The organism is Streptomyces sp. NPDC002130, from assembly GCF_040296465.1.
Lineage (GTDB): Bacteria > Actinomycetota > Actinomycetes > Streptomycetales > Streptomycetaceae > Streptomyces.
Genome location: NZ_JBEOXI010000003.1, coordinates 1 through 87,198, shown reverse-complemented (window position 1 = coordinate 87,198; position 87,198 = coordinate 1). Strand labels below are relative to the sequence as shown.

The window sequence follows — 87,198 nt, the reverse complement described above, 5'->3', positions numbered from 1 at the left end:
ACGCGCATCTGCGGCGTTGTCGTCGGTCACCGACGCTCCGCGTCGACTCCCTCCTCCGCCTTGCAGCTCCACGCACCAGGCCCCGCTCACCGGCGTTCAAAGAATCCGCCGATTCCCTGCGGCCTGATCCAAACGACAGGCCCTAAGCCTTGCGGCGCCCTATCAGGTGCGGCTTGGCCTCTATCCCGTCCAGGCCGTGCCACGCCAGGTTCACCAGGTGCGCGGCCACCTCGGCCTTCTTCGGCCGGCGGACGTCCAGCCACCACTGGCCGGTCAGGGCGACCATGCCGACCAGGGCCTGGGCGTACAGCGGGGCCAGCTTCGGGTCGAAGCCGCGGCTCTTGAACTCGCGGCCCAGGATGTCCTCCACCTGGGTGGCGATGTCCGAGATCAGTGAGGCGAAGGAACCCGTCGACTGGGGGATGGGGGAGTCACGGACCAGGATGCGGAAACCGTCCGTGTACTCCTCGATGTAGTCCAGCAACGCGAACGCCGCCTGTTCGCAGAGTTCGCGCGGGTGACCGGCCGTGAGCGAACTGGTCACCATGTCCAGCAGGCGCCGCATCTCACGGTCCACCACGACCGCGTACAGCCCTTCCTTGCCGCCGAAGTGCTCGTACACCACCGGCTTGGACACCCCGGCCTTCGCCGCGATCTCCTCCACCGACGTGCCCTCGAACCCCTTCGCCGCGAAGAGCGTGCGACCGATCTCCAGCAGCTGCTGACGGCGCTCGGCACCGGTCATCCGGGTGCGACGCGCTCGCCGCGGCTTGTCATTGCCTGGGGTGCTGCTCGAGTCGGTCGCCACAGCGACCATCATGCCGCCTCGACGGGCTCCTTCCCGCGCGGGGAGCCGCCTTCCCCGGTGTTACGGCGCGAATCGATACGGGAGCGTGACGGCCACCGCACGTCGTACGCCCAGCCCGCCATCTCGAACCAGCGGATCAGGCGGGCGCTCGAATCGAGCTGGCCCCGCATCACCCCGTGCCGGGCGGACGTCGGGTCGGCATGGTGCAGGTTGTGCCAGGACTCACCGCAGGACAGGACCGCCAGCCACCACACGTTGCCCGAGCGGTCACGCGACTTGAACGGGCGCTTGCCGACCGCGTGGCAGATCGAGTTGATCGACCAGGTCACATGGTGCAGCAGAGCCACCCGGACCAGTGAACCCCAGAAGAACGCCGTGAACGCGCCCCACCAGGACATCGTCACCAGACCGCCGATCACCGCCGGCAACGCCAGCGACACGACCGTCCACAGCACGAACTGACGGGAGATGTTGCGGAGCGTCTTGTCCTTGATCAGGTCCGGCGCGTATTTCTCCTGCGACGTCTGCTCCTCGTCGAACATCCATCCGATGTGCGCCCACCACAGGCCCTTCATCAGGGCCGGGAGCGTCTCACCGAACCGCCACGGCGAGTGCGGGTCACCCTCCGCGTCGGAGAACTTGTGATGCTTGCGGTGGTCGGCCACCCAGCGCACCAGCGGGCCCTCGACCGCCATGGAACCCGCGATCGCCAGCGCGATCTTCAACGGCCGCTTGGCCTTGAAGGAACCATGCGTGAAGTGACGGTGGAAGCCGATCGTGATGCCGTGGCACCCGAGGTAGTAGAAGAAGACCAGCAGACCGAGGTCCAGCCAGCTCACCCCCCAGCCCCACGCCAGCGGCACAGCCGCCAGCAGCGCGAGGAACGGGACGGTGATGAAGAGGAGGAGGGCGATCTGCTCGATGGACCGCTTCTGCTCGCCGCCGAGCGTGGCCATGGCGGCGTCGGAGTCCTGACCGGGCGCCTTGGGAGCGTCCTCGATCACGTCGGAACTACTGGTCATACGCGTCCCCTGGGGGGTATGTGGATGGAGTGGGAGTGGCCGGGGCACGCGAACCGCGACGTGCTTCCTACGGTTCCGTAACCTACGGCATCGTAAGTATGGCAGTGCGTCGCCCGGCGGCAAGAGCCCGCGAGCCTGCGCGTCCCGGCCGACACCTATCCTGGAGTCGGTCGGACAGCGCGGTCCGCTCTGATTTCTTCCCGGATGTCCGATCTGTATGCGGCGCCCCGCCGCGCGAGACGCCGTCCGGGTTCCCCTCCCAGACGAGCTTCAACACTGCAAGGAGCCGCACCTGTGAGCAGTGCCGACGACCAGACCACGACGACGAGCAGCGAGCTGCGAGCCGACATCCGCCGGCTGGGCGACCTCCTCGGCGAGACCCTCGTCCGCCAAGAGGGCCCCGAGCTGCTGGAACTCGTCGAAAAGGTCCGCCGCCTCACCCGCGAGGACGGCGAGGCCGCCGCCGAGCTGCTGCGCGGCACCGAACTCGACACCGCGGCCAAGCTGGTCCGCGCCTTCTCCACCTACTTCCACCTGGCCAACGTCACCGAGCAGGTCCACCGCGGCCGCGAGCTGCGCGCCCGCCGCGCCGCCGAAGGCGGACTCCTCGCCCGTACGGCCGACCGGCTCAAGGACGCCGACCCCGAGCACCTGCGCGAGACGGTCCGCAACCTCAACGTCCGGCCCGTCTTCACGGCCCACCCCACCGAGGCCGCACGCCGCTCGGTGCTCAACAAGCTCCGCCGCATCGCCGCGCTCCTGGAAACCCCGGTCATCGAATCCGACCGGCGCCGTCTGGACATCCGCCTCGCCGAGAACATCGACCTCGTCTGGCAGACCGACGAACTGCGCGTGGTGCGCCCCGAGCCCGCCGACGAGGCCCGCAACGCCATCTACTACCTCGACGAGCTGCACGCGGGCGCCGTGGGCGACGTCCTGGAGGACCTCACCGCCGAGCTGGAGCGCGCCGGCGTCAAGCTCCCCGACGACACCCGCCCCCTCACCTTCGGCACCTGGATCGGCGGCGACCGCGACGGCAACCCCAACGTCACCCCCCAGGTGACCTGGGACGTCCTCATCCTCCAGCACGAACACGGCATCAACGACGCCCTGGAGACCATCGACGAACTCCGCGGCTTCCTGTCCAACTCCATCCGCTACGCCGGCGCCACCGAGGAACTCCTGACCTCCCTCCAGGCCGACCTGGACAACCTCCCCGAGATCAGCCCCCGCTACAAGCGCCTCAACGCCGAAGAGCCCTACCGGCTCAAGGCCACCTGCATCCGGCAGAAGCTCGAGAACACCAAGAAGCGCCTCGCCAAGGGCACCCCCCACGTGGCCGGCCGCGACTACCTCGGCACCGGCGAACTCCTCGCCGACCTGCGGATCATCCAGGCCTCCCTGCGCGAACACCGCGGCGGCCTCTTCGCCGACGGCCGCCTCGCCCGCACCATCCGCACCCTCGCAGCCTTCGGCCTCCAGCTCGCCACCATGGACGTCCGCGAACACGCCGACGCCCACCACCACGCCCTCGGCCAGCTCTTCGACCGGCTCGGCGAGGAATCCTGGCGCTACGCCGACATGCCCCGCGACTACCGCGCCAGGCTCCTCGCCAAGGAGCTCAGGTCCCGGCGGCCCCTCGCCCCGACCCCGGCCCCCGTCGACGCCCCCGGCGAGAAGACCCTCGGCGTCTTCGGCACCGTCAAGCGCGCCCTCGAAGTCTTCGGACCCGAGGTCATCGAGTCCTACATCATCTCCATGTGCCAGGGCGCCGACGACGTCTTCGCCGCCGCCGTCCTCGCCCGCGAGGCCGGACTCATCGACCTGCACGCCGGCTGGGCCAAGATCGGCATCGTGCCGCTCCTCGAAACCACCGACGAGCTCAAGGCCGCCGACACCATCCTCGAAGACATGCTCTCCGACCCCTCCTACCGGCGCCTCGTCGCGCTGCGCGGAGACGTCCAGGAGGTCATGCTCGGCTACTCCGACTCCTCCAAGTTCGGCGGCATCACCACCAGCCAGTGGGAGATCCACCGAGCCCAGCGCCGCCTGCGCGACGTCGCCCACCGCTACGGCGTACGCCTGCGCCTCTTCCACGGCCGCGGCGGCACCGTCGGCCGCGGCGGCGGCCCCACCCACGACGCCATCCTCGCCCAGCCCTGGGGCACCCTGGAGGGCGAGATCAAGGTGACCGAACAGGGCGAGGTCATCTCCGACAAGTACCTCATCCCGTCCCTGGCCCGGGAAAACCTGGAGCTGACCGTCGCGGCAACCCTCCAGGCGTCCGCCCTGCACACCGCCCCCCGCCAGTCCGGCGAGGCCCTCGCCCGCTGGGACGCCGCGATGGACGTCGTCTCCGACGCCGCCCACGCCGCATACCGCCGCCTCGTCGAGGACCCCGACCTGCCGACGTACTTCCTCGCGTCGACGCCGGTGGACCAGCTCGCCGACCTGCACCTGGGCTCCCGGCCCTCCCGCCGCCCCGGCTCCGGCGTCTCGCTCGACGGCCTGCGCGCCATCCCCTGGGTGTTCGGCTGGACGCAGTCCCGGCAGATCGTCCCCGGCTGGTTCGGCGTCGGCTCCGGCCTCAAGGCCCTGCGCGAGTCCGGCCTCGACACCGTCCTCGACGAGATGCACCAGCAGTGGCACTTCTTCCGCAACTTCATCTCCAACGTCGAGATGACCCTCGCCAAGACCGACCTGCGGATCGCCCAGCACTACGTGGACACCCTCGTCCCCGACGAGCTCAAGCACGTCTTCGACACCATCAAGGCCGAGCACGAACTGACCGTGCGTGAGGTGCTGCGGGTCACCGGCGAAGAGGAACTGCTCGACGCCGCACCCGCCCTGAAGCAGACGTTCGCCATCCGCGACGCCTACCTCGACCCCATCTCCTACCTCCAGGTCGCCCTGCTCAAGCGGCAGCGCGACGCCGCCGAAGCCGCCGAGCAGCCCGACCCGCTCCTCGCCCGCGCCCTCCTCCTCACCGTCAACGGCGTGGCAGCCGGCCTGCGCAACACCGGCTGAACCACCCCCGGACACGACCGTGCCCCCGAGCCCGTACAGGCTCGGGGGCACAGTGCCTTCCGGATCAGCCGCGGCCGGCCTTCCGGCGCCGCAGCACCAGGAACCCACCACACGCCACCAGCGCCGCCGCCACACCCGACAGCACACCCACCGGCGCCCCGTTGCCCGTGTCGGCGAGATCACCGTCGCCACCACCCCGTGCCGACGGCGACGAGGACGGCGACGCCGGCACACCCCCACCGGCCGACGCGCTCGGCGACGCCGACGCTCCCGGCTCACCCGACGGCGTCCCGGACACCCCCGGCGAAGGCGACGCGGACGCCGAACCCGACGGCGTCGAACCACCCGGCTCCTGCTCGTCCTCGCAGTCCGACCAGAACACCTTGTGCTTGGCGGACCCCTTCTCACCCTCGAACTTCCAGAACAACTTGTAATGCCCGTCGGCCAGCGACAGATCCTCCGTCCGGCCGTGACCCTCGGCGTCCAGCGTCAGCACACCGGACTCCACCGTCTCCCCCTTGTTCTCACTCGGAGGGATCGCGTCGATGTGCCAGTCCACCTTCTGACCACCGTCGAAACCGAAGGCGTCCAGGTAGAAGGCGCACACATGCGGCTCGTTACGGGTCAGCTCCTCATCCGTCGAGGCGTCATGGATCTTCACCGTGCCGTTGTCGCCGGGAGCAGTGGCGTGGGCGGCAGGAGCGAGCAGGAGGACCGCGGAAGCGGCTGCGCAGACAGCGCCAAAACGCGAGAGGGTTCGCATAACGGGTAGTCCATCTTCGAGAAGTGACCGAGAAGATGTGGAGGGGGCGGCTCAGCTTCCAGCCTCGCCCGGCAGCACGTCAATCACGAACACACAACGCTCGCCCCACCAAGAACAGAAAGCCCCTCCACGCAGAAGAGAACGCCCCAACCCCTCAGACGGCTACGAACACCGCCGTCAGCAACGCCACTCCCGACAACGCCATCACCCACGCCAACCGCGTCCGCAGCAGACCACCCGCCACCACGACCGACGCCAGCAACAACGCGCCACCCAACGGAACCCACGCGTACAGAACCCCCGCCGGACCCGAACGCACCGCGTCATCACCACCGGGCTTCACGACCACCGTGTAGGTCCGGCCCCGCTCCACCGCGACCGACTTCTCCAGCACCACCCGCGCCCGCGGCTGCGAACCCTCCGACAACGGCGTGAACCGGCCCCAGCACGTGTCCGCCCCGCACCGCACCACCTCGACCGTGCCCTGCTCCCGGCCCTTCGTCAGCATCACGTGCTGCGCCGTACCCCACGACGCCCACACCCCCGCGATGAGGATCAGCACCGCGACCGTGCCCATCGCCGCGAACCGCCCGAACCGCAGTACGACGGCCGAAACCCGGGACGAAGAGGGGGCAATGGCAGGCATGGCCGGGATCATTGGCCATGCCTGAACGGCCCGTCAACCTCGGTGGGTGACAAGTCAGGAGTTGTACGAGCTTTGCGCCCGCTCCAACCCCTCGATCACCAGACACTCCACCGCATCCGCCGCCCGGTCCACGAAGTAGTCCAGTTCCTTGCGCTCCGCCGACGAGAAATCCTTCAGCACGAAATCCGCCACCGGCATCCGCCCCGGCGGCCGCCCGATCCCGAACCGCACCCGGTGATACTCCGCACCGAACGCCTTCGTCATCGACTTCAGCCCGTTGTGCCCGTTGTCCCCGCCCCCCAGCTTCAGCCGCAGCACCCCGTAGTCGATGTCCAACTCGTCATGCACCGCCACCACATGATCCACCGGCACCTTGTAGAAATCCCGCAGCGCGTTCACCGGCCCACCCGACAGGTTCATGTACGACATCGGCTTCGCCAGAACCACCCGCCGGTTCAACGGCCCCGGCGGCCCGATCCGGCCCTCCACGACCTGAGCCTGCGCCCGCCCGGCCCGCTTGAACCTCCCCCCGACCCGGTCCGCCAGCAGATCGGCCACCATGAAACCCACGTTGTGCCGGTTCCCCGCATACTCCGGCCCCGGATTGCCCAGCCCCACGATCAGCCACGGAGCGGCCGCATCGGTCGTCACGTCCCTGTCTCCTTCATACGCGTCGGCCGCTGCCCCGCACGGGAACAGCGGCCGACGAAACGACGACGCAGAGGATCAGGCCTCGGCGGCCTCTTCACCCTCGGTCTCTTCGCCCTCGGCGGCCTCCTCGGCCTGCGCGGCCAGGACCTGCAGAACGACGGTGTCGTCCTCGACGGTCAGCGTCGTGCCCTTCGGCAGCTTGATGTCCTTCGCCAGGACGGAGTCACCCGCCGCCAGACCCTCGATGGAGACGGTCACCGACTCCGGGATGTGGGTCGCCTCGGCCTCGACCGGCAGCGCGTTCAGCACGTGCTCCAGCAGGAAGCCACCCGGGGCCAGCTCGCCCTCGGTGTGCACCGGGATCTCGACGGTGACCTGCTCGCCGCGCTTCACCAGCAGCAGGTCCACGTGCTCCAGGAAGCCCTTCAGCGGGTCACGCTGCACTGACTTCGGGATCGCCAGCTCGTTCGTCTTGCCGTCGATGTCCAGCGCGATCAGCACGTTCGGCGTACGCAGCGCCATCAGCAGGTCGTGACCCGGCAGGGTCAGGTGCAGCGGGTCCGAACCGTGCCCGTACAGGACACCCGGAACCTTGTCTTCACGACGGATACGGCGCGCGGCACCCTTGCCGAACTCGGTGCGCGTCGCGGCGGAGATCTTCACCTCGGACATAGTCACTCCTCGAAATCAGAACGGACGTGGTCACCCGGCCACGAACGGCCTGCTACGAAGAGCGCGTCGATAACGGACAACCGCATCCCGAAACGGAAACGGCCTCCCTCGCCGAGCAACTGCAGCAGTCTACTCGGAAGGGGAGGCCGCACCCAAAACGATCTACGCCGGCACCACCAGGTGCCTACTGCTCGTCGAACAGGCTCGTCACCGAACCGTCCTCGAACACCTCACGCACCGCACTCGCGATCGTCGGCGCGATCGACAGCACCGAGATCTTCTCCAGATCCCGGCTCAGCTCACCCGGCGTCGGCAGCGTGTCCGTGAACACGAACTCACTCACCCGCGAGTTCTTCAGCCGGTCCGCGGCCGGGCCCGACAGCACACCGTGCGTCGCCGTCACGATCACGTCCTCCGCACCGTGCGCGAACAGCGCGTCCGCCGCGGCACAGATCGTCCCACCGGTGTCGATCATGTCGTCCACCAGCACACACACGCGCCCCTTCACCTCACCCACGACCTCGTGGACGGTGACCTGGTTCGCCACATCCTTGTCACGCCGCTTGTGCACGATCGCCAGCGGCGCACCCAGCCGGTCGCACCAGCGGTCCGCGACCCGCACCCGGCCCGCGTCCGGCGACACGACCGTCAGCTTCTCCCGGTCCACCTTCCGGCCCACGTAGTCCGCCAGCAGCGGCAACGCGAACAGGTGATCCACCGGACCGTCGAAGAAGCCCTGGATCTGATCCGTGTGCAGATCCACGGTCAGGATCCGGTCCGCACCCGCGGTCTTCATCATGTCCGCGATCAGACGCGCCGAAATCGGTTCACGTCCACGGTGCTTCTTGTCCTGCCGCGCGTAACCGTAGAACGGCACGATCACCGTGATGGAGCGAGCCGACGCACGCTTCAGCGCGTCGATCATGATCAACTGCTCCATGATCCACTTGTTGATCGGAGCCGTGTGGCTCTGGATCAGGAAACAGTCGGCACCACGCGCCGACTCCTGATAACGCACATAGATCTCACCGTTGGCGAAGTCGAAGGCCTTCGTCGGGACAACCCCGACACCCAGCTGTTGGGCGACCTCCTCCGCAAGCTCGGGGTGGGCGCGGCCGGAGAAGAACATCAACTTCTTCTCGCCGGTCGTCTTGATCCCGGTCACAGCACTGTCTCCTCAGAGGTGTCGCAGCTGGGTGTCGAGAGACCTCGCAGCCGGCTTGCCGGAGGCCGTCTCAGCTGGTGGGGGTGCGGGTGTGCACTTATCACCGTACGCCGTGTTTGAGGCATCGGTTTCCGGTCAGCCCTCGTCGGCCGACTCCCGGGAAGCCGCCTCAGCCGCCTTCGCGGCCGCACTCCCCGGACGCTTCCGAGCCACCCAACCCTCGATATTCCGCTGCTGACCACGGGCCACGGCCAACGAACCCGCCGGCACATCCTTCGTGATCACCGACCCCGCAGCGGTGTACGCACCGTCCCCCACCGTGACAGGCGCCACAAACATGTTGTCCGAGCCCGTCCGGCAATGCGAACCGATGGTCGTGTGGTGCTTCTCCTGCCCGTCGTAGTTCACGAACACGCTCGCGGCACCGATGTTGGTCTGCTCACCGATCGTCGCGTCCCCCACGTACGACAGGTGCGGCACCTTCGTCCCGTCCCCGATCGACGCGTTCTTCGTCTCCACGTACGTCCCGATCTTGCCCTTCACGCCGAGCCGCGTCCCCGGACGCAGATACGCGAACGGCCCCACCGTCGCCTCCGCACCGACCTCGGCGCCTGCGGCCACGGTGTTGTCCACCCGCGCACCCGCACCCACCCGGGTGTCGGTCAGCCGCGAGTTGGGCCCGACCTCCGCGCCCTCCGCCAGGTGCGTCGCGCCGTGCAGCTGCGTGCCCGGGTGGACGACGGCGTCCTGCTCGAAGGTCACGGTCACGTCGATCCAGGTCGTCGCCGGATCGATCACCGTCACACCGGCCAGCATCGCCTCGGTCAGCAACCGGTCGTTCAGGATCCGCCGCGCCTCCGACAACTGCACACGGTTGTTGATCCCGGCGATCTCACGATGGTCACCGGCCACCGACGCCCCCACCCGATGCCCCGCCTCGCGCAGGATCCCGAGCACATCGGTCAGGTACTCCTCGCCCTGACTGTTGTCCGTCCGCACCTTCTTCAGCGCGTCCGCAAGCAACGGGCCGTCGAACGCGAACACACCCGAGTTGATCTCACGGATCGACCGCTGCGCGTCGGTGGCGTCCTTGTGCTCGACGATCGCGGTGACGGCCCCGGTGGCGTCGTCCCGGACGATCCGCCCGTACCCCGTCGCGTCCGGCACCTCGGCGGTCAGCACGGTGACCGCGTTGCCGTCGGCGGAATGCGTCTCGGCGAGGGCCCGCAGAGTGGCGCCCGTCAGCAGGGGGGTGTCCCCACACACGACCACGACGGTCCCGTCGACGGACCCGCCCAGCTCCTCCAGACCCATCCGCACGGCATGCCCGGTGCCGTTCTGCTCGGCCTGTACGGCAGTGCGCACGTCGGGGGCGATCTCACCGAGATGGGCGGTGACCTTCTCACGGGCATGGCCGACCACGACGACCAGATGCTCGGGCTGCAGCTCGCCGGCGGAGGCGAGGACATGACCCACGAGACTGCGACCGCAGAGCTCGTGCAGGACCTTGGGTGTGGCCGACTTCATACGGGTGCCCTCACCCGCTGCAAGAACGACGACGGCTGCCGGGCGGTTGGCGCTCACGGGATGCCCTTCGGCTGTGGATGGGGTGGGGTGACATCCGCAGGATACCGGGGGGTTTTGTGGGGGGCATGGGTGCGGGTCCCGACCGGGAGTTTGTCGGTCAGGACCCGAACTGAGGTTGTGCCTTCTGTGGCTCCCGGGGAAGGAATCGAACCCTCATTCAAGAGACCAAAACTCTTTGTCCTACCATTAGACGACCCGGGATGGTTCGCCCACTATGTCCGATTATCTAGATCGGCTGCAGGTGCAGCGCCTACTATGCCGTACCAGGCGCCTTCCATGCGACGGTACAACTCGGCGCTCTTGGGGACGTAGATGGCCAAGCAGCCTCGATAGGAGTCGCCGACGTTCTTCCGAACTGTTTTCGGATTGTGCTTCTTGAGCGTTGTGCGTTGGAAGGCTGAGGCGTCCACGCCGACAAGCTTGGCCCAGTAGAGCTCGGCTTCCGTCGCGTCTGCCGACTCGTGGATGTACACGCGGAATCGGAGGCGCTCGCGCTCGACGCCCTGCGAGTCGAGCCAGCGCAGGTAAAAGCCGATGACGTTCGGGTCGCTGTTGATGAACTGGAGGTTCTCGCGGCGTTGTCGGCCGTGCGCCTTGTCCTTGGCGCCCTCGGCCCAGTAGAGGACGACTCCCGCCAGGAACAGCTCTCGCTGGGAGAGCTCGCCGATCGCCTGCTTGGCGGCCGCCTTGGTCTGCTGCCGTTCCTCGTCGCGTACGGCCAGTTCGTGCTCCCACCTCCGTTGCGCTGCCAGCTTCGCTTGCTCCGTCGGGTCGCGTCGCTCTGGCTTCGGCAGGTCCCGTACCCACAATGAGATCGAACTCTTCGAGCACCCCAGCTCGACCTGGATCTGGTCGTACGTCCACCCCTGGAGTCGGAGCTCCCTGGCCTTCTCCCTGAGGTCGTCCTTCGCGCGGGGGCGCTTCGTCCAGGCCGGGGGCGGTTCGCCCTTGATCAATTGGTTGAGGATGTCGTTGTTGAAGATCTTCAGTTCGTCGCGGATCTGGCGGAGGCTGAGGCCCTGCCGGCGCAGCGCCACTGCCTTCTCTCGCAGTCCCTCGAAGTCCGCGTACTTGCCAGCTGCATGTGTCATATGCATACCGTCCGGGCGGAATGGTGGACTCCGGGGTCGAACGGTGTGCGATTCAGCAGTTCGAGGGATATCGGGTGGTATCGCAGCCGAACGGTCACGGAGTGTGGTGTAGGCCAGTCCGGGAAATGCGACGGAAAACCGGCGGGGGCCGCCCGTAGGCTGGGAAGCATGACCGCGACGGGGGAAGAGCATGTGACGGCCCGGGGAGGGCCTTGGTGGTGGGCCAGGCGGCGTAGTGCCGTGTTCGATGTGAGCCTGGCCGTGGTGTCCGCGCTGGAGTGCGCGCTGGAGGGGATCCCGTTCGCGCGGGATGCGGGGATCCCGGTGGCCGTGGGGGTCGTCTTCGGGCTGTTGGCCGGTTCCGTGCTGGTCGTGCGGCGGCGGTGGCCGATCGCGGTGGTGCTGGTGTCGATCGCCATCACGCCGGCCGAGATGGGCTTCCTGATGGGCGTCGTCGGCCTGTACACGCTGGCCGCGGCGGAGCTGCCCCGGCGGATCATCGGCTCGCTGGCGGGGATGTCACTGGTGGGGACGCTGATCGTGACGTTCGTGAAGACGCAGCAGGACATGTCGCGGGGGGATCTGGAGATAGGGGACTGGTTCGTCCCCTTCGCCGCGATCACGATGTCGCTGGGGTTCACGGCGCCTCCGGTGCTGCTGGGTCTGTATGTGGGGGCGCGGCGGCGGCTGATGGAGAGCCTGCGGGAGCGGGCGGACAGTCTGGAGCGGGAGCTTCAGTTGCTGGCGGAGCGGGCGGAGGAGCGGGCCGAGTGGGCCCGGAGCGAGGAGCGGACGCGGATCGCGCGGGAGATGCACGATGTGGTCGCGCATCGGGTGAGTCTGATGGTGGTGCATGCGGCGGCGTTGCAGGCGGTGGCGCGGAAGGATCCGGAGAAGGCCGTCAAGAACGCCGCTTTGGTGGGGGACATGGGGCGGCAGGCGCTGACGGAGCTGCGGGAGATGCTCGGGGTGCTGCGCAGTGGTGGGGACGGGCTGCGTGAGCGTGCGGCGTCGGTGCCGGCGTCGGCATCGGCGGCAGTGCCGTTGGCGGCGGTGGGGGTGGCTGCGGCTGCGGCGGCCTCTCGGGTGGCGGACGACGAGGGTCCGTGTCTGGCGGAGATCGAGGAGCTGGTGGGGCAGTCGGCTGCTGCGGGGATGGTGGTGGCGCTGTCGGTGGAGGGGGATGTGCGGTCGTATGCGCCGCTGGTGGAGCAGACGGCGTATCGGGTGGTGCAGGAGGCGTTGACGAACGTCCACAAGCACGCGGCCGGGGCGAAGACGTATGTGCGCTTGGCGCATCGGGTGTCGGAGATCGCCATGCAGGTGGAGAACGAGCCTGCTGAGGAGGCGGCGTCGTCGGCCGGTTTGCCGTCCGGGGGGAACGGGCTGGTGGGGATGAGGGAGCGGGTTTCGGCGTTGGGTGGGGTGTTTGTGTCGGGGCCGACGGAGGCGGGGGGTTTTCGGGTGTCGGCGGTGATTCCGGCGTCGTAGCCCGTCCGGCCGGGGTCGGCCCGCGGTCAGCCGGTGGTGAGGCGTGGGGGTGCGGTGCCGGCGATGAGGGTGGCGAGGGCTTGGTCGATGTCGGGGCCGAGGTACCAGTCGCCGGTGTGGTCGAGGGTGTAGACGCGGCCGTCGGTGTCGATGGCGAGGAGGGCTTGGCTGTCGGTTTCGGCGCCGAGGGGGCAGACGTCGGTGCCGAGGGCGCGGCCGAGGTCGCCGAGGGTGCGGGCCATGTGGAGGCCGTGCAGTGGGTCGAGGTGGAGGGTTGCGGGGGCGACCTGGCGGCCGGGGCCGGTGGGAGTGATGTGGAGTCCTCCGAATTCGGCCCAGGCCTCGACGGCGGCGGGGAAGACGGTGTGGCGGTGGCCTGCCGGGGAGGCGTGGTCGCGCAGGGCGTCGGCCCAGATCTCGGCTTGTTTGATGTCCCAGCGTCCGGGTTGCCAGCCGGCGGCGCGCAGGGCGGCGTCGACGGGTACGGCGAAGCGGGTGCTGGAGGTGCGGTCGGTGTGCATCTGCCCTTCGTCTCGTCGAGGTCATGGGGTGGCGCGGGTGTGTGCGGGCGCGCCGGTTGGGTGGCGGTGCGGTGTGGGGGTGGGGGGCGTCAGTTGTTCTGGGACGCCGGGTCGACTATGCGGACGCCGAAGTGGGCGCTGAGCGCGGTGCAGGCGCGGCAGGGGGTGGCGAAGCTGCCGTGGAGGGGGTCGCCGTCTTCGCGGATGCGTCGGGCGGTGAGTTTGGCCTGCTTGAGGGCTTTGCGTGCTTCGCCGTTGGTCATGGGTTTGCGTGCGGCGCGTTTGCTGCGGGCGGCGTCGGCGGCGGCGATGTGGCGGGAGATGAGGATGGTTTCGGCGCAGCGGCCGGTGTAGCGGTCGCGTTGGGCGCTGGGGAGGGTGTCGAGGAAGTCCTGGACGAGGGGGTGCAGGGCGGGGGGTGTGTCGGCGCGGGCGGCGGTGCCGGTGAGGGTGGCGCCGCGGACGGAGAGGGCGGCGGCGACGGTGGGGAGGATGCCGTCGCGGCGGTGCCGGAGGGCGGGGGCGTGGGTGGTTTCGGTGGTGCTCCAGCCGATGCGGGGGTCGCCGCCTCTGGGGTCGCCGTTTCGGGGCTCGGCGTTTCGCGGGTCGCCGGCCAGGGGGCCGGTGTCGCGGCTGCCGCCTCTGGGGTCGCCGTTTCGTGGGTCGGCGGACCTGCCGGTGTGTGGTCCCGTCTGCGTCGCGTTCATGATCGTCTTCCCCTCCGTGCATCCCCCCGGGGGTCACAGACTGCCAAATGGCGTGGCTGGTGCGGAAGCTGGGGCGCGGCGACACGCCCGTAGCGGGGTGTGCCGTCACGGTGGGGTGACGGCTGGTCACGGAAGCGGAGGGGGTGCCGGCCGGTGCCCGGTGACCGGTGTCGTCGTACCGCATAGGCTGTCGGCACCGTGGGCGATGCGGTGATCCGTTCGGGGTTCGATGCAGTGAACCGGAGGGGGGATCCGTGAGGTCGGCGCGTGCGGTGAAGTGCAGAGAAGTCGAAACAGCAGACGTGACAGTCGATACGGGTCGTAGTGCACCGAGGGTGGTCAATACGGGTCGTACAGAGTGCCGCAGGGGGCAACCGCCATGACGACAGGTCGGCTCGGGCAGCAAGCCGCGCCGCCGAACGCGGCCTACGCCGGGCAGGTCGTGCATTTCCCGGATCCGGTCCGGGCGGCCCGTCACCCGAGAGGGGTACGGGTCGACGAGCGCGGTTACCCCGACTTCTCGGCTTACGCGCGGGCGGCCGCGGAGATCGCGGAGCCGCCGGAGGGTTTCGGTGTCGACGAGTTGCGGCTGACGGATTACGTGTCGGCGAACACGGCGTTGTCGGCGTCGGGGCACGAGTTGTGGGACACGGTGCCTGCGGTGGCGACGCCGCACGGCTGGACGTGGCACCACGTGGTGGGCACGCGGCGGCTGGAGCTGGTCCCGGTCGAGGTGAAGGCGCTGCTGCGGCATCACGGGGGTGTGGCGACGTCGGGTGTCGACCATTCCAAGCGTGGCACGCGGCCGTTGCAGGAGACGCGTCCGGCGCACTTCGGGCTGCCGAAGTCGGGTGTGGCGGTGACGGAGTCGCAGGTGCAGGGCGTGGAGGAGGACCTCGGCTACCGGTTGCCGGGTGCGTACCGGTCGTTCCTGAAGGCGGCGGGTGGTTGCGCGCCGGTGGGTGCGGCGTTGGACGCGGAGCTGGGGTTGCTGGTGGACCAGCCGTTCTTCACGGTGCGCGACGAGGCGGCGGTCAATGACCTGGTGTACGTCAACAAGTGTCTGCGTGACCATCTGACCAAGGACTATCTGGGGATCGCGTTCGTCCAGGGCGGGCTGCTGGCCGTGAAGGTGAAGGGCGAGCGGATCGGTTCGGTGTGGTTCTGCGCGTACGACGACGCGCGGGACGTGGATCCCTCGGTGCCGCCCGCGGAGCGGGTGGAGCGGTTGCTGCTGCCGTGCGGGGACGACTTCGACGTCTTCCTGTCGCGGCTGGCGGGCAATCCGCCGGAGTTGGAGACGGTGGCGAACCTGATGGTGGACGGCGGGTTCGCGCGTGTGGTGCCGGTGGGCGCGGTGTCGTCCTCGGTTGTGGGGGAGTGAGGTCGGCGATGGTGACCTTCGCGCAGGCGCAGGAGCGCGCGGAAGAGTGGATCAACGGGGATGTGCCGTCGTACCAGCATCGTGAGGTGCGGGTGCGGGAGTTCGACCTCGGGTTCGTGGTGTGGGCCGAGGACCGGGCGGACGGGCCGCGCTCGGACGGTGGTGCGCAGCGGCTGGTGATCGCGCGGGACAGCGGTGAGGCGTCGTTGTGGCCGGGTTTGCCGGTGGGTGAGGTGATCCGCCGGTACGAGGAGGAGTACGGCCGTCCGGACGCGGCGGACGAGCCGGCCTCGGCGGCGCCCGCGGCGCGGGTGGATCTGAACCAGACGTCGTTCCTGCTGACTCCGCCGGAGTGGCTGCAGGACGCGGCGGACAAGCTGGGGATTCCGGATCGGCGGGGTGCGGGTGCTGGGGCCGGGGCGCGGGCGGCTTCTGCTGCTGGGGAGCCGGATTCCGGGTCTGCTGCCGGTCCTGGTTCCGGCCAGGGCTCTGCTTCCGGTCCGGTGGCCGGCGGGGGCTCGGTGACTCCTGCGCAGGGTGCGCCCGCCGCGCCGGGGAGTGGTGCGTCGTGGCCGGCGGCCGTGGGCGAGGACTCCGGGGCCGGACCGGGTGCTTCCGGGGCTCCGGCGGTGCCGGGTGCGTCGGATGTGTCCGGTGTCCCGGCGGGGGCGACGCCCTGGGCCGGTACGGACACCACTGCGGACGCGGGTGACGACCGTTCCGTGCCGCTGCCGGCGACGGTCTTCGCGCCGCCGCTGAGCGAGGCCGACGGCGATGTTCCGCCGCCTTCGACGACGCCCGAGGCCAAGACGACTCTGATGTCGGGTGGCAGCCGGCTTCCGCCGACGGCGCTGTCGCCGGCGGTCGACGACCCGAACGCGCAGGGCCCGGGAGCGGCGCCCGCGCCTGGTGGCCCGGGGTACGGCTATCCGGCAGCGCCGGGAGGTGCTCCGGGGGCGCCGGGGACCCCGCCCGGTGGTGTGCCGCACGGCCGCACGCCTCCGCCAGTGCCCGGTGGACAGCCGTACGGCTATCCGCAGCAGCCGGGGAGCACGCCGCCGCAGGGGAGTACCCCCCCGCCGGCCGCCGCGCCGGGTGGGGCCCCGTACGGGTACCCGCAGGGGGCGGTCGGCGCTGCCGGTTCCGGTCCCGCTGGTCCTGGTCCTGCCGGTGCTGGTCCCGCCGGGGTGCCGCAGCCGCCTGCCGGGCCGGGGGCCGCGGCGAACGCCGGGGACATCGCCGACGCCGCGACCAGCAAGGCGGCTCCGCCGCCCGGTCGCCGGGGCGCGGGTCCGTCCACTCCGCCCCCTCCGGGGGCCCCGGGGACGCCCGGTGCTCAGCGGGGCAGTACGCCGCCGCCGTCCGGGCCCGGGGCGTCGGGCACTCCCGCGGGCGGGTACGTCCCCACGCAGATGGTGTCGGCGCTCGGGCCCGAGGGTCCGGGTGGGCCCGGGGCCTCTTCGGGTGCGGGCGTGCCGATGCCGCCGCCCGGTGCCCCCGGTGTTCCGGGCGCGCCCGGCGTTCCGCAGGCGGGCCCGGGTGCTCCTGGCGCTCCCGGCACGCCGAACCAGCCCGGCACGCCGAACCAGCCCGGCACGCCGAACCAGCCCGGTCCTCCGGGCGCGCCGCAGCCTCCGGGCGCCCCGGGCGGTACGCCGCCCGGCGGTGTCCACCACGCCGCCACGATGCTCGCCGACCCCGGCCGGATGGGCCCGGGCGCGCCGCAGCCGCCGGGACCGCCGGGAGCTCCTGGCGCGCCCCAGCCTCCGGGTGCTCCCAACCCGCCTGGTGCGCCTGGCGTTCCGCGGCCTCCGGGTGCCCCGGGCGGTACGCCGTCCGGCGGCCCGGGGCCCGTGCATCACGCGGAGACCATGCTGGCCGCGCCCCCGGCGGGCGGGCCCGGCGTGCCTCCGCCGCCGCAGGCCCCCGGCGCACCACCGGCCGCCCCGGGTGCTGCCCCGGGCTTCCCTGGTACGCCCGGCGCGCAGCCGGTGCCGCCGGGGATGCCGGGGGCGGTGCCGCCCGGTATGCAGCCCGGCGCCATGCCTCCCGGTGCCATGCCTCCGGGCGCCATGCCGCCGCCCGGCCGGCCCGGGCCCGGGCAGCCGCCGGCGTACGGCTATCCGCAGCAGCCCACCGGGCAGCCGACCGTCGGCCCCGGCTACCAGGCCGTGCTGCGCTACCGCGCGCAGGACGGTTCCGAGCAGCAGCTGATCCGGCGTTCGGCGCCGGGCACGCCGCACCCGGAGTGGCAGATCTTCCACGAGCTGCGGGCCATGAACGTGCCCCCGGACCAGGTGCTGGAGCTGCACACCGAGCTGGAGTCGTGCGAGCTGCCGGGTGCGTACTGCGCGCGGATGATCCGGGAGCAGTGGCCGCAGGCGCGGATCACGAGCATCGCGCCGTACGGCACGGACCACGCGAGCCGGCAGCAGGGCATGCAGCAGCTGCTGGCGCACCAGGGCGAGTTGCACCAGGTGGCGGACGGCCCGGCGCGTCCGGCTCCGGTGCGTGCCCCGCTGCCGCCGGTGCAGGCGGCTCCGCCGATCCCGCCGGAGGCCATCGGGCAGGAGCTGGGGGCCGCGTTCGGGCCGGGGGTGTTCCGCTTCGAGCAGGCCGCCGTGTCGCGGCAGGGTGTGCCGCCGATCGTGGCGCACACGCTGGTGGCGGCCGGACTGCCGATGGACATGGGCCCGTTCTTCTGGGCGCAGGCACAGCCGGGGCGGCCCGTTCCGACGCTGGCGGAGCTGGCGGCCGAGCGCGGTGTGCAGCCGGCCTCGGACGCGGGTTCCTATCTGGTGATGGGCAGCGACTTCGGCAAGGCGATCTGCGTGCAGTACGGCACGGCGAACATCGTCGCCGTGCCGGTGGAGGCCGGGCCGGGCGGGGCGCCCGTACCGCCGCAGTTCGTGAACACCGGGCTGCCGGAGTTCGCCCGCTGCCTCGCGCTGCTCGGGCGGATGTGGCGGCTGCGGTTCGGCCTGAACCAGGAGCAGGCGGGCCGCTGGACCGTCGACTTCCAGGCCCAGCTGGCCGCGCTCGACCCGGCGGCGCTGGGCTCGCCGGAGAGCTGGTGGTCGGTCCTGCTGGAGGAGATGTGGGACGGACTGCTGTGACGCGTCGCCGCTGACGTGCCGTAAGGAGCCGGGTTCGGTCGCTCGCACGACCGGGCCCGGCTCTTTCGTGCCCGTGGTGAGAAAAAACTTCCGCCGGGCTGTCACACGTCCCTCCGCCGTTCCGTCAGTGCAGTGACAGCGACGCACCGCCGACTCAGGAGGCAGAGATCATGCAGGCACGGATGACGAACCCGGCGTATGTCCTTTCCGGCGCGATGAAGGGCATCGGCACCCTCCTCCAGGCGATCGGCGAGGGCGGTCTGGCGCAGGACGTGGCGGAGATCGTCGGGCTGCGCGCCAGTCAGATCAACGGCTGCGGGGCCTGCGTGCACGGTCACGTCGCCAATCTCCGTAAGAACGGGGTGAGCGAGGAGCGCATCGCGGCCGTCGCCGCCTGGCGGCACGCGCCCTTCTTCTCGGACGCCGAGCGGGCCGCGCTGAAGCTGACGGAGGCGATGACGAGGCTGTCCGACCTCTCGGGGGAGTCGGTTTCGGACGCGCTGTGGGACGAGGTGGCCGACCACTTCGACGAGAAGGAACTCTCCGCGCTGATCCTCACCGTCGCGGTCACCAACATGTTCAACCGCATCAACACGACCATTCAGGAGCCCGCGGGCACCAACTGGGGCTGACGGTGTACGGCCCGGCCGTGGTTCCGTGACCTCCGTGCGGAGTGTCGCGTTATGAACGCTTCCGTCTGATCCACCAAGATGTGCGCGAAATCATCCCATTTCTAGCGCGACGTCACATCGGTGTGGTGGAGAGGGGTCCGCATGAGCGGCACGACGGTGTCACCGCACGGCTTCACGGCCGTGCGGGGGCGCGGCTACCGTCCCGAGCAGGTCGACCAGTACGCCGAGGCCCTCTCCGCGGACCGGGACGCGGCCTGGGAGAGGGCAGCCCGGCTGACGGTGCTCGCCCGACAGATGGACGAGGAGCTGGGGCGGCTGCGCGAGGCCGTGGGCCGACTGGCCCCGCAGCACTACGAGACGCTGGGCGAGCGGGCCCGGCGGCTCTTCGAACTCGCCGAACAGGAGGCCGCGTCCGTACGGGAAGGGGCACGCGCGGAGGCGCTGCACCTCCTGGACGGGGCTCGGGCGTCCGCGGCCGACGTGCGCGAGTCCGCCCGGACGCACGCCGATGCCGTACGCGCCGATGCCGACGAACGCGTCCGGCAGCGGCTGCTCGCCGCGCACGCCGAGGCCGACGAGATCCTGGACGCGGCCCGGCGTGCGGCGCAGGAGGAGCGGGGCGAGGCGCTGGCCGCGATGCGGGAGATGCAGCAGCGCACTTCCGGGATGCTGGCCGAGCAGGACAAGGAGCGCGCCGAGCGGTGGGCGGAGACGGAACGGGCGGAGGCCGCCGGGGAGGCAGCGTTCGACGCCGATTACAAGCAGGCGTTGACGGCCGCCCAGGACGCGTTGTCCGAGGCCGAGCAGGCCGTTGCCGACGCGGGAGCATCCGCCCAGGACCTGGAGGACGAAGCCAAGGCCCACGCGGCGGAGTTGCTCGCCCAGGCTCGCGAGCACGTGGAGACCGTGGAGGAGGAGACGGACCGGCTCCTCCGCGAACACGCCGAGCAGCGAGACGACGCCCGGGCCCACATCGACCACGTCCACGCCAGTCTGACGGACTGGGCGGGGCGGGCGGCGGCCGAGTGACGCCGGCGACCGGTGGAACGGGCGGCGCCGCCGCACTGCCCGTCGTACGCGACGCCCACAGCCCGCGTCACCAGCCCGCGCCACCGGTCCCGCGTCCGCAGCTCGGCCTGCGGCCCGCGTCAGCCGCAGCCACGGCCGGCAGCCCGTAGCCGCAGCCACGGCCGGCAGCCCGTAGCCGCAGCCACGGCCGGCAGCCCGCGTCCGCAAAGCCCCAGTCCGCGTCCGCAGTCCGCAGTCCGCAGTCCGCAGCCGCAGCCGCAGCCACGGCCGCAGCCACGGCCGCAGCCACGGCCGGCAGTCCGCGTCCGCAGCAGCAGCCGCAGCCCGCGTCCGCAGCCACGGCCGGCAGTTCGCGTCCGCAGTCCGCAGTTCGCGTCCGCAGTCCGCAGTCCGCAGTCCGCAGTCCGCAGTCCGCAGTCCGCAGCAGCAGCAGCCCGCGTCCGCAGCCACGGCCGGCAGTCCGCGTCCGCAGCCGCAGCCACGGCCGCAGCCACGGCCGCAGCCACGGTCGGCAGTCCGCGTCCGCAGTCCGCAGCAGCAGCAGCAGCCCGCGTCCGCAGCCACGGCCGGCAGTCCGCGTCCGCAGCAACAGCCACGGCCGGCAGTCCGCGTCCGCAGTCCGCAGCAGCAGCCACGGCCGGCAGTCCGCGTCCGCAGCAGCAGCCACGGCCGGCAGTCCGCGTCCGCAGCTGCAGTCCGCGTCCGCAGCCCGCGTCCGCGTCCGCAGTCCCCGCCCGCTCCCGCGGCTCGCCCCGCGCGTCGTCGCGTGACGTGTCGTCGGGGCCGGGCGGGGGCGGACCGGCCGTGTCCGCCGCCCGGCCCCCGCCCGACCGACCGGCGGCACCGCATGCCCCGTCGGCTGCCGGACCGTCCGTGTCAATGGTCCCTTCGGGCCGCGCCGGCCAGGATCCAGCCCTCCACTGCCTCGTACTGGTGGCGCTGTTCCTCCGACTTCCGATGGCCGGAGGCCATCGTGCCCAGCCAGCCGCAGGCGAAGCCCAGGGGTATGGAGAGCAGGCCGGTGGTGGTGAACGGGAACCAGTTGAAGTCGGCCTCGGGGAAGGCCGAGACCGGTGAGCCGGAGACCAGATTGGTGCCCGGCATCAGCAGCAGGACGGCCAGGGAGCCGCCGATGAGGGTGCTGAGCAGGCCCGTTCGTGTGAAGCGACGCCAGAAGAGGCTGTAGACCAGCGCGGGCGCGATGGCCGAAGCGCCCAGGCAGAAGGACAGTGTCACCAGCGGTTGGAGGCTGCGATGCTGGACCTGGGTGGCCAGCACGATCGCGGGGAGGCCCACGGCCAGGGCCGACAGTCGCGCCACGGCCATCTCACGGCGCGGTGACATCTCCTGCACCCGGGCCGCGAACACGTCGTGCGCGAGGGAGTTGGCACAGGCCAGGATCATGCCGGCGACGGAGGCGAGCAGCGTGAGGAAGACCGCCGTCGTGACGGTCGTGAACAGCAACGTCTCCGCCGCCGACACCTCCGCTCCGAACGCCGCCTGCGATCCCAGCAGATACGCCGTGTTGCCCTGCGGGTCGACCTGCGCGATCAGCTCCCGTCCGACCAGCGCGGTCGCGCCGAAGCCGACGACCGTGATGACGAGGACGAACAGCGCCACACCCGACACCGCCCAGGACATCGAGCGCCGTACCTGCCGGGCGCTGGAGGCCGTGTACATGCGCATGGTGACGTGCGGCAGCACACCACCGCCGAGGACGACCGTCAGTTGCGCGGTGATCATGTCCAGGTCGGGACTGGGACCGCCGGCGAACTGCAGACCCGAGGACAGGAACGTCGAGCCCACGCCGCTGTTCTGGGCGGCCGCGCCGAACAGTGCGCCCGGGTCCCAGTCGAACCGGTTCAGGATCAGCACCGCGACCACCAGGCCGGAGCCGAGCAGCATCACGATCTTCAGGATCTGGATGAGGGCGGTGCCCTTCATGCCGCCGATCGCCGCGTAGCTGATCATCAGCGCGCCCACGCCGATGATGCAGCCCGTCTGCAGTGACTCACCGGAGAAGCCGAGGATGAACGCCATCAGCTGCCCCGTCCCCGCCAACTGCACGAGCATCAGCGGCAGCAGCGCCGCCAGCGTCACCGCGCAGGCCGCGATACGGACACCGCGTCCGGGCATGCGCCGGGTCAGCGCGTCGCCCATGGTGAACCGGCCCGCGTTGCGCAGCGGTTCGGCCAGCAGGAACATCAGCAGCATCAGCGACAGGGCCGTACTCAGCGCCAGCACCACCCCGTCGTAGCCGAAGAGCGCGATGACGCCGCCGGTGCCGAGGACGGTCGCGGCGGAGATGTAGTCGCCGGCGATCGCCAGGCCGTTGCGCATGGGCGACAGGGAGCTGTAGCCGGTGTAGAACTCGTCCAGGTCGTCCCGGTCCGGGCCGGTCATCACGCACAGCAGCAGCGTGATCGTGGCGACGGCGGAGAAGCCGACCAGGGACATCGTCTGGGCGTTACCACTGAAATCGGTGGTCATCGGGCCCGCTCCCGCTTCACGTCCAGCTCGGCCAGCTTGCGTATCCGGTCCGCGATCGGGTCGACGCGGCGGCGGGCCGTCTGCTCGTACAGGGCGATCGCCAGCCAGGTCACGGGGACCTGGATGAGCGCGAGCAGCAGTCCGGTGGGCAGGCCGTCGGTGACGGTGTTCGTCATGAACGACGGCGCGAACGCCGACAGGATCAGGAAGAGGACGAAGTAACCGAGCGCCGTGAGCGTGGCCACGCGCCGCTGCCAGCGGTAGGCGCTGCGCAGGACCCGCAGGTCGCTGTGGTGCCCGAGCGCGGCGTGGCGCTGGGGACGCCGTCCGGCCGGTTCCGGCGCCTCCTGCTGGGCCCAGGGGTGGGCCTCGTAGGCGTCGTAGGTGCCGTACGTGTACGTGTACGGGTCGTAGGGCGGGGGCGGATCGGGTGGTCGGTACGGGTGGGACGGGGACGGGTCGTAGGACATCCCGGTACTCCTTGCGAGGGTGGGATCCGGTGCGGCGGGCCGCAGGGAGGTGGGGGGCGGGAGCCACGCACGCTACTTCGGAGTAGGGGTCCTGCGCGAGGGTTTCGGCAAACTGATCGGTCGGTATGCGCTTACCTTTCCGACCTGGGGTGTTACCCGCGTTAACTCAGTCTTTTCGCAATTCCCGGTGGATCACGTGAGGTGGATCAGCGCCACGGACGCCGGTATGTCGGTGCGGTCGTCGAGCATCGCCCGGAAGGCCAGTCGCCGGTCGACCCGGCGCGGCACGGAACGGCCCGCGAGGAGCGTGAAGTTGATGCCGACGCGACCTCCGGCCGGCACGAGGGTGCGCGTCTCCCGCTCCGCCCGCACCGTCCACCCGCCGCCCACCGGCCCTGCCGAGAGGGTCACCTGGCGTGCCCTGTCGCCGAAGTTGTAGACGTCGACGGTCATACGGGTGCGGCGGCCGAGGCGGTAGCCGTGCGGCGGGGGCGCGTCCCCGTCCTCCTTGCCGGGGGCGGCGTTGCGGGCGGGGAAGCGCTGGGCGAGGACGATGTGCTCGGCGGGGGAGAGCGGAGCCCTCGGCCGGGGGAGGGGCTGCTGTGAGGCGGCCGTGTGTGCGGGGGACGTGATGTACAGCGGGTCGCGTGAGGCGGTCACCGGCCTCCCTGTGGGAAGACGCCGGCCCATGATGTCGTAGGCCGTCCCCGCCGGGCACCGCTCCCAGCGCACGGGCCGCTCCGCCCAGGCCACCGTGACCCGCTCGCCGCGACCGTTGTCGAAGACGAACCCCTGGACACCGTCCGGCAGCAGGGGCGCGGGGCCCGTGAAGTGGGCCGCGCCGAGCAGTGAGGTGAGGGCCGCGAACGCGCTGTAGGCGGGCAGGGGGCGGAATTCGCGGTCGAGGAGCCCGAAGTAGACGCCGTCGTCGTGCAGCGGTGGACCCGCGAACCAGAACTGCCGGTCGTTTCCCGCCGCCAGCCCCTCCACCATCGAACGCACCACGTACCGCGCCTGCTCGATCTCCTGCTCCGGGGTCAGGTCCGTGCGCGGCCGCGCCTTCTGGAACGCACCGCACTCCGTCATCCACAGCGGTATGTCCGCCTTGTGCCGGCGGGCCAGTTCGTGCTGTTCGTCCGCTGCGCCGGGGAAGCGGGGTTCGCCCGGCTCGGTGGGATCCGGGTAGCCGTGGAAGGCCCAGGCGTCGGCGTACCGCACGACGTCGTTGGCGAGCATCAGGTCCTGGAACGGGCCCCTCTGCGCGATGCCGGGCAGAACGACGAGGCAGGGTTCGCGCGCGTCCCTGATGCCGAGTGCGGCGGCCTTCACGAACGCGGCGTGGGCGTCTGCGGTGCTGCGGGTGGTGTCGACGTCCGGTTCGTTCGACAGCTGGAGCGCCTCGGGGGCGGCGGCCGCGAGGCGCCGGGCGTAGCGGTAGGCGTGCCGTAGATCCGCCGGGAGGGGCAGTGAGGCGCCGGTCATGGACCACTCGGGGGCGGCGGAGAGCACGTCGAGGACGGCCAGGCCGTGCGCGCGCAGGGTGCCCGTGCGGCGGTCGTGGTGGCCGGTGTCGTACACGCCCGGTGCCGGCTCGGCCGCGGGCCAGGACCGGCCGTCGCGTACCCAGCCCGCTCCCATGTCCCGCAGGGCCGAGGCGAAGTCCGCCAGCCGGGACGGCGGGACGAGGGAGGACGCCCAGACGTTCACGCCGAAACGGCCGGCCGGGCCGGTGACGGCGGGTCGTGCCGGCAGGCACGCGAACGCGCCCGTCACACCGTCCGCCGTCACGCGGTAGTGGCCCGGGGGGAGCGCGGGCAGGGTGACCGTCGCGCCCACGTCACCCGCGGCGACGGCGGCGTGGCCGACCGCCACACGGTGGCCGTGGTAGTCGCTCACGACGTACCGCACGCGATGGGCACGCGGGGCGTGCCCGTCGAGGGTCAGACGCAGCCGTGCCCGTTCGCCTTCGCGGTGCCGGGGGACCGACAGTTCGCGCAGGGCCGGGCCGGCATCCCGGTGGCGCAGGGTGAAGCGGTCCAGAGCCAGGACGTAGGCCGTCGTGTCGTCCAGGACGACCGGTTCGGTGACGCGGAAGGTGAGTGTGTCGGCGCCGCCCCGCAGTTCGACCGGGCCCAGGTCCAGCTCGGACAGGTCTCCCCAGCCGGGCCGTGACTCGTACCAGTGCGGTTGCGAGCACGCGATCTCGGTGAAGGGGCCCTCGTTCACGGACAGGTGCAGATAGGAGGCCACGGCCTCGGTGTGCGGCGTCTCGACCGGCGCCGTGGCCAGCGCGGTCAGCGCGTACACCCCGGCCCGAGGGGCGCGCACCGCGTATGTCGCGTACCAGCCGGTTCGCGCAGGGGGTTTCCGCGTCGTCCGTAACCTCAGATACCGGCCTCCGGAGGCCCGGCGGTCCCTCACCACCGGGATGTTCGTCCGCACCGCGGACTCGCCCTGCACCGTCACCGTCGTGTGCGCGGCCGACCGGGCGGTACCGCCGCTCATCGCCGTCGCCGCCATCGCCCCGAGCCCCGCTGTCATTGCCGTGCGCCTGTTGAAGTCCATGCCACCAGCAGACACGCACGGCCCGTCACTCCGCGTCACCCGTAAGAGTGTGCGAACCCGGAAACGGGTCAGGGTCGTGCCTTAGGGGCCGTCGGGGGAGGCGTCGAGGAGGCGGCGCTCGTAGCGGACGCCCGGCCGTCCATCCACCGTCGTGCTCTCCACCCGGGTGAAGCCGCTGCGGGCCAGGACCCTCATGGAAGCCGGGTTGTCCAGGGTCGTGACCGCGGTGAGGGACGTCAGGCCGTAGTCGGTGGCGGCCAGTCGGCACACCTGTTGGACCGCTGCCGTCGCCACGCCCCGGCCGGCGGCCTGTTCGCCGACGCGGTAACCGAGCTCGGCGCTGCCGTCCACCAGGTCCATCAGGTTCACCCGGCCGATCAGCTCGCCGTCCTCCCCGAGGACCACATGGAAGCGGCACACGCGCGCGTGCTGCTCGTCGAGGAGCGCCCGGAGGCGTGCGGCGAACCCCGCCGCCGTGAAGAAGGCGTCCCCGCGGTCCGGCACCGTGCGGGCGAAGTACGCCCGGTTCTCCCGCTCGAAGGCCAGCAGGGCGTCCGCGTGATCCGCCCGCAGGGGCTCCAAGGTCACCATGGGCGGGAGGATACGGGGGCTCAGTCCGTCAGGACCGGGAATTTCCGGGGCGCGAGGAACAGCAGCACCAGGAACGCCAGGGCCGCAGCGCACGCCGCCCCCAGGTAGACCGCGTGCACCGCCTCGGCGATCGCCCGCCGGGTCGCCTCCGGCGCGCTGCCCGAGTCGAGCGCCCGCGTCACCGAGTCCAGGTCGCCCGCGCCACCGAGCCGCGCGGCCAGCACCCCGTTGGCGACCGCGCCGAACACCGCCGCGCCGATCGTCTGGCCGGTCTGGCGGCAGAACAGCACGGACGCGGTCGTCGTGCCGCGCTCCGCCCATCCCACCGTCGACTGCACCCCGACGATCAGCGGCAGCTGGAACAGGCCCAGCGCGGCACCGAGCAGCAGCATCAGCAGCGTCGGCTGCCACGCCTGCCCGGGGTAGGGCAGGAAGGGGAACGCGAACAGGATCAGCGCTGCCGTGCCGACGCCCAGCATCGCCGTGTTGCGGAAGCCGATCCTGCGGTACACGTGCTGGCTCAGCGCCGCCGACACCGGCCAGCTCAACGTCCATACGGACAGGACGAAACCGGCGGCCACGGGTGCGAGGCCCAGCACCGACTGGGCGTAGGTGGGCAGGAAGACCGACGGCGCGACCATCAGCAGACCCAGCGCGCCCAGGGCCAGATTGACCGCGGCGATCGTACGGCGCCGCCACACCCAGCCCGGGATGATCGGTTCCGCCGCCCGGCGCTCCACCAGCACCACGACCGCGACCAGGGCGAGTCCCGCGCCGAACAGGGCCAGTGAGGGCACCGAGAGCCACGGCCACGCCACCCCGCCCTGCACCAGTGCCGTGAGCAGAACGCCGCCGCAGGCGAACACCGCGAGCGCGCCCGCCCAGTCCACGCGCGCGTGCGCGGTGGTTTCCCGCTCCGGCTCGTGGAGGTGACGGACGATCAGCCACAACGCGACCGCGCCGATCGGCAGATTGATCAGGAAGATCCACCGCCAGTCCGCGTACGCGGCGAGCACCCCGCCCAGGCCCGGGCCGGCGACCGCGGACACCGCCCACACCGTCGACAGCTTCGACTGGATCCTGGGACGGTCCTTCAGCGGGTACAGGTCGGCGGCGAGCGTCTGCACCGTGCCCTGCAGCGCGCCGCCGCCCAGACCCTGCACGACACGGAAGGCGATGAGCGCCCCCATGTTCCACGCCAGCGCGCACAGCAGGGACCCGAGCAGGAAGACCACCGAGCCGGCTATGAGGACCGGTTTGCGGCCGAAGGTGTCCGAGAGCTTGCCGTACACGGGCAGGGTGACGGTCACGGCCAGCAGGTAGCCGGAGAACAGCCAGGAGAAGACGGAGAAGCCGCCGAGGTCCCCGACGATCTGCGGGACGGCGGTCGAGACGATGGTCGCGTCGAGGGCCGCCAGCGCCATCGAGAGCATCAACGCCGCGACGACGGCTCCGCGCCGGCCGGTCGCGGCGGGACGTGCGGCCTCACGCGCCGCGGAACTGGTGCCGCCCACCCGGGTGCCTCCCCCTCGCCCCCGGCGCGCACGCGCCACGGGTCCCGTCGAATGTCTGCCCCTTGCAGCTATCTGCCGCGGACAGCTTCCCACTTGACCCGGACGCAGCGGGAGGGTGGAGCCTGAGTGGGCCGACGGGTGGAGCGAACCCTGAGACCGCCTCCACCCTCCGGTGGAGTGCCCCTAGGGGTACCTCCGTACTACGACCTGGGGAGGGTTCGTACCGACGGAGGACGAGAGGGCCAGAGGGCCTTCCTTAACCTGGCTTTACGCCGCCGGGGGGCGGTCCGGAACACCGGCGGGGGTGGGGTTTTCCACAGGAAAAGACTGCGCTGAACACCAGGGCGCGGTACCCCTCCCCGCCGCGAGACTGAAACGCGTCGGACGGATTCCTGATCCGGCACCGCGCACAGCGGCTGTCGACCGGGCGACCGCCTTCACCATCTGCTGACCGATATAGGAGACATACCGTGACTTCGGCTGTGACCATTCCCAGGCACGGGGGTACTGGAGGGCGTACGGCCGTTGCCGCGCGGGCGCGGCAGGTCGTGAAGGCGTACGGATCCGGAGAGACCCGGGTCGTCGCCCTCGATCACGTCGACGTGGACATCGCACGCGGCCAGTTCACCGCGATCATGGGTCCCTCGGGCTCCGGCAAGTCCACGCTCATGCACTGCCTGGCCGGGCTCGACACCGTGACGGGCGGCCAGATCTACCTCGACGAGACCGAGATCACCGGGCTGAAGGACAAGAAGCTCACACGGCTGCGCCGGGACCGGATCGGGTTCATCTTCCAGGCGTTCAACCTGCTGCCGACGCTGAACGCGATCGAGAACATCACCCTGCCCATGGACATCGCGGGCCGTAAACCGGACAAGGAGTGGCTGACGCGGGTCGTGGAGACGGTCGGGCTCGCCGACCGTCTCAAGCACCGGCCCACCCAGCTCTCCGGCGGCCAGCAGCAGCGCGTCGCCGTGGCGCGGGCGCTCGCCGCCCGGCCCGAGATCATCTTCGGGGACGAGCCGACCGGAAACCTCGACTCCCGAGCCGGCGCCGAGGTCCTCGGCTTCCTGCGCCGGTCCGTCGACGAGCTGGGCCAGACCATCGTGATGGTCACCCACGACCCGGTGGCGGCAAGTTACGCGGACCGGGTGCTGTACCTCGCCGACGGCCGCATCGTCGACGAGATGTTCAAGCCGACCGCGGAGACCGTCCTCGACCGCATGAAGGACTTCGACGCCCGGGGGCGCACCTCATGACCGTCATGAAGACCTCGATGCGCAACTTCTTCGCGCACAAGGGGAGGATGGCGCTCTCCGCGATCGCCGTCCTGCTGTCGGTCGCCTTCGTCTGCGGCACGCTCGTCTTCACGGACACCATGTCGACCACGTTCGACAAGCTCTTCGCGGCCACCTCCTCCGACGTGACGGTGAGCGCCAAGGGCGCCTCCGACAGCGGTGAGACGACCGCGGACAACGGCAAGCCGCCGGTCATGCCGGCCTCCGTGCTGGGCGAGGTCCGCAAGGCCCAGGGCGTGAAGTCCGCCGAGGGCGCGGTGTTCTCCACCTCGGTGACCGTCGTCGACGCCGACAAGGACAACCTGTCGCCCTCCAGCGGCGCCCCGACCATCGTCGGCGGCTGGAACGCCAACGAGGCCCGCACCATGAAGATCACCTCAGGTGCGGCTCCCCGGAGCGCCGACCAGATCATGGTCGACGCCGACACCGCCGACAAGCACGACCTGAAGCTCGGCGACGAGATCGGCGTGATCAGCGCGGTCGGCACCCACACCGCGAAGATCTCCGGCATCGCCGACTTCACCGTCACCAACCCCGGCGCCGCGATCTTCTACGTCGACACCAAGACCGCCCAGCAGACCCTGGTCGGCGAGAGCGACGTCTACACCAACGTCAACGTCACCGCGGCCGCAGGCGTCAGCGACGCACAGCTGAAGAAGAACGTCACGGCCGCACTCGGCGGCGACTACCAGGTGAAGACGGCCAAGGAGACCGCCGACGCCAATCAGAAGGACGTCGCCGGCTTCATGAACGTCATGAAGTACGCGATGCTGGGCTTCGCCGGGATCGCCTTCCTCGTCGGCATCTTCCTGATCATCAACACCTTCTCCATGCTGGTCGCCCAGCGCACCCGGGAGATCGGCCTGATGCGGGCCATCGGCTCCTCCCGCAAGCAGGTCAACCGCTCCGTGCTGGCCGAGGCGCTGCTGCTCGGCGTCGTCGGATCGGTGCTCGGCGTCGGCGCGGGCGTCGGCCTCGCCATCGGCCTGATGAAGCTCATGGGCCAGATGGGCATGGAACTGTCCACCGACGACCTCACAGTGGCCTGGACGACCCCCGTGGTCGGCCTCGTCCTCGGCGTGGTCGTCACCGTGCTGGCCGCCTACCTGCCCGCCCGGCGCGCCGGCAAGATCTCCCCGATGGCCGCCCTGCGCGACGCGGGAGCTCCCGCCGACGCCAAGGCCGGCTGGATCCGGGCCGCGATCGGCACCGCCCTCACGGGTGCCGGCGGCTTCGGCCTGTACCTGGCGGCGGCGGCCGACAAGGCCAAGGAGGGCTCGCTCTGGCTCGGCCTCGGCGTGGTGCTGTCGCTGATCGGTTTCGTCGTCATCGGCCCGCTGCTGGCCGGCGGTGTGGTCCGCGTCCTCGGTGCCGTCCTGCTGCGGATGTTCGGCCCCGTGGGCCGCATGGCCGAGCGCAACGCCCTGCGCAACCCGCGCCGCACCGGCGCGACGGGCGCCGCGCTGATGATCGGCCTCGCGCTGGTGGCGTGCCTGTCCGTGGTCGGCTCCTCCATGGTGGCGTCTGCCACCGACCAGCTCGACAAGACCGTCGGAGCGGACTTCATCATCCAGCACGACCGCGGCCAGCTGATCACCCCCAAGGCGGTCGAGGCCGCGAAGTCGGCGCCGGACGTGGAGCGGATCACCGAGTACAAGTGGACCAAGGCCGACTTCACCACCCCTGACGGCAAGACGCTCAAGGACACGGCGATCACGGCGGCCGACCCGTCGTACGCGACCGACCTGCGCACCGAGACGGTCGCCGGGAAGCTTCCCGACGCCTACAAGCCCGACTCCATGTCCGTGCACGAGAAGTTCGCCAAGGACCACGGCATCACCCTCGGGTCCAAGATCAAGGTCGCCTTCAGGGACGGCTCCGCGGCCGACCTGACGGTCCGGGCGATCACCAGCAGCGACGTCGTGATCGACGCCGGCGCGATGTACACGTCCATCTCGACGATGGCCAAGTACGTCCCGGCCGACAAGATGCCGCTGGACTCGCTGGTCTTCGCCAGCGCCAAGGAGGGGCAGCAGGACGCCGCCTACAAGTCCCTGAAGTCGGCGCTGCACGACTACCCGCAGTACATCGTGCGCGACCAGACCGACTACAAGGACGCCCTGAAGGACCAGATCGGCCAGCTGCTCAACATGATCTACGGCCTGCTGGCCCTGGCGATCATCGTCGCCATCCTGGGCGTGGTGAACACGCTGGCCCTGTCGGTGGTGGAGCGCACCCGGGAGATCGGCCTGATGCGGGCCATCGGCCTCTCGCGCCGCCAGCTGCGCCGCATGATCCGCATGGAGTCCGTCGTCATCGCCCTCTTCGGCGCCCTGCTGGGCCTCGGACTGGGCATGGGCTGGGGCGCCACGGCACAACAGCTGCTCGCCCTGGAGGGCCTGGGAGTCCTCGAGATCCCCTGGCCGACCATCATCGGCGTCTTCATCAGCTCGGCGTTCGTGGGCCTGTTCGCGGCACTGATCCCGGCGTTCCGGGCGGGCCGGATGAACGTCCTGAACGCGATCGCGACGGAGTAGCCGGCCACACCGAGAACCACCGCACACGGGGGTTGCGGGGAACCCGGCGCCGGGGAGTCCAGGACTTCCCGGCGCCGGGTGCTGTGCCGGCTCCTCGGAACCACGCCGAGAACCTCACATCGGGGGCGTTGTCCACAGGCCCGCCGCGCGGGCGCGCATCGTCGTACGCTGGAGACCCCCCGGCCCGCGGCGCGCGTCGGGCCCGTGGTGTTGCCCACCCCCCTGGACGGAAAGCCCCGAATGAGCCTGCACGGTCTGCTCGACGCCGTAGTCAAGGACGCCGCCCTCGCCGAAGCGATCAGGGCGGCCGCAGACGGCAACCGCATGCACGTCGACCTGGTCGGCCCCCCTGCCGCCCGCCCCTTCGCGGTCGCCGCCCTGGCCCGTGACACAGGCCGTCCGGTGCTGGCGGTCACGGCGACGGGCCGTGAGGCGGAAGACCTGGCCGCAGCCCTGCGCTCCCTCCTCCCGGCCGAGGAGGTCGTGGAGTACCCGTCCTGGGAGACACTCCCGCACGAGCGGCTCAGCCCCCGCAGCGACACCGTCGGCCGCCGCCTGGCCGTGCTGCGCCGGCTGGCCCACCCCCGCCCCGACGACCCCGAGACCGGCCCCGTCTCGGTCGTCGTCGCACCCGTCCGGTCCGTGCTCCAGCCGCAGGTCAAGGGCCTCGGCGACCTGGAGCCGGTCTCCCTGAGAACCGGGCAGAGCACGGATCTCGGTGAGATCGTCGAAGCCCTCGCGGCAGCCGCCTACGCGCGCGTGGAGCTCGTCGAGAAGCGCGGCGAGTTCGCCGTGCGCGGCGGCATCCTCGATGTGTTCCCGCCCACCGAGGAACACCCCCTGCGCGTCGAGTTCTGGGGTGACGACGTCGAGGAGATCCGCTACTTCAAGGTCGCCGACCAGCGCTCCCTCGAAGTCGCCGAGCACGGCCTGTGGGCGCCGCCCTGCCGCGAGCTGCTGCTCACCGAGGACGTCCGCGCCCGCGCGCGTGCCCTGGCCGAACAGCACCCCGAGCTCGGTGAACTGCTCGGCAAGATCGCCGAGGGGATCGCCGTGGAGGGCATGGAGTCCCTCGCGCCGGTCCTCGTCGACGACATGGAGCTGCTGCTCGACGTGCTGCCCAAGGGCGCCATGGCCGTGGTGTGCGACCCGGAGCGGGTGCGCACACGCGCGTCGGACCTCGTGGCCACCTCGCAGGAGTTCCTGCAGGCCTCCTGGGCGGCCACCGCCGGGGGCGGCGAGGCCCCCATCGACGTCGGCGCGGCCTCCCTCTGGTCCATCGCGGACGTCCGGGACCGGGCCCGCGAGCTGGACATGATGTGGTGGTCGGTGTCGCCGTTCGCCGCGGACGAGGAGCTCACGGAGACCTACGCCGCCGACGCGACGGGAGACACCCTCAAGCTGGGCATGCACGCCCCGGAGACCTACCGCGGCGACACCGCCAAGGCCCTCGCCGACACCAAGGGCTGGCTCGCCGACGGCTGGCGCACCGTGTTCGTCACCGAGGGCCACGGCCCCGCGGCCCGTACGGTCGAGGTGCTGGGCGGCGAGGGCATCGCCGCCCGCCTCGACTCCGACCTCGCCGAGATCTCCCCGTCCGTCGTGCACGTGGCGTGCGGCTCGATCGACCACGGCTTCGTCGACCCGGCCCTCGGACTCGCCGTCCTGACCGAGACGGACCTGTCGGGCCAGAAGGCGTCCGGCCGCGAGGGCGCCCGCATGCCGGCCCGCCGCCGCAAGACCATCGACCCGCTCACCCTGGAGCAGGGCGACTACATCGTCCACGAGCAGCACGGCGTGGGCCGCTACATCGAGATGGTGCAGCGCACCGTGCAGGGCGCCACCCGCGAGTACCTGGTCGTCGAGTACGCCCCGGCCAAGCGCGGCCAGCCCGGCGACCGCCTGTACATCCCCACCGACCAGCTGGAGCAGATCACCAAGTACGTCGGCGGCGAGGCCCCCACCCTGCACCGCCTCGGCGGCGCCGACTGGACGAAGACCAAGGCCCGCGCGAAGAAGGCCGTCAAGGAGATCGCCGCCGACCTCATCAAGCTGTACAGCGCGCGCATGGCGGCCCCCGGGCACGCCTTCGGGGCGGACACCCCTTGGCAGCGCGAACTGGAGGACGCCTTCCCCTACGCGGAGACGCCCGACCAGCTCACCACCATCGCCGAGGTCAAGGAGGACATGGAGAAGACGGTCCCGATGGACCGCCTGATCTGCGGCGACGTCGGCTACGGCAAGACCGAGATCGCGGTCCGCGCCGCCTTCAAGGCCGTGCAGGACGGCAAGCAGGTGGCCGTCCTGGTCCCCACGACCCTGCTGGTGCAGCAGCACTTCGGGACGTTCAGCGAGCGGTACGCGCAGTTCCCGGTGAGCGTGAAGGCCCTCTCCCGCTTCCAGACCGACACCGAGGCCAAGGCCGTCCTGGAGGGCCTGCGCGAGGGCTCGGTCGACATCGTCATCGGCACCCACCGGCTGTTCTCGTCCGAGACGAAGTTCAAGGACCTGGGCCTGGTCATCGTCGACGAGGAGCAGCGCTTCGGCGTCGAGCACAAGGAGCAGCTGAAGAAGCTCCGCGCCAACGTCGACGTGCTGACGATGTCCGCGACGCCGATCCCCAGGACCCTGGAGATGGCGGTCACCGGCATCCGCGAGATGTCGACGATCACCACCCCGCCGGAGGAGCGCCACCCGGTGCTCACCTTCGTCGGCCCCTACGAGGAGAAGCAGATCGGCGCCGCGATCCGCCGTGAGCTGCTGCGCGAGGGGCAGGTCTTCTACATCCACAACCGCGTCGAGTCGATCGACCGCGCGGCGGCCCGGCTGCGCGAGATCGTCCCCGAGGCGCGCATCGCCACCGCCCACGGGCAGATGTCGGAGTCGGCGCTGGAGCAGGTCGTCGTCGACTTCTGGGAGAAGAAGTTCGACGTGCTGGTGTCCACGACGATCGTGGAGTCCGGCATCGACATCTCCAACGCCAACACCCTGATCGTGGAGCGCGGCGACAACTTCGGGCTCAGTCAGCTCCACCAGCTGCGCGGCCGGGTGGGACGCGGCCGCGAGCGCGGCTACGCCTACTTCCTCTACCCGCCCGAAAAGCCGCTGACCGAGACCGCGCACGAGCGGCTCGCGACCATCGCCCAGCACACGGAGATGGGCGCGGGCATGTACGTGGCGATGAAGGACCTGGAGATCCGCGGCGCGGGCAACCTCCTCGGCGGCGAGCAGTCCGGTCACATCGCGGGCGTCGGCTTCGACCTGTACGTGCGGATGGTCGGCGAGGCCGTCGCGGACTACCGGCGCCAGCTGGAGACCGGCGAGATCGAGGAGGAGCCGCCGCTCGAGGTCAAGATCGAGCTGCCCGTCGACGCGCACGTCCCGCACGACTACGCCCCCGGCGAGCGGCTCCGCCTCCAGGCGTACCGCGCCATCGCCTCCGCCAACTCGGAGGAGGACATCAAGGCGGTCCGCGAGGAACTCGTCGACCGCTACGGCAAGCTGCCCGAGCCGGTGGAGAACCTGCTGCTCGTCGCCGGTCTGCGCATGTTCGCGCGCGCGTGCGGGGTCGGCGAGATCGTGCTCCAGGGCAACAACATCCGGTTCGCGCCGGTGGAGTTGCGCGAGTCGCAGGAGCTGCGGCTCAAGCGGCTCTACCCCGGGGCGGTCATCAAGCCGACGGTCCACCAAGTGCTGGTGCCGCGCCCCAAGACCGCGAAGGTGGGCGGCAAACCGCTGGTCGGGCGGGAACTGCTGGCGTGGGTGGGGGAGTTCCTCACGTCGGTGCTGGGGTCCTGATGCCGGGGCGTCGGCACACTTGGTGACGGGGGCGGCGCCGACACCTCGGTGACTGCGGGCCGCGGATCGGGGCGTTAGTGACGCCCCGGTTCCGCTGAACCACCGTCAGGCCACCGGTCGCACGGGTGCCCCGCCGCCGACCCGGCGCAAGGCTTCCGCAAGCCGGTTCGTGACCAGTTCGACGTCGCCGTCGTGCAGCAGCCCGGGTGCGAACGGCCGCACACGCTCCGGACGTGGGAAGCCGCCCGCGGGAGATGCGTCCGGATCTCCGGATCTCCGCGGACGGCCTCGGAGTGGAGGCCTACTGCTGTTCGGGCCGGTCGCGGTCGCGGTCCATGCCCAGCGAGCCCTCGACGCGCTGCTGGCCGGAGTCGACCTGGTCCTCGTACTTGCCGCCGGTCCTCTCGTTGATCCGCTGTTCCGCGGTGTCAGAGCCCTGCTTGCCCTTGTGCCGCGCCTGACTCTTGAACTTGTCGAAGATGCCCATGCACAGCTCCCTCCAGAGGTGAGTCAGAACCGACGATACGCGCGGGATGCGAAGTATGCGCATTGAGGCCCGATGTGGTCTGAACCTCTTCCTCGCTACCGTGGGACCCGGCACGGGCCGCCCGTGCCGGAGCGGAACGGACAGACAGAGGAGGGGCGCACGGTGAGGCGTCTGAGGGGCGGGGCGGCACTGGCTGTCGCGATGGTGTTCACCGGTTCGGCACTGGCCGGCTGCGAGGGCCTGGCCCCGCCCACGGATGGCGGTGGACCCTCCGGTTCCGGGGCCCCGGCCGCCGGCGACGGCCGGGCCGTGAACCCGCTGGACAACCCGGACGGCACCAAGCCGGGGCTGGCGGCCATCACTTCCGGCGCGGACAAGGAAAGGGCGCGTGCCCTGATCGAGAAAGTGGCGACGAAGGGGCGCGGTCCCAGGACGGGCTATGAACGGGACAAGTTCGGCTACGCCTGGATGGACTCGGCACCGCGCGACGTCCCCTTCTCCCACAACGGCTGCGACTCGCGGAACGACCTTCTGAAACGAGACGGGGAGGACCTGCGCTTCCGGAAGGGATCGGACTGCGTCGTCACCTCGCTGACGCTGCACGACCCCTACACCGGGAAGGTCATCGAGTGGACCAAGTCCCATGCGATCAAAGTGCAGATAGACCACGTCATGCCGCTGTCGTACGACTGGCAGATGGGCGCCTCGCGCTGGACCGAGGAGAAGCGGGAGTCCATCGCCAACGACCCGCTCAACCTCGTTCCGGTGGACGGGCCGACCAACGGCTCGAAGGGAGACTCCGGCCCGGCGTCCTGGCTGCCCCCGAACAAGCGGATCCGCTGCGCCTACTCGGTGCGCTTCGCCCAGGTGTCGCTGAAGTACGAACTCCCCGTGACGGCGCCCGACAAGGAGATGATGCTGAAGCAGTGCGGCGGGTAAGACGCATGTCGGGGCATGAGGCAGCAGAGCCGGTGTCAGCCCGGTAAATCGGTTCCGGATGTCCGCCACCCCCGCCTACCTTGATCACATGCAGCCGAACATAGCGAGCCTCGCCGACCGCCCGGACATGCTGGAGCGGGTCGTCGGGATGGCGGACAGCTGGCCGGAGTTCGTGATCCAGGACCTCGTGGGCGCCGCCCACTTCCCGCGGATCGCCGCCGAACTCCCGGAGTACGTCCTGTTCGCCGAAGACGAGCAGGGCGAGATCGTGGCGAACGCCTACAGCGTGCCCTTCGCCCTCGGCACCGAGCACCGCGGTGGCCGGCTGCCGGCCAATGGCTGGGACGCGGTACTGGTGTGGGCGTTCTCCGACCTTCGGCGCGGAGTCCGGCCGGACACCGTCAGCGCGATCTCGGTCTCCATCGCCCCGCAGGCACAGGGCCGCGGCCTGTCCGCGGTGATGCTCTCGGCCATGCGCGACAACGCCCGGGCCCGCGGCTTCCGCGAGGTCGTCGCCCCGGTCCGCCCCAACGCCAAACACCTGGAACCGCACACGCCGATGGAGGAGTACGCCCGCCGCGTCCGCCCCGACGGCCTGCCCCAGGACCCGTGGCTGCGCGTCCACGCCCGGGCCGGGGCCACCGTCGACTCGGTGGCACCGGCATCCATGACGGTGGCCGCCCCGCTCGCGGACTGGCGCCGCTGGACGGGCCTGCCCTTCGACTCCGACGGCGACATCGAAGTGCCGGGCGGTCTGGTGCCGGTGCGCTGCGAGACGGAGCGCGGATACGCGGTGTACGTCGAGCCCAACGTGTGGATGCGCCACCCCTTGTAGGTGGCATCCGCCGTAAGGCGTGGCGCACGGTACGGCCGTACGGCCCACGACCGGCTCGGGGGCGGGCCGTTCACACGAAGTGATCAGCATGACAACGGTTCGGTACAACCCGTGACCGGTTGTCCGTGTCGGGCTATACGCTCGGATTCCCCAACAGGGTCTCTGTCACTCGCACGTCCGTCCCCATCGGCCACACCGGTCCAGGAGCAGTCATGTACGGCCACGGCGCGGCGCCGCCTCCCCGCAGCGCGGCAACGGTCATCTCTCTGCGCGTGCTGTTCGCCGCAGCCGGGTTCCTCACCTGCGGCGTGCTGGCCTGCGTCCCGTTGTTCCGGGTGGCCGTCCTGCGCGGCCGGGCCCTCGACTGGGTGCTGGCCTGGGTGAGCCTGCCGCTGTCCATCGCCTGTTTCGCCGTGATCGGCACGCTGCCGGAGGACGACTACCGCACCGACGTCGCGCTGGCCATGATCCTGCTGCTCGGGGCGGGTGCCGCCATCTACTTCCTCGTCGTGGACATCGGCCACCACGGCGAGCAGCGGACGCTCGCCGGTCACGCGTCGCCCCACGCGCCGACCGTCGCACACACCCCGTACGGCTACCCGCACCCCGCGCCGCCCTACGCCCCGACGTCCACCCCCGTCCCGCAGCCCTCCGCACCTCACGCACCCTCCCCGCACGACACGCCCCCGCCCCCGATGCAGCCGCCCCCGTCCCCCCAGCGGCCGGCCCCCGCCCGCATCGACCAGGTCCGCGCCGAACTCGACGAGCTCAGCGACTACCTGCGCCGGTACGAGGGCGAAGGCCACCGGGACGGCAACCACGAGGACGGAAGGTGACCGCGGCGGCAGGACGAGTCGTCGCCGGCCGCTACGAACTGGCCACCGTCCTCGGGCAGGGCGGCATGGGCCAGGTGTGGACGGCGTACGACCAGCGGCTCGACCGGCGTGTGGCGGTGAAGCTGCTGCGCCCCGACAAGGTCGCCGGCCAGGAAGCGGAGGAACTGCGCCGCCGTTTCGTGCGCGAGTGCCGGGTGACCGCGCAGGTCGACCACCCCGGCCTGGTCACCGTGCACGACGCGGGCAGTGAGGGCGAGGAGCTGTTCCTCGTCATGCAGTACATCGACGGCGCCGACCTAGCCGGCCACCTCGCCGAGCATTCCCCGTACCCCTGGCAGTGGGCGGTCGCGGTCGCCGCGCAGCTGTGCGCCGTGCTGAGCGCCGTGCACGCCGTGCCGATCGTCCACCGCGACCTCAAGCCGCGCAACGTGATGGTGAAGCAGGACGGCACCGTCACCGTCCTCGACCTCGGCGTCGCCTCCGTCATGGACGCCGACACCACCCGCCTCACGCACACCGGCACCCCGATCGGCTCGCCCGCCTACATGGCACCGGAGCAGGCGATGGGCGGCGCGGTCGGCCCGTACACCGACCTGTACGCGCTCGGCGTGGTCCTGTACGAACTGCTCAGTGGGGACGTGCCCTTCTCCGGCTCCACGGTCCTCGGCGTCCTGCACCGGCACCTGTACGAACCCCCGCTGCCAGTGCGCCGCATCCGCCCCGAGGTGCCCGAGGCCCTGGAGGCCCTCGTGCTGCGCCTCCTCGCCAAGGACCCGCAGCACCGGCCCGCCTCCGCGCAGGAGGTCTACGAGCACCTGGAGCTGCTCCTGCCGGCGCGCGGCACGCCCACCGGAGCGGCTCTGGATCCCACCCGCCCGTTCCTGCGTCCGCACGCCCCCTGGCCGGATCGTGCGCGCACCCCGGCGCCCCAGCCCACGCCCGCCACACCGGTCACCGAGGCTCCGGGTCAGACGGACATCGCCCGCGCCGTCGACGAGGTCAAACGGCTCCTCGGCGAGGGCCGTGTCACCCAGGCCGTCGACATCCTCGGGGCGATCCTGCCCGCCGCAGCCGAACAGCACGGCGCGCACTCCCCGGTCGTCCGTACCCTGCGCAAGCAGTACGCCGCGACGCTCCTGGACGACGGCCAGTACCGGCGCGCGCTGCCCGAGCTGCGCCGGCTCGCCGACGAACGCGCCGCCGAGGCGGGCCAGGCCGACCCGCAGGCTCTGCGCTTCCGCTACGAGGCCGCCCAATGTCTCGAACAGCTGGGCGAACCGGCCGCGGCGCTCGCCGAGTACCGGGCGGTACTGCCGTACTACGAGAACCAGTACGTCGCCGCCGGCGGACCCGAGCTCGCGCACGACGTCCGCCGCCGGATCGGGCACCTCCAGCTCGCCCTCGGTGACCGAGGCGCCGCCCACGACACCCTGGCCCGGCTGCTGCACGACGTGGAGCGCACCCATGGTCACGGGCACCCGCTCGGGGCGGAGATCCGCAGGACGCTGCAGTGGCTGGGGCAGGTCCGCGGCTGACGACCGCCCCGGGGAGGCGCGGCGGTGCCGGAAGTCCCGGTGAATCGTTGGTCGAATGGGTTGGCCAGAGCTTGGCCACTGCCTACCATCGATCATCGCAAGACCTTGTGCACCGTCGCACAATCTCCTCGGGAGGTTTCCTTGCACCGCCGCCGTCGCACCGCGCTCCTCCTCACCGCCGCGATCGCCGCCGCGGCGCCCCTGCTCACCGCCTGCGGGAACGACGCGCATCCCGGCGCGGCAGCCGTGGTGGGCGGCCAGCGGATCACCGTCTCCCAGCTGGAAGAGCGGGTCGGCGAGGTACGCGCGGCCCAGCGGGCGGCCGTCCAGGACGAGGCCCAGTACCAGCAGGCCATCGCCAGAAGCGGCACCCTCGCCCGCGACACCCTGCACACCATGGTCCTGGACCGGGTGCTGCACCGCGCCGCCGAGGACGCCGGAGTGACCGTCTCCCGCAAGGAGATCCAGCAGATGCGGTCCGGTCTGGAACAGCAGGCCGGTGGCGCCAAGGGGCTGGAGACGACCTGGCTCCAGCAGTACGGCATCCCGCCGCAGCGCCTCGACGACAACCTCCGCCTCCAGCTGGAGGCCCAGAAACTCGCCGAGAAGCTGGGCACGAACACCGACCGTCCCGAGTTCTGGAAGGCGCTCTCCGACGCCTCCAAGGACCTGAACGTCGATCTCAACCCGCGCTACGGCACCTGGGACGCCCAGAAGAGCAGGCCCGCCGAAGCCAGGACGCCGTGGGTACGGGACGTCACGGCGGCGCAGACGCAGCAGGGCATGTAGAGCAGGTACGGCCCACCCGGAGGGCACCCGCCGGCCGCCGCGCCGCGTCGACACCCGGCACGCGCCCTCCGGGCCGCCGCGCCGCGTCGACACCCGGCACGCGCCCTCCGGGCCGCCGCGCCGCGTCGACACCCGGCACCCGCCCTCCGGGCCTCCGCACCATGTCGACGCCTGGCACCCGCCTCCCGGGCCTCCGCGCCAGGTCGACGCATGACGCCCGCCCTCCGGGGCCCTGTGCCGCGTCGACGCCTGGCACCGCCCTCCGGGCCTCCGCACCATGTCGACGCCCGGCACCCGCCTCCCGGGCCTCCGCGCCAGGTCGACGCCTGGCACCGCCCTCCGGGCCTCCGCGCCACATCGACGCCCGGCACCCACCCTCCCGGACCCTGTGGATAACTTTCGGGTGCTGTCGGCGACGTGGGATAGCTTCGAACCGTGAACGCCAACAGCCCCGAAGCCACCCCGGGCCCCGAGCGGACCGCTCCCGACGCGGCCGTCGCCCCCGGCCGCATCGTCCTGCTCACCACCAGCCACCGAGTCGCCCCCGGTCTGCTCTCCTGGCCGGCCTGGCAGGCCCTGCACGAGGCCGACCAGGTGCTGTGCGCGGACGGCACGCATCCGCAGCTGCCGTATCTGCGCGAGGCGGGGATCACCGTCGCCGAGGCGTCCCCGACCGCGCAGCAGCTGCTCGACGCCTGCGCAGGCGGACACACGGTGGTCGTCGTGGCGACGGGCGAGGGCGAACCGGCCCTGACGGACGGCCTGGCACGCCTCGCCGGCACCGGCCGTGTCGCCATGCCCGAGCTGGAGCTGCTGCCCGCCTCCTACGACCTCCCCGGCGCTCGCCTCCTCGACCTCGTCCAGGTCATGGACCGCATCCGCGCCGAGTGCCCATGGTCCTCCCGGCAGACCCACGAGGGCCTGGCCAAGTACGGCATCGAGGAGGCGTACGAGCTCGTCGAGGCGATCGAGGAGGGCGACCGTGACGAACTGCGCGAAGAGCTCGGCGACGTCCTCCTCCAGGTCGTCTTCCACGCCCGCATCGCCGAGGAGGGCCGGCCGGAGGACGGGGCGGAACCCTTCTCCATCGACGACGTGGCCGGTGGCATCGTCGCCAAGCTGATCCACCGGCATCCGCATGTCTTCGGCGACGCGACGGCCACCACCCCGGAGGAGGTCAAGGAGCACTGGCTGCGCACCAAGGCGGTCGAGAAGCAGCGCACCTCGATCACCGAGGGCATCCCCCTCGGCCAGCCCGGCCTGGCCCTCGCCGCCAAGCTGGCCTCCCGCGTCCGCACAGCACACCTGGAGATACCGCTCCCTCCCGTCGAGGGCATCGGCTACGAGCTGCTGGCCCTGGCCGTCCGAGCCGAGTCGGAGGGCGTCGACCCGGAGGCGGCCCTCAGAGCGGCGGCCCGCGCGTACCGGGACGCGATCAGGGACGCCGAGGGCTGAGCGGCCGCGGCCGGGGGAGGCTGCGGCAGCCGCTCAGCCGAGCGTGACGGTGGAGGGAGGCTGTGGAGGCCGGTCAGCCGAGCGTGACGGTGGAGGGCCGCTGCCGGAAGCCGGATACGGTCGAGGAGTGACCGACCAGCCCCAGCCCAGCCCAGCCACGACCGCTCCCGATCTCTTCACCTGGGAGTTCGCGAGCAACCCCTACCCCGCCTACGCCTGGCTGCGCGAGCACAGCCCCGTCCACAAGAGGCGACTCCCCAGCGGTGTGGAGGCCTGGCTGGTCACGCGGTACGCCGACGCCAAGCAGACGCTCGCCGACAACCGGCTCTCCAAGAACCCGGCGCATCACGACGAACCGGCGCACGCCAAGGGGAAGACGGGCATCCCCGGCGAGCGCAAGGCCGAGTTGATGACGCATCTGCTGAACATCGACCCGCCGGACCACACCCGGCTGCGGCGGCTGGTGTCCAAGGCGTTCACACCCCGCCGGGTCGCCGAGTTCGTCCCGCGGGTGCAGGAGCTCACCGACACTCTGATCGACGGCTTCGCGGCGAAGGGATCCGCGGACCTGATCCACGAGTTCGCCTTCCCGCTCCCCATCTACGCCATCTGCGACCTGCTCGGCGTCCCCCGCGAGGACCAGGACGACTTCCGCGACTGGGCGGGCATGATGATCCGTCACCAGGGCGGCCCCAGGGGCGGCGTGGCGCGGTCGGTGAAGAAGATGCGCGGCTACCTCGCCGACCTCATCCACCGCAAGCGCGAGGCGCTGCCCGCCGAACCCGCCCCCGGCGAGGACCTCATCTCCGGTCTGATCCGCGCATCCGACCACGGAGAGCACCTCACCGAGAACGAGGCGGCGGCCATGGCCTTCATCCTGCTGTTCGCCGGTTTCGAGACAACCGTCAACCTGATCGGAAACGGCACCTACGCGCTGCTCACCCACCCCGGGCAGCGTGCCCGGCTCCAGGCGTCCCTCGCCGCCGGGGAGAGCGGCCTCCTGGAGACCGGCGTCGAGGAACTCCTCCGCTACGACGGCCCCGTCGAACTCGCCACCTGGCGTTTCGCCACGCAGTCCCTCACTCTCGGCGGGCAGCGCATCGAGGCGGGCGACCCCGTCCTCGTCGTGCTGGCCGCCGCGGACCGGGACCCGGAGCGGTTCGCCGATCCGGACGTACTGGACCTCTCACGCCGCGACAACCAGCACCTCGGATACGGCCACGGCATCCACTACTGCCTCGGCGCCCCGCTGGCCCGCCTGGAGGGCCAGACCGCCCTCGCCACCCTCCTCACCCGCCTCCCGGACCTCCGGCTCGCCGCGGATCCGGCCGAGCTGAGATGGCGCGGCGGCCTCATCATGCGCGGGCTGCGCACGCTGCCCGTGGAGTTCGCACCGGCAGCAGCAGCCGAACGTGACGAAACATCAGACCTGTGATCTTCACGTGATCTGCGCGGCATGAACTTGTGACAAGTGATCGTCTGCCGATACGTTCACCCATCAACGCGGAGGGATTCACGCCGCGTCGGTAACTGCTGTCGCGCGAAAGGTCTCCGTATGCTCTCCGGGAACGGTCGGCACCGTCGCCCCCGCCAGGCTCCGGCTCTCCTCGTCGCGGCCGGAGTGACCGGCTCCGCCATCGCGATCCCGCTCCTAGGGGCCTCCGGCGCCAGTGCGGCCGACGGCACGACCTGGGACCGGGTCGCGGACTGCGAGACCGGCGGCGCCTGGAGCGAGAACAGCGGCAACGGCTACTACGGCGGCCTGCAGCTGTCCCAGGAGGACTGGGAGAACCACGGCGGCCTCGACTACGCCGCCAGCCCCGACCTGGCCAGCCGCTCCCAGCAGATAGCCGTGGCCGAGAGAATCCTCGCCGACCAGGGAGTCGGCGCGTGGCGCACCTGCGGACTGCTCTCCGGCCTCGAGCAGGGCAAGGGGTCGGACTCGTCCGGGTCATCCGATTCGTCCGACTCGTCCGGCGAGGTCGACTCGCCCGGCCTGCTCGACTCGCTCGGCTCGTCCCCCTCGGACAGTCCTTCTTCCTCTCCGTCCTCATCGCCTGACGCGTCATCGGCCTCCAAGGACGAAACCGCCAAGACGGACAAGTCGACCGAATCCACCGGCTCGTCGCGGGAGAAGCAGTCCGACAGCGCCCCGTCGGGCACCTCCAAGAGTGACAACGCCCGCCCGGGCGACGACTCCTCGCAGCCGACCGACGCCGGCTCCGGCCGTCATCGCGGTCCCAGCGCCGACGAAACCGGCGCGCCCGGCGGCGACCGTGCGGAGAAGTCCACGGGGCGTCACTCCGCGCCCGCTGAGGAGGGTTCCGACGACGCGTCCGAAGGTGCCTACATCGTGGGAATCGGCGACAGTCTCTGGTCCATCGCCGACGCCCTTCGGGTCAGCGGCGGATGGCACGCCCTCTACGAGGGCAACGAGAAGGCGGTCGGCGCCGACCCGGACCTCATCCACCCCGGTCAGGCGCTCACGGTCGAGGGCGAAGCGGACGAGAAGTAGTTGTTCGGGCAGTGCGGAAACGACGGTCGAAGTCGCCCCGAAACCGGGTGAGTTCACGTCACGTTTCGCGCCGAATGTCCCGTATAAGACCGGTGAGAGATAGATCTCAGAAGCCTTGATCGTCTTTGAAATTCCGCGGACCGCGTGTCTACGGTCGTGATCGCTCGTCACCACGAGCCCCGGCTGCCGCAACGCCGAATCCTGCCAGCGGCCGTACGGGAACAGTCGTCGCGTCAAGCGCCGTAGGCAGGAGCGGGGGACCCAAGGTAGGTGCCCGACCGGCCGGTTGTGCCGGAAGGGCTTGGGGTGAAGCCGTGTCCCGTGAGGGACGCGGCCGGGCAACTCAACCGGCCCGAACCCGACAGCTCACCTCGCAGGCGTCGGTGAGGGGATCTCTCCATGCTGTTTTCCGGCAAGGGCACGCACCGCCGTCCGTCCAAGGCCACTCGCGCCATCGCCATCGCCGGTGTCACCGGCGCCGCCGTCGCCGCCCCGCTGATGGCGGCCGGCAACGCCTCCGCCGCCACCGCCTCCGAGTGGGACGCGGTCGCCCAGTGCGAGTCCGGCGGCAACTGGTCCATCAACACCGGCAACGGTTACTACGGCGGTCTGCAGTTCTCCGCCTCCACCTGGTCCGGCTACGGCGGCACCCAGTACGCCTCCACCGCCGACCAGGCCACCAAGGCCCAGCAGATCGAGATCGCCGAGAAGGTCCTGGCGAGCCAGGGCAAGGGCGCCTGGCCGGTCTGCGGCAAGGGCCTGTCGAGCGTCGGCTACACCGGTGGCGGCTCCTCGAGCGACTCCGGCAGCTCCTCCCAGAGCCAGCAGAGCACCGAGACCCGCCAGACCGAGCAGCAGCCGGCCTCCCGCTCCGACGAGCGCCCGGCGGCCAAGAAGACCGTCACCACCCCGACCGGCAAGAAGGTCAAGAAGGGTGACGGCGAGTACAAGGTCGTCAAGGGTGACACCCTCAGCTCGATCGCCGCGGACCAGAAGGTCAAGGGCGGCTGGGAGAAGCTCTTCCAGCTGAACAAGGACATCATCGACGATGCCAACCTCATCTACACGGGCCAGCAGCTGCACCTGAAGTAAGCAGCGGCCCGCTTGGACCCTCAGGGTCCACGTGCTCCCCGCCCCGGTGCGTCATCCCCCGTACGCGCCGGGGCGGGGTTTTTTCGGCAACCGGCTTTGTTCCGTTCGGAAACAATTTACTCTCGGTTCTGTCCATGGGGTGGGCGACCCGGTGGCCGATCGCCCGGAGCCGGTTAGGCTCATGTCGCGAGCCACCGAGGCTCCGCACCTCGCCGGGTCCACGTGACCCGCGTACCCGCGTCACATAAGAAGGAGATGCTCGTGCCGTCCATCGACGTCGTCGTAGCCCGGGAAATCCTGGACTCCCGAGGCAACCCCACGGTCGAGGTCGAGGTCGGCCTCGACGACGGCAGCACCGGTCGTGCCGCCGTCCCGTCCGGCGCCTCCACGGGCGCCTTCGAGGCCATCGAGCTCCGCGACGGCGACTCGAACCGCTACCTCGGCAAGGGTGTGGAGAAGGCCGTCCTCGCGGTCATCGAGCAGATCGGCCCGGAGCTGGTCGGCTATGACGCCACCGAGCAGCGCCTGATCGACCAGGCGATGTTCGACCTGGACGCCACCGACAACAAGGGCTCCCTCGGCGCCAACGCCATCCTCGGCGTCTCGCTCGCCGTCGCCCACGCCGCCTCCGAGGCCAGCGACCTCCCCCTCTTCCGCTACCTGGGCGGCCCGAACGCGCACCTGCTGCCGGTGCCGATGATGAACATCCTGAACGGCGGCTCGCACGCCGACTCCAACGTGGACATCCAGGAGTTCATGATCGCCCCGATCGGCGCGGAGTCCTTCTCCGAGGCGCTGCGCTGGGGCGCCGAGGTCTACCACACGCTGAAGAAGGTCCTGAAGAGCAAGGGCCTGGCCACCGGCCTCGGCGACGAGGGCGGCTTCGCCCCGAACCTCGGCTCCAACCGCGAGGCCCTCGACCTCATCCTCGAGGCGATCAAGGAAGCCGGCTACACCCCCGGCGAGCAGATCGCCCTCGCCCTCGACGTCGCCGCCTCCGAGTTCTACAAGGACGGCGCCTACACCTTCGAGGGCAAGACCCGCTCCGCCGCCGAGATGACCGAGTACTACGCGGAGCTCGTCGACGCGTACCCGCTCGTCTCCATCGAGGACCCGCTGTTCGAGGACGACTGGGAGGGCTGGAAGACCATCACCGACAAGCTCGGTGACAAGGTCCAGCTCGTCGGCGACGACCTGTTCGTCACCAACCCCGAGCGCCTCGCCCGCGGCATCGAGGAGGGCGCGGCCAACGCGCTCCTGGTCAAGGTCAACCAGATCGGTTCGCTCACCGAGACCCTGGACGCCGTCGAGCTGGCCCAGCGCAACGGCTTCAAGTGCATGATGTCCCACCGCTCCGGCGAGACCGAGGACGTCACCATCGCCGACCTGGCCGTCGCCACCAACTGCGGCCAGATCAAGACCGGCGCCCCGGCCCGCTCCGAGCGCGTCGCCAAGTACAACCAGCTGCTGCGCATCGAGGAGATCCTCGACGACGCCGCGGTCTACGCCGGCCGCAGCGCCTTCCCGCGCTTCAAGGGCTGACCCGGCGCTGACCCCTTACCGGGTCAAGCCTTAGCCAGTCGTACGTACGTCCCCGTACTCGGTCCCGTACCGTGTCCGGGGACGTACGCGCGTATGACGGTGGAGCGGGAGGCGGACAGATGGCCGTGAAGGACCGGGACCGGTTCTCCACCGCGACCAGGATCCGGTTGCTCGGCGAGCAGACCGCGGCCCGGGTCTACCGCTCCCAGACCAGGCGCCAGGCCCGCCGCTCGCGGCTGACCGGCCGGGCCGCACTGCTCGCGCTGGTGATGTGCTCGCTGATCGTGGCCCTGGCCTACCCGATGCGGGAGTACGTCTCGCAGCGCGCCGAGATCGACGACCTCCAGCGCGAACAGCAGCAGGCCCGCGAGCGCGTCGAACGGCTGCGCGACCTGAAGGCGCGCTGGCAGGACGACGCGTACGCAGAACAGCAGATCCGGCAGCGGTTGCACTACGTCATGCCGGGGGAGACGGGCTTCATCGTCGTCGACCCGCACGCGGCGCGGCAGTCGCGCACCGACCTGGGGGCGGCCGACCGTCCCTGGTACTCGAACGTCTGGGACGGGGTCGACAAGGCCGACGCCTCCGACCGGTGACCCAGCCCCAGCCAGTGACCTGAACCCAGAGAAAGACAGCCTGAAGACAGTCATGGAAACGCCCCCGCCGACCACTCCGCGCACCGAGCCGACCGACGCCGACGTCGAGGCCTTCAAGCAGCAGCTCGGTCGGCCCCCGCGCGGCCTGCGCGCGATCGCGCACCGCTGCCCGTGCGGTCAGCCCGACGTCGTCGAGACGGCCCCCCGGCTGCCGGACGGGACACCGTTCCCCACGCTGTACTACCTGACGTGCCCGAAGGCGAACTCGGCCATCGGCACGCTGGAGGCCAACGGCGTGATGAAGGAGATGACCGAGCGGCTGGCCTCGGACCCGGAGCTGGCGGCGGCCTACCGGGCCGCACACGAGGACTACATCCGGCGCCGTGACGAGATCGAGGAGCTGAAGAACTTCCCGAGCGCGGGCGGCATGCCGGACCGGGTCAAGTGCCTGCACGTGCTGGTGGGCCACTCGCTGGCCGCGGGCCCCGGGGTGAACCCGCTCGGCGACGAGGCGATCGCGATGCTGCCCGAGTGGTGGCGCAAGGGCCCGTGCGTGACGCCTGTCGAGGAGGACGCCCAGTGACCCGTGTCGCCGCCGTGGACTGCGGTACGAACTCCATCCGGCTCCTGGTCGCCGACGCCGACCCGAGCACCGGCGAGCTGGTCGACCTGGACCGCCGGATGACGATCGTGCGGCTCGGGCAGGGCGTCGACCGCACCGGCCGGCTCGCTCCCGAGGCGCTGCAGCGGACCTTCGCGGCGTGCCGCGAGTACGCCGGGATCATCAAGGAGCACGGGGCGGAGCGGCTGCGGTTCGTGGCGACGTCCGCCTCCCGGGACGCCGAGAACCGGGACGAGTTCGTGCGCGGCGTGCTGGACATCCTGGGCGTCGAGCCCGAGGTGATCACCGGCGACCAGGAGGCCGAGTTCTCCTTCACCGGCGCCACCAAGGAGCTCACCGGCAGCGACCACCTGCCCAAGCCCTACCTGGTCGTGGACATCGGCGGCGGCTCGACCGAGTTCGTCGTGGGCGACGACCGTGTCCGGGCGGCCCGCTCGGTGGACATCGGCTGTGTCCGCATGACCGAGCGGCACCTGGTCCGGGACGGGGTGGTGAGCGACCCGCCCTCCGAGGAGCGGATCGCGGCGATGCGGGCCGACATCGAGGCCGCCCTCGACCTGGCCGAGCAGACGGTTCCGCTGCGCGAGGCGCGCACGCTGGTCGGCCTGGCCGGCTCCGTGACGACCGTGTCGGCGATCGCCCAGGAGCTGCCTGAGTACGACTCGCAGGCCATCCACCACTCCCGTGTCTCCTACGACCGGGTCCGCGAGATCACCGAGTGGCTGCTGCGTTCCACCCACGCCGAGCGCGCGGCCGTGCCCTCCATGCACCCGGGCCGGGTCGACGTGATCGGTGCGGGCGCCCTCGTGCTCCTGTCGATCATGGAGCGGATCGGCGCGCAGGAGGTCGTGGTGAGCGAGCACGACATCCTCGACGGCATCGGATGGTCTTTGGCTTGACCGCCCTACAGGTTGCGGCACACGTCCCGCCGGTCGCCCACCTTGACGACGAGGATGACCAGCTCACCATCGTTGATCTGGTAGGCGACCCTGTAGCTTCCGAGCGCGGTCAGCGCGGTCAGGATGCGCATGGAGTCGGGCCGGCTGATGGCCCGGAGTTGCCGCTGCGCCGCCGTGGTGAACCGGAAGGCGTACTTCACGAAGCATCGCCGTTGCGCTCGGTGAACAGGTCTGCCAGCAGTTCCGCCATCGTCACCGTGGGGCCGCCCTCGGCCAGAACTGCTTCGGCTTCGCGCGCAAGCATGACGTCGGCCGCTTCCTCCAGTGCGTCGAAGTCCGCGATCGGGACTACGGCTGCCACCGGAGCGCCGTTGCGCGTGATGACGGTCGGAACGCCTGCCTCGGCCCGGTTGATGTGGTCTGGCTCAGGGAGTCGCGATCCTGAGTCATGCTCGACGGCATCGCGTAATCCGTCGCCCAGCCCGCTTCTGAGCAGGCAAGGATCACGAATGAGCGTCTCCGGGGGCTCGGGCGAAGCCGCCGGAGGCAGCTCGTCGGAAAAGTTCGTGAAGTTCTTCACAAGGAATTCGGCCCTCCCGGGCGATCAGAGGGGCCCAGTTGACCCGTCCGGGGGCTGAACAGGCCTTTGAACATGTTCAGAAGCATGGTATGGAGGGGGTCGGGGAGGTGTCCGGAGCGGCACTCGGGACGTGCCTCACGGAGGCCTCTCCGGCACAGAGAGGCAGCTCACGCGGCATTGACAACGACGCAAGGTGCACAAAGGAGCCCGGTTGTCACCATGACGTGGATCACGCGGGCCGCGGAGGATAGCACACACCCCGCAAGAGCTTGTGAAGGGGCGCACGAGCCACCCCCCTGAGACGGGTGGATACTCGATGGCATGAGCACCACGGAGCGTCCCAGGATCCTCGTAGTAGGCGGTGGGTACGTAGGCCTGTACGCAGCTCGGCGCATCCAGAAGAAGATGCGCTACGGCGAGGCGACCGTCACGGTCGTCGACCCCCGGTCGTACATGACCTACCAGCCCTTCCTCCCCGAAGCCGCCGCCGGCAACATCTCCCCGCGCCACGTCGTCGTCCCGCTGCGACGCGTGCTGCCCAAGGCGGAGGTTCTCACCGGCCGGGTCACCACCATCGACCAGGACCGCAAGGTCGCCACGGTCTCCCCGCTGGTCGGCGAGGCCTACGAGCTGCCCTTCGACTACCTGGTGATCGCGCTCGGCGCGGTCTCCCGCACCTTCCCGATCCCCGGCCTCGCCGAGCAGGGCATCGGCATGAAGGGCGTCGAGGAGGCCATCGGCCTGCGCAACCACGTCCTCGAGCAGCTCGACAAGGCCGACTCCACCACCGACGAGGAGATCCGCCGCAAGGCGCTCACCTTCGTCTTCGTGGGCGGCGGATTCGCCGGTGCGGAGACCATCGGCGAGGTCGAGGACATGGCCCGCGACGCCTCGAAGTACTACAAGAACGTGTCCCGCGAGGACATGCGCTTCATCCTGGTCGACGCCGCCGACAAGATCCTCCCCGAGGTCGGCCCCAAGCTCGGCAAGTACGGCAAGGAGCACCTCGAGGGCCGCGGCGTCGAGGTCTACCTGTCCACCTCCATGGACTCCTGCGTCGACGGCCACGTGGTGCTGAAGAACGGCCTCGAGGTCGACTCCAACACCATCGTCTGGACCGCCGGCGTCAAGCCCAACCCGGCCCTGGCCCGCTACGGCCTGCCCCTCGGCCCCCGCGGTCACGTCGACTGCGAGCCGACCCTCCAGGTCAAGGGCACCGACTACATCTGGGCCGCCGGCGACAACGCCCAGGTCCCGGACCTCGTCGGCCGCAAGGCGGGCAACGAGAACGCCTGGTGCCCGCCGAACGCCCAGCACGCGCTGCGCCAGGCCCGGGTCCTCGGCGACAACGTGGTGTCCGGCATGCGGGGCTTCCCGCAGAAGGACTACGCCCACGCCAACAAGGGCGCGGTGGCCGGTCTCGGCCTGCACAAGGGCGTCGCGATGATCGTCATGGGCAAGATGAAGATCAAGCTCAAGGGCCGTCTCGCCTGGTACATGCACCGTGGCTACCACGGCCTGGCCATGCCGACCTGGAACCGCAAGATCCGCGTCTTCGCCGACTGGACCCTCGGCATGTTCCTCAAGCGCGAGGTCGTCTCGCTCGGCGCCATCGAGACGCCGCGCGAGGAGTTCTACGAGGCCGCCAAGCCGGCCCCGGTCGCCGCCGCGCCGAAGGAGAAGACCGAGGAGAAGGCCAAGGCCTCCTGACCTCCGGTCGGTCATCCGCCTGACGAAGGGCCTCCCGCCATCCGTGGTGCGGGGGGCCCTTCGGCGTGCCGAGACCCCTTCGAGGCCCTCCGGCGTGCCGAGACCCCTTCGAGGCCCTCCGCACGTCGGGGCGCCGCGTCCGGGCGGGCGAAGCGGCGGTTTTGCCCAGACATGACGCGTGCCGGGGACTGCGCCGAAGCCCCGCAGGTGCTTACGTGGTGTCGGACATTCCGGGATTCCTCGTCACGGAGGTGTACACCATGGCAGACGCCGCGCCGCGGCTGCAGGGCCTCTTCACACAGTTGCTGGGAGCGCCGCTCCCGGTGCGCATCCGCGCATGGGACGGCTCGCAGGCCGGGCCGCCGGGCGCGCCGACCCTGGTCGTACGCAACCGCCGCGCGCTGCGCCGTCTGCTGTGGAAGCCGGGCGAACTGGGCCTGGCCCGCGCCTGGGTGGCGGGGGACCTCGACATCGAGGGCGACCTCTATACGACCCTCGATCTGCTGGCCGGTCTCATCTGGGAGCGCGGTGAGGACGCCCGTACCCTCGCCCAGGCCCTGCGCGACCCCGAGGTCCGTGCCGCCGTCCGCGGACTGGTCAAGCTCGCCGGACTGCCGTTGCCGCCCGCCCCGCCCCGCGAGGAGGCCCGCAGACCCCGCCGCCATCTGCACACCAAGCACACCGACCGACGCGCCATCAGCCACCACTACGACGTCGGCAACGACTTCTACGAGATCGTCCTCGGCCCGTCCATGGTGTACTCCTGCGCCTACTGGCCCACCCCGGACAGCACCCTCGAACAGGCCCAGCACGACAAGCTCGAACTGGTCTGCCGCAAGCTCGGTCTGAGACCCGGCGGGCGGCTGCTGGACGTCGGCTGCGGCTGGGGCTCCATGGCCGTCCACGCCGCCCGCGAGCACGGCGTGCGCGTCGTCGGTGTCACGCTCTCCCAGGAGCAGGCCGCCTACGCCCGCAAGCGCGTCGCCGACGAGGGCCTCACCGACATGGTCGAGATCCGCGTCCAGGACTACCGGGACGTCCGCGACGGCCCCTACGACGCCATCTCCTCCATCGGCATGGCCGAACACGTCGGCGCCGAGCGGTACCTGGAGTACGCCGCCGACCTGTACGACCTGCTCAAGCCCGGCGGGCGGCTCCTGAACCACCAGATCGCCCGACGCCCGCAGCGCGACGAGACGACGTACAACGTCGACGCGTTCATCGACTCCTACGTCTTCCCCGACGGCGAACTCCAGCCGATCGGCGCCACCGTGACCCAGCTGGAGCACGCCGGGTTCGAGGTGCGCGACGTGGAGGCGCTCCGCGAGCACTACGCCCTGACCCTGCGTCAGTGGGTCACCCGCCTGGAGGCCGACTGGCAGCGGGCCGTCCAGCAGGCCGGCGCCGGCCGGGCCCGCGTCTGGCGCCTGTACATGGCTGCCTGCGCCCTGGCCTTCGAACGCAACCGCATCGGCGTCAACCAGGTCCTGGCCGTCCGCGCCCCGGACCAGGGCGACTCCGGGATGCCGTTGCGGGCCCGCACCTGGGGCGCGCCCGACCAGGACTGACCCGGGCACGACCGCAAGGGCCGGGTTCCCCGTCACGGGGAGCCCGGCCCTTCGGCGTACCGCGCAGCGGCGACGTCACTCCGCCTTGATCGCGTTCAGCATGTTCAGCCGCGCGGCGTTGCGGGCCGGCCACATCGCGGCCAGGACACCGACCAGACCGGCCAGCACCAGGAAGATCCCGATCCGGTCCCAGGGCAGGACCAGCGTGTACCCCGGGATCTGGTCCGCGAAGGTCTCGCCGATCGCCCAGCCGAGGAACGCCCCGAGACCGATGCCGACCACGGCGCCGAACACCGAGATGACGACGGCCTCCAGGCGGACCATCCGCTTCACCCGGCGCCGGTCCAGGCCGATGGCACGCAGCATGCCGATCTCCTGCTGCCGTTCGAAGACCGACATCGCCAGGGTGTTGACCACACCCAGCACCGCGATGATCAGCGCCATCGCCAGCAGGCCGTACATGACGTTGAGCAGGGTGTTGATGGCACCGCCGAACTCGTTGCGGATGTCCTGCCGGTCCATGACCTTGATCGCGGGGTTGTCGCCCAGCGCGTCGACGATGACCTTCTCGTTCGCCGCGGTCTGGCCGCCGTCGACCTTCACGAAGATCTGCTGGATGGACGGCTTCGTCTCGTGCCGGTCGACGATCTTGCGATCGACGAGGACGGGGGAGAGGAACTCGCTGTCCTTGTAGACGGCGCCGACCGTCAGCTCGGCCTTCTTGTCGTCGCCGAAGGTGACGGGGACGGTGTCGCCGGTCTTCCAGCCCCTGCTCTTCGCCGTCTTCTCGGCGACGGCGATCCGGCCCTCGGCGAGCGAGTCCGCGCTGCCGCTGACGACGTCGACGGCCAGGACCTTCTCGATGTCGCCGGGGGTGACCGCCGAGGCGGAGACGAAGTCGTCGCCGTCGACCTTGAAGTAGGAGCTCTGCTGCGGCGAGAGAGCGGACACGCCCTTCGCCTTCTCCAGCGCGGTCAGGGCCGACCGGTCGAGGTCACCGCCGTTGGCCATCGAGACCATGTAGTCGGCCTTGATGTTGTCGGTGGTCATCTTGTCGATGGCCGTGCCGACCGTGATGCCGAGCACCGAAAGGCCGGTCACCAGCGTCAGTCCGATGGCCAGTGCCGAGGCGGTGGCGCCGGTGCGGCGCGGGTTGCGGACCGCGTTCTGGCCGGCCAGCTTGCCGGCCACCCCGAACGGGCCGGCGAGCAGCGGACGGACGAGCGCGATCACGGGCCGGGACAGCAGCGGAATCAGGATGATCACGCCGATCAGCGCGAGGAAGGCGCCCGCCCCGATGTACATGCGGCCGTCGTCGCCGCCGGTCGAGGCACCCGCCACGATCCCCGTCGCACCGAGGGCGGTGACGACCGCACCGATGGAGTTGCGCAGCACCAGCGACTTGGTGGTGGCCACCGCGTGGACACTGTTCATGGCTGCCACCGGCGGGATCTTCGCGGCCCGGCGGCCGGGCAGCCAGGCGGCGAACGTCGTGATCAGGACGCCCACCGCGAGAGCCGCGATCACCGGCGTGGCGGACAGGATCAGCGGACCGTCCGGCATCTTCATGTCGAACGCGGCCATGCCGGAGCGGAGTCCGACGGCCAGGCCGATGCCGAGGACGAAACCGACGGCCGAGGCGACCAGACCGACCAGCGCGGCCTCGGCGAGCACCGAGCGGGTGATCTGCCTGCGGGACGCGCCGACGGCGCGCATCAGGGCGATCTCCTTGGTGCGCTGGGCGACCAGCATCGTGAACGTGTTGGAGATCAGGAAGATCCCGACGAAGAGCGCGATGCCCGCGAAGCCGAGCAGGACCTGCTTGAGGTTGCCCATGCCCTGCTCGATCTGCTCGGCCTGCTCGTCGGCGAGCGCCTGGCCGGTCTTCGCCTCGGCGGTGTCCGGCAGCAGCGGCTTGACCGCGTCCAGGATCTTCGTGTCGTTCGCCCCGGGGGCGGCGGTGACGGTGACGCTCTCGAAGTAGCCGGGCTTCAGGTACTGCTTCTGGGCGACGGCGGTGTCGAAGAGGACGAGGCTGCCGCCGGCGTTGACGGCGCCGTCCTCGGTGGTGAACACCCCGCTGAGGGTGTACTCCTTCACCGGGCCGTTGGTCGCGACGCGCACCCGGTCGCCGACCTTGTACTCGCCCTTGGCGGCGGACTCCTCGTCCAGGGCGATCTGGTCGTCCTTCACCGGGCCGGAGCCCTCGGTGAACGTGTAGGCCGCGTCCTTGCCGTCCTTGCCGGGGGCGAAGTTGGAGCCCTTGTTGGACCAGCCGACGCCGATCAGCTTCCCGTCGGGGTCGGCGACCCCGGCGAAGCCCTCGACACGGCCGTACACCCCTGCGACGCCGTCAACCGCGGAGATCCTGTCGAGGACCTTGCCGGACAGGCCCGGCTCCTCCTCGCGGTTGTCCGGGTCGGCGTACGAGGAGACGGCGACGGCGACGTCGTCGTAGCTCTTGGCCGACTGGTTGCGGAAGGCGTTGGAGAGGGTGTCGGCGAAGACCAGGGTGCCGGAGACGAATGCGACGCCGAGCATCACGGCGAGCACGGTCATCAGGAGCCGGGCCTTGTGTGCGAGCACATTGCGCAAGGCGGTACGGAACATGGGTTCTTCTTCTCAGTCCTGTCGGTCCTGACGGGGGATCAGCTGGTGCGGCCCTTGGCGTCGAACGCCTTCATGCGGTCGAGCACGGAGTCGGCCGTCGGCCCGTGCATCTCGTCGACGATCCGGCCGTCCGCGAGGAAGATCACCCGGTCCGCGTAGGCGGCGGCCACCGGGTCGTGCGTCACCATCACCACCGTCTGACCCAGCTCCCGCACGGAGTTGCGCAGGAAGCCCAGCACCTCGGCGCCCGAGCGCGAGTCGAGGTTTCCGGTGGGCTCGTCCCCGAAGATGATCTCGGGCCGGGAGGCCAGCGCCCGGGCCACGGCGACGCGCTGCTGCTGGCCGCCGGAGAGCTGGGACGGACGGTGGCCGAGCCGGTCCGCCAGGCCGATCATCCGGATGACGGAGTCCAGCCACTGCTTGTCCGGCTTGCGCCCCGCGATGTCCATCGGAAGGGTGATGTTCTCCAGGGCCGTGAGGGTCGGCAGCAGGTTGAACGCCTGGAAGATGAAGCCGATCTTGTCCCGGCGCAGCTTGGTCAGCTGCTTGTCCTTCAGTGAGCCGAGCTCGGTGTCGCCGATGCGCACCGACCCGGAGGAGAAGGAGTCGAGGCCGGCCACGCAGTGCATCAGGGTGGACTTGCCGGAGCCGGACGGACCCATGATCGCGGTGAACTCCGCCTGCCGGAAGTCGACGGAGACGCGGTCCAGGGCGACCACCTGGGTCTCACCCTGCCCGTAGATCTTCGACAGATCCGTGGCGCGCGCGGCCGCTGCGGTGGCCCGGTCGGTGAGGGAAGCGGTGGTCACGGGATGGCACTCCTGTCGGACGGCTGTGCATGGGGAAGGACGTGTTCCATCGTCCGGGTCCCACGCCGCCGTGTAGTCCCCCGCTGTTCCGGTTCCGGGGACCGACTGCGGTCTGACCGCGCGGGGCAGTGTCATACCTGGGGATGACGAACGCCCCTGAGGGGCCCCGGTGTCGGGAACAGATGCTTCCGGGTGTCGAGAACAGGTGGAGTGCCCTCGTTCAGGCGGTGAAATTCCGTCATTCCGCATACACGGCCGACCACCGCACGCAAGGCTATTGGCAAGTGCGGATGGCCTGTTCCGTGTGCTGATGCACCCTCAGACATCAATAAAATAAGACAACATCGGTCCACGCTTCCGCTGTTCGGGGGACCCGTCCGGATAGTCTCGGAACCTCGATGCGGAGCCCACGGCCTGCCCGGATGGTGGAATGCAGACACGGCGAGCTTAAACCTCGCTGCCCCTTCGCGGGCGTGCCGGTTCGAGTCCGGCTCCGGGCACCTTCCGATCCCTGTGTGGTCCATTGAAGAGTTCACGGCGTGCCCGTTGACAGCGACCGCATGCCGTCGGAGACTCACACCCACATGGTGAAAGAAATTTCACCTGACGAACGTGGATGAGAAGGGGTCGTTCGATGCGCACCACCGTCGGCATCATCGGAGCGGGCCCCGCCGGCCTCCTCCTCGCCCGGCTGCTCCACAACGCCGGCATCGACTCGGTCGTCCTGGAGAGCCGCGACCGCTCCTACGTCGAACGGCGGCAGCGCGCCGGGATCCTGGAACAGGGCACGGCGGACGTGCTGCGCTCGGCCGGCGCCGGGGAGCGCATGGACCGCGAGGGGTTGCGCCACGACGGCATCGAGCTGCGCTTCGACCGCACGCGCCACCGCGTCGACTTCCCCGCCCTCACCGGCGGCCGGTCCGTGATGGTCTACGCCCAGACCGAGGTGTGCAAGGACCTCATCGCCCTCCAGCTCCGGGAGGGCGGGCCCCTGCTCTTCGAGGCGGAGGCGCTGGCCGTGGAGGACGCCGGCACCGACGCCCCGCGGATCCGCTTCCGGCACGAGGGCCGCGAGGACGTCCTGGAGTGCTCCTACGTCGTCGGCTGCGACGGTTTCTGGGGCGTGGCCCGCAAGGCGATCCCCGCCGGGCTCACCCGGGTCTTCGAACGGACGTACCCCTTCGGCTGGCTCGGCATCCTCGCCGACGTGCCGCCCTCGCACGACGAGCTCGTCTACGCCCGCCACGACCGCGGATTCGCCCTGCTCTCCATGCGGTCGCCGGCCGTCTCCCGCCTCTACCTCCAGGTGCCCGACGGCACCGACGCCGAGGCGTGGAGCGACGAGGAGATCTGGGACGAACTGGAGCGCCGGTTCGAGACCGCCGACGACTGGCGTTTGGAGCGCGGCCCGATCACCCAGAAATCGGTCACGCCGATGCGCTCCCACGTCCACGAGCCCATGCGCCACGGCCGCCTCTTCCTCGCCGGCGACGCGGCGCACATCGTCCCCCCGACCGGGGCCAAGGGCCTGAACCTCGCCGTCGGCGACGTCGTGACCTTCGCCCGGGCCCTGATCCACCGGCAGGAGACCGGATCGGCGGAGCTGCTCGACGCCTACTCCGCGACCTGCCTGCGCCGGGTCTGGCAGGCGGAGCGGTTCTCCTACGACATGACGACGCTGCTGCACCGCGCACCCGGCGCGACGCCCTTCGAGGACCGGCTCCAGCTCGCCCGGCTGGAGCGGATCGCCTCCTCCCGCGCCGCCGAGACGGACCTGGCGGAGGCGTACACGGGTTTCCCCTTCGGCTGAGTCCGCGGACGACCCCCTCCGGTGAGGGGAATCACCACGCCACGTAGCGTGTTGCCCAGCACGAAGAGGGAAAGATCCTCCCCAAGCAGTAGGGTCATTCCTTTGCCTACCTATTACTCTTGAGCCAAGGCCACGCCTGGTGGCCATGGAGGAGTGAAATGAGGAGCAGAAACCCGGTCTTCTCGCGACGGGGGTTCAGCCGCGACAACGGCTACGCGGGCTTCAACACCGCGCCGCAGGCCGGGGGTCCCGCTGTCGCCACCCAGGGCAACCCGTACGCCCAGCCGACTGGCAACCCGTACGCGCAGAACCCGTACGCGCAGAACCCTTACGCCCAGCAGCAGGACCTGCAGTACGGCGCGCCGCCGCAGGCCCCGGCCACCACCGGCCGGATGACCATCGACGACGTCGTCCTGCGCACCGCGAGCACGCTCGGTGTGCTCATCCTCACCGCGGCGCTCTCCTGGGCCCTGCTTCCGATCGACGACGCCAACATCAGCCGTAGCTACGGCATCGGTATCGGCGCCGCGCTGATCGGCATGGTCCTGGCGTTCGTGCAGTCCTTCAAGCGCAAGGCCTCGCCCGCGCTGATCCTGACGTACGCCGCTTTCGAGGGTGTCTTCCTCGGCGTCGTGTCCAACATCGTCGACAACCGCATCGCCGACGGTGCGGCCATGCAGGCCGTGATCGGCACCATGGCGGTCTTCGCCGGTGTGCTGATCGCCTACAAGGCCGGCTGGATCCGCGTCAACCGCCGTTTCTACGGCTTCGTGATGGCGGCCGCGCTCGGCTTCATCCTGCTGATGACCGTGAACCTGCTGTTCGCGGTGTTCGGCGGCGGTGACGGCCTCGGCTTCCGCAGTGGTGCCCTCGGCGTCGTCTTCGGCGTCATCGGCATCATCCTCGGTGCCTGCTTCCTCGCCCTGGACTTCAAGCAGGTCGAGGACGGCATCGCCTACGGCGCCCCGCGCGAGGAGGCCTGGCTCGCGGCCTTCGGCCTCACGCTGACGCTGGTGTGGATCTACATGGAGTTCCTGAGGATCCTCTCGATCCTCAACAGCAGCGACTAGTCCTCGACGGTCGTAGCGCGAAGGGCCCCGGCTTCGGCCGGGGCCCTTCGTCGTCGGGGGAGGGTGCGCGCGCCTCAGAGGAGTTTGCGCGCGGCCCTCCTCAGGTCGTACTCGTGGACGATCGCCTTGGCGTGGCCGTACGCGAGGTTGTGTTCGTGCCGGAGCCAGCTGACCTTTTCCTCGAAGCGGAAGAGCGCCGGGCCTTCGTCGACGGTGCGCAACCAGTCGGAGATCTGACGACCGGTGCAGTGAGGGATGCGGGCGAGCATGTTGCGATGGGTCTCTTCGGAGAAGACTTGGGACATCGGCGCCTCCGGACGCTGGGATGTAAGCCGGTCCTTCAGGTCACCGTGCCTGAGTGTTCGCCCGTTGGCAACAGTCCCGCTGCGGCGCGTACGCTCGCGGCGTGGTTGATACGACGCCTCTGACCCGTGCGGTGGAACACTTCGCCGATCGATTGAGGGCTGCGCCCCAGAGCCGGCTGCAGCGGGGCGCTGCCGCTGAGGCTCTGGAGCTGGCCCGGGAGTTGGCCCGGAGGGCGCAGGTCCTCGAGGGGGTGGAGCCTCGGGAGATGCCGGATGCGGGGATGTTTGCGGCAGCAGATCAGGTCACCGTGGCCGGGAATGATCTGGCGGTGGTCATTCCGGCGGACGCCGATGTCGATGAGGCGGTGCGGTTGGTGGAGGAGGCGCAGAAGCGGGCGGGGGTGTGACCCGTTTCGTCGGCGGGCGCGGGTGGTCTCGGGCCGATCGCGCAGTTCCCGGCGCCCCTGACGGGGCGCTCCACCACGGGCCGCTTCCTACAGGGACGCGATGACGCGGTCCGCCAGGATGTAGACGTTCTCCTCGCCGCACTCGAACGTCAGGGTGTAGGCGCCCGAGATGCCGGAGCCGCCCAGGAGGACCGGGGTGGCGCCCGCGCGGAGGGCCGCGGCGAGGTGCTCCGCCGTCTCCCGGTGGCCCGGGGTCATGCACAGGGTCGTGCCGTCGGCGAAGACGTACACGTCCAGCGTGCCCAGCGGGCCGGGGCGCACGTCCGTCAGCTCGACGCGGGAGGAGGCCAGCTCCTCCAGGGTGGCGACGGTGCGCTCGTGGTCGTTCACGACCGGCGACTGGGCCGGCACGAAGTCCGGGTGGGAGGGGTGGCGACGGCGGGCCGCGGCCAGCTCCGGGGATTCGCCGGCCGGCTCCTCGATGTCCGCGCCGGGCTCGGACACCGGCTCCAGACCCGCGAAATCGGCCTGGCGAGGCAGGAACAGATCGACCTCGGGCAGGCCCAGCAGGGAGGGCGCGTCGGAGGCGTCACGGGCCTCCTGGGCGGCCCAGAACGCCCGCGCCTCGGCGAGCTCCCGCTCCCGCTCCTCGGCGAGTGCCGCCGCCACGGCGGCGCGTATCTCATCGGTGTCGGCAGCGGTACGAGCGGCGGGCAGCAGCGCACGGGTGGTGGCGGCGCGGCTCTCGGCCAGCGCCGTGTGCAGGGCAGCGACCTGTCGGCGCAGCTGCAGGACGGTGCGCAGGACGGCGACGCCCACGGCGCCCGTGGCGGCCGTGGTGACCAGCAACGCGATCGGCATGGCGCTCACTGACGTACTCCCGGTTCAAAGTCGACCCCCGACTTCCTACATCAGCTTGAAGGGCGGACTAACCAGCTGTCAGTGCGTAACATCACGAAACGGACAGGGCTTCGGTGTCGGGGGAGGGGGTGGGGCTGCTGTGACCTGGGCTTCTCCCCGGGCGGAGGGAGATAGGTCACATCCTGGGGGAGATTGGATCACAAAACAGCCCGGAACCCTGGAGTTTCCAGGGTTCCGGGCCGGGGGCTCACAGCGGGTGCTATGGCGGCTACGCCCTGCCGATCAGCTGAGACGCTCGATCACCATGGCCATGCCCTGGCCGCCGCCGACGCACATCGTCTCCAGACCGAACTGCTTGTCGTGGAACTGGAGGGAGTTGATCAGCGTCGTCGTGATGCGGGCGCCGGTCATGCCGAAGGGGTGGCCGACGGCGATCGCGCCGCCGTTGACGTTCAGCTTCTCCAGCGGGATGCCCAGGTCGCGGTAGGAGGGGATCACCTGGGCGGCGAACGCCTCGTTGATCTCGACCAGGTCGATGTCGTCGATGCTCAGCCCGGCGCGGCGCAGCGCCTGCTCGCTGGCCTCCACGGGGCCGAGGCCCATGATCTCGGGCGAGAGGCCGGAGACGCCGGTCGAGACGATGCGGGCCAGCGGGGTGAGGCCGAGCTCACGGGCCTTGGTGTCGGACATGATCACGAGGGCGGCGGCGCCGTCGTTCAGCGGACAGCAGTTGGCGGCGGTGACCATGCCGTCGGGGCGGAAGACCGGCTTGAGGCCCTGCACGCCCTCCAGGGTGACGCCGGCGCGGGGGCCGTCGTCCTTGGAGACGACCGTGCCGTCGGGGAGGGTGACCGGGGTGATCTCGCGCTCCCAGAAGCCGTTCTTGATGGCTTCCTCGGCGAGGTTCTGCGAGCGGACGCCGAACTCGTCCATGTCCTGGCGGGTGACGCCCTTGGAGCGGGCCAGGTTCTCGGCGGTCTGGCCCATCGCGATGTACGGGTCGGGCAGCAGGCCGTCCTCGCGCGGGTCGTGCCAGGTCGAGCCCTCGGACTCGGCGACCGCGGCGGTACGGGCCTCGGCGTCTGCGAACAGCGGGTTGTGCGTGTCCGGGAGGCTGTCGGAGTTGCCCTTGGCGTAACGGGAGACCGTCTCGACGCCGGCCGAGATGAAGACGTCGCCCTCACCGGCCTTGATGGCGTGCAGGGCCATCCGGGAGGTCTGCAGGGAGGAGGAGCAGTACCGGGTGATGGTGCAGCCCGGCAGGTGGTCCATGCCCATCTGCACGGCGACGACGCGGCCGAGGTTGTGGCCCTGCTCGCCGCCGGGCAGGCCGCAGCCGAGCATCAGGTCGTCGATGTCCCTCGGGTCCAGCTCGGGGACCTTGGCCAGTGCGGCCTGGATGATCGTGGCGGTCAGGTCGTCCGGTCGCAGGTCCTTCAGGGAGCCCTTGAAGGCGCGGCCGATGGGGGAGCGGGCGGCTGAGACGATCACGGCTTCGGGCATCACGGCTCCATTGGCGTACCGGGTGGTCTGGCAGGGCTGACTGGGAAGTTACCCGTACGTATGGCCTGGGTCACGGGTGTCACGGTGTGACCCTGACCGCAGTTTCCAAGCGCTTGCTTTTCGGTGCTCCCCAGCGCGTAGGTTCGGTGCTCCTCGGCTCGAAGCGGTTCGGTGCTCCTCAGCTCGAAGGAGTCGCGGGGGCCGGCTCCTGCTCGGGTACCCGCCGGCGCCGCCGGCGCTTCAGCAGGGCCCATGGGCCGCGCGGCCCGCTCGGCATCGCCGCCGCGACCTCCGTGCCCGCCTCCGAGGCGGCCTCCGCCGCCGCCCGTGCCACCGGCAGGAAGCCCTCGCGGCGGGAGGCGTCCGGGCGCTCCTCCTCGGCGGGCCACAGTCCCAGGGACGCGCAGACGGTCGGCAGGACCGCCATCGCCGCCGTCGCGTAGCCCTCGGCCGAGGGGTGGTAGCTGTCCGGGCCGAACAGCTCGCGCGGGTTCTCCGCGAACTCGGGGCCCAGCAGGTCGCCCAGCGACACGGTGCGGCCGCCCTGTTCGACGACTCCGATCGTCTGGGCGGCCGCCAGCTGGCGCGAGGCCCGCCGGGCCAGCCAGCGCAGGGGCTGCCGGACCGGCTCGATCGTGCCGAGGTCCGGGCAGGTGCCGACCACGACCTCCGCACCGGCCGTGCGCAGCCGCCGCACCGCCGAGGCAAGACAGCGCACCGAGCGGGTCGCCGGCATGCGGTGGGTGACGTCGTTCGCCCCGACCATGATCACGCAGATGTCCGGCACCGGAGCGGGATCGGCCAGCACCAGGGACACCTGGCGGTCCAGGTCGTCCGAGCATGCCCCCGGGGTCGCCACCGTGCGCAGCTCCACCGGGCGCTCCGCCAGCGCGGCCAGCCCCGACGCCAGCAGCGCCCCCGGTGTCTGCCCGCCCCGGTGCACGCCCTGGCCGGCGGCCGTGGAGTCACCCAGCATCGTCAGCCTCAGCGGTGCCCCGGCCGGACCGGCGTACGTACGGCCGTACAACCCGTCCGCGTGCGGCACATGAGGAGACGTGCCGTTGCCCACCCGGCGCCGCGCCAGCTGCACCTCGGCCAGCACCAGCCCCAGTGCGGCCGCCCCGGCCAGACCGACCCCGCCGCCGCCGTACGCCGCGCCGGCCGCGATCCGCCGGGCCACCCTCGCCCTCGACATGCTCGTCATGCGTCGCTGCCACCTCCTCGAACCCGTACACCCAGTGCTTGCCCCGTACAGGCCGTCGCCCAATCGCAACGGGGAGTGAACGACCGTCACGGACCACGGTGAGGTCATAGGCTGGCGGCACCATCAGGATCACTTCTTTGCGGCATCCGGAGACAACGGTGCAATTCCACGACTCGATGATCAGCCTCGTCGGCAACACCCCGCTGGTGAAGCTCAACAGCGTGACCAAGGGCATCAGGGCGACCGTCCTGGCCAAGGTGGAGTACTTCAACCCCGGCGGTTCGGTGAAGGACCGCATCGCCCTGCGCATGATCGAGGCGGCGGAGGAGAGCGGCGCGCTCAAGCCCGGCGGCACGATCGTCGAGCCGACCAGCGGCAACACCGGCGTCGGGCTCGCCATCGTCGCCCAGCAGAAGGGGTACAAGTGCATCTTCGTGTGCCCCGACAAGGTGAGCACCGACAAGATCAACGTGCTGCGCGCCTACGGTGCCGAGGTCGTCGTCTGCCCGACCGCCGTCGACCCCGAGCACCCGGACTCGTACTACAACGTCTCCGACCGGCTGGTCCGTGAGACGCCCGGGGCCTGGAAGCCGGACCAGTACTCCAACCCCAACAACCCGCTCTCCCACTACCACTCGACCGGCCCGGAGCTGTGGGAGCAGACGGAGGGGAAGATCACCCACTTCGTGGCGGGCGTGGGCACCGGCGGCACCATCTCCGGAACCGGGCGCTATCTGAAGGAGATCAGCGACGGCAAGGTCAAGGTCGTCGGCGCGGACCCCGAGGGCTCCGTCTACTCCGGCGGCTCCGGCCGGCCCTACCTCGTCGAGGGCGTCGGTGAGGACTTCTGGCCGACCGCCTACGACCGGACCGTCGCGGACGAGATCGTCGCCGTCTCCGACAAGGACTCCTTCCAGATGACCCGCCGCCTGGCCAAGGAGGAGGGCCTCCTGGTGGGCGGCTCCTGCGGCATGGCGGTCGTCGCCGCGCTGGAGGTCGCCGAGCGGCTCGGCCCGGACGACGTCGTGGTGGTGCTGCTGCCGGACAGCGGCCGCGGCTACCTCAGCAAGATCTTCAACGACGAGTGGATGGCCGACTACGGCTTCCTCGAGGACACGGGCCCGAGCGCCCGGGTCGGCGACGTCCTGAACGACAAGGAGGGCGACCGCATGCCCTCCCTCGTCCACATGCACCCGGAGGAGACGGTCGGTCAGGCCATCGAGGTGCTGCGCGAGTACGGCGTCTCGCAGATGCCGGTCGTCAAGCCGGGCGCCGGCCACCCCGACGTGATGGCGGCCGAGGTCGTCGGCTCGGTCGTGGAACGCGAGCTGCTGGACGCGCTGTTCAGCAAGAGCGCCTCGCTGGAGGACCCGCTGGAGAAGCACATGTCCGGCCCGCTGCCCCAGGTCGGCTCCGGCGAGCCGGTCGCGGACCTGATGGCCGTGCTGGGCAAGGCGGACGCGGCGATCGTCCTCGTCGAGGGCAAGCCGACCGGTGTGGTCAGCCGGCAGGACCTGCTGTCCTTCCTCGCCCGTACGGGGAAGTGACGGCCAATGTCCGGTGAACTGCCCGTGAACCGGGTGAACTTGCGTAGTCCGTGATCTTCGCGGACTTCGCGGAACCGGTACGTGGGTGTCACGTTCGCGCAGCACCCGCTTAACACGCGTCCTGCACATTGGTGGATGTCGGCAGGGCGGGAGCGGCTCCCCGCCCAGGCCGGCGCCGAACGGCGTCACAGGACCTCCGGAGCGGCTCCCGGACCTCCACGGACGCCATGGACGCGCACGCCCGGCCTGACCGGGCCCGCGTCCTTCGCGGGGACCGCCGTCGTCCCGCCCCCCGTTCACGGGGGTGCGGCGGTCCCCGCGCACCTCATCCGCGTTTCACCCGCGCATCTCACCCGAGTTTCACCCCCGCATCTCACCCGCGCGGTGTCAGCCCGTGTGGCTCGTCGCCCAGCTCCCCAGCAGCGCCAGGCGTTCCGCCGTCTCCGAGCCCGGTCCGGGCGAGTACGCGACGATCGTCTGGTCCGGGGCCGCCGGGATCCTGAGGGTCTCGTAGGGGAGGGTCAGCAGGCCCGCGACCGGGTGCCGCAGGAGCTTCACGCCGTGGTCGCAGGGCTTGACCAGGTGGTCGGCCCACAGGTGGCGGAACCGCTCGCTGGCCCGCGTGAGTTCGGCGACGAGCTCCCCCGTGGCCGGGTCGCCGGGGTGATGGCCCGCCTGCAGACGCAGGTGCGCGACCGTCTGGGCGGTGACGTCGGCCCAGTCAGGGTAGAGCTCGCGCGCGGCGGGGTCGAGGAAGAGACGCCGCGGCAGGCTGAGCTCCTCGCCCGGGCCGCTGAAGCCGAGCACGGCGTCGGCGAGGGCGTTCCAGGCGAGCACCTCCATGCGGTGGTCCAGGACGTAGGCCGGGTTGCGGTCCATGCCGTCCAGGAGCAGCTGAACACCCGGGCGCACCCGGGCCGCGGCCGGTGTGCCCGGACCACCGTGCCCGTCCTGCCGGCGGGGCCGGGCGACCGCCCGCAGGTACGCGTGCTCGGACGCGTCCAGCCGCAGCACCCGCGCGATCGCGTCCAGCACCGCGTCCGACACGCCCCCGGACCGGGTCCGCGAGGGGTCCCCGGGCCCCCTGCCCTGCTCGAGGCGGACGTAGTAGTCGACGCTCACCCCGGCCAGCTGCGCCACCTCCTCGCGGCGCAGGCCCGGGACGCGGCGGCGGCCGTAGGACGGCAGCCCCACCTCCTCCGGCCGGATCCGGGCGCGGCGCGAGCGCAGGAAGTCCCCCAGTTCTCCGTCCATGGGACCGAGCCTAGGCCGTACGGGCCCGGCGAACCTGGTACTGCCAGACCCAGGAAGAGCGCAGCCCTGGGTAGGGCGGGCGCAGCCGCCGAGGGTGGGGTCCGAGGCCGGGGAGACGCCCCGGCCGGCACCGAGGAGGAACCCCATGTCGTACGACAGCCTGGCCGGCCGTACCGCCGTCGTCACCGGGGCCGCGAGCGGGATCGGCGAGGCCGTCGCCGTGCTGCTGGCCGCCCAGGGGGCCCGGGTGGCGTTGGTGGCCCGGCGTGCGGAACGGCTCACGGCGATCGCCGGGAAGATCCGGGCCGACGGCGGGCAGGCCCTGGCCGTCGCGGCCGACGTCACCGACGAGACGTCCGTGGCGGACGCCGCCGACCGTGTCCACGCGGAGTACGGGACCGTCGACCTGGTCGTGAACTGCGCCGGTGTCATGCTGCCGCACCCCGTCGACGCCCGGCGCACCGACGAGTGGCAGCGGATGCTCGACACCAACGTCGCCGGGGTGCTGCGGATGATCGGCGCCTTCACCGGCGACCTGGTGAGCGCCGCCGCTGACGGCCGTACGGCCGACATCGTGAACATCTCGTCCGTCGCCGCGCACCTCAGCTTCCCGAACTACGCGGTGTACGGCGCGTCCAAGGCGGCCGTCACCTATCTGTCGGAAGCCCTGCGCGGGGAGTTCGGGCCGCGGGACGTCCGGGTCACCAACATCGAGCCCGGTATCGTCGAGAGCGAGCTGCGCACCCACATCTCCGACGCGGAACTGTCCCGGCAGGTGGAGGACCTGGTCGACGCGGTGGGCGCACTGTCCGCCGAGGAGCTGGCCGACCTGGTGGCCTACGTGACGAGCCGGCCGCGGCGGGTGAACCTGCGGCAGATCGTCGCGCTGCCGACGCGGCAGGTCTGAAGCGGGCCGGGCGCTCAGTCCTCCCAGCCGCTGTCCCGGGAGGACTTGGGGCGGCGGCCGAAGAGGTCCGGGTTGGTACGGGCCGCCTGGGCGACGTTGACGCCGACGATGCCCGCCCAGGCGACCAGCATCCCGGGCAGCTGGGCCAGGGCCCCGCCGATCGCGGACAGCGGCACCGCGAGGACCAGGGAGACGATCCCGAAGCCGAACCGCTCGCCCCAGGAGTCCGTGGCCCTCGGCGACCGGGAGTCGCGGGCCGTCTGCATCTGCTGCTCGGCGAGCTGCCGTCGCACCCGGCGCTCCACCGCGCCGTCGATCCGCTGGTCGACCTTCTCCAGGAAGGAGTCGACCAGCGCCGACTCGTAGTCCTCGCCCAGCTCCCTGCGGGCGTGCAGGGTGGCGTCGAGTTCCCTCTTCAGATCGGTGTCCCGCGCGTCCATTCCCGTCATGCGGTCCACCGTAGGGAGCGCCGCCATCGGCCGCACTGGGGTAAGCCCCCCTGTTCGACGGGGGATACCGGCCGTACCGCCGCCGTCTTCCGGCCCGGCTTGCCGCTCTGCATATGCTCATGCAGAATCCTCAGCTACTGAATAGGCGAGGGGGAGCACGTCATGAGCGTGACCGACAGCCCTGCCGCGCGGCTGCAGGCGCTCTTCGAGGGCCACCGGCTGACGCCGACCCAGCGGCGCATCGCGCACAGCATGGTGCGGCGCGCCGCCGACGTGCCGTTCCTGTCGAGCGTGGAGCTCGCCGAGCTGGCCGGGGTCAGCCAGCCGTCCGTGACCCGCTTCGCCGTCGCCCTGGGCTTCGACGGGTACCCCGCCCTGCGCCGCCATCTGCGCGAGGTCGCCCCCGCCGAACCCGCCGAGGAGGCCGGGGCCCACAACGAGTACCAGCAGGCCGTCGAGGCCGAGATCGCGAACCTGCGGCACCTGGCCGAGGCGCTGGCCGACCCCGCGCCCGTGCAGCGCGCGGGACGCCTCCTCGCGGCCTCCCGCCCCCTCCTCGTCCTGGGCCTGCGGGCGGCCGCCGCCCAGGCACACGGCTTCGCCTACTTCGCCGCCAAGGTCCATCCCGACGTACGGCTGCTCGGCGAGGGCGGCACGATGCTCCAGGACCGCATCGACGCCGCCGTCCGGGCCGGCGCGAGCGCACTGCTCTGTTTCGCGCTGCCCCGGCACCCCCGCGAGGTCGTCGACACCCTCGCCTACGCCAAGGAGGCGGGGCTGACCGTCGTCACGGTCGCCGACTCCGCCTTCGCACCCGTCGCCAAGGTGTCCGACCTGCTGCTCCCCGCCGCCGTCGGCACCGGCCTCGCCTTCGACACGGCCTGCGCGCCGATGCTGCTCGGCCGGGTCCTGCTGGAGGCCATGTGCGACGACCTGCCGCAGGCCCAGGCGCGCCTGGAGGAGTTCGACACGAAGGCGGCGGCGCGGGGCCTGTTCGTCGACTGACGCCGTGCCCGGCGTCTTCTCAGACTCGTCTCACGTTGCGTCGCTACCGTACGTCCGACCAAGGCTTCGGAGACCGGACGGAGGCTGGACGTGACACGCGGAGGACAGGGGCTGGCCCGGGTGGCCGTCGTGGTGCGGGCGGGGGCGGCCCCGCTGTGGTGGCTGGGCGTTCTCGCGGCGGGCATCGGCCTGCTCGCACCGGGCCTGACCGGACGCCGCATCGGCGTCCTCGCCGGAGCGGCCCTCTTCGTCCTGGCGACGGCCGCCGTGGCCCACGGCCGCCGCAAGCGCTACGCGGCCCTGGCCGCCTCGGCGTCCCGGGCCGGAAAGCACGACGTGCTCCAGGACCGTGGCGTCACGGTACGCAACTGGCGCCGGGGTCACCGCTGGTGGCTCCTCCTCGCCTTCCTCGCGGCCCTGGGCAGCGCCTTCGCCGCCCCCGCGGCCGGGGGCATGCTGCTGGCCGGCTGCGGCGCGGGCCTGTGGCTGAAGTCGGCCTGGCTGGGCCGCCGGGAGCGGGACGACGAGGTGTTGCTGTGGGTCCGGGTGGACTGGCTGCGCGGGGGAGCGGCCCATCCGGCCGGCAAGCGGGTGAAGGCCTACCGCAGCACGGGCATCGCGGCGGGCGACGCGGCCCCGGGAGGAGCCCGGAGGAAGTCACCGGCGTTGGTGTGACGCCCCGTCTTCCGGGGGTGCGGGGCCGCGTCGATGTGCGGCTCCGCCGCGTCGGCGCGACCGGCACCTCAGGCCGACCTCCCTGCGCTGGTGTGATCGGCGGTGGTCGGCCCACCCAAGGGGCGCGGGGAACTGCGCGACCGGCCACCACGCACCCGAGGCCGGGATCCTACGGAACCTCCCACGGCGCTCGCGTCAAGGTATCGGCCTCCGACCCACCCGACTCGGCCACGACCTCCTCCACGGTCTGGGCCCGCCGCACCACCGCGAACCGCCCGCCCGGCAGGAACCCGTAAACCCCTGGCCGTACCAGTGAGTTGTACCCGTAGTGGTGCGCGAAGTAGTACGCCCCGGTGTCCAGCGCCGCCGCGTAGTCCCCCTGCTCCAGCAACGGCATGGACCGCGCCTCGGCCAGCAGGTCCCCCGCGAAACAGGCCGGCCCAGCGACGTCCTGCACCACCACCGGCCCCTCCTTCGGCCGGCCCTTCGCGTCGTACGCGGAGATCCGCAACGGCCAGCTCCCCGGCGCGTACACCGTCCGCGCGGCCACCTGCACCCCGGCATGCGTCACCGCCACCGCCCGCCCGCCGGAGGCCTTCGCGTACTCGACCCGTGCCACCACCGTCCCGTGCTTCGCCAGCAGTGACCGCCCGAACTCGGTGACCAGCCCGTACCGCCCGTCGAACAGCCCCGGTACCTCCTCGGCCAGCAGCCGCGCGTACTGCGCGTACGTCGGGGCCGTCTCCTCCGACGCGAAGTTCACCGGCAGGCCGCCGCCGATGTCGAGCGTGTCGACCTGCCGCCGCCCGGCCCGCCGGTTGATCTCCTCCGCCAGCGCGTACGTCTCCGCCACGCCCCGTGCCATCAGGGCCAGGGGGACGCCCTGGGACCCGGTGTGGGTGTGCAGCCGGGTCAGCCACGGCCGGTCCAGATACGCCTGGACGACCCACTCCCGGGCCCCTTCGTCCCGCAGCGCCACCCCGAACTTCGAGGTGGCCGTCGCCGTGGACAGCGCCTCGATGGAACCACCGCCCACCTGCGGATTCACCCGGATTCCAAGGGGAGAGCGGCTCGCCTGCGACCGCATCAGGGCGTCAATGCGGTCCAGCTCCTGCGGGTTGTCCGCGTTGACGGCGATCCCCAGGTCCAGCGCCTCGCGCAGCTCGGCCGGCGTCTTCGCGGGCGAGTCGAGCACCGTCATCCGCGACGGCACGCCCGCCGCCCGCGCCAGGGCCAGCTCACCAGGGCTCGCGACCTCCGCGCCGACGCCCTCCTCGCGCAGCAGCCGCAGCACCGGCACCAGCGGGGTCGCCTTCACCGCGAAGGCGTGCAACACGGGCGTGCCCGGCGCCCGCACCGCCTCGAAGGCCGCCCGCAGCTCCCGCGCCGACTCCCGGATGCCGACGACGTCCAGCAGCCCGACGACGGGGCTGCCGGCCCCGAGCAGCCCTTGTTCCACGGCGGCCCGCACCGCCTCGTCCCGCCGGGCCGCCCGCCCGGCCCGGGTGCCGTCCGGCTCTTCCGCCTCGATGCGTGCGCCCATGCGTCCAGCCAAACATCCCCGGCGCCGCCACGCCGACGGCCCGACGTATTGACTAGCTCTATTCATGAGGTCAGGATGTGAATAGAAGCGGCAACATTCCGCCGGGAGCACCCACCAGGAGGCAGACCATGTCAGGACCCCGCCCCGTCCGAGCGCCGCGCGGCACGGAACCGAGCGCCCTGGGATGGCAGCAGGAAGCCGCCCTGCGGATGCTGCAGAACAACCTCGACCCCGAGGTCGCCGAGCACCCCGACAAGCTCGTCGTCTACGGCGGCACCGGCAAGGCCGCGCGCGACTGGCGCTCCTTCGACGCCATGGTGCGCACGCTGAAGGGCCTGAAGCAGGACGAGACCATGCTGGTCCAGTCCGGCCGCCCCGTCGGCGTGATGCAGACCCACGAGTGGGCCCCGCGCGTCCTCATCGCCAACTCCAACCTGGTCGGCGACTGGGCCAACTGGGAGGAGTTCCGCCGCCTCGAACACCTCGGCCTGACCATGTACGGCCAGATGACCGCCGGTTCCTGGATCTACATCGGCACCCAGGGCATCCTCCAGGGCACCTACGAGACCTTCGCCGCCGTCGCCGCGAAGAAGTTCGGCGGGACGCTGGCCGGAACCATCACCCTCACCGCCGGCCTCGGCGGCATGGGCGGCGCCCAGCCCCTCGCCGTCACGATGAACGACGGTGTGGCGATCTGCATCGACTGCGACCCGCGTGCCATCGAGCGGCGCATCGAGCACCGCTACCTCGACGTGAAGGCCGACAGCCTCGACCACGCCCTGAAGCTGGCGACCGAGGCGCGCGACGCCCGCCGCCCCCTCTCCATCGGCGTCCTCGGCAACGCCGCCGAGCTGGTCCCGCAGCTCCTCGCCATGGGTGCGCCCATCGACATCGTGACCGACCAGACCTCGGCCCATGACCCGCTGGCCTACCTGCCGCTGGGCACCGCCTTCGAGGACATGGCCGACGCCGCCGCCAAGGACCCGGCCGGCTTCACCACCCGGGCCCGCGAGTCCATGGCCCGGCACGTGGAGGCCATGGTCGGCTTCCTGGACGCCGGCGCCGAGGTCTTCGACTACGGCAACTCCATCCGCGGCGAGGCCCAGCTCGCCGGGTACGACCGGGCCTTCGCCTTCCCCGGCTTCGTCCCCGCCTACATCCGTCCCCTGTTCTGCGAGGGCAAGGGCCCCTTCCGCTGGGCCGCCCTGTCCGGCGAGGCCTCCGACATCGCCAAGACCGACAAGGCGATCCTCGACCTCTTCCCCGAGAACGAGTCCCTCGCCCGCTGGATCAAGATGGCCGGCGAACGCGTCCACTTCCAGGGCCTGCCCGCCCGGATCTGCTGGCTCGGCTACGGCGAGCGGGACAAGGCCGGCGAGCGCTTCAACGACATGGTCGCGAGCGGGGAGCTCGCCGCGCCGGTCGTCATCGGCCGCGACCACCTCGACTGCGGTTCCGTCGCCTCCCCCTACCGCGAGACCGAGGCCATGCTCGACGGATCCGACGCGATCGCCGACTGGCCGCTGCTGAACGCCATGGTGAACGTCGCCTCCGGGGCGTCCTGGGTGTCGATCCACCACGGGGGCGGCGTCGGCATGGGCCGGTCGATCCACGCGGGGCAGGTGACGGTGGCCGACGGCACGGCACTCGCGGGCGAGAAGATCCGCCGGGTGCTCACCAACGACCCCGGCATGGGCGTCATCCGGCACGTCGACGCCGGATACGACATCGCGGAGTCGGTGGCGGGGGAGCGGGGCGTCCGCGTCCCGATGCGCGAAGGTGACCCGGCGTGACCCAGGACACCGGCGCCTCCTTCCACCAGATGTGGCGCGAGCTGCTCCCCATCGGTCGGCACCCCGGATCCGGCGGCTACCGGCGGTTCGCCTGGACCGGGACCGACGGCGACTGCCGGGCCTGGTTCGAGGACCAGGCCACTGCCCGCGGGCTGCGCTACGAGGTCGACCGGAACGGCAACCAGTGGGCCTGGCTCGGGGACCCCGCCGAGGGGAACGCCGTCGTCACCGGGTCGCACCTCGACTCCGTGCCGGACGGCGGCGCCTTCGACGGCCCCCTCGGAGTCGTGTCCGCCTTCGCCGCGCTGGATGAGCTGCGCGGCAGGGACGCACGCTTCGACCGGCCCCTCGCCATCGTGAACTTCGGCGACGAGGAGGGCGCCCGGTTCGGACTCGCCTGCGTCGGGTCCCGGCTCACCGCCGGGCAGCTCACCCGCGAGCAGGCGCACCGCCTCACCGACGGCGACGGCGTGACGCTGCCCCGGGCCATGGAGGCGGCCGGATACGACCCGGACGCCATCGGACCGGACCCCGAACGGCTCGCCCGCATCGGCGCTTTCGTCGAACTGCACGTCGAGCAGGGCCGGGCCCTGGACCTGTCCGGCGACCGGGTCGGCATCGCCAGCGCCATCTGGCCGCACGGCCGGTGGCGGTTCGACTTCCGCGGCGAGGCCAACCACGCCGGCACCACCCGGCTCGCCGACCGGCACGACCCCATGCTGTCCTACGCCGAGACCGTCCTCGCCGCCCGGCGCGAGGCCGAACTCGCCGGAGCCGTCGCCACCTTCGGCAAGATCGCCGTCGAGCCCAACGGAGTCAACGCCATCCCCTCCCTGGTGCGGGGCTGGCTCGACTCCCGCGCCGAGGACCAGGTGAGCCTCGACACCGTGGTCGGCGGCATCGAGAAGGCGGCCCGGAGCTACGCGGACGCGCACGGCATCGACCTCGACATCGTCCGTGAGTCCTTCACCCCCGTCGTCGAGTTCGACCACGCCCTGCGCGACGAACTCGCCCGCATCCTCGGCACGGACACCGACCTCACGGTGCCCGTCCTCGGCACCGGCGCGGGACACGACGCCGGGATCCTGTCCGGGAGCATCCCGACCGCCATGCTGTTCGTGCGCAACCCCACCGGCGTCTCCCATTCCCCGGCCGAGTCCGCGAGCGAGGACGACTGCGTGGCCGGGGTACTCGCGCTCGCCGACGTACTGGAAGGACTGGCGTGCAGGTGACGACAGCAGCCCCGCGGACATACTGGCTGGAGCACGCCTGGCTCGGCACCAATGTCGAGCCCGGCGTGGCCGTCGACGTCAGGGACGGCCGCATCGCCGCCGTCCGCTCCGGCACCCCCGCCCCGCCCCCCGGCGCCGAGGTCCTGCGCGGGCTCACCCTGCCCGGCCTGGCCAACGCCCACAGCCACGCCTTCCACCGCGCCCTGCGCGGCACCGTCCAGGTCGGCTCCGGCACCTTCTGGACCTGGCGCGAGGTCATGTACGCCACGGCCGCCCGGCTCACCCCGGACAGCTACCACGCCCTCGCCCGCGCGGTGTACGCCGAGATGGCCCTGGCCGGCATCACGGCCGTCGGCGAGTTCCACTACGTCCACCACGCCCCCGGCGGCACCCCCTACGCCGACCCCAACTCCATGGGCGAGGCCCTCATCGCGGCCGCCGCCGAAGCCGGGATCCGCATCACCCTTCTCGACACCGCCTACCTCTCCTCCGGCTTCGGGCAGCCGCCCACCACCCACCAGCTCCGCTTCTCCGACGGGGACGCCGAGGCCTGGGCCGCACGCTCTTCACTTCTCAAGGAACGGGATCACGCACGGATCGGCGCGGCGATCCACTCCGTACGGGCCGTGCCCGCCGACCAGTTGGAGACCGTCGCGCGGTGGGCCCAGGAGCGGCGGGCCCCGCTCCATGTGCACCTGTCCGAGCAGACCGCCGAGAACGAGGCGTGTCTGGAGATCCACGGCTGCACCCCGGCCCAGCTCCTCGCCCTGCACGGCGTCCTCGGGCCGCGCACCACCGGCGTCCACAACACCCACCTCACCGCCGAGGACATCTCCCTCATCGGCGGCAGCGGCACCGGCACCTGCATGTGCCCGACCACCGAGCGGGACCTCGCGGACGGCATCGGACCGGCCGTCGCGCTCCAGAACGAAGGCTCACGGCTCTCCCTCGGCTCCGACAGCCACGCCGTGATCGACCTGCTCGAAGAGGCGCGGGCCCTGGAACTGAACGAGCGGCTGCGCACCCGCACCCGGGGTCACTGGACGGCGGCGGCCCTGCTGCGGGCGGCCTCGGCCGACGGCCACGCGGCCCTCGGCTGGGACGACGCGGGCGCTCTGGAGCCCGGCGCGCTCGCCGACTTCACCACCGTCGCGCTCGACTCGGTCAGGACGGCAGGGCCGCTTCCGCGGCTCGGGGCCGAGACGGCCGTATTCGCCGCGTCGGCAGCGGACGTGTCGCATACGGTCGTGGCAGGTCGGCACGTCGTACGGGACGGGGTCCACTCCCTCGTACCGGATGTGCCGCGGGCCCTCGCGGACGCCGTCGAAGCCCTGCGCGGATGACCCCGGGCCGCCCGCCCGCGCGGCCCGCCTCCGCCCCCGAACCCGACCCCACCGCCGACCAGGCCACCAAGGACGCCATGAGCAACGCCACGACCGTCAGCCCCGCCCACTCCGCGAGCACCGCAAGCACGCTCATCACCAACATCGCAGCCCTGGTCACCAACGACCCCTCCCTCGGTGACGGTTCCCCCCTCGGACTGGTCCAGGACGCGGCCGTCGTCATCGAAGGCGACCGCGTCGTGTGGACCGGTGATCAAAGCAAAGCACCCGCCACTGACAATCGGGTCGACGCCGGCGGCCGGGCGGTCGTCCCCGGCTTCGTGGACTCCCACTCCCACCTCGTCTTCGCGGGCGACCGGACGCAGGAGTTCAACGCCCGCATGTCCGGGCGGCCGTACAGCGCGGGCGGCATCCGCACCACCGTCGCGGCAACGCGCGCGGCGAGCGACGAGGAACTCGAGGCCAACGTCACCCGTTACCTCCGCGAGGCCCTCCGCCAGGGCACCACCACCTTCGAGACCAAGTCCGGCTACGGCCTGACCGTCGAGGACGAGGCCCGCGCCCTGCGCATCGCCGCCGCCCACACCGACGAGGTCACCTACCTGGGCGCCCACATCGTCCCGCCGGACTTCGCGGAGGACCCGGCCGGCTACGTCGCGCTGGTCACCGGCGAGATGCTGGACGCCTGCGCCCCGCACGCCCGCTGGATCGACGTCTTCTGCGAGAAGGGCGCCTTCGACGGCGACCAGGCCCGCGCGATCCTCACCGCCGGCAAGGCCAGGGGCCTGCACCCCCGCATCCACGCCAACCAGCTGTCGTACGGCCCCGGCGTGCAGCTCGCGGTCGAGCTCGACGCGGCCAGCGCCGACCACTGCACCCACCTCACCGACGCGGATGTGGACGCACTGGCGGGCAGCCGTACGGTCGCCACCCTGCTGCCCGGCGCCGAGTTCTCCACGCGGGCCGAATGGCCGGACGCGCGGCGGCTGCTGGATGCCGGTGTCACCGTGGCGCTGTCCACGGACTGCAACCCCGGCTCGTCCTTCACCTCGTCCGTCCCGTTCTGCGTCACGCTGGCCGTACGGGACATGGGGATGACTCCGGACGAGGCCGTGTGGTCGGCGACCGCGGGCGGCGCGGCGGCCCTCCGGCGCGACGACGTCGGCCGCCTCGCCCCGGGCGCGTACGCGGATCTGACGCTCCTCGACGCCCCGAGCCACGTCCACCTGGCCTACCGCCCCGGCGTTCCGCTGGTCAGCGGGGTGTGGCGGCGCGGAGAACGCGTGGTGTGATCACCCCGCGACCATGGGATGTCGCGCCGGCGGACGGCCGGCTCACCGGAGGGCGGGGACGGATGGCGAAGCACTGGTCGGCACCGTTGCTGGTGAACCTGATGCTGGGGATTCCGGCCGTGGTGCCGGTCTGGCTGCTGTGGTACCTGGCGGCGAACTGGCCGCTGGCCGCACTCGGCCTGACGGCGCGGGAGCCCACGGAGAACGACGGCGTGCTGCCGTGGTTCCTCGTCGCCGGGCCGGTCGTCGCCGTGTTCGGGCTGCTCTGGTGGCTGGCCAACCGTCCGCTGCGGCGCAGGACGGCCCTGCCGCCCGGCCGCTACTGGGCGCTCGGCGTCCTCGCCACGCTGGCGCCGACGCTCGCCCTCGTCGCCGTCTCCGCGATGTGAGAAGGGCGACGGGACATGCGCTGGGGGCGGACCGTACGGTCCGCCCCCTGAAGACAGCGTCACCCGGTGAGGATCACTCCTCGACGGTCAGCCCCTTGCGCAGCTTCACCAGCGTCCGCGACAGCAGACGCGAGACGTGCATCTGCGAGATGCCGAGCTCTTCGCCGATCTCCGACTGGGTCATGCCCGCGACGAACCGCAGGGACAGGATCTTCCGGTCGCGCGGCGGGAGTTCGGCGATCAGCGGCTTCAACGACTCGACGTACTCGATGCCTTCGAGTCCGTGGTCCTCATAGCCGATGCGGTCCGCGAGCGCGCCCTCGGAGTCGTCCTCCTCCGGCTGGGCGTCCAGCGAGGAGGCGGTGTAGGCGTTCGACGCGGCCATGCCCTCGACGACCTCGTCGTTGGAGATGCCGAGGCGCTCGGCCAGCTCCTTCACCGTCGGGGCGCGGTCCAGCTTCTGGGCCAGCTCGTCACCGGCCTTGGCCAGGTCGAGCCGCAGCTCCTGCAGCCGCCGCGGAACGCGCACAGACCATGAGGTGTCGCGGAAGAAGCGCTTGATCTCGCCGACGATGGTCGGCATCGCGAACGTGGGGAACTCCACACCGCGGGACAGCTCGAAGCGGTCGATCGCCTTGATCAGGCCGATGGTGCCGACCTGGATGATGTCCTCCATCGGCTCGCTGCGGGAGCGGAACCGGGAGGCGGCGAACTTGACCAGCGCGAGGTTCAGTTCGACGAGCGTGTTGCGGACGTACGAGTACTCGTAGGTCCCTTCCTCCAGCGTCTCCAGACGCTCGAAGAGGGTCTTGGACAGCGCCCGGGCGTCGACCGCGTCGACTTCCTCGTACGGGGGGATGTCCGGCAGTCCGGCGAGGAGACCGTCCTGTGTGACGAGCATCTCTGCCTGCTCGATGGGATCCAGATGGTCCGGAGGGGGTGTCGACGTCGCTTTGTGGGTACGCGATCCGTCGAGCCGGGGTGACATGATGTCCTCCATCGTTCTCGGCATATGGCTGCCGGAGCCGTTAGGTGCACTGCGGTGTGCGGCGCCTCCAAAGCCGGCCGTGTCGGGTACGTGTCCTTACTAGGCCTACCCGCTTTCCTGAGCCCACCGCAAGTGCGTTCTGTGGGCATATGTCCGTTTGTGTGCACTTGTTCGGGTGTCGGACCGTGCTGGGAAGGCGTAGTGTTCGAGGGCGTCAGCAACCAGCCTCGACGTCAGGAGAGAGAGACGGCATGGACCGCGGGACGGTCGGCAGCGCACAGTCTGGCCGGCTTCTGGTGGAGGTGCGGGAAGAGGGCTCTAGTGCCGTCGTGACCCCGGCGGGTGAGTTGGATCACCACACCGCCGATTTGTTGCGTGAGCCACTCGAGGACTGCCTCGCCAAGGGATTCAAGCGCCTGGTCATCGATTGCGCGCGCCTGGAGTTCTGCGACTCCACGGGGCTCAATGTGCTCCTCGGGGCGCGGCTGAAGGCGGAGGCCGCCGGTGGCGGCGTCTCGCTCGCCGGCATGCAGCCGGTGGTGGCACGCGTGTTCGAGATCACGGGTGCGGACGCGGTCTTCAGTGTCCATGACTCGCTCGAGGCGGCCCTGGCCGACGAGTCGGGCTGACCGGCGGTGCGTCGGCGCGCGGTGCCTCGGCGATCCCGCTGTGACCGGCATCCCAGCCCTGTCACGTCTTTCGTGCGAAATACATGGGTGTTCAGCCGGTCCCCCAGGGCAGGAGACATCCTGAACCTGTCGGGTACCAGAGTGGTGGGGGCGCCGCGAAACCGACGTGCCGCGCACCGCGCGACTGGCTGTGTAGTGAATTTTTTGAATCGTGAACTGGTGAATCGGTGAGGTGAAGCGCTGATGAGCACCACCCGGCCTTACCCGCCGGGCGACCGCGGGCCGGAGCCCAGCGGCGCTTCCGGGGCGTCCGAGGGTGGCGTGGCGGCGACCGGTGCGTCCGGCGAGGGTGCGGGAGCGCCGTCCGGGGCCGCGGCGCCGCCGGGGGGTCCGCAGGTGCGTCGGCTGAGCTTCGAGGACGAGAGCGGCGTCGTTCCGCTGGCCCGCGACTTCACCCGCCAGGCGCTGTACGCGTGGGGCTGGCTGCCCGCCGCCTCCGCCGACCGGCGGGCCGCCGCGGAGGACGTGCTGCTGGTCGTCTCCGAGCTGGTGACCAATGCCTGCCTGCACGCCGAGGGGCCGGACCAGCTGCGGATCTCCTGCGACAACAAGGTGATCCGCGTCGAGGTCGCCGACCGGGGCACCGGCCAGCCCGCACCCCGTACCCCGCACCGCGCGGGACGCCCGGGTGGTCATGGCATGTTCATCGTCCAGCGCCTGTGCCTGGACTGGGGTGTGGTCCGTACGCAGGGAGTCTCCGGCAAGACGGTGTGGGCGGAACTGGGCGCGCCTGCCTGATCCTGGGGGCTTCTGTCGGGTCGGGGCGCGCCCACGCGATCACGGGCGCGCCTGCCTGCCTGCATCCGGTCTGGTGCCCTTCTCCCACGGTGCTCTCACGGTCCGCGTCCGAACGGCTGACTGTCGTTGCCGCCGGGCCGCCGCCGCGCATCCCCCCCCGTACGTCACCGCGGCGCACGCCGGATCCCTCACAGATCCGGCGTGCGCTGTGTCTTCCTTCCTCAAGGCCCCGGGCGTACCTTGACGGCCCTATCTGATACGCCGTCAGGAACAGGAAGGGGAGCGGCACCGTGTCGTACCGGAAACGAACCGCCGCGCTCGCGTCCGCCGCGGCCCTGGCCGGCTCGGCGGTGTGGATGGCCGCCCCCGTCGCCCGGGCCGAGGTCGTCGACGTCGACTACCAGTGCAAGACGCCGATCGGCGACAAGAGTGCCGTCTCTCCCATCGACATCAAGGGCGCCAAGAGCGGCAACGGATACCGGATCACCATGTCCTGGCAGAAGGGCGTCTCCTCCAGCCCGGTCGAACTGGGCAAGGGCGCGATGACGCCGAGCGCCACCATCGCCCTGGGCGGTGTGGACAGCGGCACCCTGTCGGTGACCGGCCCCGCCAACGACGCCGCGATCCCGGCCAACACGCCCATCAAGATCAGCGACCTGAGCGGCACGTACACGCCGAAGAAGAGCGGCGAAGTCACCTTCACGGCCGGTGTGCTCACCATCAAGGCGCTCGGCACGACGACCACGTGCACCCCGACGAACGACCCGGGCCCGTCCCTCACCCTCGACGTCGAGGCCGCGGGGGGCGGCGGCACGACCGGCTCCGCCCAGGGAGGCGGCTCCGGCCCCGACACCGGTGCCGGACTGCCGCAGACCGGGCCCGAGGACTCGGCAGTCGCCCTCGGCACCCTCGGCGGCACGGTCCTGCTCGCCGGTGCGGCAGGTGCCCTGTGGCTGACACGACGCCACCGGGGGGCACGGGCGGGCCGTTGACGGGAGCCCCCTGGCAGGCGCACCGCTCCAGGGGGCGGGCGGACCGCCGACCGTGCGCCCCTCCCGGCCGGTGCACCGCTGAGCGCAGGACCGCACGCCGCTCGGTCCGGCCCCGCGCCGGCACCGTACGACCGCTGGAGCCGCCGATGCCGTCCGCCGTCCGTCTTCCGTACGTCTCACTGCCGGTGCTGCTGGCGCTGCTGCTGTTCCTGGCGGGTGCCGGGTCCGCCGGGGCGGTGGACCGGCCCGATGTCGAGCTGTCCAAGGCCCAGGCGGGCACGGGCGGTTCGGTCACGGTCAGCGGCAGCGGCTGGCGGCCGCGGGCCCTGCTGACGCTGCTCGTGTGCGGGCAGGCCGAGCCGCGGCGGGGCGTGACCGGCGGCACCAACTCCTGTGCCAACGCCGACGGCCGGGCCGTCACCACCGGCGCCGACGGGCGCTTCCGGCGCGAACTGCCCGTCGTGGAGCCGCCCGTGCCGTGCCCCTGCGTGGTGCATGTGGCCACCGTGACGGGAGCTGCGGCCGAGGCGGACGCGGCCCTCCAGGTCGCCGGGCACGCGGTCGAGCCGCTGCCCGCGGAAGCGGCCGGCGGACGGCTGTCCCTGCTCGCGGACACCCGGCTGCGGGGCTCCGGGGGCCTGCTCACCTGGTTCGGCTCCCCGCCCTCGCGGACCCTCGTGGTCACCGTCGGCAACGTCGGCACGTCCCCCGTGCGGAACCCGGTCTTCCAGGTCGGCACCTCGCACGGCGTGTTCGCCCCCCAGTGGCAGGACCAGCGGTGGCGCGGCACGATCCGGCCCGGCGGCAAGGCCCGCATCGAGCTGCCCGTGGAACTCGGCGCCGGGGCGCACGGCGACTACACGGTGTCGCTGAAGTACGGCGGCAAGGTGCTCGCCGAACACCCCTGGGGCGTGGACCGTCCCTGGGGCGTGACCCTCTTCTGGGGCCTCGTCCTCCTGGTCGTACCGGCGGCGCTGGTGCGCGGCGCACTGGCCGTGATCGACCACGTACGGCCCCGCCGCCCGGGTCACGCGGCCCGCCCGGCCCGCCGCCTGCCGCTGCCCACCCACCGCCGGGCCTCTGCCACGCCCTGGTTCGCCCCGGACGGCGACCCACCGAGATCCACCGGGACATGAGGAAGGGCCGCCACACCCCAGGTGTGACGGCCCTTCTCCCGCAGTCGGGCAGCGGTGATCAGTGGACGTCGCCCATCAGCGACTTGATCTTCCTGCGGTACATGTACACGGCGAAACCGGCGAGCACGGCGAGCACCGCCTCCACGGCGACCGCACCGGTGCCGCTCAGGTCCACACCGCCGACGGCCGGGTTGGACAGCAGACCCGTCACCGAGTCGCCCGCCGTGACCGCGAGGAACCAGACACCCATCATCTGGCTGGCGTACTTGGCCGGGGCCATCTTCGTCGTCACGGACAGGCCGACCGGCGAGAGGCACAGCTCACCGACGGTCTGGATCAGGTAGATGCCCACCAGCCACATCGGGCTGACCAGCGTGTCGCCGCCGGCCATGCCCAGCGGCAGCAGGAAGAAGAAGAACGAGACACCGATGAAGAACAGCGCCGCGGCGAACTTGGCGACGGTGCTCGGCTCCTTGCCCTTGCGGTTCAGCCACAGCCAGATCCAGGCGAAGACCGGGGCCAGCGCCATGATGAACACCGGGTTCAGCGACTGGTACCAGGAGGACGGGAAGTCGAAGCCGAGCAGCGAGCCGGAAGCCTTCGTCTCACCGAACGCCTGGACCGTGGATCCGCCCTGGTCGTAGATCATCCAGAACGCGGCGGCCGCGATGAAGAACCAGATGTAGCCGGTCATCTTCGACTGCTCGACCGTGCTGAGCTCCTTGTCCCGCTTGATCCGGATCAGCACGCCGGCCGGGATGACCAGACCGATGACCGTCAGCGGGATCATCGCCCAGTTCAGGGTGAAGTGGCCGGTGAAACCGACGACGCCGTAGAAGACGGTCGCGACGATCAGCCACAGCAGGCCCTTGCGCAGCCAGGACGCGCGCTCCTCGGCGGCCAGCGGCTTGGGCACCACGTTGCTCTGCGGGCTGAGGTTGCGGGTGCCGAGGAGGAAGGCGATGAGGCCGATGCCCATGCCGAGCGCGGCCAGGCCGAAGCCGAGGTGCCAGCTCACCTGCTGGCCGACGGTGCCGATGATCAGCGGCGCGAAGAAGGCACCCATGTTGATGCCCATGTAGAAGATCGTGAAGCCGCCGTCACGGCGCGGGTCGTCAGGCCCTTCGTAGAGGTGGCCGACCATCGTGGAGATGTTGGCCTTCAGCAGGCCGGAGCCCAGGGCCACCAGCGCCAGACCCGCGAAGAAGGGCGCCTGTCCGCCGGGCAGGGCCAGCACCAGATGGCCCGCCATGATCGTGACGGCCGCGATCGCCACCGTCTTGCGCGGTCCCCAGACGCGGTCGCCGAGCCAGCCGCCGGGCATGGCGAGCAGGTACACCATCGACAGGTACACCGAGTAGATCGCCGTCGTCGTGGCGAGGTCCATGCCCAGACCGCCGCCCATGCTGCCCTTCTTGGCGTCCGGACCGCCGGAGAGCAGGTACACGACGAGCAGGGCCCGCATGCCGTAGAAGCTGAACCGCTCCCACATCTCGGTCATGAACAAAGTGGCCAGTCCGCGGGGGTGGCCGAAGAAGGTCTTCTCGGAACCGGGGGTGCCCGGTCGGGCCGAGTCCTTCGTCAGGCTGGACGCCATGGTCGTTCCTTGCTGCTCGGGACGCGCCCCGCAGCTGCGGTGGTGCGCCCGGTGGGGGTATGCCGGCACCGGTGGGTACGGCCGTCCGCCCCGAAGCCTTCGGGGGACCGCTCCGGGTCACGGAGCGGTGGGCGGTCGCCACCGGGATCCACACCTCTACGCGCGTCGCCGCACTACGAGGCCCGGCCACAGGTCGTTTCACGTCGGGGGCCGGCGGGAACCGGCCCGCACACAAAAGAGACCCTCAGGGCAAACGGCCTCCGAAGGTCGCCATGGTGCTACAGGCGTTGATTCACCATACGGCAGGACACCGCCCCATATGGAAGGACTTGAGACACGGATCACAGGTGTCGGGGGAACCGCACGCCTGTTTCCAAGGTCCTTACCAGGATCCCACCCCACAGCCGGAGGTTCTTACGCGTACCTCACGCACGTAAGAACCGTGCATGACAACGGTAAGAATCAAGGGTTCCGGTCACACCCCAGCTCAGGGCGTCGCAGGTCTACCATCACCTCATGACCCGTGTACTGCTCGCCGAGGACGATGCGTCCATCTCGGAGCCGCTGGCCCGTGCTCTGCGCCGGGAGGGCTACGAGGTCGAGGTCCGTGAGGACGGACCCACCGCTCTCGACGCCGGATTGCAGGGTGGCGTCGATCTGGTCGTGCTCGACCTCGGTCTGCCCGGCATGGACGGCCTGGAGGTGGCCCGCCGCCTGCGTGGCGAAGGCCACGCCATCCCGATCCTCATCCTGACCGCGCGCGCCGACGAGGTGGACACCGTCGTCGGGCTCGACGCGGGCGCCGACGACTACGTCACCAAGCCGTTCCGGCTCGCCGAGCTGCTCGCCCGGGTGCGGGCCCTGCTCCGGCGCGGCGTCTCCGAGCCGCAGCAGCCGCCCGCCACGCACGGCGTGCGCATCGACGTCGAGTCGCACCGCGCGTGGATGGGCGAGGAGGAGCTCCAGCTCACCGCCAAGGAGTTCGACCTGCTGCGGGTGCTGGTGCGCGACGCGGGCCGGGTCGTCACCCGCGACCAGCTGATGCGGGAGGTCTGGGACACGACCTGGTGGTCGTCGACCAAGACCCTCGACATGCACATCTCCTGGCTGCGCAAGAAGCTCGGCGACGACGCGGCCAACCCCCGCTACATCGCCACCGTGCGCGGTGTGGGTTTCCGTTTCGAGAAGAGCTGAGCCGCGAGGCGGGCTCGGGTAACAGGACATGCGTCGCCGACTGATCCAGTCCACGCTCGCCGTGGTGCTCGTCGTGATCGCCGTCTTCGGCGTCTCCCTCGTCATCGTCGAGACCCGGACGATCAGCAACAGCGCCCAGGAGCGGGTGGAGTCCGAGGCGGTCCGGCTGGCCAGCATCGTCGACAGCCGGCTCTTCGTGGCGCAGCAGGTCGACGCGGAGGTGCTGCGCGAGCAGGTCACCCAGGACCGCTACTACGCGGTGATCCGCATCCCCGGCGAGTCGCCCATCGAGGTCGGCGACAAGCCGGAAGGTGACGTCATCACCGCGACCGCGCCGGGCGAGGAGGGCGAGACGGTCACGGTCCAGGAGCCGCGCTCCTCGGTGACCCGTGAGGTCGGGCGGACGCTGCTGATCATCGCGCTGGTCGCGCTGCTGGCGGTGGTGGCCGCGGTGCTGCTGGCCGTCCGCCAGGCGAACCGGCTGGCGTCGCCGCTGACCGACCTCGCCGAGACGGCCGAGCGGCTCGGCTCGGGCGATCCGAGGCCCCGGCACAAGCGGTACGGGGTGCCCGAGCTGGACCGGGTGGCGGACGTGCTGGACGGCTCCGCCGAGCGCATCGCCCGCATGCTGACCGCCGAACGCCGGCTGGCCGCGGACGCCTCCCACCAGCTGCGCACGCCGCTCACGGCGCTGTCGATGCGGCTGGAGGAGATCACCCTCACCGACGACCCGGACACGGTGAAGGAGGAGGCGACGATCGCGTTGACGCAGGTCGAGCGGCTCACGGACGTCGTGGAGCGGCTGCTGACGAACTCCCGCGATCCGCGCACCGGCTCCGCCGTCTCCTTCGACCTCGACGAGGTCATCCAGCAGCAGCTCGCGGAGTGGCGGCCGGCGTACCGCAGCGCGGGGCGGGCGATCGTCAGCTCCGGCAAACGGCATCTGCGCGCGGTGGGCACGCCCGGCGCGGTCGCGCAGGTCCTGGCGGCGTTGATCGAGAACTCCCTCATGCACGGCGGCGGCACGGTGGCCCTGCGCACCCGCGTCACCGGCAACCAGGCGGTCATCGAGGTCACGGACGAGGGACCCGGCATCCCGGCCGACCTCGGCGCCCGCATCTTCGAACGGGCGATCAGCGGCCGCAACTCCACGGGCATCGGCCTGGCAGTCGCCCGCGACCTGGCGGAGGCCGACGGCGGCCGCCTGGAGATGCTCCAGACCAAACCCCCGGTCTTCGGCCTGTTCCTGTCCCGCACGCCCCTGCGGAAGCCCGCGGACGGCGATGAGGAGCCGATGGTCCGCTAGGGCCGCGTCGTCGTTCGCCGGGGTCGCGTCGTCGGGCCCGGGAGGGCTACGGCACCTGCTGCTTCGTCTTGGACCGGCCGGCGGGCTCGGTTCGCCCGGCCGGGTCCGGCGCCGGCTCCCGCGCGGGCAGCGCGCGGAAGACCCAGGAGCGGTAGGACCAGAAGCGGAACAGGGTCGCGATGCCGATGCCCAGGAACTTGAAGACGTTGTTCTGGAGCGGGGTGTTCCAGCCGAAGCCGTACGTGGCCGCGTACAGGACGCCGTTCTCGATGACCAGGCCGATCGCGCTGAACAGCAGGAACAGGGTCATCTCACGGGTACGGCGGGTCTTGTCGCGGTCGCGGTACGTGAAGTAGCGGAAGCCGACGTAGTTGAAGACGATCGCGACGACGGTGGCGATGACGCTCGCGCGCACCACCTGGAGGTCGGTGGTGTGGCGTACGAGGTTGAAGACGAGGAGGTTGACCAGCACCCCCGCACCGCCCACCGCGCCGAACTTGGCGACTTCGCGAACGATGCGTCGGAGCCGGGAGGCACCATGTCCCATGGTCGTAAGGCCCCCGTCCGGTCGTCGGCGTCAACCCAGCCATGCTAACCACCCTTCCGCGCGATCTTCCTGCGGATGCCGGTGGGCGGCCGGAGACGGTCCGGTCGGGGCCGGTGAGGGACGGGAAACCGGCCACTCCGGCGCGGCCGATACCCTGGGGGCGTGACGTTCCCGGTAGTCGGCATGGTCGGCGGTGGCCAGCTCGCTCGTATGACACACGAGGCGGGCATCCCGCTGGGCATCAGGTTCAAGCTCCTCAGTGACACCCCGCAGGACTCCGCTGCGCAGGTCGTGAGCGATGTCGTCGTCGGCGACTATCGCGACCTCGACACGCTGCGCGAGTTCGCCCGGGGGTGCGATGTGATCACCTTCGATCACGAACACGTACCCACCGAGCACCTCAGGGCCCTGGAGGCGGACGGCATCCC

At 71.2% G+C, this 87,198-nt stretch carries 74 protein-coding genes, 2 tRNA genes, 1 pseudogene and 1 riboswitch; of the genes and pseudogenes, 44 read left to right on the top strand and 33 right to left on the bottom strand.

Annotated features, from left to right (window positions below):
• Positions 1–142 precede the first annotated feature (142 nt).
• Together ABT116_RS01245 and ABT116_RS01240 are read right to left on the bottom strand one after the other, a co-directional pair.
• Positions 143–820 carry a TetR/AcrR family transcriptional regulator gene (locus ABT116_RS01245; RefSeq protein WP_062927311.1) on the bottom strand — a complete coding sequence of 226 codons (678 nt, stop codon included), beginning with the start codon at positions 818–820 and terminating at the stop codon, positions 143–145.
• Positions 817–1,830, bottom strand: a complete 1,014-nt coding sequence (locus ABT116_RS01240; protein ID WP_351626089.1) for an acyl-CoA desaturase — start codon at positions 1,828–1,830, stop codon at positions 817–819. The genes ABT116_RS01245 and ABT116_RS01240 overlap by 4 nt, the downstream gene beginning before the upstream one ends.
• 294 nt (positions 1,831–2,124) lie before the next feature.
• Between ABT116_RS01240 and ppc the strand changes: the two genes are divergently transcribed.
• Positions 2,125–4,857: a phosphoenolpyruvate carboxylase gene (gene ppc, locus ABT116_RS01235; protein WP_351626086.1), complete on the top strand. Its 2,733-nt coding sequence runs from the start codon at positions 2,125–2,127 to the stop codon at positions 4,855–4,857.
• A 64-nt stretch (positions 4,858–4,921) separates the two neighbouring features.
• On the opposite strand, the gene ABT116_RS01230 is transcribed toward ppc, so the two are convergent.
• The 8 genes from ABT116_RS01230 to ABT116_RS01195 form a co-directional block, all read right to left on the bottom strand.
• Positions 4,922–5,620 (bottom strand): LPXTG cell wall anchor domain-containing protein, encoded by a 699-nt coding sequence (locus ABT116_RS01230; RefSeq protein WP_351626083.1) that lies wholly within the window; start codon positions 5,618–5,620, stop codon positions 4,922–4,924.
• 154 nt (positions 5,621–5,774) lie between these two features.
• Positions 5,775–6,266 carry a hypothetical protein gene (locus ABT116_RS01225; RefSeq protein ID WP_502983802.1) on the bottom strand — a complete coding sequence of 164 codons (492 nt, stop codon included), beginning with the start codon at positions 6,264–6,266 and terminating at the stop codon, positions 5,775–5,777.
• A 54-nt stretch (positions 6,267–6,320) separates the two neighbouring features.
• Positions 6,321–6,917, bottom strand: coding sequence for an aminoacyl-tRNA hydrolase (gene pth / locus ABT116_RS01220; protein ID WP_351626079.1), 597 nt, complete (start codon positions 6,915–6,917; stop codon positions 6,321–6,323).
• A 75-nt stretch (positions 6,918–6,992) separates the two neighbouring features.
• Positions 6,993–7,589, bottom strand: coding sequence for a 50S ribosomal protein L25/general stress protein Ctc (locus ABT116_RS01215; protein ID WP_351626076.1), 597 nt, complete (start codon positions 7,587–7,589; stop codon positions 6,993–6,995).
• A gap of 184 nt (positions 7,590–7,773) precedes the next feature.
• Entirely contained in the window at positions 7,774–8,754 is a 981-nt protein-coding gene (locus ABT116_RS01210; protein ID WP_033312075.1) for a ribose-phosphate diphosphokinase, read from the bottom strand.
• A gap of 135 nt (positions 8,755–8,889) precedes the next feature.
• Positions 8,890–10,338, bottom strand: a complete 1,449-nt coding sequence (gene glmU / locus ABT116_RS01205; protein WP_351626073.1) for a bifunctional UDP-N-acetylglucosamine diphosphorylase/glucosamine-1-phosphate N-acetyltransferase GlmU — start codon at positions 10,336–10,338, stop codon at positions 8,890–8,892.
• Between the two features lie 130 nt (positions 10,339–10,468).
• Positions 10,469–10,542 (bottom strand) — tRNA-Gln (locus ABT116_RS01200).
• An 11-nt stretch (positions 10,543–10,553) separates the two neighbouring features.
• Positions 10,554–11,432 (bottom strand): hypothetical protein, encoded by an 879-nt coding sequence (locus tag ABT116_RS01195; protein ID WP_351626070.1) that lies wholly within the window; start codon positions 11,430–11,432, stop codon positions 10,554–10,556.
• Positions 11,433–11,600: 168 nt separating this feature from the next.
• Between ABT116_RS01195 and ABT116_RS01190 the strand changes: the two genes are divergently transcribed.
• Entirely contained in the window at positions 11,601–12,923 is a 1,323-nt protein-coding gene (locus ABT116_RS01190) for a sensor histidine kinase (protein ID WP_351626067.1), read from the top strand.
• 26 nt (positions 12,924–12,949) lie between these two features.
• Here the strand turns inward: ABT116_RS01190 and ABT116_RS01185 are convergent, their stop codons facing one another.
• On the bottom strand, positions 12,950–13,444 hold the full coding sequence (locus ABT116_RS01185) for an SUKH-3 domain-containing protein (protein ID WP_351626064.1): 495 nt from the start codon (positions 13,442–13,444) through the stop codon (positions 12,950–12,952).
• 89 nt (positions 13,445–13,533) lie between these two features.
• The gene (locus tag ABT116_RS01180; protein ID WP_351626062.1) at positions 13,534–14,151 is read right to left on the bottom strand and encodes a YwqJ-related putative deaminase; all 618 of its coding nucleotides are present in this window, start codon (positions 14,149–14,151) and stop codon (positions 13,534–13,536) included.
• Positions 14,152–14,530: 379 nt separating this feature from the next.
• Here ABT116_RS01180 and ABT116_RS01175 point away from each other — a divergent pair, with 379 nt between their 5' ends.
• The 4 genes from ABT116_RS01175 to ABT116_RS01160 all read left to right on the top strand — a co-directional run bounded on the left by ABT116_RS01175 (position 14,531) and on the right by ABT116_RS01160 (position 20,312).
• Positions 14,531–15,535 (top strand): SMI1/KNR4 family protein, encoded by a 1,005-nt coding sequence (locus ABT116_RS01175; protein ID WP_351626059.1) that lies wholly within the window; start codon positions 14,531–14,533, stop codon positions 15,533–15,535.
• A gap of 8 nt (positions 15,536–15,543) precedes the next feature.
• Complete coding sequence (locus ABT116_RS01170) at positions 15,544–18,651, top strand: SUKH-4 family immunity protein (RefSeq protein ID WP_351626057.1); 3,108 nt, start codon at positions 15,544–15,546, stop codon at positions 18,649–18,651.
• 170 nt (positions 18,652–18,821) lie between these two features.
• On the top strand, positions 18,822–19,283 hold the full coding sequence (locus ABT116_RS01165; protein WP_351626054.1) for a carboxymuconolactone decarboxylase family protein: 462 nt from the start codon (positions 18,822–18,824) through the stop codon (positions 19,281–19,283).
• 141 nt (positions 19,284–19,424) lie between these two features.
• On the top strand, positions 19,425–20,312 hold the full coding sequence (locus ABT116_RS01160; RefSeq protein ID WP_351626051.1) for a cellulose-binding protein: 888 nt from the start codon (positions 19,425–19,427) through the stop codon (positions 20,310–20,312).
• A 67-nt stretch (positions 20,313–20,379) separates the two neighbouring features.
• On the opposite strand, the gene ABT116_RS01155 is transcribed toward ABT116_RS01160, so the two are convergent.
• The 6 genes from ABT116_RS01155 to ABT116_RS01130 form a co-directional block, all read right to left on the bottom strand.
• Complete coding sequence (locus ABT116_RS01155; protein ID WP_351626049.1) at positions 20,380–20,979, bottom strand: hypothetical protein; 600 nt, start codon at positions 20,977–20,979, stop codon at positions 20,380–20,382.
• A gap of 209 nt (positions 20,980–21,188) precedes the next feature.
• On the bottom strand, positions 21,189–22,802 hold the full coding sequence (locus ABT116_RS01150) for a sodium/solute symporter (protein WP_351626046.1): 1,614 nt from the start codon (positions 22,800–22,802) through the stop codon (positions 21,189–21,191).
• On the bottom strand, positions 22,799–23,272 hold the full coding sequence (locus ABT116_RS01145) for a DUF485 domain-containing protein (RefSeq protein ID WP_351626043.1): 474 nt from the start codon (positions 23,270–23,272) through the stop codon (positions 22,799–22,801). Before ABT116_RS01145 ends, ABT116_RS01150 begins: the two co-directional genes overlap by 4 nt.
• 192 nt (positions 23,273–23,464) lie before the next feature.
• Positions 23,465–25,837 (bottom strand): hypothetical protein, encoded by a 2,373-nt coding sequence (locus ABT116_RS01140; RefSeq protein ID WP_351626040.1) that lies wholly within the window; start codon positions 25,835–25,837, stop codon positions 23,465–23,467.
• Between the two features lie 81 nt (positions 25,838–25,918).
• Positions 25,919–26,428, bottom strand: coding sequence for a GNAT family N-acetyltransferase (locus ABT116_RS01135; protein WP_351626037.1), 510 nt, complete (start codon positions 26,426–26,428; stop codon positions 25,919–25,921).
• 20 nt (positions 26,429–26,448) lie between these two features.
• Entirely contained in the window at positions 26,449–27,942 is a 1,494-nt protein-coding gene (locus ABT116_RS01130) for an MFS transporter (protein WP_351626029.1), read from the bottom strand.
• A gap of 470 nt (positions 27,943–28,412) precedes the next feature.
• Between ABT116_RS01130 and ABT116_RS01125 the strand changes: the two genes are divergently transcribed.
• The 3 genes from ABT116_RS01125 to mfd all read left to right on the top strand — a co-directional run bounded on the left by ABT116_RS01125 (position 28,413) and on the right by mfd (position 35,575).
• Positions 28,413–29,201 (top strand): ABC transporter ATP-binding protein, encoded by a 789-nt coding sequence (locus tag ABT116_RS01125; protein ID WP_351626026.1) that lies wholly within the window; start codon positions 28,413–28,415, stop codon positions 29,199–29,201.
• On the top strand, positions 29,198–31,777 hold the full coding sequence (locus tag ABT116_RS01120; protein ID WP_351626023.1) for an ABC transporter permease: 2,580 nt from the start codon (positions 29,198–29,200) through the stop codon (positions 31,775–31,777). Before ABT116_RS01125 ends, ABT116_RS01120 begins: the two co-directional genes overlap by 4 nt.
• Positions 31,778–32,017: 240 nt before the next feature.
• Positions 32,018–35,575 carry a transcription-repair coupling factor gene (mfd, locus tag ABT116_RS01115; RefSeq protein WP_351626020.1) on the top strand — a complete coding sequence of 1,186 codons (3,558 nt, stop codon included), beginning with the start codon at positions 32,018–32,020 and terminating at the stop codon, positions 35,573–35,575.
• A gap of 301 nt (positions 35,576–35,876) precedes the next feature.
• Here the strand turns inward: mfd and ABT116_RS01110 are convergent, their stop codons facing one another.
• A complete protein-coding gene (locus ABT116_RS01110; RefSeq protein ID WP_053675779.1) occupies positions 35,877–36,062 on the bottom strand; it encodes an antitoxin in 186 nt (61 codons plus the stop codon).
• 162 nt (positions 36,063–36,224) lie between these two features.
• On the opposite strand from ABT116_RS01110, the gene ABT116_RS01105 reads away from it, so the two are divergent.
• The 13 genes from ABT116_RS01105 (at position 36,225) to ABT116_RS01045 (ending at position 49,717) form a co-directional block, all read left to right on the top strand.
• Complete coding sequence (locus ABT116_RS01105; protein WP_351626016.1) at positions 36,225–37,001, top strand: HNH endonuclease family protein; 777 nt, start codon at positions 36,225–36,227, stop codon at positions 36,999–37,001.
• A gap of 88 nt (positions 37,002–37,089) precedes the next feature.
• Positions 37,090–37,836, top strand: coding sequence for a GNAT family N-acetyltransferase (locus ABT116_RS01100; protein ID WP_351626014.1), 747 nt, complete (start codon positions 37,090–37,092; stop codon positions 37,834–37,836).
• A 212-nt stretch (positions 37,837–38,048) separates the two neighbouring features.
• A complete protein-coding gene (locus ABT116_RS01095; RefSeq protein WP_351626011.1) occupies positions 38,049–38,672 on the top strand; it encodes a hypothetical protein in 624 nt (207 codons plus the stop codon).
• A gap of 38 nt (positions 38,673–38,710) precedes the next feature.
• The gene (locus ABT116_RS01090; RefSeq protein ID WP_351626099.1) at positions 38,711–40,207 is read left to right on the top strand and encodes a serine/threonine-protein kinase; all 1,497 of its coding nucleotides are present in this window, start codon (positions 38,711–38,713) and stop codon (positions 40,205–40,207) included.
• Between the two features lie 141 nt (positions 40,208–40,348).
• Positions 40,349–40,996: a SurA N-terminal domain-containing protein gene (locus ABT116_RS01085; RefSeq protein ID WP_351626005.1), complete on the top strand. Its 648-nt coding sequence runs from the start codon at positions 40,349–40,351 to the stop codon at positions 40,994–40,996.
• 435 nt (positions 40,997–41,431) lie between these two features.
• Positions 41,432–42,451 (top strand): nucleoside triphosphate pyrophosphohydrolase, encoded by a 1,020-nt coding sequence (locus ABT116_RS01080; RefSeq protein ID WP_351626001.1) that lies wholly within the window; start codon positions 41,432–41,434, stop codon positions 42,449–42,451.
• A gap of 127 nt (positions 42,452–42,578) precedes the next feature.
• A complete protein-coding gene (locus ABT116_RS01075; protein WP_351625998.1) occupies positions 42,579–43,886 on the top strand; it encodes a cytochrome P450 family protein in 1,308 nt (435 codons plus the stop codon).
• A gap of 120 nt (positions 43,887–44,006) precedes the next feature.
• Positions 44,007–44,966 (top strand): transglycosylase family protein, encoded by a 960-nt coding sequence (locus tag ABT116_RS01070; RefSeq protein WP_351625995.1) that lies wholly within the window; start codon positions 44,007–44,009, stop codon positions 44,964–44,966.
• A gap of 228 nt (positions 44,967–45,194) precedes the next feature.
• Positions 45,195–45,361: riboswitch (cyclic di-AMP (ydaO/yuaA leader) on the top strand.
• 4 nt (positions 45,362–45,365) lie between these two features.
• Complete coding sequence (locus tag ABT116_RS01065; RefSeq protein ID WP_351625993.1) at positions 45,366–46,058, top strand: transglycosylase family protein; 693 nt, start codon at positions 45,366–45,368, stop codon at positions 46,056–46,058.
• 261 nt (positions 46,059–46,319) lie between these two features.
• On the top strand, positions 46,320–47,600 hold the full coding sequence (gene eno / locus ABT116_RS01060) for a phosphopyruvate hydratase (RefSeq protein WP_351625991.1): 1,281 nt from the start codon (positions 46,320–46,322) through the stop codon (positions 47,598–47,600).
• Positions 47,601–47,719: 119 nt separating this feature from the next.
• Positions 47,720–48,196, top strand: coding sequence for an FtsB family cell division protein (locus ABT116_RS01055; protein ID WP_351625988.1), 477 nt, complete (start codon positions 47,720–47,722; stop codon positions 48,194–48,196).
• Between the two features lie 52 nt (positions 48,197–48,248).
• Positions 48,249–48,779: a DUF501 domain-containing protein gene (locus ABT116_RS01050; RefSeq protein WP_351625985.1), complete on the top strand. Its 531-nt coding sequence runs from the start codon at positions 48,249–48,251 to the stop codon at positions 48,777–48,779.
• Complete coding sequence (locus tag ABT116_RS01045) at positions 48,776–49,717, top strand: Ppx/GppA phosphatase family protein (RefSeq protein ID WP_351625983.1); 942 nt, start codon at positions 48,776–48,778, stop codon at positions 49,715–49,717. The genes ABT116_RS01050 and ABT116_RS01045 overlap by 4 nt, the downstream gene beginning before the upstream one ends.
• Positions 49,718–49,722: 5 nt before the next feature.
• On the opposite strand, the gene ABT116_RS01040 is transcribed toward ABT116_RS01045, so the two are convergent.
• Both ABT116_RS01040 and ABT116_RS01035 read right to left on the bottom strand, forming a co-directional pair.
• Positions 49,723–49,917 carry a type II toxin-antitoxin system RelE family toxin gene (locus ABT116_RS01040; protein WP_351625981.1) on the bottom strand — a complete coding sequence of 65 codons (195 nt, stop codon included), beginning with the start codon at positions 49,915–49,917 and terminating at the stop codon, positions 49,723–49,725.
• A complete protein-coding gene (locus ABT116_RS01035; protein ID WP_351626097.1) occupies positions 49,914–50,198 on the bottom strand; it encodes a type II toxin-antitoxin system prevent-host-death family antitoxin in 285 nt (94 codons plus the stop codon). Before ABT116_RS01035 ends, ABT116_RS01040 begins: the two co-directional genes overlap by 4 nt.
• 420 nt (positions 50,199–50,618) lie before the next feature.
• On the opposite strand from ABT116_RS01035, the gene ABT116_RS01030 reads away from it, so the two are divergent.
• Together ABT116_RS01030 and ABT116_RS01025 are read left to right on the top strand one after the other, a co-directional pair.
• A complete protein-coding gene (locus ABT116_RS01030; RefSeq protein ID WP_351625978.1) occupies positions 50,619–52,007 on the top strand; it encodes an NAD(P)/FAD-dependent oxidoreductase in 1,389 nt (462 codons plus the stop codon).
• Positions 52,008–52,267: 260 nt separating this feature from the next.
• A complete protein-coding gene (locus ABT116_RS01025; protein WP_351625975.1) occupies positions 52,268–53,575 on the top strand; it encodes a class I SAM-dependent methyltransferase in 1,308 nt (435 codons plus the stop codon).
• Positions 53,576–53,650: 75 nt separating this feature from the next.
• Here ABT116_RS01025 and ABT116_RS01020 read toward each other — a convergent pair whose 3' ends face one another.
• Together ABT116_RS01020 and ABT116_RS01015 are read right to left on the bottom strand one after the other, a co-directional pair.
• Positions 53,651–56,185 carry an ABC transporter permease gene (locus tag ABT116_RS01020; RefSeq protein ID WP_351625972.1) on the bottom strand — a complete coding sequence of 845 codons (2,535 nt, stop codon included), beginning with the start codon at positions 56,183–56,185 and terminating at the stop codon, positions 53,651–53,653.
• Positions 56,186–56,223: 38 nt separating this feature from the next.
• Positions 56,224–56,994 carry an ABC transporter ATP-binding protein gene (locus tag ABT116_RS01015; protein ID WP_351625970.1) on the bottom strand — a complete coding sequence of 257 codons (771 nt, stop codon included), beginning with the start codon at positions 56,992–56,994 and terminating at the stop codon, positions 56,224–56,226.
• A gap of 416 nt (positions 56,995–57,410) precedes the next feature.
• Between ABT116_RS01015 and ABT116_RS01010 the strand changes: the two genes are divergently transcribed.
• The 3 genes from ABT116_RS01010 (at position 57,411) to ABT116_RS01000 (ending at position 59,874) form a co-directional block, all read left to right on the top strand.
• Positions 57,411–57,494 (top strand) — tRNA-Leu (locus ABT116_RS01010).
• Between the two features lie 134 nt (positions 57,495–57,628).
• Positions 57,629–58,804: a 4-hydroxybenzoate 3-monooxygenase gene (locus ABT116_RS01005; protein WP_351625967.1), complete on the top strand. Its 1,176-nt coding sequence runs from the start codon at positions 57,629–57,631 to the stop codon at positions 58,802–58,804.
• Between the two features lie 158 nt (positions 58,805–58,962).
• On the top strand, positions 58,963–59,874 hold the full coding sequence (locus ABT116_RS01000; protein WP_344464040.1) for a Bax inhibitor-1/YccA family protein: 912 nt from the start codon (positions 58,963–58,965) through the stop codon (positions 59,872–59,874).
• Between the two features lie 74 nt (positions 59,875–59,948).
• Here the strand turns inward: ABT116_RS01000 and ABT116_RS00995 are convergent, their stop codons facing one another.
• The gene (locus ABT116_RS00995) at positions 59,949–60,179 is read right to left on the bottom strand and encodes a DUF4287 domain-containing protein (protein ID WP_003990751.1); all 231 of its coding nucleotides are present in this window, start codon (positions 60,177–60,179) and stop codon (positions 59,949–59,951) included.
• A 101-nt stretch (positions 60,180–60,280) separates the two neighbouring features.
• Between ABT116_RS00995 and ABT116_RS00990 the strand changes: the two genes are divergently transcribed.
• Positions 60,281–60,586 (top strand): hypothetical protein, encoded by a 306-nt coding sequence (locus ABT116_RS00990; RefSeq protein ID WP_351625963.1) that lies wholly within the window; start codon positions 60,281–60,283, stop codon positions 60,584–60,586.
• Between the two features lie 87 nt (positions 60,587–60,673).
• On the opposite strand, the gene ABT116_RS00985 is transcribed toward ABT116_RS00990, so the two are convergent.
• The 3 genes from ABT116_RS00985 to ABT116_RS00975 form a co-directional block, all read right to left on the bottom strand.
• Complete coding sequence (locus ABT116_RS00985; protein ID WP_351625961.1) at positions 60,674–61,456, bottom strand: hypothetical protein; 783 nt, start codon at positions 61,454–61,456, stop codon at positions 60,674–60,676.
• A 273-nt stretch (positions 61,457–61,729) separates the two neighbouring features.
• A complete protein-coding gene (locus tag ABT116_RS00980; RefSeq protein WP_351625959.1) occupies positions 61,730–62,950 on the bottom strand; it encodes an acetyl-CoA C-acetyltransferase in 1,221 nt (406 codons plus the stop codon).
• A gap of 178 nt (positions 62,951–63,128) precedes the next feature.
• Positions 63,129–64,154 (bottom strand): SGNH/GDSL hydrolase family protein, encoded by a 1,026-nt coding sequence (locus ABT116_RS00975; protein WP_351625958.1) that lies wholly within the window; start codon positions 64,152–64,154, stop codon positions 63,129–63,131.
• Between the two features lie 158 nt (positions 64,155–64,312).
• On the opposite strand from ABT116_RS00975, the gene ABT116_RS00970 reads away from it, so the two are divergent.
• Positions 64,313–65,701, top strand: a complete 1,389-nt coding sequence (locus ABT116_RS00970; protein WP_351625955.1) for a cystathionine beta-synthase — start codon at positions 64,313–64,315, stop codon at positions 65,699–65,701.
• 387 nt (positions 65,702–66,088) lie between these two features.
• On the opposite strand, the gene ABT116_RS00965 is transcribed toward ABT116_RS00970, so the two are convergent.
• Positions 66,089–66,955 carry a helix-turn-helix domain-containing protein gene (locus ABT116_RS00965; RefSeq protein ID WP_351625952.1) on the bottom strand — a complete coding sequence of 289 codons (867 nt, stop codon included), beginning with the start codon at positions 66,953–66,955 and terminating at the stop codon, positions 66,089–66,091.
• Between the two features lie 145 nt (positions 66,956–67,100).
• Here ABT116_RS00965 and ABT116_RS00960 point away from each other — a divergent pair, with 145 nt between their 5' ends.
• On the top strand, positions 67,101–67,862 hold the full coding sequence (locus ABT116_RS00960) for an SDR family oxidoreductase (RefSeq protein WP_351625950.1): 762 nt from the start codon (positions 67,101–67,103) through the stop codon (positions 67,860–67,862).
• A gap of 14 nt (positions 67,863–67,876) precedes the next feature.
• On the opposite strand, the gene ABT116_RS00955 is transcribed toward ABT116_RS00960, so the two are convergent.
• A complete protein-coding gene (locus ABT116_RS00955) occupies positions 67,877–68,302 on the bottom strand; it encodes a hypothetical protein (protein ID WP_351626094.1) in 426 nt (141 codons plus the stop codon).
• Positions 68,303–68,473: 171 nt separating this feature from the next.
• Between ABT116_RS00955 and ABT116_RS00950 the strand changes: the two genes are divergently transcribed.
• Positions 68,474–69,316 (top strand): MurR/RpiR family transcriptional regulator, encoded by an 843-nt coding sequence (locus tag ABT116_RS00950; protein ID WP_351625947.1) that lies wholly within the window; start codon positions 68,474–68,476, stop codon positions 69,314–69,316.
• 90 nt (positions 69,317–69,406) lie between these two features.
• The gene (locus ABT116_RS00945; protein WP_351625945.1) at positions 69,407–69,991 is read left to right on the top strand and encodes a hypothetical protein; all 585 of its coding nucleotides are present in this window, start codon (positions 69,407–69,409) and stop codon (positions 69,989–69,991) included.
• Between the two features lie 169 nt (positions 69,992–70,160).
• Here ABT116_RS00945 and ABT116_RS00940 read toward each other — a convergent pair whose 3' ends face one another.
• The gene (locus tag ABT116_RS00940; RefSeq protein WP_351625942.1) at positions 70,161–71,534 is read right to left on the bottom strand and encodes a type III PLP-dependent enzyme domain-containing protein; all 1,374 of its coding nucleotides are present in this window, start codon (positions 71,532–71,534) and stop codon (positions 70,161–70,163) included.
• 128 nt (positions 71,535–71,662) lie between these two features.
• Between ABT116_RS00940 and hutU the strand changes: the two genes are divergently transcribed.
• From hutU to ABT116_RS00915, 5 genes are all read left to right on the top strand, one after another.
• Positions 71,663–73,327 carry a urocanate hydratase gene (gene hutU, locus ABT116_RS00935; RefSeq protein ID WP_351625939.1) on the top strand — a complete coding sequence of 555 codons (1,665 nt, stop codon included), beginning with the start codon at positions 71,663–71,665 and terminating at the stop codon, positions 73,325–73,327.
• A gap of 29 nt (positions 73,328–73,356) precedes the next feature.
• Complete coding sequence (locus tag ABT116_RS00930; RefSeq protein WP_351626092.1) at positions 73,357–74,559, top strand: allantoate amidohydrolase; 1,203 nt, start codon at positions 73,357–73,359, stop codon at positions 74,557–74,559.
• Positions 74,550–75,902, top strand: coding sequence for a formimidoylglutamate deiminase (locus ABT116_RS00925; protein WP_351625937.1), 1,353 nt, complete (start codon positions 74,550–74,552; stop codon positions 75,900–75,902). The genes ABT116_RS00930 and ABT116_RS00925 overlap by 10 nt, the downstream gene beginning before the upstream one ends.
• Positions 75,899–77,194 carry an imidazolonepropionase gene (gene hutI / locus ABT116_RS00920; RefSeq protein ID WP_351625934.1) on the top strand — a complete coding sequence of 432 codons (1,296 nt, stop codon included), beginning with the start codon at positions 75,899–75,901 and terminating at the stop codon, positions 77,192–77,194. Before ABT116_RS00925 ends, hutI begins: the two co-directional genes overlap by 4 nt.
• 62 nt (positions 77,195–77,256) lie before the next feature.
• Complete coding sequence (locus ABT116_RS00915) at positions 77,257–77,583, top strand: hypothetical protein (protein ID WP_351625931.1); 327 nt, start codon at positions 77,257–77,259, stop codon at positions 77,581–77,583.
• A 73-nt stretch (positions 77,584–77,656) separates the two neighbouring features.
• On the opposite strand, the gene ABT116_RS00910 is transcribed toward ABT116_RS00915, so the two are convergent.
• Positions 77,657–78,571: an RNA polymerase sigma factor SigF gene (locus tag ABT116_RS00910; protein ID WP_502983801.1), complete on the bottom strand. Its 915-nt coding sequence runs from the start codon at positions 78,569–78,571 to the stop codon at positions 77,657–77,659.
• Positions 78,572–78,822: 251 nt separating this feature from the next.
• Here ABT116_RS00910 and ABT116_RS00905 point away from each other — a divergent pair, with 251 nt between their 5' ends.
• The 4 genes from ABT116_RS00905 to ABT116_RS00890 all read left to right on the top strand — a co-directional run bounded on the left by ABT116_RS00905 (position 78,823) and on the right by ABT116_RS00890 (position 82,126).
• Positions 78,823–79,200: an STAS domain-containing protein gene (locus tag ABT116_RS00905; RefSeq protein ID WP_031102780.1), complete on the top strand. Its 378-nt coding sequence runs from the start codon at positions 78,823–78,825 to the stop codon at positions 79,198–79,200.
• A 243-nt stretch (positions 79,201–79,443) separates the two neighbouring features.
• On the top strand, positions 79,444–79,998 hold the full coding sequence (locus ABT116_RS00900; protein ID WP_351625926.1) for an ATP-binding protein: 555 nt from the start codon (positions 79,444–79,446) through the stop codon (positions 79,996–79,998).
• 290 nt (positions 79,999–80,288) lie between these two features.
• Positions 80,289–80,990 carry an LPXTG cell wall anchor domain-containing protein gene (locus tag ABT116_RS00895; protein ID WP_351625923.1) on the top strand — a complete coding sequence of 234 codons (702 nt, stop codon included), beginning with the start codon at positions 80,289–80,291 and terminating at the stop codon, positions 80,988–80,990.
• Positions 80,991–81,136: 146 nt separating this feature from the next.
• Positions 81,137–82,126, top strand: a complete 990-nt coding sequence (locus ABT116_RS00890; protein ID WP_351625920.1) for a hypothetical protein — start codon at positions 81,137–81,139, stop codon at positions 82,124–82,126.
• A 58-nt stretch (positions 82,127–82,184) separates the two neighbouring features.
• On the opposite strand, the gene ABT116_RS00885 is transcribed toward ABT116_RS00890, so the two are convergent.
• On the bottom strand, positions 82,185–83,723 hold the full coding sequence (locus ABT116_RS00885; RefSeq protein WP_351625917.1) for a peptide MFS transporter: 1,539 nt from the start codon (positions 83,721–83,723) through the stop codon (positions 82,185–82,187).
• 516 nt (positions 83,724–84,239) lie between these two features.
• On the opposite strand from ABT116_RS00885, the gene ABT116_RS00880 reads away from it, so the two are divergent.
• Positions 84,240–84,917: a response regulator transcription factor gene (locus ABT116_RS00880; protein WP_053675697.1), complete on the top strand. Its 678-nt coding sequence runs from the start codon at positions 84,240–84,242 to the stop codon at positions 84,915–84,917.
• 28 nt (positions 84,918–84,945) lie between these two features.
• Positions 84,946–86,223 (top strand): sensor histidine kinase, encoded by a 1,278-nt coding sequence (locus ABT116_RS00875; protein ID WP_351625914.1) that lies wholly within the window; start codon positions 84,946–84,948, stop codon positions 86,221–86,223.
• A 46-nt stretch (positions 86,224–86,269) separates the two neighbouring features.
• Here the strand turns inward: ABT116_RS00875 and ABT116_RS00870 are convergent, their stop codons facing one another.
• On the bottom strand, positions 86,270–86,770 hold the full coding sequence (locus tag ABT116_RS00870; protein WP_351625912.1) for a GtrA family protein: 501 nt from the start codon (positions 86,768–86,770) through the stop codon (positions 86,270–86,272).
• A 183-nt stretch (positions 86,771–86,953) separates the two neighbouring features.
• Between ABT116_RS00870 and ABT116_RS00865 the strand changes: the two are divergent.
• Positions 86,954–87,198, top strand: a pseudogene (locus tag ABT116_RS00865) (5-(carboxyamino)imidazole ribonucleotide synthase); the annotation flags it as partial.

What these genes read in the sequence shown, in the direction of transcription:
- mfd (WP_351626020.1), top strand. Translation starts at nt 32,018, where the DNA reads ATGAGCCTGCACGGTCTGCTCGACGCCGTAGTCAAGGACGCCGCCCTC.
- ABT116_RS00900 (WP_351625926.1), top strand. Translation starts at nt 79,444, where the DNA reads ATGAGCACCACCCGGCCTTACCCGCCGGGCGACCGCGGGCCGGAGCCC.
- ABT116_RS00910 (WP_502983801.1), bottom strand. Translation starts at nt 78,571, where the DNA reads ATGTCACCCCGGCTCGACGGATCGCGTACCCACAAAGCGACGTCGACA.
- ABT116_RS00880 (WP_053675697.1), top strand. Translation starts at nt 84,240, where the DNA reads ATGACCCGTGTACTGCTCGCCGAGGACGATGCGTCCATCTCGGAGCCG.
- ABT116_RS00975 (WP_351625958.1), bottom strand. Translation starts at nt 64,154, where the DNA reads ATGACGAGCATGTCGAGGGCGAGGGTGGCCCGGCGGATCGCGGCCGGC.
- ABT116_RS01145 (WP_351626043.1), bottom strand. Translation starts at nt 23,272, where the DNA reads ATGTCCTACGACCCGTCCCCGTCCCACCCGTACCGACCACCCGATCCG.
- ABT116_RS00890 (WP_351625920.1), top strand. Translation starts at nt 81,137, where the DNA reads ATGCCGTCCGCCGTCCGTCTTCCGTACGTCTCACTGCCGGTGCTGCTG.
- ABT116_RS01160 (WP_351626051.1), top strand. Translation starts at nt 19,425, where the DNA reads ATGAGCGGCACGACGGTGTCACCGCACGGCTTCACGGCCGTGCGGGGG.
- ABT116_RS01245 (WP_062927311.1), bottom strand. Translation starts at nt 820, where the DNA reads ATGATGGTCGCTGTGGCGACCGACTCGAGCAGCACCCCAGGCAATGAC.
- ABT116_RS00960 (WP_351625950.1), top strand. Translation starts at nt 67,101, where the DNA reads ATGTCGTACGACAGCCTGGCCGGCCGTACCGCCGTCGTCACCGGGGCC.
- ABT116_RS01230 (WP_351626083.1), bottom strand. Translation starts at nt 5,620, where the DNA reads ATGCGAACCCTCTCGCGTTTTGGCGCTGTCTGCGCAGCCGCTTCCGCG.
- ABT116_RS01165 (WP_351626054.1), top strand. Translation starts at nt 18,822, where the DNA reads ATGCAGGCACGGATGACGAACCCGGCGTATGTCCTTTCCGGCGCGATG.
- ABT116_RS01190 (WP_351626067.1), top strand. Translation starts at nt 11,601, where the DNA reads ATGACCGCGACGGGGGAAGAGCATGTGACGGCCCGGGGAGGGCCTTGG.
- ABT116_RS00955 (WP_351626094.1), bottom strand. Translation starts at nt 68,302, where the DNA reads ATGGACGCGCGGGACACCGATCTGAAGAGGGAACTCGACGCCACCCTG.
- ABT116_RS01215 (WP_351626076.1), bottom strand. Translation starts at nt 7,589, where the DNA reads ATGTCCGAGGTGAAGATCTCCGCCGCGACGCGCACCGAGTTCGGCAAG.
- ABT116_RS00995 (WP_003990751.1), bottom strand. Translation starts at nt 60,179, where the DNA reads ATGTCCCAAGTCTTCTCCGAAGAGACCCATCGCAACATGCTCGCCCGC.
- ABT116_RS01225 (WP_502983802.1), bottom strand. Translation starts at nt 6,266, where the DNA reads ATGCCTGCCATTGCCCCCTCTTCGTCCCGGGTTTCGGCCGTCGTACTG.
- ABT116_RS01150 (WP_351626046.1), bottom strand. Translation starts at nt 22,802, where the DNA reads ATGACCACCGATTTCAGTGGTAACGCCCAGACGATGTCCCTGGTCGGC.
- ABT116_RS00940 (WP_351625942.1), bottom strand. Translation starts at nt 71,534, where the DNA reads ATGGGCGCACGCATCGAGGCGGAAGAGCCGGACGGCACCCGGGCCGGG.
- ABT116_RS01005 (WP_351625967.1), top strand. Translation starts at nt 57,629, where the DNA reads ATGCGCACCACCGTCGGCATCATCGGAGCGGGCCCCGCCGGCCTCCTC.
- ABT116_RS01170 (WP_351626057.1), top strand. Translation starts at nt 15,544, where the DNA reads ATGGTGACCTTCGCGCAGGCGCAGGAGCGCGCGGAAGAGTGGATCAAC.
- ABT116_RS01055 (WP_351625988.1), top strand. Translation starts at nt 47,720, where the DNA reads ATGGCCGTGAAGGACCGGGACCGGTTCTCCACCGCGACCAGGATCCGG.
- ABT116_RS00965 (WP_351625952.1), bottom strand. Translation starts at nt 66,955, where the DNA reads ATGGACGGAGAACTGGGGGACTTCCTGCGCTCGCGCCGCGCCCGGATC.
- ABT116_RS00875 (WP_351625914.1), top strand. Translation starts at nt 84,946, where the DNA reads ATGCGTCGCCGACTGATCCAGTCCACGCTCGCCGTGGTGCTCGTCGTG.
- ABT116_RS01050 (WP_351625985.1), top strand. Translation starts at nt 48,249, where the DNA reads ATGGAAACGCCCCCGCCGACCACTCCGCGCACCGAGCCGACCGACGCC.
- ABT116_RS01000 (WP_344464040.1), top strand. Translation starts at nt 58,963, where the DNA reads ATGAGGAGCAGAAACCCGGTCTTCTCGCGACGGGGGTTCAGCCGCGAC.
- ABT116_RS01185 (WP_351626064.1), bottom strand. Translation starts at nt 13,444, where the DNA reads ATGCACACCGACCGCACCTCCAGCACCCGCTTCGCCGTACCCGTCGAC.
- ABT116_RS00870 (WP_351625912.1), bottom strand. Translation starts at nt 86,770, where the DNA reads ATGGGACATGGTGCCTCCCGGCTCCGACGCATCGTTCGCGAAGTCGCC.
- ABT116_RS00980 (WP_351625959.1), bottom strand. Translation starts at nt 62,950, where the DNA reads ATGCCCGAAGCCGTGATCGTCTCAGCCGCCCGCTCCCCCATCGGCCGC.
- ABT116_RS01095 (WP_351626011.1), top strand. Translation starts at nt 38,049, where the DNA reads ATGTACGGCCACGGCGCGGCGCCGCCTCCCCGCAGCGCGGCAACGGTC.
- hutU (WP_351625939.1), top strand. Translation starts at nt 71,663, where the DNA reads ATGTCAGGACCCCGCCCCGTCCGAGCGCCGCGCGGCACGGAACCGAGC.
- ABT116_RS01195 (WP_351626070.1), bottom strand. Translation starts at nt 11,432, where the DNA reads ATGACACATGCAGCTGGCAAGTACGCGGACTTCGAGGGACTGCGAGAG.
- ABT116_RS01110 (WP_053675779.1), bottom strand. Translation starts at nt 36,062, where the DNA reads ATGGGCATCTTCGACAAGTTCAAGAGTCAGGCGCGGCACAAGGGCAAG.
- ABT116_RS01120 (WP_351626023.1), top strand. Translation starts at nt 29,198, where the DNA reads ATGACCGTCATGAAGACCTCGATGCGCAACTTCTTCGCGCACAAGGGG.
- ABT116_RS01020 (WP_351625972.1), bottom strand. Translation starts at nt 56,185, where the DNA reads ATGTTCCGTACCGCCTTGCGCAATGTGCTCGCACACAAGGCCCGGCTC.
- ABT116_RS01240 (WP_351626089.1), bottom strand. Translation starts at nt 1,830, where the DNA reads ATGACCAGTAGTTCCGACGTGATCGAGGACGCTCCCAAGGCGCCCGGT.
- ABT116_RS01065 (WP_351625993.1), top strand. Translation starts at nt 45,366, where the DNA reads ATGCTGTTTTCCGGCAAGGGCACGCACCGCCGTCCGTCCAAGGCCACT.
- ABT116_RS00950 (WP_351625947.1), top strand. Translation starts at nt 68,474, where the DNA reads ATGAGCGTGACCGACAGCCCTGCCGCGCGGCTGCAGGCGCTCTTCGAG.
- ABT116_RS00905 (WP_031102780.1), top strand. Translation starts at nt 78,823, where the DNA reads ATGGACCGCGGGACGGTCGGCAGCGCACAGTCTGGCCGGCTTCTGGTG.
- ABT116_RS00885 (WP_351625917.1), bottom strand. Translation starts at nt 83,723, where the DNA reads ATGGCGTCCAGCCTGACGAAGGACTCGGCCCGACCGGGCACCCCCGGT.
- ABT116_RS01030 (WP_351625978.1), top strand. Translation starts at nt 50,619, where the DNA reads ATGAGCACCACGGAGCGTCCCAGGATCCTCGTAGTAGGCGGTGGGTAC.
- ABT116_RS01140 (WP_351626040.1), bottom strand. Translation starts at nt 25,837, where the DNA reads ATGGACTTCAACAGGCGCACGGCAATGACAGCGGGGCTCGGGGCGATG.
- ABT116_RS01025 (WP_351625975.1), top strand. Translation starts at nt 52,268, where the DNA reads ATGGCAGACGCCGCGCCGCGGCTGCAGGGCCTCTTCACACAGTTGCTG.
- ABT116_RS01100 (WP_351626014.1), top strand. Translation starts at nt 37,090, where the DNA reads ATGCAGCCGAACATAGCGAGCCTCGCCGACCGCCCGGACATGCTGGAG.
- ABT116_RS00930 (WP_351626092.1), top strand. Translation starts at nt 73,357, where the DNA reads ATGTGGCGCGAGCTGCTCCCCATCGGTCGGCACCCCGGATCCGGCGGC.
- ABT116_RS01180 (WP_351626062.1), bottom strand. Translation starts at nt 14,151, where the DNA reads ATGAACGCGACGCAGACGGGACCACACACCGGCAGGTCCGCCGACCCA.
- hutI (WP_351625934.1), top strand. Translation starts at nt 75,899, where the DNA reads ATGACCCCGGGCCGCCCGCCCGCGCGGCCCGCCTCCGCCCCCGAACCC.
- ABT116_RS01175 (WP_351626059.1), top strand. Translation starts at nt 14,531, where the DNA reads ATGACGACAGGTCGGCTCGGGCAGCAAGCCGCGCCGCCGAACGCGGCC.
- ABT116_RS01070 (WP_351625995.1), top strand. Translation starts at nt 44,007, where the DNA reads ATGCTCTCCGGGAACGGTCGGCACCGTCGCCCCCGCCAGGCTCCGGCT.
- ABT116_RS00915 (WP_351625931.1), top strand. Translation starts at nt 77,257, where the DNA reads ATGGCGAAGCACTGGTCGGCACCGTTGCTGGTGAACCTGATGCTGGGG.
- ABT116_RS01135 (WP_351626037.1), bottom strand. Translation starts at nt 26,428, where the DNA reads ATGGTGACCTTGGAGCCCCTGCGGGCGGATCACGCGGACGCCCTGCTG.